Origin of the sequence: Bradyrhizobium sp. Ghvi, assembly GCF_900115265.1 — a bacterium.
Classification (GTDB): Bacteria; Pseudomonadota; Alphaproteobacteria; order Rhizobiales; family Xanthobacteraceae; genus Bradyrhizobium.
In genome coordinates this window covers 674,377-787,169 of the sequence record NZ_FOVU01000002.1, presented here as the reverse complement: position 1 = coordinate 787,169, position 112,793 = coordinate 674,377, and the positions used below count along the sequence as shown (strand labels likewise).

Annotated in this window: 108 protein-coding genes, 1 tRNA gene and 2 pseudogenes (2 of these 111 only partly in view); 79 read left to right on the top strand and 32 right to left on the bottom strand. The window is 63.5% G+C overall.

Annotated elements, in window-relative coordinates:
• From BM374_RS10545 to BM374_RS10510, 8 genes are all read left to right on the top strand, one after another.
• Nucleotides 1-930, top strand: the 3' portion of a protein-coding gene (locus BM374_RS10545) for a 6-hydroxynicotinate reductase (RefSeq protein WP_177248233.1). It extends 528 nt beyond the left edge of the window; only the last 930 of its 1,458 coding nucleotides appear in the window; its start codon lies off the left edge, out of view; it ends in the stop codon at nt 928-930.
• Nucleotides 927-1,823: a UPF0280 family protein gene (locus BM374_RS10540; RefSeq protein ID WP_092291583.1), complete on the top strand. Its 897-nt coding sequence runs from the start codon at nt 927-929 to the stop codon at nt 1,821-1,823. The genes BM374_RS10545 and BM374_RS10540 overlap by 4 nt, the downstream gene beginning before the upstream one ends.
• Nucleotides 1,824-1,838: 15 nt before the next feature.
• Nucleotides 1,839-2,423 (top strand): amino acid synthesis family protein, encoded by a 585-nt coding sequence (locus BM374_RS10535; RefSeq protein ID WP_084803796.1) that lies wholly within the window; start codon nt 1,839-1,841, stop codon nt 2,421-2,423.
• 30 nt (nt 2,424-2,453) lie between these two features.
• Entirely contained in the window at nt 2,454-3,656 is a 1,203-nt protein-coding gene (locus BM374_RS10530; RefSeq protein ID WP_092291581.1) for an ABC transporter substrate-binding protein, read from the top strand.
• 175 nt (nt 3,657-3,831) lie between these two features.
• Nucleotides 3,832-5,721: an ABC transporter permease gene (locus BM374_RS10525; RefSeq protein WP_092291579.1), complete on the top strand. Its 1,890-nt coding sequence runs from the start codon at nt 3,832-3,834 to the stop codon at nt 5,719-5,721.
• Nucleotides 5,718-6,509 carry an ABC transporter ATP-binding protein gene (locus BM374_RS10520; RefSeq protein WP_092291577.1) on the top strand — a complete coding sequence of 264 codons (792 nt, stop codon included), beginning with the start codon at nt 5,718-5,720 and terminating at the stop codon, nt 6,507-6,509. The genes BM374_RS10525 and BM374_RS10520 overlap by 4 nt, the downstream gene beginning before the upstream one ends.
• Nucleotides 6,506-7,210 (top strand): ABC transporter ATP-binding protein, encoded by a 705-nt coding sequence (locus BM374_RS10515; protein ID WP_092291575.1) that lies wholly within the window; start codon nt 6,506-6,508, stop codon nt 7,208-7,210. The genes BM374_RS10520 and BM374_RS10515 overlap by 4 nt, the downstream gene beginning before the upstream one ends.
• Before the next feature lie 13 nt (nt 7,211-7,223).
• Nucleotides 7,224-7,679, top strand: a complete 456-nt coding sequence (locus BM374_RS10510; RefSeq protein ID WP_092291573.1) for a MarR family winged helix-turn-helix transcriptional regulator — start codon at nt 7,224-7,226, stop codon at nt 7,677-7,679.
• A gap of 272 nt (nt 7,680-7,951) precedes the next feature.
• On the opposite strand, the gene BM374_RS10505 is transcribed toward BM374_RS10510, so the two are convergent.
• A complete protein-coding gene (locus BM374_RS10505; RefSeq protein WP_092291571.1) occupies nt 7,952-9,148 on the bottom strand; it encodes an amidohydrolase family protein in 1,197 nt (398 codons plus the stop codon).
• A gap of 157 nt (nt 9,149-9,305) precedes the next feature.
• Here BM374_RS10505 and BM374_RS10500 point away from each other — a divergent pair, with 157 nt between their 5' ends.
• The 6 genes from BM374_RS10500 (at nt 9,306) to BM374_RS10475 (ending at nt 12,881) form a co-directional block, all read left to right on the top strand.
• Nucleotides 9,306-10,079, top strand: a complete 774-nt coding sequence (locus BM374_RS10500) for a ferredoxin--NADP reductase (RefSeq protein ID WP_092291569.1) — start codon at nt 9,306-9,308, stop codon at nt 10,077-10,079.
• 106 nt (nt 10,080-10,185) lie between these two features.
• Entirely contained in the window at nt 10,186-10,512 is a 327-nt protein-coding gene (locus BM374_RS10495; RefSeq protein ID WP_092291567.1) for a hypothetical protein, read from the top strand.
• A gap of 93 nt (nt 10,513-10,605) precedes the next feature.
• Complete coding sequence (locus BM374_RS10490) at nt 10,606-11,877, top strand: cytochrome P450 (RefSeq protein ID WP_092291565.1); 1,272 nt, start codon at nt 10,606-10,608, stop codon at nt 11,875-11,877.
• Nucleotides 11,878-12,023: 146 nt separating this feature from the next.
• Complete coding sequence (locus BM374_RS10485) at nt 12,024-12,212, top strand: hypothetical protein (protein WP_092291563.1); 189 nt, start codon at nt 12,024-12,026, stop codon at nt 12,210-12,212.
• A 14-nt stretch (nt 12,213-12,226) separates the two neighbouring features.
• Complete coding sequence (locus tag BM374_RS10480; protein ID WP_092291561.1) at nt 12,227-12,427, top strand: hypothetical protein; 201 nt, start codon at nt 12,227-12,229, stop codon at nt 12,425-12,427.
• A gap of 208 nt (nt 12,428-12,635) precedes the next feature.
• A complete protein-coding gene (locus BM374_RS10475) occupies nt 12,636-12,881 on the top strand; it encodes a hypothetical protein (protein ID WP_177248205.1) in 246 nt (81 codons plus the stop codon).
• Between the two features lie 36 nt (nt 12,882-12,917).
• Here the strand turns inward: BM374_RS10475 and BM374_RS10470 are convergent, their stop codons facing one another.
• Complete coding sequence (locus BM374_RS10470; RefSeq protein WP_092291558.1) at nt 12,918-14,168, bottom strand: DUF763 domain-containing protein; 1,251 nt, start codon at nt 14,166-14,168, stop codon at nt 12,918-12,920.
• Between the two features lie 124 nt (nt 14,169-14,292).
• On the opposite strand from BM374_RS10470, the gene BM374_RS10465 reads away from it, so the two are divergent.
• The 8 genes from BM374_RS10465 (at nt 14,293) to BM374_RS10430 (ending at nt 21,731) form a co-directional block, all read left to right on the top strand.
• Complete coding sequence (locus BM374_RS10465) at nt 14,293-15,432, top strand: mechanosensitive ion channel family protein (RefSeq protein WP_092291556.1); 1,140 nt, start codon at nt 14,293-14,295, stop codon at nt 15,430-15,432.
• Nucleotides 15,433-15,511: 79 nt separating this feature from the next.
• Nucleotides 15,512-16,222, top strand: coding sequence for a TetR/AcrR family transcriptional regulator (locus BM374_RS10460; RefSeq protein WP_092291554.1), 711 nt, complete (start codon nt 15,512-15,514; stop codon nt 16,220-16,222).
• 30 nt (nt 16,223-16,252) lie between these two features.
• A complete protein-coding gene (locus BM374_RS10455; protein ID WP_092291552.1) occupies nt 16,253-17,137 on the top strand; it encodes an amidohydrolase family protein in 885 nt (294 codons plus the stop codon).
• On the top strand, nt 17,134-18,438 hold the full coding sequence (gene dctA, locus BM374_RS10450) for a C4-dicarboxylate transporter DctA (RefSeq protein ID WP_092291550.1): 1,305 nt from the start codon (nt 17,134-17,136) through the stop codon (nt 18,436-18,438). Before BM374_RS10455 ends, dctA begins: the two co-directional genes overlap by 4 nt.
• Before the next feature lie 62 nt (nt 18,439-18,500).
• Nucleotides 18,501-19,214, top strand: a complete 714-nt coding sequence (locus tag BM374_RS10445; RefSeq protein WP_092291548.1) for a PIG-L deacetylase family protein — start codon at nt 18,501-18,503, stop codon at nt 19,212-19,214.
• Nucleotides 19,211-19,894 (top strand): 4-carboxy-4-hydroxy-2-oxoadipate aldolase/oxaloacetate decarboxylase, encoded by a 684-nt coding sequence (locus BM374_RS10440; RefSeq protein WP_092291546.1) that lies wholly within the window; start codon nt 19,211-19,213, stop codon nt 19,892-19,894. The genes BM374_RS10445 and BM374_RS10440 overlap by 4 nt, the downstream gene beginning before the upstream one ends.
• A 14-nt stretch (nt 19,895-19,908) precedes the next feature.
• Complete coding sequence (locus tag BM374_RS10435) at nt 19,909-20,778, top strand: substrate-binding domain-containing protein (protein WP_092291544.1); 870 nt, start codon at nt 19,909-19,911, stop codon at nt 20,776-20,778.
• Nucleotides 20,778-21,731, top strand: a complete 954-nt coding sequence (locus BM374_RS10430) for a DUF1932 domain-containing protein (RefSeq protein ID WP_092291542.1) — start codon at nt 20,778-20,780, stop codon at nt 21,729-21,731. The genes BM374_RS10435 and BM374_RS10430 overlap by 1 nt, the downstream gene beginning before the upstream one ends.
• On the opposite strand, the gene BM374_RS10425 is transcribed toward BM374_RS10430, so the two are convergent.
• The 3 genes from BM374_RS10425 to BM374_RS10415 all read right to left on the bottom strand — a co-directional run bounded on the left by BM374_RS10425 (nt 21,707) and on the right by BM374_RS10415 (nt 24,654).
• Nucleotides 21,707-22,024 (bottom strand): hypothetical protein, encoded by a 318-nt coding sequence (locus BM374_RS10425; RefSeq protein WP_092291540.1) that lies wholly within the window; start codon nt 22,022-22,024, stop codon nt 21,707-21,709. The genes BM374_RS10430 and BM374_RS10425 overlap by 25 nt on opposite strands.
• A 147-nt stretch (nt 22,025-22,171) precedes the next feature.
• Entirely contained in the window at nt 22,172-23,371 is a 1,200-nt protein-coding gene (locus BM374_RS10420) for an amidohydrolase family protein (RefSeq protein ID WP_092291538.1), read from the bottom strand.
• Between the two features lie 41 nt (nt 23,372-23,412).
• The gene (locus BM374_RS10415) at nt 23,413-24,654 is read right to left on the bottom strand and encodes an amidohydrolase family protein (RefSeq protein WP_092291536.1); all 1,242 of its coding nucleotides are present in this window, start codon (nt 24,652-24,654) and stop codon (nt 23,413-23,415) included.
• Between the two features lie 228 nt (nt 24,655-24,882).
• On the opposite strand from BM374_RS10415, the gene BM374_RS10410 reads away from it, so the two are divergent.
• The gene (locus BM374_RS10410; RefSeq protein WP_092291534.1) at nt 24,883-25,791 is read left to right on the top strand and encodes an amino acid ABC transporter substrate-binding protein; all 909 of its coding nucleotides are present in this window, start codon (nt 24,883-24,885) and stop codon (nt 25,789-25,791) included.
• A 78-nt stretch (nt 25,792-25,869) separates the two neighbouring features.
• Here the strand turns inward: BM374_RS10410 and BM374_RS10405 are convergent, their stop codons facing one another.
• Together BM374_RS10405 and BM374_RS10400 are read right to left on the bottom strand one after the other, a co-directional pair.
• Nucleotides 25,870-26,979 carry a glycoside hydrolase family 172 protein gene (locus BM374_RS10405; RefSeq protein ID WP_092291532.1) on the bottom strand — a complete coding sequence of 370 codons (1,110 nt, stop codon included), beginning with the start codon at nt 26,977-26,979 and terminating at the stop codon, nt 25,870-25,872.
• 92 nt (nt 26,980-27,071) lie between these two features.
• Nucleotides 27,072-28,697 carry a long-chain fatty acid--CoA ligase gene (locus tag BM374_RS10400; protein WP_092291529.1) on the bottom strand — a complete coding sequence of 542 codons (1,626 nt, stop codon included), beginning with the start codon at nt 28,695-28,697 and terminating at the stop codon, nt 27,072-27,074.
• Nucleotides 28,698-28,885: 188 nt separating this feature from the next.
• On the opposite strand from BM374_RS10400, the pseudogene BM374_RS10395 reads away from it, so the two are divergent.
• The 12 genes and pseudogenes from BM374_RS10395 (at nt 28,886) to BM374_RS10340 (ending at nt 42,077) form a co-directional block, all read left to right on the top strand.
• Nucleotides 28,886-30,746, top strand: a pseudogene (locus BM374_RS10395) (flavin-containing monooxygenase).
• 5 nt (nt 30,747-30,751) lie between these two features.
• Complete coding sequence (locus BM374_RS10390; protein ID WP_092291946.1) at nt 30,752-31,558, top strand: shikimate dehydrogenase family protein; 807 nt, start codon at nt 30,752-30,754, stop codon at nt 31,556-31,558.
• Nucleotides 31,559-31,676: 118 nt separating this feature from the next.
• Nucleotides 31,677-32,495, top strand: a complete 819-nt coding sequence (locus BM374_RS10385) for a lytic murein transglycosylase (protein ID WP_092291944.1) — start codon at nt 31,677-31,679, stop codon at nt 32,493-32,495.
• Between the two features lie 111 nt (nt 32,496-32,606).
• The gene (locus BM374_RS10380) at nt 32,607-32,828 is read left to right on the top strand and encodes a hypothetical protein (RefSeq protein WP_092291527.1); all 222 of its coding nucleotides are present in this window, start codon (nt 32,607-32,609) and stop codon (nt 32,826-32,828) included.
• Between the two features lie 12 nt (nt 32,829-32,840).
• Entirely contained in the window at nt 32,841-33,263 is a 423-nt protein-coding gene (locus BM374_RS10375; protein ID WP_092291525.1) for a hypothetical protein, read from the top strand.
• 383 nt (nt 33,264-33,646) lie between these two features.
• Complete coding sequence (locus BM374_RS10370) at nt 33,647-34,093, top strand: MaoC family dehydratase (protein WP_092291523.1); 447 nt, start codon at nt 33,647-33,649, stop codon at nt 34,091-34,093.
• A gap of 336 nt (nt 34,094-34,429) precedes the next feature.
• The gene (locus BM374_RS10365; protein WP_092291521.1) at nt 34,430-35,581 is read left to right on the top strand and encodes a helix-turn-helix transcriptional regulator; all 1,152 of its coding nucleotides are present in this window, start codon (nt 34,430-34,432) and stop codon (nt 35,579-35,581) included.
• 227 nt (nt 35,582-35,808) lie between these two features.
• The gene (locus BM374_RS10360; protein ID WP_092291519.1) at nt 35,809-36,783 is read left to right on the top strand and encodes an AraC family transcriptional regulator; all 975 of its coding nucleotides are present in this window, start codon (nt 35,809-35,811) and stop codon (nt 36,781-36,783) included.
• Between the two features lie 129 nt (nt 36,784-36,912).
• On the top strand, nt 36,913-37,161 hold the full coding sequence (locus tag BM374_RS10355; protein WP_092291517.1) for a DUF6894 family protein: 249 nt from the start codon (nt 36,913-36,915) through the stop codon (nt 37,159-37,161).
• A 310-nt stretch (nt 37,162-37,471) separates the two neighbouring features.
• The gene (locus BM374_RS10350; RefSeq protein ID WP_177248204.1) at nt 37,472-40,339 is read left to right on the top strand and encodes an autotransporter outer membrane beta-barrel domain-containing protein; all 2,868 of its coding nucleotides are present in this window, start codon (nt 37,472-37,474) and stop codon (nt 40,337-40,339) included.
• A gap of 620 nt (nt 40,340-40,959) precedes the next feature.
• Nucleotides 40,960-41,334: a hypothetical protein gene (locus BM374_RS39355; protein WP_244552569.1), complete on the top strand. Its 375-nt coding sequence runs from the start codon at nt 40,960-40,962 to the stop codon at nt 41,332-41,334.
• 14 nt (nt 41,335-41,348) lie between these two features.
• Nucleotides 41,349-42,077, top strand: a complete 729-nt coding sequence (locus BM374_RS10340) for a sulfite exporter TauE/SafE family protein (protein WP_092291513.1) — start codon at nt 41,349-41,351, stop codon at nt 42,075-42,077.
• Here BM374_RS10340 and BM374_RS10335 read toward each other — a convergent pair.
• Both BM374_RS10335 and BM374_RS10330 read right to left on the bottom strand, forming a co-directional pair.
• A complete protein-coding gene (locus BM374_RS10335) occupies nt 42,074-45,262 on the bottom strand; it encodes an efflux RND transporter permease subunit (RefSeq protein WP_092291511.1) in 3,189 nt (1,062 codons plus the stop codon). The two genes, BM374_RS10340 and BM374_RS10335, sit on opposite strands and share 4 nt — an antisense overlap.
• A 164-nt stretch (nt 45,263-45,426) precedes the next feature.
• The gene (locus BM374_RS10330) at nt 45,427-46,659 is read right to left on the bottom strand and encodes an efflux RND transporter periplasmic adaptor subunit (RefSeq protein ID WP_092291509.1); all 1,233 of its coding nucleotides are present in this window, start codon (nt 46,657-46,659) and stop codon (nt 45,427-45,429) included.
• A 200-nt stretch (nt 46,660-46,859) separates the two neighbouring features.
• Here BM374_RS10330 and BM374_RS10325 point away from each other — a divergent pair, with 200 nt between their 5' ends.
• The 3 genes from BM374_RS10325 to BM374_RS10315 all read left to right on the top strand — a co-directional run bounded on the left by BM374_RS10325 (nt 46,860) and on the right by BM374_RS10315 (nt 48,730).
• Nucleotides 46,860-47,462, top strand: a complete 603-nt coding sequence (locus BM374_RS10325) for a TetR/AcrR family transcriptional regulator (protein WP_092291507.1) — start codon at nt 46,860-46,862, stop codon at nt 47,460-47,462.
• Nucleotides 47,463-47,501: 39 nt separating this feature from the next.
• Complete coding sequence (gene rnz / locus BM374_RS10320) at nt 47,502-48,407, top strand: ribonuclease Z (RefSeq protein WP_092291505.1); 906 nt, start codon at nt 47,502-47,504, stop codon at nt 48,405-48,407.
• A 119-nt stretch (nt 48,408-48,526) separates the two neighbouring features.
• Nucleotides 48,527-48,730 carry a hypothetical protein gene (locus tag BM374_RS10315; protein ID WP_092291503.1) on the top strand — a complete coding sequence of 68 codons (204 nt, stop codon included), beginning with the start codon at nt 48,527-48,529 and terminating at the stop codon, nt 48,728-48,730.
• 26 nt (nt 48,731-48,756) lie between these two features.
• Here BM374_RS10315 and BM374_RS10310 read toward each other — a convergent pair whose 3' ends face one another.
• Entirely contained in the window at nt 48,757-49,605 is an 849-nt protein-coding gene (locus BM374_RS10310; protein WP_092291501.1) for an IclR family transcriptional regulator, read from the bottom strand.
• Between the two features lie 124 nt (nt 49,606-49,729).
• Here BM374_RS10310 and BM374_RS10305 point away from each other — a divergent pair, with 124 nt between their 5' ends.
• From BM374_RS10305 to BM374_RS10275, 7 genes are all read left to right on the top strand, one after another.
• Nucleotides 49,730-50,650, top strand: a complete 921-nt coding sequence (locus tag BM374_RS10305) for a dihydrodipicolinate synthase family protein (protein WP_244552568.1) — start codon at nt 49,730-49,732, stop codon at nt 50,648-50,650.
• A 1-nt stretch (nt 50,651) separates the two neighbouring features.
• Nucleotides 50,652-51,758: a four-carbon acid sugar kinase family protein gene (locus BM374_RS10300; RefSeq protein WP_092291497.1), complete on the top strand. Its 1,107-nt coding sequence runs from the start codon at nt 50,652-50,654 to the stop codon at nt 51,756-51,758.
• On the top strand, nt 51,755-52,783 hold the full coding sequence (pdxA, locus tag BM374_RS10295; RefSeq protein ID WP_092291495.1) for a 4-hydroxythreonine-4-phosphate dehydrogenase PdxA: 1,029 nt from the start codon (nt 51,755-51,757) through the stop codon (nt 52,781-52,783). Before BM374_RS10300 ends, pdxA begins: the two co-directional genes overlap by 4 nt.
• A gap of 17 nt (nt 52,784-52,800) precedes the next feature.
• Nucleotides 52,801-53,931, top strand: a complete 1,131-nt coding sequence (locus tag BM374_RS10290) for an iron-containing alcohol dehydrogenase (RefSeq protein WP_092291493.1) — start codon at nt 52,801-52,803, stop codon at nt 53,929-53,931.
• Between the two features lie 197 nt (nt 53,932-54,128).
• Nucleotides 54,129-54,202: transfer RNA gene (locus BM374_RS10285), tRNA-Gln, on the top strand.
• A 155-nt stretch (nt 54,203-54,357) separates the two neighbouring features.
• Nucleotides 54,358-54,720, top strand: coding sequence for a DUF1428 domain-containing protein (locus BM374_RS10280; protein ID WP_092291491.1), 363 nt, complete (start codon nt 54,358-54,360; stop codon nt 54,718-54,720).
• A 76-nt stretch (nt 54,721-54,796) separates the two neighbouring features.
• A complete protein-coding gene (locus tag BM374_RS10275; RefSeq protein WP_092291489.1) occupies nt 54,797-55,438 on the top strand; it encodes a glutathione S-transferase family protein in 642 nt (213 codons plus the stop codon).
• A gap of 116 nt (nt 55,439-55,554) precedes the next feature.
• Here BM374_RS10275 and BM374_RS10270 read toward each other — a convergent pair whose 3' ends face one another.
• From BM374_RS10270 to BM374_RS10255, 4 genes are all read right to left on the bottom strand, one after another.
• A complete protein-coding gene (locus BM374_RS10270; protein WP_092291487.1) occupies nt 55,555-55,866 on the bottom strand; it encodes a hypothetical protein in 312 nt (103 codons plus the stop codon).
• A 95-nt stretch (nt 55,867-55,961) separates the two neighbouring features.
• Complete coding sequence (locus BM374_RS10265) at nt 55,962-56,519, bottom strand: invasion associated locus B family protein (protein WP_177248202.1); 558 nt, start codon at nt 56,517-56,519, stop codon at nt 55,962-55,964.
• Nucleotides 56,520-56,582: 63 nt separating this feature from the next.
• Complete coding sequence (locus BM374_RS10260; RefSeq protein WP_092291483.1) at nt 56,583-59,717, bottom strand: multidrug efflux RND transporter permease subunit; 3,135 nt, start codon at nt 59,715-59,717, stop codon at nt 56,583-56,585.
• Complete coding sequence (locus BM374_RS10255) at nt 59,714-60,889, bottom strand: efflux RND transporter periplasmic adaptor subunit (protein WP_092291481.1); 1,176 nt, start codon at nt 60,887-60,889, stop codon at nt 59,714-59,716. The genes BM374_RS10260 and BM374_RS10255 overlap by 4 nt, the downstream gene beginning before the upstream one ends.
• 388 nt (nt 60,890-61,277) lie before the next feature.
• Between BM374_RS10255 and BM374_RS10250 the strand changes: the two genes are divergently transcribed.
• The 6 genes from BM374_RS10250 (at nt 61,278) to BM374_RS10225 (ending at nt 67,315) form a co-directional block, all read left to right on the top strand.
• Nucleotides 61,278-61,517 (top strand): hypothetical protein, encoded by a 240-nt coding sequence (locus BM374_RS10250; RefSeq protein ID WP_092291479.1) that lies wholly within the window; start codon nt 61,278-61,280, stop codon nt 61,515-61,517.
• A gap of 255 nt (nt 61,518-61,772) precedes the next feature.
• Nucleotides 61,773-64,334, top strand: a complete 2,562-nt coding sequence (locus BM374_RS10245) for a TonB-dependent receptor (RefSeq protein WP_092291477.1) — start codon at nt 61,773-61,775, stop codon at nt 64,332-64,334.
• A 20-nt stretch (nt 64,335-64,354) separates the two neighbouring features.
• Nucleotides 64,355-65,044: a Fe2+-dependent dioxygenase gene (locus BM374_RS10240; protein ID WP_092291475.1), complete on the top strand. Its 690-nt coding sequence runs from the start codon at nt 64,355-64,357 to the stop codon at nt 65,042-65,044.
• A complete protein-coding gene (gene exbB, locus BM374_RS10235) occupies nt 65,041-66,051 on the top strand; it encodes a tonB-system energizer ExbB (protein WP_092291473.1) in 1,011 nt (336 codons plus the stop codon). Before BM374_RS10240 ends, exbB begins: the two co-directional genes overlap by 4 nt.
• 3 nt (nt 66,052-66,054) lie before the next feature.
• Nucleotides 66,055-66,516 carry a TonB system transport protein ExbD gene (gene exbD, locus BM374_RS10230; protein WP_092291471.1) on the top strand — a complete coding sequence of 154 codons (462 nt, stop codon included), beginning with the start codon at nt 66,055-66,057 and terminating at the stop codon, nt 66,514-66,516.
• 10 nt (nt 66,517-66,526) lie between these two features.
• A complete protein-coding gene (locus BM374_RS10225; protein ID WP_092291469.1) occupies nt 66,527-67,315 on the top strand; it encodes a TonB family protein in 789 nt (262 codons plus the stop codon).
• A gap of 12 nt (nt 67,316-67,327) precedes the next feature.
• Here BM374_RS10225 and BM374_RS10220 read toward each other — a convergent pair whose 3' ends face one another.
• The 7 genes from BM374_RS10220 to gntR form a co-directional block, all read right to left on the bottom strand.
• The gene (locus BM374_RS10220) at nt 67,328-67,750 is read right to left on the bottom strand and encodes a hypothetical protein (RefSeq protein WP_092291942.1); all 423 of its coding nucleotides are present in this window, start codon (nt 67,748-67,750) and stop codon (nt 67,328-67,330) included.
• Nucleotides 67,751-67,843: 93 nt separating this feature from the next.
• Nucleotides 67,844-68,524, bottom strand: a complete 681-nt coding sequence (locus BM374_RS10215) for a site-2 protease family protein (RefSeq protein ID WP_092291940.1) — start codon at nt 68,522-68,524, stop codon at nt 67,844-67,846.
• A gap of 121 nt (nt 68,525-68,645) precedes the next feature.
• A complete protein-coding gene (locus tag BM374_RS10210) occupies nt 68,646-69,038 on the bottom strand; it encodes a GFA family protein (protein ID WP_092291467.1) in 393 nt (130 codons plus the stop codon).
• A 7-nt stretch (nt 69,039-69,045) separates the two neighbouring features.
• Nucleotides 69,046-69,792: an SDR family NAD(P)-dependent oxidoreductase gene (locus BM374_RS10205; RefSeq protein ID WP_092291465.1), complete on the bottom strand. Its 747-nt coding sequence runs from the start codon at nt 69,790-69,792 to the stop codon at nt 69,046-69,048.
• A gap of 16 nt (nt 69,793-69,808) precedes the next feature.
• Nucleotides 69,809-70,540, bottom strand: a complete 732-nt coding sequence (locus BM374_RS10200; protein ID WP_092291463.1) for an SDR family oxidoreductase — start codon at nt 70,538-70,540, stop codon at nt 69,809-69,811.
• Between the two features lie 133 nt (nt 70,541-70,673).
• Entirely contained in the window at nt 70,674-72,503 is a 1,830-nt protein-coding gene (locus BM374_RS10195) for an IlvD/Edd family dehydratase (protein WP_092291461.1), read from the bottom strand.
• A 127-nt stretch (nt 72,504-72,630) separates the two neighbouring features.
• Nucleotides 72,631-73,728: an HTH-type transcriptional regulator GntR gene (gene gntR, locus BM374_RS10190; protein ID WP_177248201.1), complete on the bottom strand. Its 1,098-nt coding sequence runs from the start codon at nt 73,726-73,728 to the stop codon at nt 72,631-72,633.
• 200 nt (nt 73,729-73,928) lie between these two features.
• On the opposite strand from gntR, the gene BM374_RS10185 reads away from it, so the two are divergent.
• The 14 genes from BM374_RS10185 to BM374_RS10120 all read left to right on the top strand — a co-directional run bounded on the left by BM374_RS10185 (nt 73,929) and on the right by BM374_RS10120 (nt 86,875).
• Nucleotides 73,929-74,990 (top strand): ABC transporter ATP-binding protein, encoded by a 1,062-nt coding sequence (locus tag BM374_RS10185; protein WP_092291459.1) that lies wholly within the window; start codon nt 73,929-73,931, stop codon nt 74,988-74,990.
• A gap of 53 nt (nt 74,991-75,043) precedes the next feature.
• Entirely contained in the window at nt 75,044-76,357 is a 1,314-nt protein-coding gene (locus BM374_RS10180; RefSeq protein ID WP_092291457.1) for an ABC transporter substrate-binding protein, read from the top strand.
• A gap of 63 nt (nt 76,358-76,420) precedes the next feature.
• Complete coding sequence (locus BM374_RS10175; RefSeq protein WP_092291455.1) at nt 76,421-77,368, top strand: carbohydrate ABC transporter permease; 948 nt, start codon at nt 76,421-76,423, stop codon at nt 77,366-77,368.
• Nucleotides 77,369-77,370: 2 nt separating this feature from the next.
• Nucleotides 77,371-78,246, top strand: coding sequence for a carbohydrate ABC transporter permease (locus BM374_RS10170; protein WP_092291453.1), 876 nt, complete (start codon nt 77,371-77,373; stop codon nt 78,244-78,246).
• Between the two features lie 76 nt (nt 78,247-78,322).
• Nucleotides 78,323-79,309 (top strand): D-erythronate dehydrogenase, encoded by a 987-nt coding sequence (denD, locus tag BM374_RS10165; RefSeq protein ID WP_092291451.1) that lies wholly within the window; start codon nt 78,323-78,325, stop codon nt 79,307-79,309.
• A gap of 29 nt (nt 79,310-79,338) precedes the next feature.
• Nucleotides 79,339-80,304, top strand: coding sequence for a sugar kinase (locus tag BM374_RS10160; RefSeq protein WP_177248231.1), 966 nt, complete (start codon nt 79,339-79,341; stop codon nt 80,302-80,304).
• A 13-nt stretch (nt 80,305-80,317) separates the two neighbouring features.
• Nucleotides 80,318-80,968 (top strand): bifunctional 4-hydroxy-2-oxoglutarate aldolase/2-dehydro-3-deoxy-phosphogluconate aldolase, encoded by a 651-nt coding sequence (eda, locus tag BM374_RS10155; RefSeq protein ID WP_177248200.1) that lies wholly within the window; start codon nt 80,318-80,320, stop codon nt 80,966-80,968.
• 59 nt (nt 80,969-81,027) lie between these two features.
• On the top strand, nt 81,028-82,197 hold the full coding sequence (locus tag BM374_RS10150) for an acetyl-CoA acetyltransferase (RefSeq protein WP_092291445.1): 1,170 nt from the start codon (nt 81,028-81,030) through the stop codon (nt 82,195-82,197).
• A gap of 168 nt (nt 82,198-82,365) precedes the next feature.
• Entirely contained in the window at nt 82,366-82,572 is a 207-nt protein-coding gene (locus BM374_RS10145; protein WP_092291938.1) for a hypothetical protein, read from the top strand.
• 123 nt (nt 82,573-82,695) lie between these two features.
• Nucleotides 82,696-83,895, top strand: a complete 1,200-nt coding sequence (locus tag BM374_RS10140; RefSeq protein ID WP_092291443.1) for a CaiB/BaiF CoA transferase family protein — start codon at nt 82,696-82,698, stop codon at nt 83,893-83,895.
• Nucleotides 83,896-84,047: 152 nt separating this feature from the next.
• Nucleotides 84,048-85,196, top strand: a complete 1,149-nt coding sequence (locus BM374_RS10135) for a thiolase family protein (RefSeq protein WP_092291441.1) — start codon at nt 84,048-84,050, stop codon at nt 85,194-85,196.
• Nucleotides 85,197-85,222: 26 nt separating this feature from the next.
• Entirely contained in the window at nt 85,223-85,540 is a 318-nt protein-coding gene (locus tag BM374_RS10130; protein ID WP_092291936.1) for a Zn-ribbon domain-containing OB-fold protein, read from the top strand.
• A 476-nt stretch (nt 85,541-86,016) separates the two neighbouring features.
• Entirely contained in the window at nt 86,017-86,544 is a 528-nt protein-coding gene (locus tag BM374_RS10125) for a carboxymuconolactone decarboxylase family protein (RefSeq protein WP_092291439.1), read from the top strand.
• A gap of 28 nt (nt 86,545-86,572) precedes the next feature.
• Nucleotides 86,573-86,875 (top strand): nucleoside triphosphate pyrophosphohydrolase family protein, encoded by a 303-nt coding sequence (locus tag BM374_RS10120; RefSeq protein ID WP_177248199.1) that lies wholly within the window; start codon nt 86,573-86,575, stop codon nt 86,873-86,875.
• A gap of 130 nt (nt 86,876-87,005) precedes the next feature.
• Here BM374_RS10120 and glsA read toward each other — a convergent pair whose 3' ends face one another.
• Nucleotides 87,006-88,853 carry a glutaminase A gene (gene glsA, locus BM374_RS10115; protein ID WP_092291934.1) on the bottom strand — a complete coding sequence of 616 codons (1,848 nt, stop codon included), beginning with the start codon at nt 88,851-88,853 and terminating at the stop codon, nt 87,006-87,008.
• Between the two features lie 152 nt (nt 88,854-89,005).
• Nucleotides 89,006-89,227, bottom strand: coding sequence for an acyl-CoA carboxylase biotin carboxyl carrier protein subunit (locus tag BM374_RS10110; RefSeq protein ID WP_092291435.1), 222 nt, complete (start codon nt 89,225-89,227; stop codon nt 89,006-89,008).
• A 94-nt stretch (nt 89,228-89,321) separates the two neighbouring features.
• Between BM374_RS10110 and BM374_RS10105 the strand changes: the two genes are divergently transcribed.
• The 3 genes from BM374_RS10105 (at nt 89,322) to BM374_RS10095 (ending at nt 92,584) form a co-directional block, all read left to right on the top strand.
• Complete coding sequence (locus BM374_RS10105; protein ID WP_092291433.1) at nt 89,322-90,296, top strand: IclR family transcriptional regulator; 975 nt, start codon at nt 89,322-89,324, stop codon at nt 90,294-90,296.
• Entirely contained in the window at nt 90,226-91,785 is a 1,560-nt protein-coding gene (locus BM374_RS10100) for an acyl-CoA carboxylase subunit beta (protein WP_092291431.1), read from the top strand. Before BM374_RS10105 ends, BM374_RS10100 begins: the two co-directional genes overlap by 71 nt.
• A 448-nt stretch (nt 91,786-92,233) precedes the next feature.
• On the top strand, nt 92,234-92,584 hold the full coding sequence (locus tag BM374_RS10095) for a hypothetical protein (RefSeq protein ID WP_502689422.1): 351 nt from the start codon (nt 92,234-92,236) through the stop codon (nt 92,582-92,584).
• A 26-nt stretch (nt 92,585-92,610) separates the two neighbouring features.
• Here the strand turns inward: BM374_RS10095 and BM374_RS10090 are convergent, their stop codons facing one another.
• The 3 genes from BM374_RS10090 to BM374_RS10080 form a co-directional block, all read right to left on the bottom strand.
• Nucleotides 92,611-94,086 carry an FAD-binding oxidoreductase gene (locus BM374_RS10090; protein ID WP_092291426.1) on the bottom strand — a complete coding sequence of 492 codons (1,476 nt, stop codon included), beginning with the start codon at nt 94,084-94,086 and terminating at the stop codon, nt 92,611-92,613.
• Nucleotides 94,087-94,211: 125 nt separating this feature from the next.
• Complete coding sequence (locus tag BM374_RS10085) at nt 94,212-95,189, bottom strand: alpha/beta hydrolase (RefSeq protein ID WP_177248198.1); 978 nt, start codon at nt 95,187-95,189, stop codon at nt 94,212-94,214.
• 12 nt (nt 95,190-95,201) lie between these two features.
• Nucleotides 95,202-95,966, bottom strand: coding sequence for an MBL fold metallo-hydrolase (locus BM374_RS10080; RefSeq protein WP_210188575.1), 765 nt, complete (start codon nt 95,964-95,966; stop codon nt 95,202-95,204).
• An 80-nt stretch (nt 95,967-96,046) separates the two neighbouring features.
• On the opposite strand from BM374_RS10080, the gene BM374_RS39945 reads away from it, so the two are divergent.
• Together BM374_RS39945 and BM374_RS39940 are read left to right on the top strand one after the other, a co-directional pair.
• The gene (locus tag BM374_RS39945; protein ID WP_092291422.1) at nt 96,047-96,472 is read left to right on the top strand and encodes a LysR substrate-binding domain-containing protein; all 426 of its coding nucleotides are present in this window, start codon (nt 96,047-96,049) and stop codon (nt 96,470-96,472) included.
• Complete coding sequence (locus BM374_RS39940; RefSeq protein ID WP_092291420.1) at nt 96,444-96,767, top strand: LysR substrate-binding domain-containing protein; 324 nt, start codon at nt 96,444-96,446, stop codon at nt 96,765-96,767. The genes BM374_RS39945 and BM374_RS39940 overlap by 29 nt, the downstream gene beginning before the upstream one ends.
• Before the next feature lie 74 nt (nt 96,768-96,841).
• Here BM374_RS39940 and BM374_RS10065 read toward each other — a convergent pair whose 3' ends face one another.
• The 5 genes from BM374_RS10065 to BM374_RS10045 form a co-directional block, all read right to left on the bottom strand.
• Entirely contained in the window at nt 96,842-98,362 is a 1,521-nt protein-coding gene (locus BM374_RS10065) for a carbohydrate porin (RefSeq protein ID WP_244552567.1), read from the bottom strand.
• A gap of 45 nt (nt 98,363-98,407) precedes the next feature.
• Complete coding sequence (locus BM374_RS10060; RefSeq protein ID WP_244552566.1) at nt 98,408-99,073, bottom strand: inorganic diphosphatase; 666 nt, start codon at nt 99,071-99,073, stop codon at nt 98,408-98,410.
• A gap of 122 nt (nt 99,074-99,195) precedes the next feature.
• Nucleotides 99,196-100,491, bottom strand: coding sequence for an MFS transporter (locus BM374_RS10055; protein WP_092291418.1), 1,296 nt, complete (start codon nt 100,489-100,491; stop codon nt 99,196-99,198).
• A 110-nt stretch (nt 100,492-100,601) separates the two neighbouring features.
• The gene (locus BM374_RS10050) at nt 100,602-101,798 is read right to left on the bottom strand and encodes an acetyl-CoA C-acyltransferase (protein WP_092291416.1); all 1,197 of its coding nucleotides are present in this window, start codon (nt 101,796-101,798) and stop codon (nt 100,602-100,604) included.
• A gap of 125 nt (nt 101,799-101,923) precedes the next feature.
• On the bottom strand, nt 101,924-102,694 hold the full coding sequence (locus BM374_RS10045; RefSeq protein ID WP_092291414.1) for an enoyl-CoA hydratase: 771 nt from the start codon (nt 102,692-102,694) through the stop codon (nt 101,924-101,926).
• Between the two features lie 148 nt (nt 102,695-102,842).
• On the opposite strand from BM374_RS10045, the gene BM374_RS10040 reads away from it, so the two are divergent.
• On the top strand, nt 102,843-103,382 hold the full coding sequence (locus BM374_RS10040; protein ID WP_092291412.1) for a PaaI family thioesterase: 540 nt from the start codon (nt 102,843-102,845) through the stop codon (nt 103,380-103,382).
• A 59-nt stretch (nt 103,383-103,441) separates the two neighbouring features.
• Nucleotides 103,442-104,059, top strand: coding sequence for a TetR/AcrR family transcriptional regulator (locus BM374_RS10035; RefSeq protein WP_092291410.1), 618 nt, complete (start codon nt 103,442-103,444; stop codon nt 104,057-104,059).
• A 47-nt stretch (nt 104,060-104,106) separates the two neighbouring features.
• Here BM374_RS10035 and BM374_RS10030 read toward each other — a convergent pair whose 3' ends face one another.
• Complete coding sequence (locus tag BM374_RS10030; RefSeq protein WP_092291408.1) at nt 104,107-105,015, bottom strand: LysR family transcriptional regulator; 909 nt, start codon at nt 105,013-105,015, stop codon at nt 104,107-104,109.
• Nucleotides 105,016-105,117: 102 nt separating this feature from the next.
• Between BM374_RS10030 and BM374_RS10025 the strand changes: the two genes are divergently transcribed.
• From BM374_RS10025 to BM374_RS09995, 7 genes and pseudogenes are all read left to right on the top strand, one after another.
• Nucleotides 105,118-106,614, top strand: a complete 1,497-nt coding sequence (locus BM374_RS10025) for a CoA-acylating methylmalonate-semialdehyde dehydrogenase (RefSeq protein ID WP_092291406.1) — start codon at nt 105,118-105,120, stop codon at nt 106,612-106,614.
• 22 nt (nt 106,615-106,636) lie between these two features.
• On the top strand, nt 106,637-107,782 hold the full coding sequence (locus BM374_RS10020; protein ID WP_092291404.1) for an isobutyryl-CoA dehydrogenase: 1,146 nt from the start codon (nt 106,637-106,639) through the stop codon (nt 107,780-107,782).
• A complete protein-coding gene (locus tag BM374_RS10015; protein ID WP_092291402.1) occupies nt 107,779-108,846 on the top strand; it encodes an enoyl-CoA hydratase/isomerase family protein in 1,068 nt (355 codons plus the stop codon). Before BM374_RS10020 ends, BM374_RS10015 begins: the two co-directional genes overlap by 4 nt.
• A gap of 18 nt (nt 108,847-108,864) precedes the next feature.
• Nucleotides 108,865-109,770: pseudogene (gene mmsB, locus BM374_RS10010) on the top strand (3-hydroxyisobutyrate dehydrogenase); the annotation flags it as partial.
• 131 nt (nt 109,771-109,901) lie between these two features.
• The gene (locus BM374_RS10005; protein ID WP_092291398.1) at nt 109,902-111,620 is read left to right on the top strand and encodes an AMP-binding protein; all 1,719 of its coding nucleotides are present in this window, start codon (nt 109,902-109,904) and stop codon (nt 111,618-111,620) included.
• 137 nt (nt 111,621-111,757) lie between these two features.
• Nucleotides 111,758-112,237 carry a MaoC family dehydratase gene (locus tag BM374_RS10000; protein ID WP_092291396.1) on the top strand — a complete coding sequence of 160 codons (480 nt, stop codon included), beginning with the start codon at nt 111,758-111,760 and terminating at the stop codon, nt 112,235-112,237.
• 225 nt (nt 112,238-112,462) lie between these two features.
• Nucleotides 112,463-112,793, top strand: partial view of an SDR family NAD(P)-dependent oxidoreductase gene (locus BM374_RS09995; RefSeq protein WP_092291394.1) — the 5' end (the start) only. The gene runs 587 nt beyond the window's last position; only the first 331 of its 918 coding nucleotides appear in the window; the start codon lies at nt 112,463-112,465; the stop codon falls past the right edge of the window.

Here is a 112,793-nt window from a genome sequence, read left to right as displayed (position 1 = left end):
GGGCGCGTCACCTGCGACACGCTGATGGACCTTGCCAATTGCAAAGCGGTCGAGCTCACCATCGACGGCGGCGCCACGGTAGTGGTGCAGGCCGGTCGGCCACCTGTCGTGAACGGCGTGAAAGAAGAGCGCATGCGCGTCGGCTGCGGCTCGGCGACGATCGGCATGTTCGCCAAGCAATGGCAAGGCAAGGTCGACGAGGTCGTCGTGGTCGACGACCACATCACCGGCGTGCTCTCGGAGCACCAGGCCGGCAAGCTGCTCGACATCCCCGACAGCGGCATCAAGATGAAGGGCCGGCGCTCGACGCCCGGCCGCTATTTCCAGGTCGCCGATCCCGGCACCGGCTGGGGCGGCACCAATATCTCCGATCCGCTGGCGATCCTCGGTCCGTTCGACGCCAAGGAGGCCAAGCCGGGCCTGACCATGCTGATGGTCTCCACCACCGGCGAGCATTCTTCGTATTATGTGCTCGACGAGGCCCTGAAGCCGATTGAGACCGAGATGCCTGCCGATTTGAAATTCTCGGTCGAGCGCATCCAGGAGAATTGCGAGCCGGCCCTGTGCACGGTGCTGTTCATGGCCGGCGCCGGCGGCTCGTTGCGGGCCGGCGTCACTGACAATCCGGTGCGGCTGACTCGCTCGGTGAAGGATGCGCTGACGCGCGTCACCAGCGGCGGCGCGCCTGTCTATGTCTGGCCGGGCGGCGGCATTACCTACATGGTTGACGTGACGCAGATGCCGTCAGGTGCGTTCGGCTATGTGCCGACGCCGGCGCTGGTGGCGCCGATCGAGTTCACGATGAAGCTGTCTGATTATGCCGCGCTCGGCGGGCACATGGACTACGTGAAGCCGCTGTCCGAGGTGCAGAACGGTGACGACGTCCGCCAGCTGCCCTGGCAGAATCCGATCCCGGGACCGCGGCCATGACAAGACTCCCGCAAATTGCAATGCTGTCTGATGGCCGGCGGCTGCATTTGCAGGATGGACCGATTGACCTGATTATCGAGGCGAGGGGGCCCGCGCACGACGTGCAGGTGGCTTATGAGGCCGCGGCGCGCCGCTTGACCGGACTGCTCGACGAACTCTGTGCGGAACTGCCGGAGTTGCGGGCGGCTGCAGGGGAGCGGACGTCGCTCAGGAGCGTGGTCGCGCGCCGGATGCACGCGGCGGTCGCGCCTTACGCGTCCGATTGCTTCATCACCCCGATGGCCGCGGTGGCCGGAAGCGTGGCCGAGGAGATTCTCGGCGCGATGCTGGACGCTGCGCCGCTCGAGCGTGTCTATGTCAATAACGGTGGCGACATCGCGCTGCATCTCGGGCGGGGTGAGCATTTTTCGGTCGGCCTGATCGATCGGCCTGACGGCGACGGCGTGATGCGCACTCTGAGGGTCGATGCGAACGACCCAATTCGCGGCATTGCGACTAGCGGGCGTCATGGCCGCAGCTTTTCGCTCGGCATCGCGGACGCCGTGACGGTGCTGGCCGCAACCGCGTCGCAGGCCGATGCGGCGGCGACGATCATTGCCAATGCAGTCGACCTGCCGGGCCATCCCGGCATCATCCGGCAACCCGCCAACGAGCTTCAGCCAGACAGCGATCTCGGTTCGCGTCTCGTCACCCGCAATGTCAGTCAATTGTCACGAAAGGACATCGCCGCCGCGCTGGAATCTGGCGCGGAATGTGCACGGCAATTATTCGATCGCGGATTGATCGAGGGTGCCGTGCTCAGGCTTTGTGGTGATATGATCGTCGTCGGAACCAAGGATATAAGAGAGCAACGATCGCGCCCGCTGGCGCTGGAGAATGCGGTCGGTGCCTGAACAGGGAAGCGAAGCATGAGCGCGATCATTCGCAAGATCGTCACCGTCGTCGAAGAGACGCAGATGGAGATGGGTCGTCAGGTTTCGCCGCCGACCCGGCGCGCCGCGGCCATCGCCGTGATCGAGAATCCCTTTGCCGGCAAATATGTCGAGGACCTTTCGCCCTTGATCGCGATCGGCGAGGAGCTCGGCGAGCTGTTGTCGAAGCGCGCCGTGGCGGCGCTGGGCATCGACGGCGCGAAGGCCCAAAGCTACGGCAAGGCCGCGGCTGTCGGCGAGAACGGTGAGCTGGAGCATGCCGCCGCGATTCTTCACCCGAAGATGGGCGCACCGGTGCGCAAAGTCCTGAGCAAGGGCGCGGCGCTGATCCCGTCGTCGAAAAAGCGCAGCGGCCCCGGCACGACGCTCGACATTCCGCTCGGGCACAAGGACGCGGCCTTTGTGCGTAGCCATTTCGACGGGATGGAAGTGCAGATCAATGATGCGCCGCGCGCCAACGAGATCATGGTCGCGGTTGCCGTCACCGACAGCGGCCGTCCATTGCCGCGGGTCGGCGGGCTGACGGTCGCCGAGATCAAGGGCGAAGACGGTTTGCGATAAGACGTGACAAATTCAAAACTGGAGGTTGGGATGCGAGCAAGAAACTATTTTGTCGGCGCGGCGTTTGCGCTTCTGGCTGTCGGCATCGGCCATTCGGCCGTGGCGGAGGACATCAAGATCGGTGAGATCAACAGCTACTCGCTGCTACCGTCCTTCACCGAGCCATATCGCAAGGGCTGGCAACTCGCCGTTGAGGAGATCAACGCAGCCGGCGGCATCAACGGCAAGAAGCTCGTCGTCATCTCCAAGGACGACGGTGGCAAACCGGCGGACGCACAGACCGCGGCCAACGAGCTCGTCTCCAGCGAAGGCGTCGCGATGCTGACGGGCACGTTCCTGTCGAACATTGGCCTCGCGGTCAGCGACTTCGCCAACCAGAAGAAGGTGTTCTTCCTCGCGGCCGAACCGCTGACGGACGCGATAACCTGGTCGAAAGGCAACAAATACACCTTCCGTCTGCGCCCCTCCAACTACATGCAGGCCGCGATGCTGGTCGAGGCCGCCAGCAAGCTGCCGGCCAAGCGCTGGGCGACGATTGCGCCGAACTATGAGTACGGCCAGTCGGCAGTCGCGGTGTTCAAGAAGCTGATGTCGGAGAAGCGTCCTGACATCCAGTGGGTCGACGAGCAGTGGCCGCCGCAGGGCAAGATCGACGCGGGTCCGGTGGTGCAGGCGGTGGCGCAGGCCAACCCGGAAGCCATTCTCAACGTCACGTTCGGCCCTGACCTCGTCAAGCTTGTCCGTGAAGGCAACACCCGCGGCCTGTTTAGGGGGCGCGAGGTCGTATCCTTCCTGACCGGCGAGCCCGAATATCTCGATCCGCTCAAGGACGAGACGCCGGAGGGCTGGATCGTCACCGGCTATCCCTGGTACTCGATCAAGACGCCCGAGCACGATGCGTTCCTGAAGGCGTATCAGGGCAAGTACAATGACTATCCGCGCCTCGGCTCGATCGTCGGCTACCAGACCATCAAGGCGGCGGCTGCGATCATCGCCAAGGCCGGCTCGACCGACACCGACAAGATGATCGCGGCGGCTGAAGGCATTTCCATGCCCTCGCCGTTCGGCGAGATCACGTTCCGCAAGATCGACCACCAATCGACCCTCGGTGCCTTCGTCGGCAAGACCGCGCAGAAGGACGGCAAGGGCGTGATGGTGGACGCCTCCTACAAGAAGGGTGCGGACTATCTGCCCAGCGATGCCGAAGTCGAGAAGCTTCGGCCCAAGGACTAAGCGCCAGTGCCGTAGGGTGGGTTAGTCACGCAGATGCGCAAAGCGCATCTGCGTGACGTAACCCACCATCTTCGGTGCCCATACGAGAAAAAGGTGGTGGGTTACGCCGAGCCGATGCGCTCTGCGCATCTGCAGGGCTAACCCACCCTACGACTTCAACCAACCCGGACCGCCGATGGCCTTTTACGTCGTACAGTTTCTGACCGGTCTCGCCAGCGCAGCGTCGCTGTTCTTGGTGGCCTCGGGCCTGTCGATCATCTTTGGCGTGACGCGGATCGTGAATTTCGCGCATGGCGCCTTCTACATGATCGGCGCCTACATCGCTTTCACGCTGACCGAGCGCTTCTCCGGCGCGTTCGGCTTCTGGGGCGGGGTGCTTGCGGCGGCGCTGGCCGTGGCGCTGATCGGCGTCCTCGTCGAGATGGTGCTGCTCCGCCGCATCTATCATGCGCCCGAACTATTCCAGCTGCTCGGCACGTTCGGCCTCACACTGATGGTCGAGGATCTCGTGGTGCTGATCTGGGGCCCCGACGACCTCGTCGGCCGCCGCGCCCCGGGCTTCAAGGGCGCCGTTGATTTCTTTGGCCAGAACATTCCGAGCTACGACCTGTTCCTGATCGTGCTCGGCCCCGTCGTGCTCGGTGTTCTCTGGCTGCTGTTCCAGCGCACGCGTTGGGGTGTCTTGGTGCGTGCCGCGACCCAGGACCGCGACATGGTCGCAGCGCTCGGTGTGAACCAGAAATGGCTGTTCACGTCGGTGTTCGCGGTCGGCGTCTTCCTGGCCGCTCTCGGTGGCGCGCTCCAGATCCCGCGCGACGCCGTGCATCACGCCATGGATCTGCGCATCATCGTCGAGGTCTTCGTCGTCGTCGTGATCGGCGGCCTCGGCAGCATTGTCGGAGCGTTTGTCGCGGCCGTGCTGGTATCCGAGCTGAACGCCTTCGGCATCCTGATCTTCCCGAAAATCTCCATCATCCTGGTCTTCCTGGTGATGGCCGCCGTGCTCATCGTGCGGCCTTGGGGCCTGTTCGGCAAACCGGAGGCGGCCGCGCGCAAGACGCCTGGTCTCACCGTCAATCCGTGGCGGCCACTGACCCAAAACGAGCGGCTCGGCTCACTCGCAGCGCTGCTCGTTGCGGCGATGCTGCCGCTGTTCGCCGGCAATTACGCGCTGACCGTCGGCTCGGAGATCGCGATCTTCGTCATCTTCGCCGTCAGCCTGCATTTCCTGATGTCGGTCGGCGGGCTCGCCTCGTTCGGCCACGCCGCCTATTTCGGCCTCGGCGCCTATGGCGTCGCGTTCCTTGCCAAGATGGCGGGGCTGCCGATGATCGTTTGCCTCCTGCTCGGGCCGCTGCTCGGTTGCATGGGCGCGGCAGTGTTCGGCTTTTTCGCGGTGCAGCTCTCCGGCGTCTACTTTGCGATGCTGACGCTGGCCTTCGCACAGATCGTGTGGTCGATTGCGTTCCAATGGGTGAGCGTAACAGGCGGCGACAACGGCATTCTCGGCGTCTGGCCCGCGAGTTGGGCGGCGAGTGTGTCGCATTTCTATTGGCTCGCGCTTGGCATAGCCGCGCTCGTCACCATTGCGCTGCGGATCGCGGTGTTCTCTCCGTTCGGCTACGCGCTCCGTGCCACGCGCGACTCGGTGCTGCGCAGCGAGGCGGTCGGCATCAACGCCAAGCGCATCCAGTGGACGGCGTTCGTGATATCAGGCACCACCGCCGGCATCGGCGGCGCGCTGTTCGCGTATCTGAAGGGCAGCGTCTTCCCCGACAATCTCGGCATCTCGCTCTCGGTCGATGCTCTGGTCATGGTGCTGCTCGGCGGTGTGGAGACGGTGTCGGGTGGGGTGATCGGCGCGATCGTCTACAAGGCTCTCAACATCTGGCTGGTGAGCCAGACCGACCTGTCGAAACTGGTGCTCGGCGGCTTCATCGTGCTGATCGTCGTCGTCTTCCCCAAGGGCATCGTCGGCATGCTGGAGCTGCTGGCGCAGCGCCGCCGTAGGTCATCGCCGCCGGGATCGTCCCTGCTTGCCAAGCCGATCGAGTCCGCCGAATGAGCGTCGCACCCACACTTCTCGCGGTCGAAGGCCTGACCAAATCCTACGGCGGCATCCACGCCGTGCGCGGGGTCTCGTTCTCGCTGCGGTCAGGCGAGATCCTGGCGCTGATCGGGCCGAATGGCGCGGGCAAGAGCACCTGCTTCGACATGCTTAACGGCCAGAACCAGCCTGACTCCGGCCGCGTCCGCCTGCTTGGCGAAGAGACCACCGGCAAGAAACCGCGCGACATCTGGCGCATGGGCGTGGGCCGCACCTTCCAGATCACCGCGACCTTCGCCACGATGACCGTGCGCGAGAACGTCCAGGTGGCGCTGATCTCGCACGGGAAGCAGCTCTACAATCTCTGGGGTTCCGCACCCAATGTCGATCGCACCGAGGCGGGGCGCCTGCTCGAGTTGGTCGGTATGGGCGGCTACGCGGACCGCCCCTGCGGCGAGCTCGCCTATGGCGACCTCAAGCGGCTCGAACTCGCGGTGGCGCTCGCCAACGATCCAAAGCTGCTCTTGATGGACGAGCCCACCGCCGGCATGGCGCCACGCGAGCGCGTCGAGCTGATGCGGTTGACCGCTCAAATCGCGAAGGAAAAGTCGATTGGTGTGCTGTTCACGGAACACGACATGGATGTTGTGTTCGAGCATGCCGACCGCATCATCGTGCTCAATCGCGGCACGCTGATCGCCGAGGGCTCGCCGGCCGAGGTGCGCGGCAATCCGCAGGTGCAGGCGATCTATCTCGGCGAAGGCCTGCTCTATGAGGGCGGGCATCGCGAGGGGGCTTCGGCATGAAGTTTTCGGTGCAAGACCTCAACAGCCATTACGGCCCGGCGCACATCCTGTTCGACATCGGATTCGAGGTCGGCGAGGGCGAAGTGGTGGCGCTGCTCGGGCGCAACGGCGCCGGCAAGTCCACGACGTTCCGCTCGATCGTCGGGCTCGTCGCGCAGCGCACCGGCCGGATCACCTTCGAGGGCAAGGACGTCTCGGCAAAGCCGACGCACGAGATCGTGCGCGAGGGCCTCGGCTATGTGCCGGAAGAGCGCCGCATCTTCACTGATCTCACCGTGGAAGAGAATCTCGAAGTCGGCCGCCAGCCGAAGCGTCCGAACGCCCCGTACTGGACTCGCGAAAAGCTGTTCACGCTGTTTCCCAATCTCGGCGAGATGAAGAACCGCCCGGGCGGGCGGATGAGCGGTGGCGAGCAGCAGATGCTGACGATCGCGCGCACCCTGATGGGCAATCCGTCGCTGGTGCTGTTGGACGAGCCGTCGGAAGGCCTCTCGCCCAAGATCGTGGAGCAGATGGTCGATGCCATCCTGACCATGAAGAAGGAGGGCGTCAGCATCGTCGTCTCCGAGCAGAATCTGCACTTTGCGCGGTTGATCTCCGATCGCGCCTACATTATCGAGCGCGGCCGCATCTGCTTCGGCGGCACTATGGCCGAGCTCGACGCGCGTCCGGATATCCGCGACGCGCATCTGTCGTTGTGAGGGCGGGGCAGGAATGGCAAGAAGCGTCACGGCGAAGAAGAACGTCAAGCCGGCAAAACCGCCTTACGTGCTCGACGAGCAGGTCGGCTTCATCCTGCGCCAGGTCTGGCAGCGCCACAGCTCGATCTTCTCCCGCGACATCGGCACCAACATGACGCCGACGCAGTGGGCCGCCTTGTCGAAGCTCGCCGAGACCGGGCCGTGCTCGCAGAACCAGCTCGGACGGCTGACGGCGATGGATGTCGCCACCATCAAGGGCGTGATCGATCGCCTGACTGCGCGCGGCCTCACAGAGACGAGCCAGGACCCCGAAGATGGGCGGCGGCTTCTGGTCAGCCTGACGCGCGCCGGTCAGCAGCTTGCGGAAAAGCTTGCGCCGAACGCGATCGCGATCACCCGCGAGACGCTGGCACCGCTCGATGCGAAAGAGCGTGAGACGCTGATGGCGCTGTTGAGCAAGCTGAGGTGATGATCTCGCAGGGTGGGCAAAGGCGCAACGCGCCGCGCCCACCTCCTTTGTCGATTTGCAAAGACGTGGGCACGCTTCGCTTTGCCCACCCTACAATACCGAACAAGCTGCGATAAATTCCGCAACCTCACCGTCACCCTGAGGTGGCCGCTTCTTCAGCGGCCCTCGAAGGGCGACGGCCCGGCTGCATCTCCGGCCGATTCATCGTTCGAGGCTCGCCTTGCTTTGCAAGACGAGCACCTCAGGATGACGGGGCTGGCTGTCGACCGACATTACTTCGCCACCACCTCCGGCACCTTGCCTGCCGGCGGGGTGTTGCGGCTGCGTTGGGTCCGCACGATGCCGTCGATGATGGTCATGCCGATGCCGGGGAGATCGCCGAGCTGGACGCTCTCCAGGATGTTCTTGCCGGGCGAGTGTTGCGCCTTGTCCATGATGACGAAATCGGCGGAGCGGCCGACTTCGATGAGGCCGCAATCGAGCTCGCGCATCCGCGCAGTGTTGCCGGTGGCGAGACAAAACGCGATCTCGGCCGGCAGCTCGCCGAGCGAGGACAGCATCGAGACCATGCGCAGGATGCCGAGCGGTTGCACGCCGGAGCCGGCGGGGGCGTCGGTGCCGAGGATGACGCGGTGCAGGTCGCCCATCTCGCGCGCGGTGCGCAGCGTGAACAGGGCCGAGCGCTCATTGCCGTTGTGAACCAGCTCGAGGCCGCGTTTGCAGCCCTCGCAGATGCAGCGGATCTGATCGTCGGGCAAGGCGGTATGGCCACCATTGATGTGGCCGACGACATCGGTGTCGGCTTCGAGCACCACATCCTTGTCGATCAGGCCGGAGCCGGGGATCGAGGGGCCGCCGGTGTGGATCGTGCTCTGGATGCCGTATTTGCGGGCCCAGCCGACCATCTTGCGAGCGGTGGGGCCGTCCTTGACGCCACCGAGGCCGACCTCGCCGAGCAGCTTGACGCCGTTGGCAGCCATCTCCTTGAAATCTTCCTCGACCATCTCGCATTCGATCACGGGCGCGCCGGCGTGAACCTTCACGCCGCCGGGGCGCAAGGTCCAGAACGCGCGCTGGGCGAACACCGCCATGGCCTTGAGGCCGACGACGTCGCGCGGTCGGCCGGGCATGTGCACTTCACCTGCCGAGATCATGGTGGTGACGCCGCCATGGAGGTAGCTGTCGATCCAGTTGATCTGGTTCTGCCGCGGCGTCCAATCGCCTGCGACGGGGTGAACGTGGCTGTCGATCAGGCCCGGCGCGACCGTGGTGCCGTGGGCATCGACGATGGTCGTTGCACCTTCGACGTTGCAGTCCTTGAAGCGGCCGATCGCGGTGATCTTGCCGTTCTCGGCAACGATGGTGTCGCCGTCCAGGATCGGCTTTTCCAGGGCGCCGGACAGGATCAGACCGATATTGCGGATCACGAGCTTCGAGGGTCCGGTGGCCTGGGGTGCGTCATGCGCCATGGAAACGGCTCCTTATTCCTAACTGCAACGCTAGCGATCTTGGGCAGCCTTGACCGCAGGATCAAGCAGGATTATTCATTAGTATACGAATGATCGTATACAAACGACGCATAGCTGCCCGCCTCGAAACCGCATAGACGCGACACGGATAGGTGAGATGAGCAATTTCAATCAGGAAAGCCTTCTGAGCGTCCATCACTGGACCGACACGCTGTTCTCCTTCAAGACCACCCGCAGCCCGACCTTCCGTTTCCGCAACGGCGAGTTCACCATGATCGGGCTCAAGGTCGGCGAGAAGCCGTTGCTGCGGGCCTACAGCGTCGCCAGCGCCAACTACGAGGACACCCTCGAATTCTTCTCGATCAAGGTGCCGGACGGACCGCTGACCTCGCGGCTTCAGCATCTGAAGGAAGGCGACGAGATCATCGTCAGCCGCAAGGCCACCGGCACGCTCGTCATCGACAATCTGGAGGAGGGGCGCAACCTCTACCTCATCGGTACCGGCACGGGCCTTGCCCCGTTCCTGAGCGTGATCAAGGACCCCGAGACCTACGAACGGTTCGAGAAGGTGGTGCTGCTGCACGGATGCCGGCACGTCAAGGAGCTCGCCTATGGCGAGATGATCACCGAGCACTTGCCGAAGGACGAACTGCTCGGCGAGTACATCCAGAACCAGTTGATCTACTATCCCACTGTCACCCGCGATCCCTTCCGTAACCGCGGCCGCATCACCGACCTCATTACGTCAGGCAAGCTATTCACCGATATTGGCCTGCCGGTGCTGGAAGCCGCCCACGACCGCGTCATGATCTGCGGCAGCCCGGCACTGGTCGCCGACACCCGCGTGCTGCTGGGCGAGCGCGGTTTTGCCGAGGGCAATCATGGCGAGCCGGCGCAGTTCGTGGTCGAGAAGGCTTTTGCCGAGCGCTAAACGCGGCATTTTCCCGCAATATGACCGCATTTTCGCCTTCTGGCGGGCGTTGCCCCGCCGATTCGGCGCTTGATACACTGTGGGACCGAATCAGCGGAGTTCCCACATGGTTGCGGACAGCGACAGCAACATCGCCTGGCATCGGGTTCAGTTGAAGAAGAACCGCGCCGAGTTGAAGGCGCTGGAGACCGCGCGCTTCACGATGGGCGAGATCGCGTCCTCCAAGCGCAACGGGCAGACCCAGAAGGCGATCGCGGAACTGAAGCGCAAGATCGCGCAGTCCGAGCGCGCCATTGCCGACCACGACAAGCGCACGCGCCGGCCGCTCGGCACGGATCTGCAAAGCCTGAGCAATGGCAGCTGGAGCCACTGGGACGCCTACACCAATCAGCAGCAGCGTAAGGCCGGTCCGCGCTCTCAGGGACGTGGTTAGTTCCGCTGCCGCGAGAAGGGCTGGTTGCGGCCCTTGCGTCAGCGGCCTCACTCACCATCTGGTTGAGGCGCCACCAACCATCCCGGTGATTCCATGGCACCACGCCTCGATTTCACCAGCGAGACTTTCTTTCGCGATCCGCCCAAGGCCACCGCGGCCCTGCGGGCGTCCGGCCCTTTGGTCGCGACACGATTTCCCCTTGTCGGCGACGTCTGGATCACCACGACCCACGATGTGACAGCGCAGGTGCTGAAGGACAGCACGATCTTCACGCTGCGCAAGGAAGATGGCGACGTTGCCGGCCTGCGCTGGTGGATGCCGGGGCTGGTCAGGGCCATCGCCAAAAACATGCTGACGATGGACGAGCCTGACCATACCAGGCTGCGCAGCATCGTCGACGAAGCCTTCCGCCGCCGCGCCATCGTCGCGATGGAGCCGCGCATTCAAGCCATTGCCAATGACCTTGCCGCGGGGCTGTTCGCGAGCGGAAGCCCGGCCGATCTCGTCGAGCGCTATGCGCGCATCCTGCCGCTGTCGGTGATCTCGGAGCTGCTCGGCCTGCCTATGGCCGATCGCCCGCGCTTCATCGCGTGGGCCAACGCGATGTCTTCGCTGACGAACGTGATCAGCTTCTTTCGCCTGCTGTTCGCCTTCCGCAAGATGCGGAATTACCTCGCCGAGCAGCTGCAGATCGCGCGCGAGCGGGGCGGCGAAGGCCTGATCGCCGAGCTGGTCCAGGTCGAACGCGAGGGCGGCGAGATCACGCCGGACGAAATGGTCTCGATGGTGTTCCTGCTGCTCGCGGCGGGCTCGGAGACTACCACGCATCTCATCAGTGGTTCGGTCTACGAACTGCTCAGGAATCCGGGTCTGCGTGACTGGCTGGAAGAAGACTGGAATCGCGTCGGGCTCGCCGTCGAGGAGTTTCTGCGTTTCGTCTCGCCGGTTCAATTTTCGAAACCGCGCTATGTGCGACGGGATGTCCAGCTCGCCGGGGTGCAGCTGAAGAAGGGCGATCGCGTCATGGCCATGCTCGCCGCCGCCAACATGGACCTGGCGGTGCACGATCGGCCCGAGCAGCTCGATCTCGAGCGCAAGCCGAACCGCCATATTTCCTTCGGCACGGGAATCCATTTCTGCCTCGGGCATCAGCTGGCGCGGATCGAAGGCGCGTGCGCGCTCAAAGCGCTGTTCACGCGCTGGCCGCGGCTTGGTCTTGCCGTCGATCCATCGCAGATCCACTGGCGCAAGCGGCCGGGCCTTCGCGCGATCGCGAAACTCCCCGTGAAGGCAGAGGCGAGCGGAACATCCGATGCGGCTGCGCCGTTCGCAGCAGTTGATCGTTCCCTTGCTCAAGTGAGCTGACGCGCCCTGCGAAACATTACCACATGCGACTGCCCGGAACGGGCCTCGGTCACGTCAGTTGTCACTGAGACCTCGCGGCGATGACGGCCGGACACGAGTTCCGCCATCCGTACCGCAGGCCTTCACGCATTCCAGGAGGCAGCATCATGACCAGCAAAATGCCACCTGTTCCGCCGGACAATCAAAGCCGAAAGGGAACTGGTGACGACAAGAAGAAAATGTCGGCCAATCAGGCATCTCGCGGCCGGCAGCGGGTGGAGAACCCGAACGAGCAGGGCCAGCAGGGCAACATCAAGCAGAACACGACCAATCAAGGCTATCAGCAAGACCGTTGAGGAGGGCGACATCCATGTCGACATCCACCAAGACACCGAACAGCATTCGTCAGGGCGGACCCGGCGCCTCACACGAGAACGCGAAGGCGCCGCTTGAAATCAAGAAACCGCCTGCGGACGATTCACGCCGTAGCCACAGCCGTGTCTCAGGCGGCGGAGGCGAGCACGATTCTCATCACGCGCATGATGCGGCCGGAAAGGGCGGAGGCAGGTGAAGATCGGAGACGCCGAATGCAAGGCAGAAAGACTCACGAACAGCAGGTCCGAATTCTCGAGCGCAAACCCGACGTCCCCGACGCGCGAGAGCTGGATCGGGCTCTGGACCGCAATGCCGACGACACCAGCCGTCGTGTCCAACGAGAGTTGCCAGCGCAACAGAAGCACTAGGCCTTCAAGAAGCGATCACTGCAAGAGGAGAAAGCGATGCCAGCTGGCCATGGCAGCAAGACGCATTTCAGATCCGGGGTGCACGGCAAGGGCGACGGCACCGGCGCATTGACCGACGTGCCGAAGGAGATGATCGGCGACAACATGGTTCTGTCCAACCGCGACAAGAAACAGCACTCGGACATTCGCGGCATGGACGGCAAGTTCATCCAGACCGAGCAATATCAGGACCATTCGGCCAACCGGCTTGATGACGGCGAGCCGGAGACTGACGAGACCTGAGAGGGCGATCCTCCCGCCAGACTTGCGGACCGGTGTTCAGCAGGTCCGCTTTTTTGTGGAAACCAGATCGCGTTCCCAGCCGAACACGGAGTGGCCGTCGAGGTCGGGCGATGCGGCACGTTCGCCCGCAATGAACGATTCGACCGACGGTCCACCCACCGTGCGCTCAAGGCGACGCGCCTGATCGTCGAGGCGCTTGATCGCCTGCATCTCCTCCTCGCGCCCGAGCTTTGCGCTCTGGATCGCGCTCTTCAACACGCGGATGGTCTCGTCATAGACCTTGATCGGAACGGGATAGGGATGCCGATCCTTGCCGCCATGGGCGAGCGAGAAGCGCGCGGGGTCTTTGAAGCGATAGGGCGCGCCGTGCACGACTTCGGCGACCATGGCGAGAGAGCGCACGGTGCGCGCGCCGACACCGGGTGTCAGCAGCAAGTCCGGGAAATCGACCGGCCCGCGCTCGGCCGCGGCCGCGAGCGTGCCGTGCAGGCGCCGTGCGAAGACATCCTTTGGCCTGACGTCGTGATGATCGGGCATGATCAAATGCGGCAGCATGGCCTGCGCCGGCTCGGGTTGGGTGCCGGTCAGCCGCTCGAATTCGGTGAGGATGCGATCGGGGCCGAAATCGCTGAGCAGATCGAGCTGCGCGGTGCGCGAGACATCGGCGCGATGGTCGGTGAGATTGACGATCTCGCCCTGCTGCGGCCCGTCGATCGCGCTGTGCGGTGCATCGACAAAGCTCTTCAGTGCTTCCGAATGCCAATGATAGCGCCGGGCCTGGCGCTTGTCGCCGTTCATGCCCTGCTGCACCACCGTCCACTTGCCGTCGGCCGTGACGAAGAAGCCGTGCAGATAGAGATCAAAGCCGTCCTGCACGGCGGCACTGTCGACCTTCGCCACGAGCCGGCTGGCGCGCGTGAGCTTCGCGCTGTCGAAGCCGACGCGGTCGCCGAGCTGCAACAGCTCATCCGGTGTCTTGCGCGAATGCTGGCCGCGGCCGCCGCAGACATAGATGCCGAGCTCGTCCTGGAGCGGTCCGAGCCCGCGCTTCAGCGCGCCGATCACGGAGGTCGTGATGCCGGAAGAATGCCAGTCCATTCCCATCACGGCGCCGAACGACTGGAACCAGAATGGATGGGAGAGCCGCTGCATAAATGCATCGCGGCCGTAATGATGCACGATCGCTTGCGTGACGATCGCGCCCAGCGAGGCCATGCGGCTCGCCAGCCACGGCGGAACCCGTCCGGTGTGGAGAGGAAGATCGGCGCTGCCAGTGCGTCTGGTCATGGGTGCTCCAAATTAGCGCAATCCGACACGGTTGCGCCAGAGGAATGCTGCGTTGCACTGCGCGGGGGAGCGAAGCGCGCTGGAACGCGTTGGCGCAGCAGCGAATGCAATTCCGGGGACGTGAATGAATTGGCAGGTTGTCATGGCCGACATCGACAAGATGTTCGGATGGATACCATCATGGTTCATCGGTCTCGGCCTGGTCGTCGGGGCGATGATGATCGCGTTGTCGTTCTATCGGTTCGCTGTCTGGCTGCTCAATCGCGCCTTCGGAACCCGGCTGCCGCTTCTGAGCGTGTTCATCGAGCGCACCTCCGGCCCGGCCCAGCTGGCGCTGTGTCTGGCCGCCGTCGCTTTGGTCCTTCCGCTCGCGCCCCTGGACGATGCGTTCCGCACGCCGCTGACGCGCCTGTTCGTGGTCGCCTTCATCGCGCTGATCGGCTGGATCTCGATTCGCATCGTCGACATGAGCGCCGCGCGCTATCTCCAGAACTTTCGCGATGTCACGGAGAACTTCGTCGCCCGCAAGCACGTCACGCAGATCCGCGTCTTCAAGCGCGTCACCGATACCATCATCGTCATCATCACGGTATCCGCTGCCCTGATGACGTTCGATTCGGTGCGGCAATATGGTGTTAGCCTGTTCGCTTCAGCCGGTGCCGCCGGTATCATCGTCGGTCTTGCCGCGCGGCCGCTGCTCAGCAATTTGATCGCGGGTTTGCAGATCGCGATCACCCAGCCGATCCGGATCGAGGACGCCGTGATCATCGAGAACGAGTGGGGATGGGTCGAGGATATCGCCGCGACTTATGTGGTGATCCGGCTGTGGGACTGGCGTCGCATGGTGGTGCCGCTGTCCTATTTCATCGAAAAGCCATTCCAGAACTGGACCCGCGACACGGCGTCCCTGATCGGCGTGATCGCGCTCCATGTCGACTATCGCGCCGACGTGCCGCGCATCCGGCGCTGGCTGGAGGGAGCGGTGAAGGAGTCCAAGCTCTGGGATGGGGCGGTGGTCAATCTCCAGGTGATCGACGCGGATTCCCGCACCATCGAACTGCGGGCGCTGGTCAGCGCCCGTAACGCGCCGCAATCCTGGGACCTGCGCTGCGAGATCAGGGAAAAGCTCATTGCGTTCATCCGCGACGAGATGCCGGAAGCCCTGCCGCGCGAACGCGCGATCCTGATCCCCTCGGGCGGCGATGCTGATGACTTCCCACGGCGCGTCGCGCCGGAGAAGATGCGGACGAGCGCGCACAATTGAAACCAGGCGATCAACCGGCGCCGGCCTGCCATCGTTCTTGTTGACGAGACCTGATCTTTTGTACGATAGTACAAATCACATGGTACGCAAGCCCACCAGCAGGGAAACGGCTCGCAAGCCGAACATGCGCGAGGCAATCCTCGCCGCGGCCGAAGAGCTGTTCGCCACCAACGGCTTCAACGCCGTCTCGGTGCGCGACATCGCGCACGCCGCCGGGGCGAATCCCGGCAGCGTCACCTATCATTTTAAAACCAAGGACGGCCTGTTGCTGGAGATCTACCGGCGCCATTGCGGGCCGATGAACCTGCGCCGCTCCGAGCTGCTCGCCGCCGCCAGGCACGTGCGTGACCTGCAGGACCGACTGGAAGCGATCGTGCGCGCCTATGTGGTGCCGGCCTTCACCTCAGGCAGCGATCTCGCCGGCGGTGGCGCGCGCTTCACGCGCTTGCGTGCGGTGATGTCCGCGGAAGGCAACGAGGTCGCGCGAAAGATCATTGCGCAGACTTTCGACGACACCAGCCATGCCTTCATCGACGCGATCCACGAAAGCCTGCCGCATATTCCGCGCACCGACATCGTCTGGCGCAGTCACTTCCTGCTCGGCGCGCTCTATTATTCGCTGGTGACGCCGGATCGGGTCTCGCGCCTATCGCGCGGTGAGACCGACGGTAGTGATGCCGCCGCCGCCATCGAGCAATTGGTGCAGGCCACCGCCGCCGCGTTCCAGGCGCCCGCTTTGGATCAGGCCGCGCCGGCACGGCGGCGAACCCCTGCAAGCAGCAAGACCTGAAAGAAATCACCTCGCTCGGTGGTTGAAGTCATGACGATGACGTACACGCCAACCATTCCGCCGCCCGATCCGAACACGCGCGCGCCGAGATTCAAGCTGCCAAAGCTGTCCTGCGATGCGCACTGCCACATCTTCGGGCCCGGGGCGAAGTACCCTTACGCGCCGGAGCGTTCCTACACGCCGCCCGATGCGCCACTCGATGATTTCAAGGCCTTGCACGCCAAGCTCGGTGTGGAGCGCGCCGTCATCGTCAATGCCAGCGTGCACGGCACCGACAACACCGTCGCGCTCGATGCGATCGCGCAGAGCAACGGCGCCTATCGGGCGGTCGCCAATATCGATGACGCCATCAGCGAGCAAGAGCTTCACGTGCTGCACGAGGGCGGCTTCAGCGGCTGCCGCTTCAATTTCGTCCGTCATCTCGGCGGCGTACCCGACAAGCGCGTGTTCGACCGCATTGTCGCGATGGTCACGCCGCTCGGCTGGCACATCGATCTGCATTTCGATGCGATCGATCTCCCCGAATATGCCGACATGCTGACAGGACTGCCTCTGAGCTACACCATCGACCACATGGGTCGCGTGAAGGCGTCGGAAGGGCTCGACCAGCTGCCGTTCAGGATCCTGATCGAGCTGATGCGGCGTGATGAGAAGTGCTGGGTCAAGATCTGTGGTTCTGAACGTGTGTCCTCGGCTGGCCCGCCGTTCACGGACGCGGTGCCATTCGCGCGAAAAATCGTCGAGACCGCGCCGGACCGCGTCATTTGGGGCACGGACTGGCCGCATCCCAATGTCAAGGTGATGCCCAACGACGGCGATCTCGTCGATCTGATCCCGCAGTTCGCGCCGGAGCCGGAGTTCCAGCAAAAGATCCTGGTCGACAATCCCGCACGCCTGTTCGGGTTCGACCGATGACTGCGATGGCGATCGACAAGCCGCGTGGGCGGACCTGGTGGAAGGAGCTCTGGATCCAGGTGCTCATCGCCATGGCGGCCGGCATCGCGCTTGGGATCGTCAGCCCGGCGTCCGGTGCCAAGATGCAGCCGCTCGGGGATGCCTTCATCAAGGCGATCCGCATGCTGATCGCGCCGATCATCTTCTGCACCGTCGTTCACGGCATCGCTCATATGGCGGATATGGCCCGCGTCGGGCGCGTCGCGGTGAAAGCCATCATCTATTTCGAGATCATGACCACGATTGCGCTGATTATCGGTCTGGTCGCCGTGAACCTGCTCAGGCCGGGCGCCGGCATGAACATCGACCCCGCCAGCATCAATGCCAGCGCGGTCGAGTCTTATGTCAGGCAGACCGCGGTGATTGGCTTCGTGCCGTTCTTGATGAACATCGTGCCGGCGACCTTCATCGGCGCTTTTGCCGAGGGCAATATCCTGCAGGTTCTCTTCATCGCCGTGCTGTGCGGCTTCGCACTGGTGCAGCTCGGCGAGCGCGCGGCGCCGCTGGTCAATCTGATCGACATCGCCGCGAAGATGGTGTTTGCCGTCGTCGGCTTCGTGATGTGGGCGGCGCCGATCGGCGCGTTCGGGGCGATCGCCTTCACGGTCGGCAAGTTTGGCGTGGGATCGCTGGCCTCGCTCGGCAAGCTGCTGGGCGGCTTCTATCTGACGTGCGTGGTCTTCATCATCGTGGCGCTCGGCGCGGTCGCGCGGCTCTGCGGCTTCTCGCTGCTCAAGCTGATCCGCTATATCTGGGAAGAGCTCCTGATCTGCATCGCCACCACCTCGTCGGAGACGGTGCTGCCGCGGATGCTGACCAAGCTGGAGAAGGCCGGTTGCGACAAGAGCGTGGTCGGGCTCGTGATCCCGACCGGCTACTCCTTCAACCTCGACGGCACCTGTCTTTACCTTGCCGCCGCTTCGGTGTTCCTGGCGCAGGCGACCAACACGCCGTTGGGGCTGGCCGAGCAGATCGAGCTGCTGCTGATCCTGCTCGTGACGTCCAAGGGCGCAGCGGGCATCGCCGGCGCGGCTTTTGTGGTCCTGGCGGCAACGCTGTCAGCCACGGGCTCCATCTCTGTCGCGAGTGTGGCGCTGGTGCTCGGCATCCACCGCCTGATGTCGCAGGGATTGACGCCGACCAATCTGATTGGGAACGCGGTTGCGACCATCGCGATTGCCAAATGGGAAGGCGCGCTCGACGGCGAGCGCCTGAAGCGCGTGCTCGATGGTGAACAACCCGCGCCTGCCGCGGCCCAGTGAAATGCGGCCGCCATGACGCAGGCGGCCTATGATGTTGATGAAGAAAGAGCGGAGTGCCTCCCATGAAAACAGGTCTCGTGATCACCGCCCATCCCGGCGACTTCGTCTGGCGCGCCGGCGGCGCCATCGCGCTGCATGCGAAGAAGGGCTACCGCATGAAGATCGTCTGCCTGTCCTTCGGCGAGCGCGGCGAGAGCCAGTTCGCCTGGAAGGAGAAAGGCGCCACGTTGGAATCGGTCAAGGCCGGCCGCAAGGACGAGGCCGAGCGCGCGGCAAAGCTGCTCGGCGCCGAGATCGAGTTCTTCGACTGCGGCGATTATCCGCTCAAGCTGACGGAAGCGCATTTCGACCGCATGGTCGACATCTACCGCGAGCTGAACCCGGGCTTCGTGCTGACGCATGCGCTGGAAGACCCCTATAATTTCGACCATCCGAATGCGGCGCATTTCGCTCAGGAGACCCGCGTCGTCGCCCAGGCGATGGGTCATAAGCCCGGCGCACAGTATAAATACTCGGCCCCGCCGGTGTTTCTGTTCGAGCCGCACCAGCCCGAGCAGTGCAACTACAAGCCGGACTTGATTCTCAAGATCGATGAGGTCTGGAAGCAGAAATACGAGGCATTCCAGATCCTCGCCGCGCAAAAGCATCTGTGGGGCTATTACGAGCGCGTCGCGCTCAACCGCGGCATTCAGGGCAGCCGCAACACTGGCGTGCCCATGACCTATGGCGAAGCCTATCAGCGCCTGTTCCCGACCGTTGCGGAGGAATTGGCATGAAGCCCGTCGTTGTTCGCAACATCAAGCGGTCCGATCCCGCCGGGATGGCGGAGTACGGCGTCTCGACGGTGCACGAAGCCTATGGCCGGCTCGGCCTGATGAAGCCGTATTTGCGACCAGTCTGGGCCGGTGCGTCGATCGCCGGTCCCGCGGTTACCGTGCTTGCGCAGCCCGGCGACAACTGGATGATCCATGTCGCGGTGGAGCAGTGCAGGAAAGGCGACATCCTCGTCGTCGGCTGCACCACCGACAATACCGACGGCATGTTCGGCGAGCTGCTCGCGACTTCGCTTCAGGCGCGCGGTGTGCAGGGCCTGATCATCGATGCCGGCTGCCGCGACGTCAAAGCGCTGCACGAGATGAATTTTCCGGTCTGGTCGCGCGCGGTCTCGGCCAAGGGCACGGTCAAGGCCACGCTCGGCTCGGTCAACATCCCCGTGGTCTGCGCCGGCGTCAACGTCGATCCCGGTGACATCGTCGTCGCCGACGATGACGGCGTCGTTGTGGTGCCGAAGCGCTACGCCGCTGAGGTTGCCGAGAAGGCGAAGAAGCGCAATGCCGAGGAGGGCGGCAAGCGCGCCCGTCTGGCCTCGGGTGAGCTTGGCCTCGACATGTACGGCATGCGCGAGGCGCTGGCGAAGGCGGGGCTCGTCTATGTCGACAATCCCGAGGACGTCTGAAGCGGAGCGGGCGGATGGATCGTCTCAGGCTAAAGGCGGTGCTCGGCAATCACCCCCACGTCAAGGCGGTGAAGAGCGGCGAGCTTCGCTCCGAACTGTTCGATCTCGAGTTCATCGAGTACACGCCGACCAATACGGCGTTCAAGCCCATGGTGCGCGAGCAGGCCTTCGACGTCTGCGAGATGGCGATCGTCACCTATCTGATGGCGAAAGCCCACGGCAAGCCGCTGGTGCTGTTGCCGGCAACCATGCTCGGTCGCTTCCAGCATGCCTATGCGCTCTACAATCCTGTGCAAGGGGCGCTCGGGCCGTCCGGGCTCGAGGGCAAGCGCGTCGGCATCCGCTCCTTTACGACAACGACCGGCGCGTGGATCCGTGGCATCCTGGCCAACGATTACGGCGTCAATCTCGACAAGATCAAATGGGTAACGTTCGAGGATCCGCACGTCGCCGAATATGTCGACAGCACCGAACGCGCGCCAAAGGACAAGAAGGTTCTGCAGATGCTGCTCGATGGCGAGCTCGACGCCGTCCTCGGCGAGACCTCGGACAATCCCAGGCTGAAGCCGTTGTTTCCCGATCCGGCCGCGGAGGCGGCCAGATGGTACGCGCGGCGCGGCGTCGTTCCGGTCAATCATCTCGTGGTCGTGACCGAGCAACTGGCGACATCACGGCCTGACGTGGTGGCAGGCGTTTATGATCTTCTCAAGCGGGACAAGGAGCAGGCAGGACCGGCTGCAGCACCCGACCTCGTTCCGTTCGGGATCGAGGCCAGCAGAAAGCCGTTGGAGCTGATTATCGACTATGCATTCCAACAGGCGCTGATCCCGCGCCGCTATGCTGTCGAGGAGCTGTTCGACGAAACGACACGAGGACTGAACTGATGGTGGATCCGAGGCGCTGGCAAATCGGGCTGGTTGGGTACGGCGAGGTCGGCCGGATCCTGGCCGAGGATTTGCGCCAGCAGGACATCAGGGTCGCGGCCTACGACATCAAGCTCGGTGGCGAGCAGGGCGCGGCGCTCACGCAGCATGCGGTGAAATTCGGGGTGACGCTCGCAGCCTCTCACACCGAACTGACAGCGAAATCCGATTTCATCATCTCGGCGGTGACGGCCAGTCAGGCGGTTCCGGTGGCAAGAGCCTGCGCAGCCGCAATCAACCAGGGCACCTGGTTCCTCGATTTCAACTCGGCCTCTCCAGGCGCCAAGCAAAGAGCCGCGGCGCTGATCGACGGTGCCGCGGGCCGCTATGTCGAAGGCGCGGTGATGACTTCGGTGCCGCCTTACCGGATCAAGGTGCCGCTCCTGCTCGGCGGCCCCGGCGCGAAGGAACTGGAGCCACTCCTGAATGCGATCGGCTTTGCGGCCAAGGTCGCGAGCGACAAGCTCGGCGTCTCATCCGCCGTGAAGATGTGTCGCAGCATCATGATCAAGGGCCTCGAGGCCATGGTGATCGAAAGCTTCACCACTGCGCGCGCCTATGGCGTCGAAGATGCCGTGTTGGTCTCGCTCGCGGAGACCTTTCCTGCGATCAACTGGGAGAAGCAGGGCGCCTACTTTTTCCAGCGCGTGATCGAGCACGGCCGCCGCCGAGCCGAGGAGGTGCGCGAGGTCGCCGAGACCGTACGTGAGGTGGGGCTGACGCCGTGGTCGGCGCAGGGCACGGCCGAACGTCAGGCCTGGGTGGCCGATCTCGCCGACGAAGGTCTGTTCGGGCCTAAGGGAACGAAGGAGTTTGCCCGCAGTGCGGACTGGCGCACCGAGGCGGATCGAATCTGGCGAAAATCAAACGCTGAGGCCGAGCACCACGTTCAGCTCAGGACCATGCCACGATAGGTCGAGACTTCGTCGCGGGCGGCGTCGATCAAGTCGATCAGGCTCTTGGCTTGGCGGGCAACGTCCTTGGTGCGCACGCTCCTGAATTCGCTCAGGATCATGCGAATGCATTTGTCGGCGGTGTCGAGCGTCCAGAGCGCGCGGGCCATGTCATCTTGTGAGCGGATCGCCGAGATATCGAGGCTCGACAGCACTTCGCCGATTCCGCTCAATCGCTTGACGGCCGTTTCGGCGGGCGTTTTGGCCCGAATGGAATGATAATCGACGCTGCTGAATGCGCTGAACCTATCCATAACTTCCCCAGAGAACGCAGATGATCAGTGCGCACGTCCTTTTATGGTTAGTGTGACCTTTCTCGCAATGCGTTGGGCTACGGTCCGGGATTCTACCGGACTCGCATCCGGCGGATGAAACGCGCCGGAAAAGCCCGGGGATCAGAGCTATCTCCCGACGATCTTACCGTTAGACGCAACGAGCATACCTGCCTTGTAGACCGCGCGGCCCGGCGGCGCCGCGACCACGGCCTCGGGAACGTGCTCAGCGTTCAGCGTCACGAAGTCGGCCTTGGCGCCGACGCGCAGGCCGTAGCCTTCGAGTCGCAGGGCCTTGGCACCGGCTGTCGTGACGACGTCGAACGCGACCCGCAATTCCTCGTCGATGTTGAAGCCGGAGCGATAGCCGAGCGTCGTCGCCCGGCGCAGCATATCGCCGTCGCCATAGGGCCACCAGGAATCGCGGATGTTGTCGTTGCCGCTGAATACGGTGACGCCGGCATTGCGCAGGGGCAGGATCGGCGGGAAGGGCCGGACGCCGGGCGCATTGGTCATGATCGCGACGCCGGAGCGGGCGAGTTTGTCGGCGACTGATTTGAGCTGATCCATCGTGATGTCGCCGAGCCCGTAAGCATGGCTGATGGCGACATGGCCTTCCATGCCGAGCGCGCGCGTGCGCGCCGCGATCTGCTCGATCTCGAACGCGCCGAGCGTGCCCATGTCGTGCAGATGAATGTCGATGTCGACGCCATGCTTGTTGGCGACGCCAAACACGACGTCGAGGTGCTTCTCGACATCGCGATCGAAACTGGCGGGATCGAGCCCGCCGACGAGGTTCGCGCCCAGGCCGATGGCCTCCTCCAGCAATTTCGGTGTGCCCGGGCTTGCCAAAATGCCGCTCTGGGGAAAGGCGACGAGCTGAATGTCGATTAGGCCGCGATACTCCTCGCGCACGCGCAAGATCGTCTCCAGCGACTTCAGGCCGACCGAGCCGTCGACCATGACGTGGCTGCGCATCTGCGTAGTGCCGTGTCCAATGCAGAGGTCGAGCTGGTTGCGCGCCCGCACGTCCATCGGTGCGGCCTCTGCCATGTTCTGGGCCTGGAAGGCGACGCGTTCGTGCACGTTGAACCCATTGGTGCACGGCTTGTGCGGACGCCAGGCATCGCCGTAGAAGCTGGTATCCAAATGGATGTGGCCCTCGACGAAGCCCGGAACGACCAGCGCGTTGGCGAGGTCGACGGTCTCGACGCCGCCTGCCGGCGCATCAGCCGGCAGGAGCGCGGCGATGTGACCGTCCTTGACCGCGATGTGATGCCGCGTCCCGCCGTCGAAGCGGGCGTTCAGGAAGATCCTGTCGAAAACCATCCGTTTGCTCCGTTGGTCGATTGATGTTGCGTACGCACGGCTCAGTTTCGCGGGTGAAGCAGCTTGGCCGGAGACCGCTCAAAGGTCTGCCGTCCGCCCTTGAAACCCATCAGGATGTCAGGCAGCTCGGCAATGGCGGAGCGGCTGTCCTTGATGTCGAGCACGATGAGATCGGCGGGCTTGCCAACCGCGATCCCATAATCCCTGAGGTTCATCAGCCGTGCCGGCAGCTCGGTGACGAGATCGAGACAGGTATCGAAGTCGGCGACGGCTGCGTGGGCGACATTGGCGTAAAAGTTCGCCATCCGCAGCAGCGAGGCATCTCCGAACGGCGTGAAGGGATTGAGCACGTTGTTGGTTGCGACCGAGCACACGATGCCGTCGCCCGTGAGCTTGTGCGCGAGCGTCAATCCGCGCGGCGCGTTGTGGGTAGCCTCGCGTCCCATCAAATAGAGATCGGTCGCCGGCAGCACGGTGACGGCGACGCCGGCTTTGGCCAGTTGGGTGGTGGCAGCCTTCAGCCGTTCCGGCGACATGGCGGAAAGTTTTGTCGCATGCCCGATCGCGACGCGGCCTCCGTAGTTGCGCCGCTCCGTCTGCCTGATGACCTCGTCGAAATGCGACCAGGAAGGATCGAGATCGAAGTCGAGATGGAGGTCGACATCGAGGTCGAACTCCTTGGCAAGGTCGAAGATGCGAGCGAGATGCGCGTTCGGGTCGGTGTCGGTATAGGGGCAGCCGCCAATCGCATCGGCGCCGTCGCGCAAGGCCTCAACCAGCAGTTCGTCAGCTCCGGGATCGTTGGTCAGGCCTTCCTGCGGGAAGACGCAAAGCGACAGATCGATCGCCCAGGCGTAATCGCGCTTGAGCGCCTTGATTGCCTCGAAACCGCGCAGGCCGATGCGTGGGTCAATCTCGACATGGGTGCGCATCCGCGTCGTGCCGTGCACGATGGCGCGTTCGAGCACTTTGGCGCCGCGCGCATAGACGTCGTCGGTGGTGAAATCACGCTTCATCGCCGAAACGGCACGGATCGCATCGCTGAGCGCACCATGGATGTGCCCGCAGCGCTCGAGGAGGCAGGCTTTGTCGAGATGAATGTGGGTATCGACGAAGCCGGGCAGGGCGAGCCGTCCCTCCAGATCGACTTCGACGGCCTCGCAGGCCAGCTTGGGTTCGATCGCAGCGATGCCTCCGCCTTTCACGCCGATATCGACGGGCAACGGGGATGATCGCAATCGAGCGTTGCGGAAGATCAGGTCGAAGGCGGTCTGGGCGGTCATGGCAGGGAATCTTGATCAAGAACGTATAGCAATCGGGGAGATGGCAGGCGTGCAGCAATGTAGCGCGGGATATGATCAAAATATATGCGTTCTCCCGGATCTCCTCGCACCCATCGAAGGCGGGGATAGCTGATAGACGCGGGCTGATCTGGTGATTGGCTCGCACCTGGGCTATCAAAATCTCGATTGCGCCCGACATGGAGGCGCAGCCGCTTTCAGGAGCCCCCGATGCGTCTACCCGCCGTTCTTCTGGCCTTCACATGTCTTGCAGGTGCTGCTTCAGCCGAAGATCTCACGGGGACGCTCCAGAAGGTCAAGGAGACCAAGAAGATCACGCTGGGCTATCAGGAAGCCTCCGTACCCTTCAGCTATCTCGACGGCAACCAGAAGCCGGTCGGCTTTGCCATGGATATCTGTTTGAAGATCGTCGATGCCGTGAAGAAGCAGCTCGCCATGCCCGACATCGCCGTCGATTATGTCGCCGTCACCTCGTCGAACCGCATCCCATTGATGGTGAATGGTACGCTCGATCTGCACTGCTCGGCGACCACCAACAACGCCGATCGCCAGAAGCAGGTCGCCTTCACCAACACGCACTTCCTCAGCGCGACGCGATTTGCCGCGAAAAAGGCCGCCAAGATCAACACCATCGACGACCTCAAGGGTAAAACGGTCACGGCGGTAGGAGGCTCGGTTAACCTGAACCAGCTCGCCAAGGTCAATTCCGACCGCAACCTCGGCATCAAGATCATGCCGGCCGTGGATCAGGCCGAAGCGTTCCTGTTGCTGGAGACCGACCGCGCGCAGGCCTATGCGCTCGATGACGTGCAGCTCGCGGTTGCCATCGCGCGCTCCAAAGAGCCGGCCCAGTTCATGATCAGCGAGGAGACTTTCTCCAGGCCTGAACCGTACGGGATCATGCTGCGCCGGGACGACGCGCCGTTCAAGGCGCTGGCCGATCGCGCCACGGCCGAACTCTATGCAAGCCCGGAGATCGAGGTGCTCTACAGGAAATGGCTGGAATCGCCGACGCCGCCGAACGGCCTCAACTACAATGTTCCAATGTCCGCCGCTTTGCGCAGCGCGTTCAAGAACCCGAGCTCGAGCGCTGATCCGGACGTGTATCTCGTGAAATGAGCCGGAGGCCAGCTGAGATCGACGACTTTGGGCGACATCGGGTAGAGCGTCTCAACCCTCCTTGATCGATCGGCTAGTCTAGCCTATTTCGAGATAGTCGGATCCGGGCAGTTTCGGAAACGGGGTGGCCGGCAGCGTTTGATACCAGAATGCGACCGAGGCAATGTCGTCCTGAAGCGGAAGATATTTTGCTTCCCTGACGCCCGGTAGCCAGCCCAACGCCTGGATGGTCACGCGAAGGTCGCTCTGGAATCGGATCGGATCGGGGATGTGCCAGCGATACATGCCGAAGCGTTGCTGCGACTTGTAGACGCCGTCGGGGCGGATCACTTGCGGAAGACCGGCGTAGGGCGTGGTGAACTCCACATAGCGTGATTGTCCCTGACCCGCATGGGCGACGTAAGGATCGAAATTGTAGGCGCCGCAGAAATAATCCTCAGTGCCGGTGCCGCAGATGGTCGGGAATTCGCCGTCGCCGTCGATGAAGAACTTGATCTCGCCTTCGCCCCACCAGCCGTTATTGTTGACCCCCCAGGCCATGTAGGTGCCGACATATTGGCCACGTCCGCTGACGCCATCGAGGATGGTGTAAACGTCCTTGTAGGGCAGCGGATTGGTGCGGCGGAATTGCGCATGGAAGTACGCGCAGTCCTCGGGGACATCGGTCAGCGTATAATTGATCTGATAGTAGACCGTCAGCGCTTCCTCGCTCCTGTTCTCCATGGTGAAGCGCGCGCGCTTGCGGAACGGCATTTCCCAATAGCAGTTGAAGGCGCGGCCCGGATTGACGCAGACCGCGAGCGAGGACACTTGCGCAAACTCCTCCCATCCGCAGGCGAAGAAATCGCCGGCCGGACATTCCACACTTGGATGCTCCTGATCGTCCCAGTACACGCGCAGGATCGAATGCCGCAGGCGTCCGCGCGCCAGCGTCATCCAGATCTGCTGGATCGCGCCCTGGCCCTCGATGTCCGCGAGCGTGAATGTCGCTCCGGGCTCGATCACGACATAGGGCGACAACTTCCAGCCTTGGCCGAGGTCGCGCGCCTGCGGCGCCGCGGGCCCGTCGACGGCCATGCCGCCCTTGCCCTTTTCACCGGTAAAATTCTCGGGGCTGATCGAACGCGTCTGCGCGTTCGACAGGCGCGAGAGATTGCCGAGATGCAGGCCCAATCCGGAAAACGCCATGATGTCCTCGGTCAGGGGTTAGCGATGTCTCGGATATATCGCCGACGAATCTACCAAAAGATGAAGATCATCGCGCAATGAGAGGGGGCAACCTATCCGGCGCGATATTCCCTGAACTGCTCGCGTAGGGCCGATTTGAGCACCTTGCCGGTGCCGGTCATCGGGAATTCGTCGAGGAATTCGACCGCATCCGGCATCCACCAGCTCGCGATCTTCGGGCGCATATGGTCGAGCAGGGCCTTGCCGTCGACAGTCGCGCCTTTCTTGCGAACAACGAGAAGGAGAGGGCGTTCCTGCCACTTTTCGTGCGCGATCGCGACCACGGCGGCCTGCAGCACGTCGGGATGGGACAGCGCGATGTCTTCAAGCTGGATCGAGGAGATCCATTCGCCGCCCGACTTGATCACGTCCTTGGAGCGGTCGGTGAGCGTGACGTGGCCGTGCTGGTCGATCACGGCCATGTCGCCGGTAATCAGCCAACCGTTGCGATCGAGGCCTTCCTCCAGCTTCATGTAGCCGGAGGAGACCCAGGGGCCGCGGGCCCGCAAGTGACCGACGGTCTTGCCGTCGCGTGATAGCTCGTTGTCGCCATCGTCGACGATGCGCAAGGTCGTGCCGAAGCAGGCGCGGCCCGAGACCTGGCGCCGGTTGAAGATCTCGGTTTCGCTGAGATGCTCCGAACCCGGCCGCAATCCCGGCATCGAGCAGACCAGCGCTTCCGTCATGCCCCAGGCCTGAATGTAATCGACGCCATAGTCGCGCTTGAGCCTCTCGATCATCGCGCGCGGCGGTGCCGAACCTGACGAGAGCGTTGCACGCAGTTTTGAAAATTTGTTGCCCGTGCGGCCGAGCCAGTCGAGCAGGATCAACCAGAAGCTCGGTACGCCGGCTGACACCGTCACCTTCTCGCCCTCCAGCAGTTCGTAGAGCTTGTCCGGTTCGTAATTGCGGCCGGGCAGCACCAGCTTGGAGCCGGTATAGGGCGCGGTAAACGGCATGTTCCAGCCATTGCCGTGAAACAGCGGTGCCATCGGCATCATCACCTCACGCACCCCCTCGAGATGCCCGGGAATGAAGTCGGCGCTGCAGGATACCATGGTTTGGAGGATTGCGGCGCGGTGCGAGTAGATCACGCCCTTCGGGTTGCCGGTCGTGCCCGAGGTGTAGCAGATGGTCGAGGCTGATCTTTCGTCGAACTCTGGCCAGGCGAAACCGGCGTCGCTTTCCTTCTCCAGGAGCTCCTCGTAGCAAAGCGCGTTGGCAAGCTTCGTTTCTGGCATGCGTTCGCGCGATGACATGATCACATACGCCTCGACCGTCGTCAGCTGCGGCGCGATCGCTTCGACGATCGGCAGCGTGGCACGGTCGACGAAGAGGATGCGGTCTTCGGCGTGGTTGATGATGTAGACGAGTTGTTCGGGGAATAGCCGCGGATTGACGGTGTGCAGCACATAGCCCATGCCCGGCGCTGCATAGAACATCTCGAAATGGCGATGCGTATTCCAGGCCAGCGTGCCGACGCGGTCCCCTTCGGTCATGCCGAGCCGCTTGAGCGCCAGCGCCATGCGCTTGATGCGCCGATGCGCCTCGGCATAGGTGGTGCGATGAATGTCGCCTTCGATCTCACGTGCGACGATCTCCGCTTCGCCGTGATAATCGGCCGCATACTGGATCAAGCCGCTGATCAAGAGCGGCACATCCATCATCAATCCCTGCATCGTCCCCTCCGAAAGCTGTTCGCCCTTAAATCATGTCGTTGCATGTCGTATTCGTGCTTGCGTGCAAGGTAGCGGAACGCCGCGCGACGTCCACGCAAAAAGAAGCCGACACGATTGCGTGCGCCGCTTTTTCAGGGCTAACTGGCGCAGGCCGCCGAAGAAACTGCGGGAGGTCGTGGAGGAGACCGATGTCAGCGGAAAGACACAAGACCGGTGCAGCCGGCGCGCGTAGCATCGATATCGACACCTTGCGTGCGCGCTATCGCGAAGAGCGCGACCTGCGGTTACGCGCGGAAGGCAAGGCGCAGTATGTCGAGGTGTCAGGCGGCTTTGCCCGCTATCTCGACGATCCCTGGGCCGATGCCGGATTTGCACGTGCGGCCGTCAGTGAAGAGACCGAGGTCGTCATCGTCGGCGGCGGTTTCGGCGGCCTGCTGTGCGGCGCGCGTCTGCGCGCGGCCGGCATCACCGAGTTTCGCATCGTGGAAAAGGCCGCCGATTTCGGCGGCACCTGGTATTGGAATCGCTATCCGGGCGCTGCCTGCGATACCGAGAGCTACATCTATTTGCCGCTGCTGGAAGAGACCGGCTACATGCCGGTGCGCAAATATGCCCGAGCGCCGGAGATCTACGAGCACTCGCGCCGGATCGGCCGTCATTTCGGCCTGTACGAACGCGCGATGTTTCAGACCGTCATCTCGCGCATGACCTGGCAGGAGCAGGAGGGCCGCTGGCTGGTCGAAACCGATCGGGGAGATCGCATCCGCGCGCGCTTCGTGATCCTCGCTGGAGGACCGCTCAGCCGGCCGAAGCTGCCGGGCATTCCCGGCATCGAGACGTTCAAGGGTTACAGCTTCCATACCAGCCGCTGGGACTACGCCTACACCGGCGGCAGTGCCGAGGGCGGTCTTGATGGCCTTGCCGACAAGCGCGTCGGTATCATCGGCACGGGCGCCACCGCCGTGCAATGCGTGCCGCACCTCGGCCGGTCAGCGAAAGAGCTCTACGTGTTTCAGCGTACCCCGTCGGCGATCGGCGTGCGCGACGACCGGCCGACGGACTATGCCTGGGCGGAAAGCCTAAAGCCCGGTTGGCAACGCGAGCGGATGGACAATTTCACCGCGGTGATTTCGGGCGAGCCGTTCGAGCAGGATCTGGTGCAGGATGGCTGGACCGGCCTGCTGGGCGAAATCCTATTGGCGCCGCGCCGTCAGCCCCAGCCGGTGACGTCGATGGACGAGGCACTGAAGGTGATCGAGCAAGCCGACTATCGCAAGATGGAGGAGATCCGCGCCCGGGTCGACGCCGTGGTCAAGCATGAAGCGACAGCCGCGGCACTGAAGCCCTGGTACAAGGCGTTCTGCAAGCGGCCATGCTTCCACGACGAATATCTCGACACGTTCAATCGGCCCAACGTGCATCTCGTCGACACCAGGGGCAGGGGCGTCGAGCGCATCACGGAGAATGCGGTCATCGTCGACGGCAAAGCCTACGAGCTCGACTGCCTGATCTATGCCAGCGGCTTCGAGGTCGGAACCGACTATGCGCGTCGCATGGGGTTTGAGGTCTATGGCCGTGACGGCATCAGCCTGTCCGACCGCTGGCGCGATGGCGTCAAGACGATGCACGGCTTCTACAGCCGCGGCTTTCCGAACTGTTTCTTGATCGTGACGGCTGCAGGCGGGCCAGAGCGCCAACTTCCCACACATCATCGACGAGCAGTCGCAGCACATCGCCTATGTGATCGCGGAGGCGCGCAAGCGCGGCGCCAGGACATTGGAGCCGACGCTCGCTGCCGAGAACGCCTGGGTCGACGAGGTCGTCAAGGCCGCGGTCGGTCGCCAAACCTATCTCGCAGAATGCACGCCTGGTTACTACAACAATGAGGGCGTTTTCGATCCGATCGCCGCGCGCAATAGCCAGTATTGGCGCGGACCAATGGCGTTCTTGCGATTGCTCGCCACATGGCGGAAGGAAGGCGGACTGGATGGTTTGGAATTGACCTATGGGCCCGAGGTGAAGGCAGTCTGTTCCCCGGTTTCGGCATGAGCGATATGATTCCGGCACCTACCGGTGCGACACGGCTCTACGCCATCGTCGGCGATCCCATCGCACAAGTGCGTTCGCCCGCTGGTGTTTCCGCAGAGTTCGCGGCACGCGGCCATGACGGCATCCTCGTGCCGGTTCAGGTTGCGACCGCCGATCTGCCTAATTTCCTTTCTGTGGCGGCGCGGCTGAAGAACCTCGACGGGATAGTCGTGACCATCCCGCACAAATTCGCCTGCTACCAGGCCTGTGCCAGCGCGACAAATCGCGCGCACTTCCTGCGCACCGCCAACTTGATGCGCCGACGCGCTGACGGATCGTGGCATGGCGACATGGTCGATGGTCTCGGCTTCGTGGGCGCGGCGCGGGCGAAGGGGATCGACCCACGCGGCAGGCGGGCGCTTCTCGTTGGCGCCGGTGGGGCAGGCTCGGCGATCGCGCTTGCCCTTGTCGAGGCTGGTGTGAGCGAGCTGGCGATTCACGACAGTGCGTCCGAGCGCCGCGCCGCGCTGATTGACCGCCTCAATGGTCTCGGCAAGGTGCCTGTGCGGGCCGGCACGATCGACCCCGCGGGCTTCGACTTTATCGCCAATGCCACACCCGCGGGGATGGTGGACGGCGATCCGCTGCCGGTCGACGTCACGCGGCTGGCGCCGGCGGCCTATTGCGGCTGCGTCATCACCAAGCCTGAAATTCCGCCTTTCATCGCAGAAGCCCGCAAGCTCGGTTGCGTCACCGCAACCGGCACCGACATGTACCGGCAGCACCAGGGCATCATGGTGGATTTCCTGCTCGGGACCGACGGCGGGCGGTAAGCCTTCGATTGATGTCAAGCGCATTGCTTGCATTGATTGCACTGGCTTGAGTGCGCGGGGCTGACGTAGGATCATGGCGGCGCGCGCCGGTCGCGCGATGAAGAGAAGGGAACGCAGAATGTCTGAGGGCAAGACCGTTGCGACAGCGATGATCGGCGCGGCCGCGCTCCTGTTGTCCCTGATGCCCGCCGCCCATGCCGCGCAATGCGGCAACGGGCCCGGCGGCTTTGAAACCTGGAAACGCGAGTTCAGCGCGGAGGCGCAGGGCAAGGGCATCGGTCAGACCGCGATCTCGGCGCTGATGCAGACCAGTTACGCCAGTGCCACCATCAATGCTGATCGCAGCCAGCACAGTTTTTCGCTCTCTCTCGAGCAGTTCCTGGCCAAGCGCGGCGCCACTACCATCGTGGCGCGCGGCCGGTCGCTGAAGCAGTCTCAGGCGGCGATGTTCGCCTCGATCGAGCAGCGCTACGGCGTGCCGCCGGGGCCATTGATCGCAATCTGGGGCATGGAGACCGGTTTCGGCAGCCAGCGTGGCAACCAGAACATGCTCTCGTCGATCGCGACGCTGGCCTATGACTGCCGCCGTCCCGAATTCTTCACCGAGCAGCTCTATGCCGCGCTGAAGCTGGTCGACCGCGGCGCGCTGTCGGGGGCAACCCGCGGCTCCATGCATGGCGAGGTCGGTCAGACCCAGTTCATGCCCAAGAACATCCTGGCCTACGGCACCGGCAATCTCGATGTCGCCGCCAACGCGCTGAGCTCCACGGCGAACTTCCTGAAAGCCAATGGCTGGCGTGCGGGAGCCGGTTACCAGCCGGGTGAGCCGAATTTCGCCGCCATCCGGGCTTGGAATGCGGCAGGCGTCTATCAGAAGGCCATCGCCCTGATGGGTCGGCAGATCGACGGGGGCGGTGGGTCGGCGGCGGCGCGCTGAGGGCGCTCCGCAAGGCGTGACCGCGCGTACCGAGAAAGTTGTTGCTTTCGGGAACTGACGGCACGACGTTTGCTTTGATCGAGTTCAGGGCTGGGCATGAGGAGACTCAACATGGCTACCCAGATCGTGATGGACCAAACCGGCGATACACGCCACGAGTTTGATCCCGAGAATGCCGAAGCGCTGGCGCAGGCCGAACAGCGCTTTCGGGAATTGACCGGCGCGGGCTTCACCGCCGCGTACCGGACCGGACCCGGCGAAGTCACGCGAATCAAATCGTTCGACCCGACCGCGCAGGAAACGGTGTTCTATCCCCGCCTGGTCGGCGGTTGATCTGAACGGCCGATGATCGCGGTCTTCAGGTTTCGCGCGCCCGCGCGAGCGCGTCTGCACGCGCTCCGCGAGCTCTACCGGCGCTTCTTCGGCGAGAACACGCCCGAGGCGCGCGGGCGCCGGCTATTGTCTGATTGGCTATCGGCAGAGCAGCGCGCTCAATTCGAGCAGCATCGGCATTTTGACGTCATCGGTTGCGACAGCGGCAAGCGCTATCGCATTCACTACGGCACTGCCGCAAATGTCCACGAAATCGATGAGGCCGGGATCGCAACGATGGGGTGGTGCTTCGTCCCGTCAGGCTTCCTCGTGCCGGGTGACGTCATGCTGGCGCAGAAGATCGCGCTCGAGACGGACGAGAAAGGGGCGCTGGCACTCGCGAACCGGTTTCCGCCGGCCACCCATTCGGAGCACTTTTACCGGCGGCCGTTCTAGGGTCGCGGGCGCTGGTTAGTCGTGCGTCGTACGATAGGCATCGAGCGCGTGCGCCGCGAAGACGCCAATGCTGCACAGGGCTAGGAGCGCTGAGACCAGCTCGATCATAGCTCATCCTCCCCTAGCGGATGGGCGACGAGGTGTTGGCAGCAGGCATATTCATAGATCAGGTCGAGGATGAATTGCATGACGCACGTCCCTGTATGATTTTGACAACCATTTAACCGGGCCTCTGTTTCACGCGTGTTTCGTCGAGATAGGAAAGGAGTTTCGTGGGGAACCGAAGCTGGCCTGCGGGCGGCCAAGCCGCTAATCTCGTGACAATCCATCCCTTTTAGCCATGCGCGACGCCCCGGCGGTGCGTCCCATTTCGAGGCAAAATCATGGCCCAGGTCGCCTGGTTCGAGGATCTCACCGTCGGCATGCGTTTCAAATCTCCCGAGATCGAAATCACCGAGGCCGACATCAAGCGGTTTGCCGCCGAGTTCGACCCGCAGCCGATGCATCTGGACCACGAGGCTGCCAAGGAAACCTTGTTCAAGGGCCTGGCTGCCTCGGGCTGGCACACAGCGGCGATTGCCATGAACCTCGCGATCCAGACCCGTCCGTTCGGCCCGCATCCGCTGATCGGCGCCGGCGTCGACGGGCTGCGCTGGACCATCCCGGTGCGGCCGAATGACCGGCTGCACCTGGTCGGCGAGGTCATGAGCCTCACGCCGTCGAAGTCGAAGCCACAGGGCATCGCGCTGGTGAAGTGGACGATGTTCAATCAGAATGGCGAGGAGGTTTACACCTTCACCCCGATCGCAATCGTGCCGCGGCGCGCCTAGGGCGGTTCGCGCTGCTCGCATATGCCTTTTGCTCGCCGCACCAAAATTTTGCGAGGAGAACCGGAAATAAACAGTCGACGTCTCGGATATTGCAGACAGGACTTGAGCAAGAGGCGATGGCAGTAGCGAGATGGCGCGTGATGCGTGGCACACAGCACGCCCGCTGTTCGCATTTATCCTAGTCTTTGGCGAAAACGTCCAAGCCGCAGCCTGCGGTTGACGTTACGCAAGGACGATGTTCGATATTCCAATATTTTTCCCTGACGTTTTTTCGACGACGACGACGGATGGTTGGCCTGTCTTCGTTGTCAGCTTCCAGACCGCATTGCTCGCCCGATGACGATTCTCGAGGCGCACAGGTTCTCCTCGCTCGTCGGCGAGATCTACGATGCAGCAGTCGATCCCGCACGGCGAAACGCCGTCCTTGAGCAGGTTGCGGGTTTCGTCGGCGGCTCGGCCGTCACTATTCTCTCGCGGGACGCAGCCAGGATCTCGATCGAAATCCACCAGCATTATGGAACGGACTCCCGTTTCCGCGAACTCTACCGGGACCGGTATGTCGAGCTAGATCCGTTGCTCGATCGGCACCTCGATCTCGCCGTCGAACAGACTATCGGCGTCGCCGATGTGATGCCCTATTCGGACTTCGTGGCCACGAGCTTCTATCGAGAATGGGTGGAACCGCAGGGGGCGATCGACCTCGCGACCGTCGCGCTCGAGCGATCGAACGCGCGCACGACGATCTTGCAGGTCATGCGGGGCCGGGCACGCGGAGCCGTCGATGATTCGATGCGCGAACGCATGCGGTTGATTGCGCCGCACATCCAGCGCTCCCGGGTCATGGGCCGCCAGATCAGAGCCCGCTCGCACACAATGGCGGACGTCGCCGAAGTTCTCGACCGCCTGAGCACGGCAATCTGCCTGTTCGACCCGGAGGGGCGGATCGTTCATGCCAACGCAGCCTGCCGCCAAATGCTCGCTGACGGCGATCTGATCGCGATGGTAGGGGATCGCGTCGTGGCCCGTAACACCCAAGCAGACAAAATATTCCGTGGTCTCTTCGATCTCGTCGCCGGTGGAGCCAGCCTGACCGATCGCCGCAAGATCGAGCTCATGACCTCGAGCGGCGATCAGCACTATCTCGCTCACGCCGTTCCGATGGCGCACGCACGCAACCTGCAACGCGACCGGGTAGCGATGGCACTGTTCCTGCAAAAAGTCTCGATGGCCCCGCAGCTCGCAACGGGGGCGATGACTGCGGCGTTCAGGCTGACACCGTCTGAATTGCGCGTTCTGATGGCGATCGTCGAGCTCGGTGGAGTTCCCGATATCGCAGCAAAGCTTGGAATTGCCGAGACTACGGTGAAGACGCATCTTGGCCGGTTGTTCGAGAAGACCGGCGCTCGCAAACAGGCCGATTTGGTGACGATCGCAGCAGGCTTTGCTGCGCCGTTCGCGCTGCCGAGCGATCCAGACGAGTTCGTGTGATTCATTTCACATCGCGCGCGATGTGATTGTGCCAACTCAATCCATTGTGAAGACCAGGCGGCATTCGTCCTCCAAACGTATGACGCTTGTCATTTGACACTTTCGTATAGGCGTCTCTGGAATGAAAAGGGCAATGCGCGCCACCACGACAATGCGCGGCACTGGATACGAGTGCGGGGAAAACAACAGCGCGTGGCCGAGCCTGCTCGTCGATTGGAGGGATTGCAGTGAGCAGCAACAATGATGTTTCCATTCTCAAGATTTCCTCGAACGACATTCCGGAAAGTGAGCGTGCCGCAGCGCTGCGCGATTTCTATTGCCGCGGCTTAGTGAAGGCCGAGCTCGAAACTCGTGATGACGAGTCCATCATGGCAAGCTTGACTGCGCATTCGCTGCCCGATGCCCAATTGCTGCTTGGCACGCTCTTCGGCGCCAAGCTCGTTCGTTCCCGGCAATTGGCCGTCGACGGCGACGATAGTCTTGCGCTGGTGTTCAATCGTTCTGGAGCCGTCGGAGTCACGGGCCGAGGAAGAGACCTGATGCTGGGCCCCGGAGACGCCGTGTTGGCCAGCGCCGAGGATGCCACGACCTTCGAACGGTTCGTGGCAGGAGACTGCTTTTCGCTACTCGTGCCGCGGCGGGTGCTTGCGCCGATCGTCATGGACATCGATGACGCCGTGATGCGCGTCATCAGGGATCGGCAGACCGAGATCGCGGTTCTGGTCGACTACGCCACCTCGCTGGTGCGGGAGCACGCACTGGCGACGCCTGCATTGCGCGAACTCGGCGCCGGGCATTTGCACGATCTCCTGGCGCTTGTGCTCGGTCCAACCGACGACGTCAGGGAAAGCGCTGGCCGGCGCGGCGCGAAGGCGGCCCGCCTGCGCAAGGCCAAATTCGTGATCGCCAACAATTGCTGGAGGCCGGACCTGTCAGTCGTTGGTGTCGCGCAGGAACTCGGCGTCACGCCGCGCTATCTCCAACGCCTGTTCGAAGCCGACGGCAAGACATTCTCCTCCTTCCTGGTCGAGCAACGACTGAAGCGCGCCCATCGCATGTTGCGGGAGCCGGAATTCGTCGAGCGTCCGGTCTCCTCGATCGCCTATGACGTCGGCTTTGGCGATCTCTCTTACTTCAATCGATGTTTCCGGCGCGCCTACGGCGCCACGCCGAGCGACGTCAGGAGCGGCACGGCGGAGTGATCGCGTCTCGGCGAATGTGGCCGGGTGACGTTCGGTCTCAGGGCAGGGAATTTTTCACAGGATGCTTGATCCTGAAGTCATTGGCTGCGCGGCATGCGTTGCATGCGGCGTCGTCCGTTGGAGTATTGAATGCGCCGTTTCTTCTTCGATCTGCTGGTCGACAACGTCGTGAAGATCGATCCGGGCGGCATGGTCTTCGAGCATGCCAAGGCGACGTTCGTGGTCGCCGACGAGATGGCCAGGCATCTGTTCGTGTGGCGTGACGATCTGCGCGACCGCAATGCCTGGATCCGCGTCAGGGACGCTGGCGGACAGGAGATCTATCGCGCCGCGGTCTGGGCTGAGAGTATCGAAAAGGCAGGTTGGGACCTCGCCTGAAGCGTGCAGGCGGTGTCGCAACTCTGCACCAGTAGCGGCTGAAAGGGCCTCGGTTCGTTTTGAGCCGAAACCCGGTCGCATACGTCCAAGTCGGATGATGAGCCTCCTTCTACCTTGGCGATCAGCGATTCATGGGTCGCGGCGTCGGCCTCCTCCGATCGAAGGAGGGCGATCGCAACAGGCTGCACGCCCGTCGCGTGGCAGGCTTCGCTTGGGGAATGAAATGAAACGAAGGCTTCTTATGACCGTCGGCCCCCGTATGCTGGGGGTCTCCGCAACTGCACTCATCATAACGCCGTGGATCATGACTGTGTCCGCGGAAGCAGCGTGCACGCCTGCTGCACCGGTCAGCAATGCGACCATCGTTTGCTCCGGTGACGTCAACACTCAGCAGGGTGGCCATACCGGATATGGCACCCTCAACGACAACAACAACATTTATCGGATCGAGGCCGGCGCCAATGTCCATGGGATTGCCTTCGGCATCTTGAGCGGCAACGGCAACGTCGTCACCAATTCTGGCATCATCGAGGGTGCAAGTGCGCTCGGTCTGCGCGGCGGCACCGGGTTGATCGTGTCGAACCTGAGCCAGGCCACGATCACGGGCTTCCATGCTATTTTTGCATCAAGCCTTACTCTCGACAATGCCGGTATGGTCGCAAGCGAAGGCGGCGGGGGCGGAAGCGGTATCGAGGCAACGACCGTCACCGTGAGCAATTCCGGCACAATCGCCGGAGTTGGTCCGGACACCGTCGGCATCCACGCGACGACGATCAATGTGACCTCGAATACGGGCATCATCTCCGGGGCTGCAATCGCCATCTCCTCTACGGACACCGTAACGATCGCCAATGCCGGCGGGATTTTTGGGCTGTTGCCGGCAAGTCAGGCGATCGCAGCGAATACGGTCGTGGTGTCCTCGAATTCCGGCAGGATAGAAGGCGGCGCCAATGGCGTCCTTGCCAACACCGCGACCATCACGAACGCCAGCAATGGAATCGTATCGGCAGTCGACGTCAATGGATCCGCCATCAACGCAGTGATCGCGACTGTCGCCAATGCCGGGCTGATCAAGTCAGTGAACGATGGCGGGATCGGGATTCTGGCCGGAACGGTGAACGTGACGGCCAACAGCGGCACGATCTCGGGCGAGTCAAATGCGATCCGGTCGCCGACAGGTTCCGTGACGGTCAACAATGACGGCGGTACGATCCAAAGTACGAACGTCAATTCCACCGCTGTGTTCGCCAAAACGGACGCGGCCATCGCCAATGCCGGCACGATCAAGGGCGGTTCGAATGGCGGTCGGGCCGTTTTCGCTGGCAACAGCGCGACCGTCTCAAACGCATCCGGAGGGCTGATTTCCGCCGGCCAGTTCGGCATCAGTGCCGACCTGATCGCGATGAATAATTCCGGCATCGTGGAATCGACGGGCTTCGGCGCCGCCGTTGATGCCCTGACCGCGAATGTCACCAATTCAGGCACCCTTCGTGCGGTGGGCGAGAATGTGGTCCAGGCCGTCACGGCGGTGGCCTTGCAGAACTCCGGCACCATCCGCGGTACTGCCGGCGCAAATGGCATCTTCTCCAGCGGGCGAGCGGATGTCGTCAACTCCGGCTCCATCGTCGCGAAAAACGGCATCCTGACCGGAGGCGCGCTCAATCTGACCAACATGGCGGGTGGCACCATCGCCGGCACGATCCAAGGTGTTTTCGCGCAGGGCGCTGCGGTGATCGCCAATGCAGGCACCATCACCGGCGGCCCGTTCGCCATCGCGACAAACGCCACGGCAAGCGTGGTCAATACGGGCATCATCAGCGGCAATGTCGGAATCAAATCATCGGGCGCCGCGAACATCGTCAATGCCGGAACCATCACCGGAACCAGCGGGACGGCGATCAAGCTGACGAGTGCGGCCGATACGCTGACCTTGCTTGCGGGCTCGAAGATCAACGGCGTCGTGGATTTCGGCTCCGGCAATGATGTCGTCAACGTGAACTTGGTGGCGCCCAGCAGCAGGGTGTCCTCCCTGACGACCGTCGCGCTGCCGATCTTCGAGAACTTCAGCGGCACCATCAATGCAAATCTCTCTGGCGGCGGTTTCAATGGCCCGTCAGTGATATCGGGTACAACTCTCGCGACCCTCGATCCGACCGCGCTGGCGCAGACTGACCGCGTGCTGATGGATTTCACCGGGGGCGTGTCCTCGCTCGTTCTGGCGCGCCTGAGCGGTAGCTCGGCTGGAGCTGGCGGCAACATGATGGCGATGGCCTATGCGCTAGAAGCGGCAGAGGCCGGGCCTTTCACCAAGGCGGCCCGGAGACTCTGGACCGATCCGGCGCCGATCACCGTCTGGGCCAACAGCTTTGGCAGCCAGCGCATCCAGGACGAGACCACCTCGACTTTGCGCGCGACGTCGATGGCCTGGGGCGGCGCCATGGGCGTTGACCAAAAGGTGCAGCCGAACTGGCTGGTCGGCGCTTTCCTCGGCGGCGGCCAGGGCGGTCTCTCGGTCGCTCTCAACTCGCAGTCGGTCGACACGAACTATGTCTTTGCCGGTGCCTACAGCCGCTTCGAATGGGTGTCGCAGTTCTTCGATTTCACGCTTCAGGGCGGTCATGCCGAAAACAAGTCACGACGGCTGGTGCTCAACAGCGCCGCGGTCGACGGCATGGAGACGGCAACAGCCAATTACAGCGGCTGGTACATCAGCCCAGAGCTTGCCTATGGCTACAAGCTCGACGTCGGCAATGGCTATCTGTTAACGCCGACGGCGCGGGTGCGTTACGTCGGCGGCCGGTTCGACGGCTATAGCGAGACCGGTTCAGCGCAAGGCTTGTCGGTCGGCAGCCGCACGCTCCAGGATCTGGAGGAACGCGGCGAGGTCGATCTTTCCCGGGTCACGCGCTTTGAAAGCGGCGAGCTGAAGGCCAACATCCATGGCGGCGTAATCGCGCTCCAGCGCGTGGGTGACGCTGGCATCAACGCGGTGCTGCTCGGCCAGAACCTGTCCTTCGTCACGCCGGGCAGCCGCAGTGCGGTCGGTGCCATCGCAGGTTTTGGCCTCGACTACCGGACCAGCCGAAACCTGTCCGTGTTCGGGGCCGTGGAGGGCATGATGATGTCCGACCAGAGCCGCACCGGCACCGCAAAAGGGGGCCTCCGCGTCGCGTTCTGAGCCGGCATCAGCCCTGGCGGCTCGAATGCGATGCCTGCCGGCCGGGCTCCATCCTCCCGGCCGGCGCCCATCTTCCGATCGGAGGACGAGGCCGTGCTCCGGAAGCTGCCCGATCTCGTCGATCAGATCTACGATGCCGGCCCGATCCTTCGCTGTGAAATGACGTCGTGAGCAACCGCGATTTCGTCGGCGGTCAGGCCTGCGTGCTGGTTTCAAGGCATCGATCAGCAAGTCCGGGTTACGCTCGATGCCGGCTGCCATGTGGTTCATGCCAATGCGAGCGGCTACGCGCTGCTCGAAGCCGACGACGCGGTGCGCCTCGTTGCGGTCAGCTTGTGGCCAACGGTACGCAAGCCAATCAAACGTAAACATCAGCGCCGCGTCCGCAACATCTCATCGGATTGTTATCGCACGTCATTCGTTTGGGTGACGCGACCTGTTGCGTTCTCTCCTACGAAAGCAGGCACGATTTCTTATTCGTCGCGCTCGTGTCCTGTGTGAAGCAACTCACATCGTGCGGAAGTCAATTCCATCGATCATCGCTTAGAGATTGAGAGAAGGTGGTCATGAAGAGAGCATCACGTAACGTGTCCGAGATGTTCCACGGCGTTATCGATCGCATGGTCGCAGCGCTGCACCAACAGCGTGCAATCGAAGCGCGGCGGGTATTGCGGCGCTACCGCCATCTGTTGCGCTCGCCGAGCGAAACATCGCCCTTGAACGAATTCATTTCTGTCCGCAATGACGAGGAAGTGTCAGCAAATGCCTACAAATCTGCTACGCGCGAGCGTGCGGCCCTGCGTCCCGCCTCGAGCGTGCGTAACCTCGATATTGTCGCCATGGCGCTCACCGCAGCGCTCGTCACCCTTCAACTGGTCGGCCTTGCCATGGTGGAGCGGTCGCACGCGCGTGCGATGGAGGTGTCGTTTCCGCGCGAGGCGACGAGTTGCGCTGAAAGTGCGGCCGCGCCGGTATCGCCAATTCCCTATGATTGAGCAGGGGGCGGATTATGCCTGACATCACGACATTGCTGCTGCTCAGCGCCGCCGTGTTCGCCGGCGCCTTCGTCTCGGGGCTCTCCGGCTTCGCGTTCTCGGCCGTGGCCGGCGCAGTCCTGCTGCGCGTGTTTCAGCCGCTCGAGGCCGTGCCGCTGATGATGGCGTGCAGCATCGGCGTGCAGGCGACCAATCTGTGGGCGCTCCGGCGGAATATCCTCTGGGAAGGAAGTCTGCTGCTGATCATAGGCGGGTTGGTCGGCGTCCCCATTGCGGTCTCGCTGTTGCAGAGCACCGATACGCATCTGCTCCGGCGGGGCTTTGGTCTCGTCGTTGCGTTCTACGCCAGCTACATGCTGCTGCGGCCGACGCTGGTGACTGCCGGCGAGGCCGTCGGCCGTCATTGGGTCGCACTGATCGGATTCGGAGGAGGGCTCGTCGGCGGCCTGACCGCGATGCCCGGTGCTATCCCGACGATCTGGTGCGACATGCGCGGCATGCCCAAGAGGGAGCAGCGGGGCCTGGTGCAGCCGTTCATTGCAGCGATGCAACTGTTTGCGATCGCCTTGCTGGTCGGACATCAGAATCTGTCGGCAAAAATCTTGGTCGATCTCGCAGTCAGCCTGCCGGCGTTGTTCGCGGGATCCGCGCTCGGCGTGATCGCCTTTCGCCGGGTGAACGAGACGGTCTTTCGCAAGACCGTGCTCGTTCTCTTGTTGGTGTCGGGGATCTCTCTGCTTTAGTGCCCGGCGCCTTGAACCGGTGCCGCGCTGATGTCGCTGCCATGATGCACCAGCGGCTTCATGCCGGTGACGGTCCGCAGCAGCACATAGAACACCGGCGTCAGGAACAGGCCGAACACGGTAACACCGATCATGCCGGAGAACACCGCAACGCCCATCGCCCGCCGCATCTCCGAACCCGCGCCGGTGGAGAGCACCAGCGGCAGCACGCCCATGATGAAGGCCATGGACGTCATCAGGATCGGACGAAGCCGCAAGCGGCTCGCCTCGATCGCGGCCCGGATCGGCGTGCGGCCTGCGAATTCGAGCTCTCGCGCGAATTCGACAATCAGGATCGCGTTCTTGGCGGAGAGGCCAACGAGCACGATCAAGCCGATCTGGGTAAAGACGTTGTTGTCGCCCTTCGAGAGCCAGACGCCGAACATCGCAGCCAACAGTCCCATCGGCACGATCATGATGATCGACAGCGGCAGGGTGAGACTCTCATAGAGCGCCGCCAGCACGAGGAACACCAGCAGGATTGCCAGCGGAAACACCCACAGGCCGGAATTGCCGGCGATGAACTCCTGATAAGTCAGGTCGGTCCATTCGAAAGCGAAGCCGGGCGGCAGCACTTCCGCCGCGATCCGGGTCGCCGCTTCCTGCGCCTGGCCAGACGAGAAGCCGGGTGCCGCGGCCGCGTTGATGTCCGACGACAGAAAACCGTTGTAACGAATCGCGCGCTCAGGTCCCGCGCTCTGGCGGATCTTGAGCAGCGCCGACAACGGCACCATGTCGCCGGATGACGAGCGTACCTTCAGTTGCCTAATGTCGTCCGCACGCGCGCGGAACGGCGCATCGGCCTGGACATAAACGGAATAGGTGCGGCCGAACTTGTTGAAGTCGTTGACGTAGTAGGAGCCGAGGTAGATCTGCAGCGTGTTGAACACTTCGGTCACGGGAACGCCAAGCTGCAGCGCCTTGGTGCGGTCGATGTCGGCGAACAACTGGGGCACATTGACCTGGAAGCTGGAGAACACGCCCGCGATCTCCGGCGCCTTCTGCATCGCCGCCATGAACGCCTTGGTGGCCTCGTTCAGCGCCTCATAACCGAGACCGGCGCGGTCCTCGATCTGCAGCTTGAAGCCGCCGATGGTGCCGAGGCCGTTGACCGGCGGCGGTGGGAACATGGCGATGAAAGCTTCCTGGATGCCTGCATATTTCTTGTTCAGCTCGGCCGCGATGGCGTTCCCGCTCAGCGAGGGATCCTTGCGTTCGTCGAACGGCTTCAACGTCGAGAACACGATGCCGGCGTTAGAGGAATTGGTGAAGCCCGAGATCGACAGGCCGGGAAAGGCCACGGAGCTTTCGACGCCGGGCTGGGTCAGCGCGATGTCGCTCATCTTGCGGATCACCTCCTCGGTACGGTCGAGTGTCGCGCCGTCGGGCAGGCGGGCGAAGCCGACCAGGTACTGCTTGTCCTGGCCCGGCACGAATCCACCAGGCACCTGCTGGAACAGGAGGGCGGTGAGGCCGACCAGCACCACGTAGAGGCCCATCACGGCAGCCTTGCCCGAGATGACCTTGGTAACCGTGCCGCTGTAGCTGTTCGAGGAGAAGGTGAAGGCCTGGTTGAAGCGCCGGAAGAACCAGCCGAAGCTCTTCTCCATGACGATTGTCAGCCGGTCCTTCGGCTCGTTATGCCCTTTGAGCAGCAAGGCCGACAGAGCAGGCGAGAGCGTCAGCGAGTTCACGGCCGAGATCACGGTCGAGATCGCGATCGTCAGCGCGAACTGCTTGTAGAACTGTCCGGTGAGACCGGAGATGAAGGCGAGCGGCACGAACACCGCGATCAATACCATCGCGATCGCAATGATGGGGCCGGACACTTCGCGCATCGCCTGGTAGGTGGCGTCGCGCGGCGACAATCCGCCTTCGATGTTGCGCTCGACGTTCTCGACCACGACGATGGCGTCGTCGACGACGATACCGATCGCGAGCACCAGGCCGAACAGGCTGAGCGCGTTGATGGAGAAGCCGAACACGTGCATCACCGCGAACGTACCGACGATCGACACCGGCACGGCCAGGAGCGGAATGATCGAGGCGCGCCAGGTCTGCAGGAACAGGATCACGACCAGCACCACCAGGGCGATCGCCTCCAGCAATGTGTGGATCACCGCCTCGATCGAGGAGCGCACGAACTGGGTGGGATCGTAGACGATCTGGTAGGACACGCCCTCCAGCATGTTCTTCTTGATCTCCGCCATGGTGGCGCGGACGTGATCGGAAATCTCGAGCGCGTTGGAGCCCGGCGCCTGGAAGATCGGGATCGCGACCGCCTGCTTGTTGTCGAGCAGCGAGCGCAGGCCGTATTCGGACGCGCCAAGCTCGATGCGAGCGACGTCGCGCAGCCGCACGACTTCGCCGCGTGTGCCGGTCTTGACCACAATATCGCCGAACTGCTCCTCGTTGGCGAGACGCCCTTCGGCATTGACCGACAGTTGCAGGTCGATGCCCTTGACGTTCGGGGAGGAGCCGACGACGCCTGCGGCGGCCTCGACGTTCTGCGCCTGGATCGCCTTGACGATGTCGCTCGCGGTCAGGCCGTGCTCGGCCGCCTTCTGCGGATCGACCCAGACCCGCATCGAATAGTCTCCGGCGCCGTAAAGCTGGACATCGCCGACGCCGTCGATCCGCGCCAGCCGGTCCTTCACGTTGAGCACTGCGTAGTTGCGCAAATACGTCATGTCGTACCGGTTGTTCGGCGACAGCAGATGCACGACCATCGTCAGGTCGGGTGACGACTTCTTGGTGATGATGCCGAGCTGACGCACTACGGCCGGCAGGCGCGGCTCGGCCTGCTGCACGCGGTTCTGCACCAGCTGCGTCGCCTTGTCGGGGTCGGTGCCGAGGCGGAACGTCACCGTCAGCGTCATCGCGCCGTCGGTGGTTGCCTGGCTCGACATGTAGAGCATGTTCTCGACGCCGTTGATCTGCTCCTCGATGGGGGTCGCCACCGTCTCCGCGATCACCTTGGGATTGGCGCCGGGATAGGTCGCGCGCACCACGACCGACGGCGGCACGACGTCGGGATATTCCGAGATCGGCATCGCGAACAGCGAGATCAGGCCGGCGAGGAAAATCAGCACCGACAGCACGCCGGCGAAAATCGGACGATCAATGAAGAACTTCGAGAGATTCATGGCTTTGCCCCTGGGCAATATCCCGCGTGTCTCCGGACCGCCTCGCCGTCATTCCGGGGCGCGAGCAGAGCTCGCGAACCCGGAATCCAGAGGTGATGCGATCGGAGTTTCGTAACTGCTGGATTCCGGGTTCGCGACTTCGTCGCGCCCCGGAATGACTGGCTTTACCGTTGCACCACGTCCTGGTCGCTGTGGTTCGAGGCCTGCTGGCCGCGCGCGCCCATTGCCGCGACCTCGGTCTTGAGGAGGGCACCGGGACGCACGCGCTGGAGGCCATTGACCACGATGCGATCGCCGGGCTTGAGCCCAGCAGTGACGATGCGCAAGCCATCGACCGCGCCGCCGAGGGTGATCGGCCGATAGACTGCGCGGCTGTCGTCGCCGACCGCCATCACGAACTTCTTGTCCTGGTCGGTGCCGATTGCGCGCTCGTCGATCATCACCAGGGTCTGCTGCTTCGGCTGGCCCATGCGCACACGCGCAAACTGGCCGGGGATCAGACGCCCGTCCGCGTTCTGGAAAACGGCGCGGACGCGAATGGTGCCGCTCTGACCGTTGACCTGATTGTCGATGAGCTGGATGTGGCCCTTGGCCGAGAGACCGCCTGACGTCGTCATCTCGACCGGGATCTGGTCGAGATTGCTGCGTTTGCCGGTGGCATCCGCGATCGAGTTCAGCGCGTGCAGCACGACCTCTTCGTCTGCGTCGAACGAAGCGTAGATCGGGTTGACCGAGACCAGCGACGTCAGCACCGGGGAGGCGGTGCCGGCGGCGACGAGATTGCCGACGGTGACCTCGATCTTGCCGACGCGGCCGTCCACCGGCGCGCGGACCTCGGTGTAGTCGAGATTGAGCTTTGCGGTCTGGAGCGTCGCCTCGGCCGCCTTGACGTTGGCGATGGCTTCGCGATTGGCATTGTCGCGCTGGTCGTAGTCGCGGCGGGTGACCACGGCGTTGCCGACCAGCTGTGCGCCGCGCTCGAGCTCACTCTGGGTGAAGACCACGCGCGCCTTCGCGGCCTCGAGCTGCGCGGCGGCTTTGTCGACTTCGGCCTCGTAGGGAGCGGGATCGATCTTGAACAGGATGTCACCGGCCTTCACCAGCGCGCCTTCGGTGAAGTTGGTGGACAGGATCGCGCCGGCGACGCGCGGGCGAAGCTCGACACGCTGGATGGCCTCGAGCCGGCCGGAGAAATCGTCCCACAGCACGGTCTGCTTTGGTTCGATCAGCGCGACGGTGACGGGGACGGCTTGCTCGGCTGCCGCGCCGGTTGCGGTCGCCTGGGCGGCATGGAAGTAGTGGCCGGTCGCGGCCGCGGCCAGGGCGCCAACGATGGCGACGCCGCCAAGGAGGCGGCGAAAACGGCCAGCAGCGGAAGTTTCTGGGGAGGGGTGCATTTGCGCGCTCCAGATATGTAGTGTTCACTACAGATGTGGAGCTGGATACCGCAGCGCAAGATACTTATGTACCGTTCACTAAGAAAATTGTAGCTGCATACCGCAACAATTGGAAGACGGAAGAGAAAAGAAAGATAGAACAACCAGATAGGATCAGGCGTTACGATAAGGACGACGCCGATTCTCGAGGAGACAGGCACATGGGCATGGGACGTCCCCGCGAATTCGATGCCGAAACGGCGTTGGACCAAGCGATGGAAGTGTTTTGGCGCCACGGCTATGAGGGCGCAACGATTGCCCAGCTCACGGAGGCCATGGGCATCAACCCGCCGAGCCTTTATGCCTGTTTCGGCAACAAGGAAGGCCTGCTGAAGGCCGCACTCGACCGCTACACCAAATTGCGCGGCGTCTGGATGGACGAGGTGGTAGCCGCGGCGACCGCCCGCGAGGTCGCGGAACGCATGCTGATGGGCATCGCCGACAAGCAGACCGATCCCGCCAACCCGCCCGGCTGCCTGCTGGTGCAGGGCGGCATCGCATGCGGCACCGGCTCTGAAAACGTCCCCTTCGAGCTCGCGGCGCGCCGGGCCCAGAACGAAGACCAGCTCCGCGACCGATTTGTTCGCGCCAAGGCTGAAGGCGATCTCAAGGAGACCGCCGATCCCGCCGCGCTCGCGCGCTATGTCTCGGCGGTCGCCGTCGGCATGGGTGTGATGGCATCATCCGGCGCGGACCGTGAAGCGTTGCGGCAGGTGGCCAGCGTCGCGGTGCAGGCGGTCGCGGCGCAGTCGAAGCGGGCGTAAGACGCTCGGGGCGGACCAGCCCGCTGGACAAGTGACACCATGTTCGCCCTGACATTTCTCGGCACCTCGGCCAGCGTCCCCTCCGCAGAGCGCAATCATCCGGCGTTGCTGCTGGAGGCCGCAGGTCAGCGCATGCTGATCGATTGCGGCGAGGGCACGCAGCGCCAGCTGTTACGGAGCGGCGCCGGTTTTCGGCGGCTTGATCGCATCCTGCTGACGCATGGGCACCTCGATCACGTGCTGGGCATCCCTGGCCTGTTCTCGACACTGGGGCTGCGGCAGACTTCAGACGCAATGACCATCCATGGTGGCCCCGGCACGATCGACATCGTCATCCGCATGCTTGCAGGCCTGTGGGGAGCGGGAAGGGCGCCGATCTCAGTGCAGTTCGCGCCGCTCTCCGAGGGGCAGGTCGTCGACAGCGGGGACTTCACGATCGACTGTTTTCCGGTCCGCCACCGCGACACCGACAGTTTTGGATTCTCTTTCCGGAGTCCCGCGCGGCGCCATCTCTTGCCTGATCGCCTGTCCGCGCTTGGTGTGCCTGACGGTCCCATGCGCGGCGAACTTGCCGCAGGGCGGACCATCACCATAGAAGGCCGCCGGACGATCAATCCGCAGGATGTGCTGGGTCCGCCGAGCGGTGGCAAGAAGCTGGTCGTGATCGGCGACACAGAGACGATCGACGGCCTCTCCAAGCACGCTGCGGACGCCGATCTACTGGTGATCGAGGCGACATTCCTGGATCGCGATGCCTCAACCGCGCGTGACTACGGCCATCTCACCGCCGCGGAGGCGGCCCGGTTCGCGGCCGTGAATCATGTCCGGCAGCTCGTCCTGACGCATCTGTCGGGCCGCTACGAGGAGGATGAGATCCTGGCTGAGGCGGCAAAGATCTTCCCGAACGTCAGGATCGCCGCCGACTTCGATCGCATCGATGTTTAGGCAGCGCGTTGCACAGCCAATAATCTTACCTGTCAAGGTTGACACGACTTCATTCCCGCAGCCCCCGCGTCGTCGCGATATTTTCGCAGGATCAGAAGTCAGCTTGTATTGAGAGTATTATGTCTCGTTCCGTTGAATTGATCGTCGAAGGCTATGTGAAGCTGAACGATCGCGAGGCGCTGGAAGATATTCTGGCCCATCGGCAGGACCTGTTGCGGCAGCTCGTGGTCGTGACAGGTGTCGACCCGCAGCAGGCCATCGCGCAGATCAATGGGGAAATCACCATCATCGAAGCCGGACTTGCGACGCTCGTTCCGGAATAGAAGTCGCGCTTCGGCAGAAGGCGCGCTCAGCTCACCAGGCCCGATTTGATCGCGAGCTCCTGCACCTTGCGCGTCAGCTGCATCAGCCTTGGCAGCGCCTGGTCGCGAAAGGTCGGCATGTCCATGCGCATCGCATCCACGGTGACGCTCAGTCCGGCGATCACGGATCCCCGGGCGTCGAGAATCGGCGTCGCCAGCGTGCGCAGGCCGTAGGCGTTCTCGCCGTCGGAGACGGCGTGGCCCTTTTTCTTCACCTGGTCCAGCCGGGCGAGCAGGGCATCGAGATCGGTCAGCGTTCGCTCCGACAATTTGACGCGGGGACGTGACTCCAGCCGCTGGATCTGCTCGTCGCGGGCCAGATGCGCCAGCATGGCGTGGCCGAGCGCGGCGCTGTAGGCGGGGATGCGCGTGCCCGGCCGCCGGTCCATCTTGTGACGGTCGAGGCCGGCGCCGACGCGCGCGAGATAGATCACGTCCCCGCCGTCGAGGATGCCGAGCGAGGCTGCATCGCCGGACTCGGGCACGAGGTCGCGCAACAAGGGCTCGACGATCGCGCGCAACGAGCCGTGAGATAGTACGGTGTAGCCGAGATCGAGGCAGGCGATACCGAGACGGAACCGGCGACTCTGCGGCACGGCCTGGAGATAACCGAGTTCGATCAGGGTCTGGATCAGCCGGAACGCTGTGCCGCGATCGAGGTCGGCGCGTGCGGCAACTTCACTCAGGGTCAGTTCGAAGGCCTCGGTAGTGAAACTCTTGAGCACGGCAAAGGCCTTGCCGACCGATGCGACGTAGTTCTTCGGGTTCTTACTCTCGGCGGTTTTCGGGGCCGCTTCGGATGCGCGCTTTGCCGCCTTCTTTTCGATCTTGGCCATGCCTGAATGCCCTGCCATGACAGCCGCAGCCCTTGACGGGGCCACAGCCTGCTCTTACCAACGAAGCAGACTATAACAAATGTTCGCATTCCGAACAATATCGATCTGGCGATCGGAGGAAGCTTTGTCGACATCACCGCTGCACCCTCATGGTGTGTTCTCGGCCGCATTGACCCCGCTCGACGCCGAGCTCGCGCCCGATCACGCGCGCTTCCTTGCGCATTGCCGTCACCTGCTGGACGAAGGCTGCGACGGCATCGCGATGCTCGGCACCACGGGGGAGGCGAACTCCTTCTCGGTTGCCGAACGCACCGCGCTGATCGAGGCCGTGATCGCCGGCGGCATCAAGCCGAACCAGCTGCTGCCGGGCACTGGCGTCGTCGCGTTCACGGAGACCGTTGCGTTGACGCGCCACGCGTTGTCGCTCGGCGTCGAGACCGTGGTGATGCTGCCGCCGTTCTACTACAAGAACGTCAGCGATGACGGCGTCTATGCTGCCTACAGCGAAATCATCCAGCGCATCGGCGATGCCAGGCTCAAGATCGTGCTCTATCACATCCCGCAGATGTCGATGCAGCCGATCTCGCATGCGCTGATCGAGCGGCTGCGAAAGGCCTATCCGTCCACCATCGTCGGCATCAAGGATTCCTCGGGCGACTTCGCCAACATGACGGCGATGGTCGAGAAGTTCCCGGGCTTCTCAGTGTTGACCGGCGCCGATCCGCTGCTGCTGCCGCTGCTGCGCAAGGGTGGTGCCGGCTGCATCACCGCGACCTCGAACCTCGTCGCGCGCGATCTTGCCTATGTCTTCAAGCATTTCCGCGACATTGACAACGACGCAAAGCTTGCGGCTGCGCAGGCGCGTATCGTCAAGGCGCGTGAACTGGTCTCGCGCTTCGCGCAGATGCCGTCTCTGAAGGCGCTGATGGCTGACCGCACCGGTCATGCCGGCTGGCAGCGTCTGCGGCCGCCGCTTGAGACTTTGCCGGCGGCTCAACTGAAAGAGCTGCTCGCGAGTGCCGCCGCATTTGCAACGGCCGCTTAGGATGACGTGCGTTCGCATACTGGCCGATGACCTCACCGGTGCACTGGACACCGCGGCGGAGTTCGTCGGCTTGTGCGGACCGTTTGACGTCATCTGGGCTGATGCGCCCGCAGCTTCCGCCTCGTCGAGCCTCGCCATCGACAGCGGCACAAGGGAACGTTCAAGGACCGAAAGTGTCGAGATCGTCGGCCGGCTGGCGCCGCTGCTTCGCGACGGAGAGATCGCCTACAAGAAAGTCGACAGTCTGCTCCGCGGCGCCTGGGCGGCCGAGCTCGGCGCCTGCTTGAGCATCGGGCATTGGGCGTCGTGCGTCGTCGCGCCTGCGTTCGACTATCAAGGGCGCCGCACCATCGAAAGCCAGCAATATGCGCGCGCAGCGCAAGGCGACTGGCATCGCGTCGGCGACAATCTGCTGGACCAATTGAAGCAGGAGGGCATCGCTGCGCAGCGGGGTAACGCCGAGACGGTGCCGCAAGGCGGCGTTCAGGTGTTCGATGCCGAGAGCGACCTTGATCTCGACCGCGTCGTCGAGATGGCACGCCGCATGCCGGAGCCTGTGCTCTGGTGTGGCAGCGGCGGATTGGCCGGCGCGCTCGCGCGCAATCATGGATCCGCTACGCCGTCGGTTCTGAAGCGACCGGTATTGGGCTTGTTCGGTTCTGACCAGGCGACAACGGCGTCCCAGCTCGCGGCATGTGGTGATGCCACCGTCGTGTTGGCTGAAGGCGAGGGCGGCGCCGGCGTTCGGCAAAAGCTCGCAGACGACGGTGTGGCCCTGGTGAAGTTTGCGCTTGCCGATGGCCTCTCGCGCGCCGAGGCGGCGCGACGGATCGCGCACGAACTGACGACGCTAATCGCTACGCTCGATCCGCCCGGAACCTTGATCGTCTCTGGCGGGGAGACGCTGAAAGCCGTATGTCTTGCCGTCGGCGCGCATGCGCTTCAGGTCACAGGACGCATCGTGCCCGGACTGCCACGTTCAGTATTGCAAGACGGCCGCTGGGCCGGTGTCGACGTCGTCTCGAAATCCGGAGCGTTCGGCGCGCGCGAGCTGTGGCGCGATCTGCTCCGGGACAATCATTTGCTCATTGTGGGGAGTCCGACATGACCTCTCGTCATCTTGCCATCACCATGGGCGATCCCGCGGGGATCGGGCCGGAGATCATCGTCAAGGCCTGTGTCGGCCTCAAGGAGCGCATCGCGGTTGGCGATCTGCGTCTCCTGATCATCGGCAGCGGCGCGGCGTTGGACGGCGCCAAGACTGCGCTCGGCGTCGACATTGCGATCCCGCAAGTGACCGCCGATGATCGCGATTGGCCCAATCTCTGTTACCTGCAGGCCGACGCCGAAGGCGATCTGATCAAGCCGGGCGTGCTCAGCGCCGATGGCGGCCGCTTTGCCTACAAGGCGATCGAGCAAGGCGTGCGCCTGACCCAGGCCGGCCGCACGGCGGCGATCGTCACCGCGCCGCTCAACAAGGAAGCGCTCAACAAGGCCGGCTACCACTTCCCGGGGCATACCGAGATGCTGGCGCATCTTACCGGCGTGCGCGGCTCGGTGATGCTGCTCGCCCATGGCAACATGCGCGTCAGCCATGTCTCGACCCATGTCGCGCTGGAGGATGTGCCGAAGCGTCTGACGCCCGAGCGGCTGCGCATGGTGATCGACCTCACCAATGATGCGCTGCGCCGGCTCGGCATCGCAAAGCCCAAGATCGCCATCGCCGCGCTCAACCCGCATGCCGGCGAGGGCGGCCTGTTCGGTCGGCAGGACATGGACGTCTCCGCGCCGACAATTGCCAAGGCTGTCGCCGACGGAATCGACGTCGTCGGCCCCGTGCCGGGCGACACCATCTTCGTCAAGCTACGGGCCGGTCAGTTCGACGCAGCGGTCGCGATGTATCACGACCAGGGGCACATCCCGGTCAAGCTGCTCGGCTTCCAGGTCGATCCGGCCACGGGTCGCTGGCAGGAGCTCTCCGGGGTCAACATCACGCTGGGCCTGCCGATCATCCGTACCTCGGTCGATCATGGCACCGCCTTCGACATCGCCGGCAAGGGCATCGCCAACGAGCACAGCCTGATCGAGGCCATCGACTATGCCGAGCGGCTCGCCGCTGGCTCTTCCAAGTAAACGAGATCGAGCCCGAGATGACCAACGCTTTCACGCCCATCGAAATCCTTCGCCCGACCATTCTGGAGTTCGGCAACGGCACGATCACGGCCGCGGCCCGCTTTGCCGGGCGGATCGGTGCCAAGCGGCCGCTGGTGATTTCCGATCCCTTCAATGCGCGCCGTGTCGATACGTTGGCACTGCCTGGCGCAGTGAAGGTGTTCGGCGAGGTCAAGCCGGAGCCGGACCTGCCCAATCTGGAGAAGGCGGTAGCGATGGCGAAGGAGGCCAAGCCCGATCTCGTCGTCGGCTTCGGCGGCGGCAGCGCGATGGATCTGGCCAAGCTGGTCGCGGTGATGTGCACGAATGACGTGCCCTTCGCCGAGATCGTCGGGCCGGAGAAGGTGACCGGTCGCAGCGTCGCGCTGATGCAGATACCGACGACGTCAGGCACCGGCAGCGAGGCCGGCACCCGTGCGCTCGTCACCGATCCCGTCAGCCAGAACAAGCAGGCGGTTCAGAGCCGCTTCATGCTGGCCGATATCGCCATCGTCGATCCTGATCTGACGATGACCGTACCAAAAGAGATCACGGCCGCCACCGGCGTCGATGCGCTGGCGCATTGCGTCGAGGCCTATACCAGCCGCAAGGCGCACCCGACGATCGACCTCTATGCGCTCGAAGGCGCGCGGCTTGTCGGGACGTATCTCGAGCGCGCGGTGGCCGACGGCGGTGATCGCGAGGCCCGCGCTGGCCTTTCGCTGGCTTCGCTCTATGGGGGCTATTGCCTCGGGCCGGTAAACACCACCGCCGGTCACGCCGTGGCCTATCCGCTCGGTACACGTCATCACATCGCCCACGGTCTCGCCTGCGCGATGATCTTCCCACACACGCTGGCCTTCAACATGCCGGCGGTCGAGGCAAAGACTATCGCCGTGCTCGGCGCGCTCGGTCTGCCGGAGAAAAATGATCCGAAGCATGCGTTCGACGCGACCTACACGTTCTGCAAGAATCTCGGCGTCGAGATGCGGCTGTCGGCGCTCGGCGTCCCCAAAAATGATCTGGGCGTGATGGCCGACGAGGCGCACGCAATCAGGCGCCTGCTCGACAACAACCCGCGCGATCTGAGCCGGGATGCGATCCTGAGCATGTACGAGGTCGCCTCCTAGCCATCTGCGCCGCGCACGCGGCAAACTGAAAGCCACAAATATCAAGACGGACTAGGCTGTGGTCCATCCACGGCAGCGCTTGCCAGCCCGGGGACGAGCAGGTAGAAGGCTGCACGCCAGCCGTGATTTGCGCTATCAGCGCTTCCGGCCAAAGTTGGACAAGTCAGTAAGATACTGAATTTGTTCGACTATTCCGTTGGGGAATGGTGTAACGGTAGCACAACAGACTCTGACTCTGTTTGTCTTGGTTCGAATCCAGGTTCCCCAGCCAATTCCAGGCCCTCTTGAGAGGCTATCAGGCGTTTCCCGGGGAATGGCCACGGCGGTTTGACCGGCCGTTCCTCGCGACGGTTTGCCTCATCCATCACTGGTCGGATCGGCGCGCTTCGGATCGTCCTTGGGACACGCAACCCAAGGAGATCCAAAATGCCCTATGTCGATGGTTTCGTGCTCGCCGTGCCGAAGGACAAGATCGAGGCTTACAAGCGGCTGGCGCGAACGGCCTGTGCGGTGTGGATGGAGCATGGCGCGCTCGATTATGTCGAATGCATCGGCGATGACGTTCCCTATGGCCAGCTCACGTCTTTTCCGCGCGCAGTGATGGCCACGGAGGAGGAGGTCGTGGTGTTTTCCTGGATCGTCTACCGCGATCGGGAGAGCCGCGATGCTGTTAACGCCAAGGTGATGGCTGATCCCAGGCTCAAGGGCTCCGACATGCCGTTCGACGGCAAGCGCATGATCTATGGCGGGTTCACGACGCTGCTGCGGGCGCAGGAGATGGTCCGCTGAGCGCTCGCCTTGTCCGCCTGCGCGACTGGTTCAGTTCCGAGCTGCTGCATCTGGCCCAATCGAGGAGTGCTTAACGATGCTCACTGTCTATGGCGAAGGTCGCGGCTTTCGCGTTGTTTGGCTGCTCGAGGAATTGGGAGTGGCTTATCGGCTGCGCCCGGTCGATCTGCTTGCCGTCGAGACGGATCGCGATTTCCTCGCAATCAACCCCGCCGGATTCATTCCCGCACTGCAGGACGGCGACACGATCATGGTCGAGTCGATCGCTATTCTCGAGTATCTGCTCGCCCGCTACGGTTCGGGTTCGCTTGGTGTCGCCCCTGATAATCCCGCCTTCGCGTCCTATCTGCAATTCCTCCACTTGGGCGAGGCCGGGCTCGCCGGGCCGATGAACGCCGTTTTGGTCGGCCGCCAACTCGCGCCCGAAGCCGAGCGCGGTGCGCGGGTGACCCGTTGGGCAGGCGAGACCTTCCAGAGCCGGCTGGGTCTGGTCATCCGCCGCCTTGCGGATTGCCCTTATCTCGCCGGCGAGCGATTCACGGCTGCCGATATCTCGGTGAGCTACGCCCTGCTGCTCGGCCTGCGAACCGGCAACTACGTTCCCGGGCCTGTGGAGCGGGACTATCTCGTCCGCACGACAGCGCGAGCTGCCTATGCTCGCGCGATGGAGAGCTGCCAGGCCACCAAGGCTTGGGCAGCGAGATCACCAGGATTGTAGCACGCACTTTATTTCGAGTGGCCAAGCGCTTGGTTGAGCAGTTGCGAAAGTTCACTGGCGAGACCGTCGGCAACGCGCAGATGGCGCGGCAGTAAGCGTGACGCGTAGGCTGGTCACTACGGCTTGGCTGCAGGCGGCTGCAGCGGTGCGACCGCGGGAGGAGCGGAGCCGTCCGTGATGCGTTCGTGCGTCGTGCGAATGCGTTTCACGTCTGGCATGGGCGAGGGCGCGCCGGCAGAAGGCGTCTGCGTAAACTTGCCGTCGGTCTGGTCGTTGCGAGGCCGCACCCTCGCATCATGGACCGTGGGCTCCGCGGTCGGTGCAGCGGGTGGCTGCAACTGGGGCTGCGCGCTCGCGGCGGCGCCGATCATCCCGAACATGCCGACCAGGAGGCAGAGCCGATTGAGATCTGACTTCTCGCGCGTCATGTTTCACCGCCGATATCTGCCCCCGCCGCCAGCAGAATAGACCGGCGCGCGGGGCTCGGAGAGCCATCGGATGCGAGCCGTCTGCGCCTGCGGAGTTACTTGATCTTGTCGTAGGCTGAAGCGAAATCGCCAAGCGGCATCGGGATCGCGATCGTTTCCTTCGCCATGTTTTGGAAAGAGACCTTCAACTGCTTGCCTGAGCGCAAGGCAGCCAGCAGATCCGATGCGATCGGCGTCGAGGCGTAGCAGCCGCGGTTCTCGCAGGTCTGGATCTGGAGATCGATCGTCTTGCCCTCGTCGACCTGGAGCTTGGCGCCAACCGGCAGGTTAAGGCCAAGCGGCAGCTGCAGCAGCGCGATCGGCGTGCGGGTGTCGGCGGCAACGCGGATGTTGATGAGGACGATGGTCTGGCCGGTCTTGGTCAGGACGGCATTCTGCTCGATCGCGCATTCGAGCTGTGCGTCGCGGCTCGCGCTGGTGCAGCGCGCGATCCAGCCCGGCTGCTGTGCCGGGGCGCCGTCGGCTTGCGGCTGGGTCGGTGCGGGCGCGGGCTGAGGAGGTGCGTTCTTCTTGGCGCCTTGCTGGGCATAGGCGACGCCGGTCGACATCAGGGCAGCGGCGGCAAGAGCGACAAGTCTGGATTGCATGGGCATGGCGAGACCGCGTTGGCGTGAACCGTGGTCTCGCTGTAGCGTCGCAGTAGCCGCGACGCAAGCTTACTCGGCGGCCTGCTTGACGGTGTCGCGCGCCTCGTGCTCCTCGTCGGCGCGTGCCTGGTTCTTGAACAGGTTCGAGAACTTGTCCAGATAGAGATAGACCACCGGGGTGGTGAACAGCGTCAGCGCCTGGCTGACGATCAGGCCACCGACCATGGCGTAGCCGAGCGGCTGACGGATCTCGGCGCCGGTGCCGTGGCCGAGCATCAGCGGCACGCCGCCGAGCAATGCTGCCATCGTCGTCATCATGATCGGGCGGAAGCGAAGCAGCGCGGCCTGGCGGATCGATTCCTCCGGTGTCTTGCGCTCGTCGCGCTCGGCGGCAATGGCGAAGTCGACCATCATGATGCCGTTCTTCTTCACGATGCCGATCAGCAGGATGATGCCGATCAACGCGATCAGGCTGAAATCGAATCCGGCGGCCATCAAGATCGCCAGCGCGCCGACGCCGGCCGAGGGCAGGGTCGACAGAATCGTGATCGGATGGATGTAGCTCTCGTAGAGGATGCCGAGGATCAGATAGACGACGACCAGTGCCGCCAGGATCAGGAGCGGCACGGTGCCGAGCGATTGCTGGAATGCCTGCGCGGTGCCCTGGAAACTCGAATTGAGAGTTGCCGGCGCACCGAGATCTGCCATCGCCTTCTGCACCGCCTGCGTCGCCTGGCCGAGCGCGGTGTCCGGGGCCAGGTTGAAGCTGATCGTGATCGCCGGGAACTGACCCTGGTGGCTGATCGAGAGCGGGCGGACCGGATCGGTGGTCCAGGTCGCAAACGTCGACAGCGGCACCTGGTCGCCGGTCAGCGGCGATTTCAGATAGAGCTTGTTCAGCGAATCCAGATTGCCTTGCATCTCCGGCAGGATTTCCAGGATCACCTTGTAGGTGTTGAGCTGTGTGAAATACTGCGTCACCTGCCGCTGGCCGAACGCGTCGTACAGCGTGTCGTCGATCAGCTGCGGCTGGATGCCGTAGCGCGAGGCGGTGTCGCGGTTGATCTTGAGCTGGACCGTGGTGCCCTGGGTCTGCTGGTCGGTCGCGACGTCGCGCAGCTCCGGCAGCGTCTGCATCTTGGCGAGAATTTTCGGCGCCCACTCGTTGAGCTCAGACAGGTCGGCATCCTGCAGCGTGAACTCGAACTGCGTGCGCGTCGGTCGGCCGCCGAGCCGGACGTCCTGGGCCGCCTGCATGTAAAGTCGGGCGCCCGGCACCTTTTCCAACTTGGGGCGGAGGCGTCCGATCACCTGCTGCGCCGAAGCGTCGCGGTCATTGCGGGGCTTCAACGTGATGAACAGATTGCCGTTGTTGCCGGCCCGCCCGCTGCCGCCGATTGCCATGGCGACGCTCGCGACGGCAGGATCTGCCTGTATGATCTTGGCGAGCGATTCCTGCCGGTCCTTCATGGCTGCGAAGGAAATGTCCTGCGAGGCTTCTGAGGTCGCGGTGATCAGGCCGTTGTCCTGCTGCGGGAAGAAGCCTTTCGGGATCAAGACGAAGAGGTAGACCGACAGCGCAAGGGTTGCGAAGAAAATGAGGAGCGTCGTGCGCTTCCAGCTCAGGGCGATATCGAGGATGTGCTCATAGCCGCGCAGCATCGCGTCAAAGGCGCGTTCGCTCCACTGATAGAAGCGGCCGTGCCGGACCTCTCCATGGGCGCGCAGGAAGCGCGACGCCATCATCGGGGTGAGCGTCAGCGAGACGATCATTGAGACGAAGATCGTCATCGCCAGCACGACGGCGAACTCGCGGAACAGACGGCCGATGATGCCACCCATCAGCAGCAGCGGGATCAGCACCGCGACCAGCGAGATACTGATCGAAACAATGGTGAAACCGATTTCCTTCGCGCCTCTGAAGGCGGCTGCCATCGGCGCTTCACCTTCCTCGACGTAGCGGGAGATGTTCTCGAGCATGACGATGGCGTCGTCGACCACGAAGCCGACCGCGATCGTCAGCGCCATCAGGGAGAGGTTATCCAGGGTGTAGCCGAACACCCACATGAGCGAGCAGGCGCCGAGCAGGGCGAGAGGCACTGTAATCGTCGGAATGACCGTCGCCCAGAAGCTGCGCAGGAAGATGAAGATGACCATGACCACCAGGAAGATGGTCAGGAGCAGCGTGAACTGGACGTCCTCGACCGCGGCCCGAATGGTCTGGGTTCGGTCGCTCATCAGCTCGATCTTGATCGCCGGCGGGATCGCCGCCACGAGGCGGGGCAAGGTCGCCTTGATCTTGTCTACGGTTTCGATGACGTTCGCGCCGGGCTGCTTGAACACTACCAGGAAGACGCCGCGTTTGCCATTCGCCCAGGCCGCCTGTTTGGCGTCCTCGGGGCCTGTGACGGCCTGGCCGACGTCGCGGATGCGCAGTGGACCGCCGTTGCGATAGGCGATGATGACGTCGTTCCAGTCCTTCGACTGCGTGAGTTGGTCGTTGGCGTAGATCGTATAAGCGCGCTTCTCGCCGTCGATGTTGCCCTTGGGGCTATCGACGGTCGTGATCCCGATCTGGCTCCGCACGTCCTCCAGTGACAAGCCCTTGGCGACGAGCTTGGCGGGGTCGATCTGGATCCGGATGGCCGGCTTCTGCTGACCGCCGATAATGACCTGTGCGACACCGGAGATCTGACTGATCTGCTGGGCAAGCTGCGCATCGACCGCGTCGCTGACGCTGGTCAGAGGCAACGTCTCGGAGGTGGCGGACAGAAGCAGAATCGGAGAGTCCGCAGGGTTGACCTTGCGATAGGTCGGCGGCGAGGGCAGGTTCTTCGGCAACTGGCCGCTGGCAGCGTTGATCGCGCCCTGTACGTCGTTCGCCGCCCCGTCGATGCTGCGGTTGAGATCGAACTGGATGGTGACCGACGCGGTGCCCAGATAGCTCGTCGAGGTCATCTGGGCGATGCCGGGTATTTGCGCAAATTGCCGCTCCAGCGGCTGCGCCACGGACGATGCCATGGTCTCCGGGCTGCCGCCCGGCAGATTGGCCGTGACCTGGATGGTCGGGAAGTCCACCTGCGGCAGCGGCGCGACCGGCAGCAGGGGATAGGCGACGAGACCGACAAAGAGAATGCCGGCCATCAGCAGCGACGTGCCGATGGGATAACGGATGAAAGGTGCCGAAATCCCGCCTTCGGTCATTCCTGCTGAACCTTGTTCTTTTGGACCGGATCCGAACTCGCCACGGTTGTCGAGACGAGGCTGCCGGGCTGCACCTTGTACTGACCGCCGGTGATGACTTGCTGACCGGTGCTCAATCCTTCCTCGACAACCGAACGTCCGTCGATGGAGTAACTGACCTTGATCTTGCGCACTTCGGCCTTGTTGTCCGGGCTGACGGTATAAGCGTAGAGACCATTGGTCGAATGCTGGACCGCGTCATCGGGAACGATGGTCGCATCCTTCAACGTCCGGACCAGCAGGCGCGTCGACACCGATTGTCCCGGCCACAGCGTGTGCTCTCGGTTGTCGAACACCGCCTTGAGCCTGATAGTCCCGCTGGTCGTATCGACCTGGTTGTTGATGACGGCGAGCTTGCCTTCGGCCAGCGTCTTCTTGCCGTCGGTGGTGAATGCGATCACCTTGAGCTCGCCGGACTTCTGGCCCTCGCTGATATAGGGCAGCTGGTCCTCCGGCGCGGTGAAGATCACGGTGATCGGCTCGACCTGCGCAATGGTGACGACGCCGGTCTGGGACGAGGCGTTGACGATGTTGCCGATGTCGACCTGACGCAGGCCGGCGACGCCGGTGATCGGCGATTTGACCTGGGTGTAGTCGAGCTGGGTCTGGGCGTTGGCGATCGCGGCTTCGTCGGCGGCGATTTGCGCGGTGAGCTGGGCAACGGTGGAGCGCTGCGTGTCGGTCTGCTGCCGCGTCGCGAATTCACCAAGTTTGGTGTAGCGCTGAAGATCGAGATTGGCGTTGGCGAGATTGGCCTCGTCCTGCGCCTTCTTGGCCTTGGCTTGATCAAGCGCGGCCTGGAACGGGCGCGGATCGATCTCGACCAGGAGATCGCCTTGCTTGACCATCTGGCCTTCGGTGAAGGCGATCTTGTCGATCTGGCCGTCGACCCGGGTCCGAACTTGTACGGTGTTGAAGCCCTGCACGGTGCCGAGGCCGGTCAGGTAGACCGGGAAGTCCGCCTTCTCGACCGGCGAGATGCTGACGGGCACGGCGACGACCCGCGGCGCGCCCGTCTGCGCAGTCTGGGTTTTCGCGGCCTCAGATGTTGAGAATCGCTTCCAGCCGTAATAGCCGCCACCGGCCACGGCTGCGATGATGACAATCCAGAGGACCGGCCGTGACTTTTTCATATGTGAGCGTATCGGCTTGTATGCCCAAAACAACGAATTGTGGGGCTACCAAAGGGTTCCAGCACGGCTTGTATAATACACGCCAAGTTCCAGTGTAAACAGCACTATCCGTTGAGAATCCTAAACAATTGGAAAGCTTTGCACCCCGTAGGCACGCGGGTAACGCGGCGGTGTGCAGGCTGCATTTTGCTGGTCTGAGCGGGGAGCGTGCAAAGGATGGGCAACGCTCGCGGACAGCGTGGTCGAGGCTGCGCGCGAGCGAGCGGCTCGGTACCCGAGGTGGGCGGGTTCAGCGTCGGCAGAATGGTTCTAAACCGCCCGGGCGGCGTTTCGGTTGTCAGCAAAATCAGCCTCGTCCATATCAGCGCCGCCATATCAGGAGTGCGGAATGGACGAGTTGAACGGCAAGCTGATCGCGTGTCAGATTCTGATCACGGGATTGATCGCGCGCGTCGCCAATGAGCAGCGCGATCCCTTGCGCTTCCTCACCGACTTTCGCGATGAGATCAAAGCCGTCGTTGGCGGCGTCAACATTGCCGGCATGGACGATACCGATCGGGTGCGTGCAACCGCGCAGCGCACCGTGGATGAATTGTTCTCGCTGATGAAGCCGCCGAGCAGCGACTGACGGCTGCGCGAGATTGATGCGGATGCAGCTCGCCAACGTCGCGCATCAGACGATCGACAAGAACCGGACCATGAAGTCTACGCGCAGAACTGCAGATTAGAACGCTTACAAACTCGGGTTTAGAATCGTTTTGATCTGGATGGATTCAAGGTCGCTATTGCCGCGACTGCGTTGACCCTCATTGCTTCGCTCGATACGAGCAGCGTGTTGCATTCTCACATTGCGACAAACTGCAGAAATGGAATGGGGCGTAGGATGGGTATGACAAGGGCTCCGCGGTCGTTGCGGTCGATCGCGGCACGTCAAGCATTGGTCGGCAATTTCGATGGCGCGGCCGGCAAGACTGTTTCCACAGTCGCAAGCTTGATTGCAGTCGCGTCCGTCTCGAGCGGAGCACAGGCGCAGCAAACGAATCTGCCCGCCGTGAACGTCGACGCGCCGAAAGAGCGGCTGCGCTCCGCTGCTGCGAAGCCGACGCCGGACCAGATCCGTGCCCGCAATGCGCTGCGTCGCGCCGCGCAGCAACGTCAACAGGCCACGCAGACGCCGGTAGAGCCTGCCAGCGCGCCTGCGGCCGATCGCAATCCCTATGCGGACCCCGCCGCGCCCTACAAGGTCGATCACGTCCAGGCCGGTGGCAAATTCCCTGAGAAGCTGGTCGACACGCCGAAATCGATCACAGTGCTCAGCAAGGAAGTACTCGAGGACAAGGGCGCCACGACGCTGAAGCAGGCCATTCTCAGCACGGCCGGCGTGACGCTCGGCACGGGCGAGGGCGGTAACGCCTTCGGTGACCGCTTCTTCATCCGCGGTTTCGACGCCCGCAACGACGTCTTCATCGACGGGGTGCGCGATTCCGGCGTCAGCGTGCGCGAGAACTTCTTCACCGAGCAGGTGGAGATCTTGCGCGGTCCCGCATCATCTTTCGCGGGCCGCGGCACGGCCGGTGGGGCCATCAATATTGTCACCAAGCAGGCCGCGACGGAGAAGAGCTTCTACAACATGGACACCACGTTTGGCACGGACCAGACCAAACGTGTCACGCTCGATGTCAACCAGGTGATCAATCCCACGCTCGCCGTTCGTGCTGGCGGCCTGTTCCAGGATGCCGACGTGGCAGGGCGGGCCCGGGTCAAGGACAATCGCGATGGCGCGTTCGTCGCCACGACCTGGAAACCGACCGATGCGATCAAGATATCAGGCAATTATATCCACACCGAGCTGACGGGTATTCCCGATTTCGGCGTGCCGTATTATCGGCCGAGCACGGCCTCGACAGCAGGCGGTCCGTTCCCGGATTTCGGCGTCAACCGAACCAATTTCTATGGCTTCGTCAACCGCGACTTCTACAGGACAGGCCAGGACATCGGCACGATCAATGCGGAAGTCCAGATCACTCCCGATCTGCTGCTCACCAACAAGATCCGTGAATCGCATTCGACGCAGAACTACATCGGCACACTGCCGGAATCCCCGACGCTGGCAGCTGGCGCTCCGTTCACGGCTTACACGGTAAGTGCAAACCCGCAGAGCCGCTATCAGGCCACCGATGTGTTCGCCAATCAGACGGAAGCGACCTACAAGTTCGACGACTATGCCGGCTTTAAGCACACGCTGCTTGCAGGCATTGAATACGACAACGAGCGATCGTCGATCGACAGTTACACAGGGCTTGGCTCGGAGATCACGACCGGGACGACGCCTTTCACCGGGTCGGGATCGACATCCGGCGTCAGCGTCTTTTATCCGCAAGCCACCGACAATCCGTTCCCGGTTCCGGGAGGTCTCACCGGCAGGCCGACCAAGATCGGAATTGAGACCGTCAGCGGCTATGTGATGGACAGCGCGAACTATCGCGACGTCCTCATCCTGAATGGTGGCTTCCGCTACGACAATTACAGCGTCAAGACGTCGGCTTACACGGCGGCTGGCGCCTTCGGCCAGCAGTCCGCTGAATTCCTGGTTCCGGATTACAATCTCGGCCTGACGTTGAAGCCGCTGCCCAACGGCAGCGTCTATGTCGCCTACGCGACCTCGGCGAACCCGGTTGGCTCGGAGTTCGATGGCACCAGCACGGCCTACGGCGGCATCAACCCGAATCTTGCCGGCGGCAACAACCAGATCTTCGGTCCCGAGAAGAACAAGGCCATCGAACTCGGCACCAAGTGGGAGTTGTTCGATCGTCACCTGCTCTTGACCGCAGCGCTGTTCCAGACGACGAAGGAAAACGCGCGTGAGGCGCAGAACGTCGGCAGCACGGCCGCAGCTGCCGCGCTTGGCTGCACCTACGCTCCCGTGGCGCCTGCAACGACCGTCTCTTGTATTACTGCTGGCGCAGCCTACCGCGTCCGTGGCATCGATCTCGGCGTCGGCGGCAAGATCACGGACAAGTGGAGCGTTTTCGGCGGTCTCGTGCTGATGCAGTCCGAGGTGACGAAGTCGCTGGCGCCGCCGGCGAACAGCACACTCTACGCGTCCAATGTGGGCCGGCCTCTCGCGAATATCGCGCACCAGTCCTTTAGCCTGCTTTCGAAATACCAGCTCAACGACACGTGGGAGCTGGGCGGGCAGGCGGTATACCGTTCGAAGATCTACGGCGGCACTTTGCTCGCGGCCAACCAGGGCACGTCGATTCCGAGCTATTGGCGGTTCGACGCGTTCGCGGAAGCGAAGATCAACAAGAACTGGCAGTTGAAGCTGTTCGTCAACAACATCTTCGACAAGCGCTACTACGACGCGCTGTACCAGAGCGCGGCGCCCTTCGTGCTGGAAGCACCAGGCCGCGCCGCCTATCTGGTTCTGTCCGCGCGCTACTGACGGAGACATGACGAGGTGCCATGCTGACATGTATTGAAGGCGTCCTGAGCAAGGATGATGTGGCGGAATTCCGCCGCATCATGGACGCTAGCGAATGGGAAGACGGCCGTTCCACGGCGGGCGCGCAGTCAGCCATGGTCAAGCGCAATGAACAATTGCCGCCGGACAGCGAGGTCGCGCGCAAGCTCGGCAACCGCATCATCTCGGCGCTGACGGCGAACCCGCGATTTTTGGCGGCCGCAATCCCGCTCCAGATCTTTCCGCCGCTGTTCAACCGCTATGCGGCCAGCAGCGGCCACCATTTCGGCCTGCACGTCGATAACGCCATCCGCGGCGACCGCCTGACCGGCCTTCGCATCCGCACCGATCTGTCGGTCACGCTGTTCCTCAGCGAGCCCGAGGACTATGACGGTGGCGAACTTGTGATCGAGGACACCTACGGTTCGCACGAAGTCAAGTTGCCAGCCGGGGACTGCGTGCTTTATCCCTCGACCAGCCTGCATCTGGTCACGCCGGTGACAAGGGGGGCGCGGGTTGCGTCTTTCTTCTGGCTCCAGAGCATGATACGGGACGATCAAGCCCGCAGCATGATCTTCGACCTCGACACCGCCATTCAGGCGCTGGTGGCACGTCTCGGGCGTGACGATCCCGAAACGGTCAAATTGACGGGTATCTATCACAACCTCATTCGCACCTGGGCCGACGTATGAAGCTGACATCTTTCCAAGCAAGCCTCGCTGCCGCCGTGCTGCTGACGGCCACCTGGCTCGCGGTTCCCGTTTCTGCCCAGACACAAACCCAGCCGGCGCCGGCTCGGCCTGCCGCGGCACCAGCCCCCGTGCCGGCACAGCCGGCTGCCGCCGTCACCACCCCGCCAGCTCCGATTGCAGCGCCTGCGCCGACGACTGCGGCACCCGCGGCGGCTGCGCCCGTGGCCGCGGCGCCCAGCAGGCCCGCGACCGAGGCTGCCGTGGCTCCGGTATCAGAGGCGGGCAGCGCTGCGCCAAAGGCCGGCATCGCGCCGGCCATGAAGGAACTGTCGCCCTGGGTGATGTTCATGTCGGCCGACGTCATCGTGAAGGCGGTGATGATCGGGCTGGCTTTTGCTTCGCTCGTGACCTGGACGGTCTTCATTGCGAAATCGATCGAGCTGTCGTTCGCTTCCGCCAAGCTTCGGTCGGCGCTAAAGAAAATCGCGGACGTTCGCTCGCTCGCCGAAGCCCAGATGGCGCTCGGCACCAAGGAGGGCATCCTGCCGTCCTTCCTGACGGCAGCGCTGCGCGAGGCGCGGATGTCGGCCGGCCTGTCCAGCGACAGCGGCATCAAGGAGCGTGCGGCGTCCAGCTTCGCCGAGATTGTGCGCGCCGAGCAGCGCCGCATCCGCATCGGCATGGGCTTCCTCGCGACCATCGGCTCGACGTCGCCCTTCGTCGGCCTATTCGGCACGGTGTGGGGCATCATGAACAGCTTTATCGGTATCTCGAAGTCGCAGACGACGAATCTTGCTGTGGTCGCGCCCGGCATCGCCGAGGCGCTGCTCGCCACCGCCATCGGACTCGTCGCCGCCATCCCCGCCGTCATCATCTACAATCACTTCTCGCGCGTGACGAAGGGCTATCTCGAGCTCGTCAGCCGCGCCTCGGGCGCAGCGGCGCGGCTGTTGTCGCGCGATCTCGATCGTAGCCACGGCAGCGCGCATTCGCGCGCGGCGGAGTAGGCCATGGCAGTCTCGCTCACGGACAATGATGACGACGACGATTTCTCCGAGACGCATGACATCAACGTCACGCCGTTCATCGACGTCATCCTGGTGCTGCTAATCATCTTCATGGTCGCAGCTCCGTTGTCGACAGTCGATCTGCCGATCGACCTGCCGACGTCGAGCGCGACGCCGCAGAAGAAGCCGGACAAGCCGACCTATGTCAGCATCAAGCCCGACTTGACGCTGGCAATCGGCGAAAACGCAGTCAAGCGGACCGACCTCGTCAGCTCGCTCGACGCCGTCGCCGACATGAGCAAGGACAAATACGTGTTCCTGCGCGCCGACAAGGCCGTGCCTTACGGCGAGTTGATGGGCGTCATGGAAATTCTGCGGGCCGGCGGCTATTCTCGGATCAAGCTGGTGGCGCTGGAAGCACCTCCTGCGGCGGCTGGCCCGGCGCAAGGGGCGGTCCAACCCTGACGGCGGCGCGATGTCCGACCCTGTAATCGACCCGAAACCATCCCGGCGGCTGTGGATCCTGGCCGCTATTGCCGCAATCGGCCTGCATCTCGGCGGGGCTGCGCTGGCGCTTGCCAACCTCCGCACCGATGACGGCGACGATGGCCTTGGCGCCAACGGGGCGGAATACGCCGTCGAAATGACCTCGCCAAAACTCCCCGAGACGGACCTGCCGGCTGGCCCGGACAGCGAAGCCTCGCAGTACCAGCCGCAGCAGACGCAGCAGCAGGCCGAGGTGAAAGAGACCGACCTGCCGAAGGAAACACCTCAGGAAGCCGAAGACCCCGACCGCCTCGTCACCGAGAACGACTCCAAGAAGCCGGTCGAGGACACCACCAAGGTGGCCAAGGTCGAAACCCAGGCTGTCGAGGAAATGCCGAACGCGCAGGAATCGGCGCGGCAGGCCTTGGACGAGAACGCGCGCGAGGATGAGAAAGCCGCTGCTCCGCATCAGGGCATCGGCAAGGACGTTCGCAAGCTGACGGCTGAATGGGGCAAGCGCATCAGCGCCTATTTCGAGATTCATAAGCGCTATCCCAAGGACAAGAGCAAGACGACGACGGTCAAACTCAGCCTGGTTCTCAACCGCCGCGGCAATGTCGTCTCTGTCGATGTGGCGGAGTCCTCGGGCGATCCCGTGTTCGACGAGGCGGCCATCTCGATGGTGCGCCGCTCGGATCCCGTGCCTGCCCCGCCGGCCGGGCTGAAGGAGGATCAGTTCGCCTTCAGCCTGCCGGTGAATTTCAAGAAGCCGAAATAACCGCCCGGCCTGTCAGCCCCAGTAGAACTTGATCCCGACGTAGACCACCACCAGGCAGGCGAAGATCAGCGCGACCGGCAGGGGGCGTTTCTGGGTTCCGCCAAACGTGGTCGTCCCGAACATGGCAGTCTTCTTCGGTTTGGGCGCCGGGCGGCGGAAAGCGGTAACATTATCCCTCGTGGGTTCGGCCGGCCGGCTGCGGACGTCGGGCGGGTTCCCGGCGCCGCCCATCTCCAGATAGTAGGACTTGTAGACTTCGGCGATCGTCGCCTCGGAGGCCTCCCCCTCGCTCATCCGCTCGAGCAGCTTCTTGTAGCCGTCGAGGAAGCCCTGTGCATCCGGAGGCAGCGCCGACAAGCCATTCAGCTTGGCCATCATCTTCCAGGTGGCGAAATCAGCGCGGGCACGGGTGTCGGCGCGTCGCGCGATCAGCATATCGGCAGCTTTGACCAAGTTGGCCTCTAGCCCTTCGGCGTTGTCTTCAAGTGCAGGATCTCAAAGTACAGGTTATCGGCACTGTACCTTCAACTACGCGTTGCCGGTCACGAAGAGAACAGCTTGAATCACATAACCGGTCAACGTCCGCAGTATTGCTGAAATAACATCAAGATTTAGACCGAACTGGGAACCAGCGAGCGGCAGCAGGATCAGAAGACCGATCAGAATTATCATGCCGAACGGCTCGAGCCGCGCCAGCGGCAAGGCGAGGGGTCGCGGCAACAGCCCGACCGCGACGCGCCCGCCGTCGAGCGGCGGAATCGGCATCATGTTGAAGACCGCCAGCACGGCGTTGATCAGCAGCGCATTCTTGAGATTGTCAAAAATCCATTGCGCTGAACCTGCCGGCGCCAACGGCAAAGCGTGGAGGGCAAGGCCAGCGACCAGCGCCAGCAGGATGTTGGTGATGGGACCGGCCAGGGCGACCCAGACCATGTCCAGCTTCGGATTGTTGAGGTTACGAAAATTCACCGGCACGGGCTTGGCGTAGCCGAACAGGAACGGTGAATGCGCAAACAGCAGCATCGCCGGCAGGATCAGAGTGCCGAACGGATCGATGTGCCTGACAGGGTTGAAGCTGACGCGGCCGAGCTGCCAGGCGGTGTTGTCGCCGAGCCGGTGCGCGACGAAGCCGTGCGCGGCCTCGTGGAAGGTGATGGCGAGCACCAATGGCAGCACCCACACCGAAAGATCATAGAAGGAAATGTTCACGTCGCGCGTTCCGATTTTGCCTGTCGCCTTGCAGACGACCTGGCCAATCTGGCGGTGCAGCAACGCTTCAGATCAACATAGGGTGGCCGGTCCCGAAATGCCACGCTGCAAATAATCGACCTCACGCCGGAATCGCCGACTCGTATTGCGTCAGTCCATCGTCGAGCTTCAACCAGGCGAGCTTTTCCGAGACCCAGATGTGCTCGGTCGGCGCGAAGGCGTTGCGGTCGTCGAAGGTCGCGAGCGCCACGCCGGCCAGGGTGCCGTTGCGCCGCCAGGCAAACAGCCGCGTGCCGCAGGTCTTGCAGAACACGCGGTCGATGTTTTCGGACGAGGCATAGCGGCCGGTGTCGCCCGTGACGGTCAGCGCTTTCTGGTCGAATTGGGCGCGGGCGAAGTAGGGTGACCCCATTGCCTTCTGGCAGATGCGGCAATGACAGATGCGCACGTTCAGCGGCTCGCCCTCCGCCTTGAACCGCACCGCGCCGCACAGGCATCCGCCTTCCCGGATCATGGCTGTCTCAATAGGTTGCGCGCCCGCCGGAGATGTCGAACACCGCACCGGTCGAGAACGCGCAGTCCTCGGATGCAAGCCAGGCTGCCATCGCGGCGAGCTCTTCCACCAGCACGAACCGCGCCTTCGGGATTTTCGACAGCATGAAATCGATATGCTGCTGCGTCATCTGGTCGAAGATCGCGGTTTTTGCCGCTGCCGGCGTCACCGCATTGACGAGAATGTCGTGCGCAGCGAGCTCCTTGCCGAGCGACTTCGTCAGCGCGATCAGGCCGGCCTTGGAGGCCGAATAGTGCGCGGCGTTCGGATTGCCTTCCTTGCCGGCGATCGAGGCGATGTTCACGATGCGCCCGTATTTCTGCTTGAGCATCACAGGCACGATCGCCTTGCAGACGATGAAGGGGCCGTCGAGGTTGATGCGCAGCACCTTGCGCCATTCCTCGAGATCGGTTTCCCAGACCGGCTTGTTGATGCCGGCGATACCGGCATTGTTGACGAGGATGTCGATCTTGCCGAACGCGGCCAAAGTCGCATCGCGCGCCTCTTCGACGCCGGCGCTGTCAGTGACGTCGACGTTGAAGACTTTGGTGTTGTCGCCAATTTCCTTGGCGGTCTTCTCGGCCAGCGCGGCATCGAAATCCCAGATCGCGACCTTGGCGCCGGAGGCGACGAAGCGCTCGGTGATGGCGCGGCCAAAGCCCTGCGCGCCGCCGGTGACGACGGCAACGCGGCCGTTGAGATCGATCTGGTTCATGCCGGGGCCCGTGGCGTCAGAGCATGTAGCCGCCGTCGACAACGAGGTCGACGCCGGTGGTGAAGGCGCTCTCGTCGCTGCCGAGATAGACCGCCATGGCTGCGATCTCGTCGGCGGTGCCGAGCCGGCCCATTTTCTGGCGGGAGATGAACATCTCCTTGCCTTGCGGCCCTTGCGCGGCGGCGCGGTCGAGCATCGAGGGGGTCTCGACGGTGCCGGGGCAGATCGAGTTGCAACGGATGCCCTTGGTGATGAAGTCGAGCGCGACCGCGCGCGTCAGCAGCGACACCGCGGCCTTCGAGGAGCTGTAGACGTAACGGTTTGCCGGCGGTCGCAGCGCGGCGCACGAGGAGATGTTGACGATGCTGCCGCCGCCACCCGCGATCATGTCGGGAAGGAAGGCCTTGATGGTCCGGTGCATCGACTTGACATTGAGGTCGAACGAGAAATCGAAATCCTCCTCCGAGCATTCCAGGATGGTGCCGTGGTGCACGAAGCCGGCCGCATTGAGCAGGATGTCGATCTTGCCGACGCGCTTGGCAAAGGCATTGACGTCGGCGGTGTTGCGGACATCGAGCTTTGCGACCTCGGCGATGCCTTCCTTGGTCAGACCGGCGATCCCGGCCTCGTTGATGTCGGTTGCGATGACGGTCGCACCTTCACGCGCAAATGCGAGGGCGCAGGCGCGGCCGATGCCCGCGGCTGCAGCCGTGATGACGGCGCGCTTGCCCTTGAGTCGGTCTGCCATTTTCTTGTTCTCCCTTTGAATCGGTCATTCCGGGGCGCGCCTCTCGGCGCGAGCCAGGAATCCATTGTGCGGTGAAGTCGGTGGCTTGATGGATTCCGGGCTCGCGACTGCGTCGCGCCCCGGAATGACAGTGCTAGTGATTGTCCCGCGGCACGCCAAACGCGGAAGCGACGTTCTGGTAGCGCGTGGCAAGCTCGATGCACCCGCCGGTCGACTGCTGGCCAACGGTGTTGCGATAGATCTCCTGCCACGGGGTCTGGTTCGGCGGATGCTTGAAGCCGCCGGCGGCCTTGAGCTCGGCGTGGCGCTTTTTCAGCTCCTCGTCCGAGATCAGGATGTTAGCGCTGCCCTTGTTGAGGTCGATGCGGACCTTGTCGCCGGTCTTGAGCACGGCGAGCCCACCATTGGCGGCGGCTTCCGGCGAGGCGTTCAGGATCGAGGGCGAGCCCGAGGTGCCGGACTGGCGGCCGTCGCCGATGCAGGGCAGGGACAGGATGCCGCGCTTGATCAGGGCCGCCGGCGGCTGCATGTTCACGACCTCGGCGCCGCCGGGGTAGCCGATCGGTCCGGTGCCGCGGATGAACAGCACGCAGCGCTCGTCGATGTCGAGCGAGGCATCGTCGATCCGCGCGTGATAGTCCTCCGGACCCTCGAATACGATGGCACGGCCCTCGAAGGCGTTGAGGTCCTTCGGATTGCTCAAATAGCGGTCGCGGAATTCCTTGGAGATCACGCTGGTCTTCATGATCGCCGAATCGAACAGATTGCCCTTCAGCACCAGGAAGCCGGCGTCTTTCACCAGGGGCTTGTCGTAAGCCCAGATCACGTCGTTGTCGGGGGCGGGCGCATTCTTGCAGTTCTCGCCGATGCCCCGGCCGTTCACCGTGACCGCGTCCTCATGGATGCGCTTGTGCTTCATCAGTTCGCGCACCACTGCCGGCACGCCGCCGGCGCGGTGGAATTCCTCGCCGAGATAGAAGCCGGCCGGCTGCATGTTGACGAGCAGCGGCACGTCATGGCCGAATTTCTGCCAGTCCTCGATCGTGAGCTCCACGCCGATATGGCGGGCGAGCGCGTTGATGTGGATCGGCGCGTTGGTCGAGCCGCCGATCGCCGAGTTGATGACGATGCAGTTCTCGAACGCCTTGCGGGTCAGGATGTCTGACGGCTTGAGGTCCTCCCACACCATCTCGACGATGCGTTTTCCCGTCTCGTAAGCGATCTGGCCGCGTTCGCGGTAGGGCGCGGGGATGGCCGCGCAGCCCGGCAGCGAGAAGCCGAGGGCTTCGGCAAGCCCGTTCATGGTCGAGGCCGTGCCCATGGTGTTGCAATGGCCGACGGAGGGGGCCGAGGAGGCCACGATCTCCATGAACTCTTCATAGTCGATTTCGCCGGCGGCGAGCCGCTCGCGCGACTTCCACACGATGGTGCCGGAGCCGGTGCGCTCGCCGTTGTGCCAGCCGTTGAGCATCGGGCCGCCCGACAGCACGATCGCGGGCAGATTGACGGTCGCGGCCGCCATCATGCAGGCCGGCGTGGTCTTGTCGCAGCCGGTGGTCAGCACCACGCCGTCGAGTGGATAGCCATAGAGCACCTCGACGAGGCCGAGATAGGCAAGGTTGCGGTCGAGTGCTGCGGTTGGGCGCTTGCCGGTCTCCTGGATCGGGTGGGTTGGGAATTCCATCGCAATGCCGCCGGCCTCGCGGATGCCCTCGCGGACGCGGTGGGCCAGCTCGAGGTGATGGCGGTTGCACGGAGAGAGGTCGTTACCGGTCTGGGCGATGCCGATGATCGGCTTGCCGGACTGCAGTTCGGCGCGGGTGAGGCCGAAGTTCAGATAGCGCTCCATGTAGAGCGCAGTCATGCCCGGATTGTGCGGGTTGTTGAACCATTCCTGCGAGCGAAGGTGGCGGCGGGTGCCATTGCCGGCGGGCGCATGCCCATTGGTTGGCTTTTTTGTCATTGGATTCTCCTTCAATGCAAACGCACGGGCCGACGTCCGGGACGTCGATCGGTGCGCTGCCCGGCAGCGCGAGCAGGTAACAACGGCCCGCCTGCTGGCGAACGTTTCCTCACAATTGCGATACTACTCATGGGTCGTTGGTAACGCTATCATTTTGTGCGACCGACGACCATTCGCCTGCGCGCGGGCCGGCGGCGGGCCGCGGCGTCTGCGAACTCTGTCGCTCGATCACGGCAAAGCCGAGATCGAGCACGGGCTGCTCCGGGCGCTTGCCGTCGATCGCCTCGATCAGCATCGCGGCAGCCGTGCTGCCCATCTCGTAACGGTTGGTCCGCACGCTCGTCAGCGTCGGCACCGAGGAGGCCATGAATTCGAGATCGTTGAAGCCGACAATCGCGATCTGCTCGGGGACGGCGATCTCCCGGCGCCGGCACTCGAAGAGAACGCCGAGCGCGAGGTCGTCATTGGCGCAGAACACCGCATCGATATCGCTCTCGCGCGCGATCAGATCGGCGAACAGCGCGCAGCCGAGCGTCACCGAAGTCGGCGTCGCCGTCGTCACGATCAGTCTTTGATCGTAGAGATCCGCCTCCTTCATGGCTGCGACATAGCCGTCGAGCCGGCGCTGCACCCGTGGGTCCATGCGTGCGCCGACGAAGCCGACCCTGCGATGACCTTGCTCGAACAGATGCGCAATCGCTGCGCGGGCCGCATCATAATGGGAAAAGCCGATCATCATGTCGACGGGGTTGGGCCCGATCTCCATGATCTGGACGATCGGACAGTCGGCCGCCTCCAGCATCGCGCGCGATTCCGCGGTCTGGTCGATGCCCGTGACGATCAGTCCCGCCGGCTTCTGCGCCAGAAACAGGCGCAGCAGCTTCTCCTCCTGGAGAACACTGTAACGTGTGTTGGATAGCTGGATCGAGTAGCGGCTGCCTTCGGAGGCGTCATAGATGCCGCGCAGCACATCGGAGAACACGTTGTTGGTCAGTGATGGAATCAAGACACCGATCACCTCGGTGCGCTGCGAAGCCAGCGCGCGTGCCGCAAGATTGGGCACATAGCCGAGCTCCCGGGCCGCACTTTCGACCCGCGTCCGCTTGGCGACCGACAGCGCCTCGGGATTACGGAAGAAGCGGGACGCCGTGATCGGGCTGACGCCGGCGAGCTCGGCGACTTCCGCCAGCCGAATCTTGCCAGACTTGGTGCGCTTTCGTCCCATTTGTTGCTCTTAACACAGTCACTCCCGCAAACAAAGGAACGTTGACAGCGCTACCAGCAACGACTAACCAAAGACCAAATTGCCAAACCCGCACAAACTGCCGACAATGTTGCCCGTTAAAAGGGGCTTCGGATCGGCGAAGTTCAGAAAAAACAAGACGGTGGCGGCGCTGCGCCGTCTAAGTCGAAGGAGGGAGCTAGATGTCGTCTGTGCAAATCCGCGACGTGCGGAAATCGTTCGGCAATTTTGAAGTCCTGCACGGCGTGTCGATCCCGATCGAGGACGGTCAGTTCGTCGTCCTGGTCGGCCCCTCCGGCTGCGGCAAGTCGACGCTTCTGCGCATGCTCGCGGGCCTTGAGAACATCACCTCCGGCACGATCTCGATCGGCGACCGCGTCGTCAACAATGTCCAGCCGAAGGAGCGGGACATTGCGATGGTGTTCCAGAACTACGCGCTCTATCCGCACATGACGGTCGCCGAGAACATGGGCTTCTCGCTGAAGCTGCGGAATGCCGGCTCCGACGAGATCAACAAGCGTGTCAAGCGCGCGGCCGAGATCCTCGCGCTGTCGCCGCTGCTCGATCGCTATCCGCGACAGCTCTCCGGCGGCCAGCGCCAGCGCGTTGCCATGGGCCGCGCCATCGTGCGCGATCCCCAGGTGTTCCTGTTCGACGAGCCCTTGTCGAACCTCGATGCCAAGCTGCGCGTCGCCATGCGCACCGAGATCAAGGAACTGCACCAGCGGCTCAAAACCACGACCGTCTACGTCACGCATGACCAGATCGAGGCCATGACCATGGCCGACAAGATCGTGGTGATGCATGACGGCATCGTCGAGCAGATGGGCACACCGCTCGAGCTCTACGACAAGCCGGAGAACCAGTTCGTCGCCGGTTTCATCGGCTCGCCAGCGATGAATTTCCTCAAAGGGCACGTGCGGGTGAATGGCGTTGCGACCTTCGAGGGTCCGAACGGCGTCAAGCTGCCGCTCAAATCCGCGCCGGCGGGCTCCGACGGCCGCCCCGCGGTCTACGGCGTGCGGCCCGAGCATTTCACCATTGCCGATGACGGCGCCGAGGCCGAGATCGTCGTGGTCGAGCCGACCGGCTCGGAGACGCAGGTGTTCGCCAAGGTCGGCGGTGAGCAGGTCGTCGCGGTATTCCGCGAGCGTCACCAGTTCAACCCGGGCGACAAGGTGCGGCTGAAGCCCGACCCGTCGGTCGTTCATCTGTTTGACGAGGCGACAGGTAAACGCATGTAGCTGCGTGATTTAACTTTAGACGGCCAATTACAATAAAATTCAGGGAGAGAACGATGAGCGATTTCGACAGGCGCAGTGTGCTTAAAGCCGGCCTGGGCGGCGCAGCCTTGCTGGCTGGCCCGGGCATCGTCCCGGTCCGGGCTGCGGAGTGGACCAACACGCCGGAGCCGAATGCCTCCATCCGCGTGCTGCGCTGGAAGCAGTTCATCCAGGCCGAGTTCGATAAGTTCGCCGAGCAGACCAAGAAGTTCTCCGAGAAGACCGGCGTCAAGGTGAAGCTGGAAGCCGAGAGCTGGGAGGACATCCGTCCCAAGGCGGCGGTCGCTGCCAATGTCGGCGCCGGTCCCGACCTCATCATCGGCACGCTCGACGACCCTCACAAGTTCCCGGAAAAGCTGATCGACGTCACCGACGTCGCCCAATATCTCGGGGCCCAGTATGGCGGCTGGTATCCGGTTGCCGAGAAGTACGGCAAGAAGGGCAATGGCTGGATCGCGATTCCGCAAGGCGCGACCGGTGGTTGCCTGAACTACCGCATCAGCCACGTCAAAGCTGCGGGCTTCGACCAATTCCCCAAGGACACCGACGGCTTCCTCAAGCTCTGCCAGGCGCTGAAGAAGAACAACACCCCGGCGGGCTTTGCGCTCGGTCATGCCACGGGCGACGCCAACGGCTGGTGCCAATGGGCGCTGTGGGCGTTCGGCGGCAAGGTCGTCAACGAGAAGAACGAGGTCGTGCTCGATTCTCCGGAGACGATTGCGGCCCTGGAATACGTCAAACAGCTCTATGCGACGTTCATCCCCGGCGTGCTGTCATGGAACGACTCGAACAACAACAAGGCCTTCCTCAACGGCGAGATCAGTCTCACCCTGAACGGCATCTCGATCTGGACCGTCGGCAAGAACTCCCCTGATCCCAAGCAGCAGGAGATCGCCAAGGACATGGACCACGCGCCGATGCCGATCGGCCCCGTGGGCAAGCCGACCGAGCAGCAGAACGTCCTGGTCTACTACGGCTACAAGCACTCGAAGTATCCGAAGGCGGTCAAGGAATACATCAAGTTCATGATGGACAAGGAGAACTACGACGCCTGGGAGGTCGCCTCCAACGGCTACGTCTCGCCGCCGCTCCCGGCCTACAACGACAACCCGGTCTGGACCTCCGATCCCAAGATCACGCCGTACCGCGACTGCCTCAAGCGCTGCCTGGACAACGGCTATGCCGGCGATCTCGGCTACGCCTCGGCCGCCGTCATGGGCGACTTCGTCGTGGTCGACATGTTCGCCGAAGCCGCTTCCGGCTCGGCCACGCCGCAGGAAGCCGCCAAGCGCGCCGCCGAGCGCGCCAAGCGCTACTACCAAGTCTGATTCGCGTGCGGCGGCGTCCAGTTCGCTGGGCGCCGCCGTCGTCGTTCTCTAGGGGAGTCCGACATGGCCGTTATTGCCGAGCCCGTTGCAGCGCAGGTCAAGCGCAGCAGCCTGTGGAGCAGGGCGTTCGAAAGCCGAAATTTTCTCGGTGCCATGTTCATGGTGCCGGCGATCGCCATCCTGATCCTGTTCCTGGCTTACCCGCTGGCGCTCGGCTTCTGGCTCGGCATGACCGACACCAAGATCGGCGGTGTCGGCCGCTTCATCGGCTTTCAGAACTTCGTCTCGCTGTCCAAGGACTCGGTGTTCTGGCTGTCGGTGTTCAACACCATTTTCTACACGGTGTTCGCCAGCGTCGTGAAGTTCGCGATCGGACTCTACCTGGCCCTGCTGCTCAACGAGCGGCTGCCGTTCAAGTCGATGATGCGCGCCATCGTGCTGTTGCCTTTCGTGGTCCCGACCGTGCTGTCGGCGATCGCCTTCTGGTGGATCTATGACAGCCAGTTCTCGATCATCTCCTGGGTGCTGATCAAAGCGGGCCTCTTGAATCACTACATCGATTTCCTCGGCGATCCCTGGAATGCGCGCTGGTCGGTCGTGCTCGCCAATATCTGGCGCGGCGTGCCCTTTGTCGCGATCACGTTGCTGGCGGGATTGCAGACCATCTCGCCATCGCTCTACGAGGCCGCAAACCTCGACGGCGCCACCAACATGCAGCGCTTCCGTCATATCACGCTGCCGATGCTGTCGCCGATCATCGCTGTGGTGATGACGTTCTCGGTGCTGATGACCTTCACCGACTTCCAGCTGATCTACACGATCACGCGCGGCGGGCCGATCAACGCCACGCATCTGATGGCGACGCTGTCGTTCCAGCGCGCCATCACCGGCGGCAATCTCGGCGAGGGCGCGGCGATCTCGAATGCGATGATCCCGTTCCTGGTCGCCGCGATCCTGCTCAGCTTCTTCGGGCTTCAGCGCTCTCGCTGGCAGCAGGGCGGGAGGGACTGACGATGAGCACCGTAGAAGACCAAAGCGTCGGAATGGATTACCTGGAAAGCTTCCCGCGGAAGTTTCTCCGGGTCTACCTCCCGCTCGGCCTGATCATCTTCTTCCTGCTGTTTCCGTTCTACTGGATGGCGGTGACGACGTTCAAACCCGATGCGGAGATGTACGATTACGAGAAGTACAATCCTTTCTTGATCGCGCATCCGACGCTGGAGCACATCAAGAAGCTGTTCTTCGAAACCGACTATCCGCTGTGGATGTGGAACACCGTCATCGTCTCGGTGTCCTCGACCTTCATCTCGCTGTTTGCCAGTGTCTGCGCGGCCTACGCGATCGAGCGCCTGCGCTACAAGGGCTCGCGCTATGTCGGCCTTGCGATCTTCCTCGGTTATCTCGTCCCGCCCTCGATCCTGTTCATTCCGCTGGCGGCGATCGTGTTCCAGCTCGGCCTGTTCGACGGCAATCTGGCGCTGATCCTGACCTATCCAACCTTCCTGATCCCGTTCTGCACCTGGCTGCTGATGGGCTATTTCCGCACCATTCCCTACGAGCTGGAGGAATGCGCGCTGATCGACGGGGCGACGCGGCTGCAGATCCTGGTCAAGATCACGTTGCCGCTGTCGCTCCCGGGGGTGATCTCGGCCGGCATCTTCGCCTTCACCCTGTCCTGGAACGAGTTCATCTACGCGCTGACCTTCATCTCCTCGTCGGAGAACAAGACCATTCCGGTCGGCGCCATCACCGAACTCGTCAATGGCGACGTCTATCATTGGGGCGCGCTGATGGCGGCGGCCCTGACCGGCTCGGTGCCCGTAGTTATCCTTTATTCCTTCTTCGTAGAGTACTATGTGTCGGCGATGACCGGCGCCGTGAAGGAGTGACCAGCGGGGCCTGCCTGGGAATGCGCCAACACGTTTCAAGAGCGGCGCGTTCCGGCCAATAAGAAGGAGTAGGCTCTTGCACATTCTGGTTCTGGGCGCCGCCGGCATGGTTGGCCGCAAATTGTGTGAACGGCTGTTGCGCGACGGCCGGCTCGGCAAGAGCGACATCACCAAGCTGACCATGCATGACGTGGTCGAGCCCAAGAAGCCGGAGAAGGCCGGTTTTGCCGTCGAAACCGTCTCGGGCGATTTCGCTGTGCCGGGGGCGGCCGAGAAGCTGATTGCCGGTCGTCCCGACGTGATCTTCCATCTCGCTGCGATCGTCTCGGGCGAAGCCGAGCTCGATTTCGACAAAGGTTATCGCATCAACCTCGACGGCACGCGGATGCTGCTCGACGCCGTCAGGCTCGTGGGCGGCGGCTACAAGCCGCGCGTCGTGTTCACGTCCTCGATCGCGGTGTTCGGCGCGCCGTTCCCGGACGCGATCGGAGACGAATTCTTCCACACCCCGCTCTTGAGCTACGGTACCCAGAAGGCGATCGGCGAACTGCTGCTGGCCGATTATTCCCGTCGCGGCTTTCTCGACGGCATCGGCATCCGCCTGCCGACGATTTGCATCCGGCCCGGCCTGCCCAACAAGGCGGCATCGGGCTTTTTCTCCAACATCTTGCGTGAGCCGCTGGCCGGCAAGGAGGCGATTCTCCCGGTGTCCGAGGACGTCCGCCACTGGCACGCCACGCCGCGCTCGGCCGTCGGCTTCCTGCTGCACGCCGGCACCATGGACCTCGCGACCGTCGGTCCGCGCCGTAACCTGACGATGCCCGGCCTGTCCGCGACGGTCGGCGAGCAGATCGCGGCCCTGAAGCGCGTTGCCGGCGAGAAGGTCGCCGCCCGGATCAAGCGGGAGCCGGATCCCTTCATCGTCGGGATTGTCGGCGGCTGGCCACGCAACTTCAACCCGAAGCGGGCGCTCGAGCTCGGCTTCACCACCGCCGAGAAGAATTTCGACGATATCATCCGCATTCACATCGAAGACGAGCTCGGCGGCAATTTCGTCGCCTGAGTTGTCAGATGAACAGCGTGGATATGGCGATGGCGAGCGTGGCTTGCATCGGCGAATGCATGGTCGAGCTCCGGCAGGCTCAAGGTGGGCAGGCCGGGCAGGGCGGTGGCCTGTATTCGCGCGGCTTCGGCGGCGATACCCTCAACACGGCGGTCTACCTGGCGCGGCTCGAGGTCAAGGTCGACTATCTCACGGCGCTCGGCGATGACGCACTGAGCGAGGAGATGATCGCGGCCTGGAATGCCGAGGGCGTCGGGACACGGCGCGTGGTGCGGTTGCCGGGCAAGCTTCCCGGCCTTTACATGATCCAGACCGATGCCAAGGGCGAGCGCCAGTTCTTCCACTGGCGCGACAGCGCGGCGGCGCGGCAGCTGATGAGCCTGCCGGAGACGGACGAACTGCTCAACTCGCTGATGAGTTACGACATCGTCTATCTCTCCGCGATCACGCTCTCGATCTACGACGCCCCCGGGCGCGAGCGGCTGTTCGCGGCGATCAAGCGCGCGCGTCTGCTCGGCACCCGTTTCGTGTTCGATACCAATTTTCGCGCGCGCGGCTGGCCGGATCGAAACGTCGCGCGTGAGGTGTTTGCTGCGGCCTTTGCCGCCGCCGATATAGTGCTGACCTCGACCGAAGACCTGCTCGCCCTCTATCCCGGCGAGAGCCCCGAGCAATTGATGGCGCGCATCCCGACCCCGGAGCTGGTGTTCCGGCTCGCCGAGCCGGTGAGCCTGTTACGCTTCCCGGGCGGCTCGAGCGAAGTCCGCGCCGAACCCATGAGCAAACCGGTCGTTGACACCACGGCGGCGGGCGACAGCTTTGCCGCTGCCTATATCGCCGCCCGGCTCGGCGATTCCGATCCAGTCGAGGCCGCCCAGGCAGGCCATCGCCTTGCCAGTCTCGTGATCTGCTATCCCGGCGCCATCATTCCGGGGTATGCCATGCCGCCGAGGAAGCGTCACCGGCCAGCCACCACGCGTCAGGCCACCAAGTGAAACGAAAGCCAAGATGACCACTGCTGCCCAACAGAATCACCTCGTCGCGCTGTTCAAGGCTGCGACTGTCATTCCCGTCCTCACCATCGAACGGATCCAGGATGCCGTGCCCCTGGCGCAAGCCTTGGTGGCCGGTGGCGTGCGCACGCTGGAGGTGACCCTGCGCACTCCCATTGCGATCGAGGCGGCGCGGGCGATCATGTCCGAAGTCCCCGATGCGGTCGTCGGCATCGGCACCATCCTCAATCCGGCCGACTTCACCCGGGTGGAGAAGCTCGGCGTCGCCTTCGGCATCAGCCCGGGCCTGACCCCCGACCTCCTCAAGGCCGCCGCGCACAGCTCCCTGCCGTTTGCACCGGGCATTGCCACGGCGTCCGAGCTGATGATGGCGCTGTCCCACGGATTCGATGTCGCAAAGTTCTTCCCGGCAGAGCAGGCCGGCGGCATCAAAGGCCTGCGCTCCCTGGCAGGGCCGTTCCCGAACGTGCGGTTCTGCCCGACCGGCGGGGTCGGCGAGGCCAATGCGGCGACTTGGCTCGCCGAGCCCAATGTGGTCGCGGTCGGCGGTTCCTGGCTGTGCCCGACAGCCGAGATCAAGGCCGGGAACTGGGCCGGCATAACTGCCATCTGCCAGCGCACCCTCCAGGCTCTTAAACCTGCGTGAAGTCTTGCCATCCCTGGGCTAAGACTTAGGTCAGGAAGAGACCCCAGGGAGAGAAGACCATGACCGCCAGCATCGTCGGATGGGCGCATACGCCGTTCGGCAAGTTCGACACCGAAACCGTCGAAAGCCTCGTCACCCGCGTCGCCAACGAGGCGATGGCCGATGCCGGCATTTCGGCTTCCGATGTCGACGAGATCGTGCTCGGCCATTTCAACGCCGGCTTCTCGGCGCAGGATTTTACCGCCTCTCTGGTGCTCCAGGCCGACCCGAAGCTGCGCTTCAAGCCGGCGACCCGGGTCGAGAACGCCTGCGCCACCGGCTCGGCCGCCGTGCACCAGGGCCTGCGCGCGATCGCCGCAGGTGCGGCGAAAATCGTGCTCGTCGTCGGGGTCGAGCAGATGACCCGCACGCCGGGACCTGAGATCGGCAAGAACCTGCTCAAGGCCTCCTATCTGCCCGAGGATGGCGACACGGTCGGCGGTTTCGCCGGCGTGTTCGGCAAGATCGCCAGCTCCTACTTCCAGAAATACGGGGACCAGTCGGATGCGCTGGCGCTGATCGCGGCCAAGAACCACAAGAACGGCGTCGCTAATCCCTTCGCTCAAATGCGGAAGGATTTCGGCTTCGATTTCTGCCGCGCCGAGAGCGAGAAGAACCCTTATGTAGCCGGCCCTCTGAAGCGCACCGATTGCTCGCTGGTCTCCGACGGCGCAGCCGCCCTGGTGCTCGCCGATGCCGAGACCGCCAAGGGAATGGCTAAGTCGATCGGCTTCCGCGCCACCGCGCACGCCCAGGACTTCCTGCCGATGAGCAAGCGCGACATCCTCCAGTTCGAGGGCTGCACGGTTGCCTGGCAGCGCGCACTGGAAAAGGCCGGCGTGACGCTGTCCGATCTCTCCTTCGTCGAGACCCACGACTGCTTCACCGTCGCCGAGCTGATCGAGTACGAAGCCATGGGCCTGACGCCGAAGGGGCAGGGTGCCCGCGCCATCAAGGAAGGCTGGACGCTCAAGGACGGCAAGCTCCCGGTCAATCCCTCCGGCGGGTTGAAGGCCAAGGGCCATCCGATCGGCGCCACCGGCGTCTCCATGCATGTGATGACCGCGATGCAGCTTGCTGGGCAGGCGCCCGACGGCATGCAGCTCAAGAACGCAAAACTCGGCGGCATCTTCAACATGGGTGGCGCCGCGGTCGCCAACTACGTCTCCGTGCTGGAGCCGCTGAAGTAGCTCTTGTAGGTTGGTTAGCGGAGCGTAGCCCACCACGCTCCCGCGTTCGCCTAACGAAGTTGGTGGATTACGCCTGCGGCTAATCCACCCTACGTTTCTTGCGCTAGATCATGGTGGGCCAGTTCCGGCCCGCCTTAATGCTCCTGATTGATTTGCAGGGAATGCATGATGAGCAATGACTACGAAGATTCACTGTCGCTGGAGTCCCTCAACAACCGCATCGCGATCCTTGAGGACAATATTCGCCAGCTCATCGAGCAGGCCGCCGCCGCCTCCGGCGAGCAGAACGAGTCGCGTATCGCCGATCGCATCAACCAGCAGAACGACGAGCTCGACCGTCTCATGAAGATCCGCGAATCCCGCCAGAAGAAATAGCGGCCGCATCGCCCTGCGCATGCGGCCATACGCCGGCCGCCCTTGCGCGTCCGGCGTCGCTGCCCTTAGCTGGACCGAAATCGCGGAGCCGCATCTTGAGCCCGCGCAATCGGGAGCGAACGGATGGGACCGCTGAAGGGCATCAAGGTCGTCGACATGACCACCGTGCTGATGGGGCCCTATGCGACCCAGATGCTCGGCGACTATGGCGCCGAAGTGATCAAGGTGGAATCGCTCGATGGCGACGTCACCCGCCTGATCGGCCCGATGAGGCACACCGGCATGGGCCCGGTGTTCCTCAACACCAACCGCAGCAAGCGCTCGATCTGCCTCGATTTGAAGAAGCCGGCGGGGCGCGAAGCCGTACTGCGGTTGCTGAAGGACGCCGACGTGCTCGTCTACAACGTCCGGCCGCAGGCGATGGCGCGGCTTCAGCTCGGCTATGACGTCGCTTCCGCCATCAACCCGCGTCTCGTTTATGCCGGCGTGTTCGGTTTCGGCCAGGATGGTCCCTATGCCACCAAGCCTGCCTATGACGATTTGATCCAGGGCGCCACCGCGCTGCCTGCGCTGATGGCACAGACCGGTGACGGCGTGCCGCGCTACGTGCCGAATGCGCTGGTCGACCGCATCGTCGGCTTGACCGCCGTCGGCGCGATCTGCGCCAGCCTCGTGCACCGCGATCGTACCGGGCAGGGCCAGCGTGTCGATATCCCGATGTTCGAGACCATGGCCGGTTTCGTCATGGGCGACCACATGGGCGGGCTGACCTTCGAGCCGCCGCTCGACAAGGGCGGCTACGCTCGCCATCTCTCGCGCGACCGCAGGCCTTACAAGACCTCGGACGGCTATCTCAGTGTCATCGTCTACAACGACAAGCAGGGGGAGAACTTCTTCAAGGCGACCGGACGCGACGACCTGCGCGCCGATCCCAAATTCGCAACCTTCGCCGGCCGGGCCGCCAATATCGATGTCGTCTATGCCGAGCTCGCCCGCATTTTCGAGACGCGCACCACCGCCGAATGGATCGAGCTGCTCACCAAGGCCGACGTGCCCGTGATGCCGATGCACGATCTCGCCTCGATCCTGCACGACGAACATCTAGAGGCGACCGGTTTCTTCCCGGTCGTCGACCATCCGACCGAAGGTCCGATCCGCAGCATGAAGGTCACGGCGACCTGGTCGGACACCGAGGCCGAGCCGGTGCGCCTGGCGCCGCGCCTCAACGAGCACGGCGCGGAGATCCTGCGCGAGATCGGCTACGCTCCAGACGAGATCGCCGCCATGATCCGCGACGGCGTCACCCGCCCGGCGCCGGAATAGGGGAGGATATGGCGCAAACTCTCTCATCCGTCATTCCGGGGCGCGACGAAGTCGCGAACCCGGAATCCATTTATCCTCCCCACATGGGCGCGCGATGGACTCCGGGTTCGGCCCTTCGGGCCGCCCCGGAATGACAATGGAGAGGTAGCGAGATGAGCTTCATCACCGGCGTCGGCCTCACCCCTTTTGGCAGGCACGAAGGCTCGTCCTCGCTCGACCTGATGAGCAAGGCCGCGCAATCAGCGCTCGACGATGCCGGGCTGAAGCGCGCCGAGATCGACGGCATCCTGTGCGGCTACTCTACGGTCTCGCCCCACATCATGCTGGCGACCGTGTTCGCCGAGCATTTCGGCATCCGCCCGTCTTATGCCCACGCCGTGCAGGTCGGCGGCGCCACGGGCCTTGCGATGACGATGCTCGCCCATCACCTCGTCGTATCAGGTGTCTGTCGCAACGTGCTCGTCGTCGCCGGCGAGAATCGCCTGACTGGACAGAGCCGCGATGCCTCGATCCAGGCGCTGGCGCAGGTGGGGAATCCTGATTACGAGGTTCCGCTCGGGCCGACCATTCCCGCTTATTACGGCCTCGTCGCCAGCAGATACATGCACGAATATGGTGTGACCGAACGGGACCTCGCCGAATTCGCGGTGCTGATGCGCGCGCACGCCTGCACCCATCCCGGCGCGCAATTCCATGATCCGATCACGGTTGCTGACGTCATGGCCTCGAGGCCGGTGGCGATGCCGCTCAAGCTGCTCGACTGCTGTCCGGTGTCCGACGGCGGCGCGGCTTTCGTCATCAGCCGTGAGCGGACCGGTAAGACGGGTGTCCGTATCCGCGGCTGCGCCCAGGCGCACACCCATCAGCACGTCACGGCCGCACCAAGCCTAAGCGAGCTCGGCGCCGAAATTGCGATCGCCCGCGCAAAAGAGGCCACCGGCCTTGCGATCTCCGACGTGCGCTACGCCGCGATCTACGACAGTTTCACCATCACGCTCGCGATGCTGCTGGAAGACCTCGGCCTTGCCGGCCGCGGCGAGGCGGCCGCGCGCGCCCGTGCGGGCCATTTCAGCCGCGACGGCGAGATGCCGCTGAACACCCATGGCGGCCTGCTCAGTTACGGCCATTGCGGCGTCGGCGGCGCCATGGCGCATCTGGTCGAGGCCCATTTGCAAATGACGGGGCGTGCGGCGAATCGTCAGGTGCGCGACGCCTCGATTGCGCTGCTGCACGGCGACGGTGGCGTGCTGTCGTCGCATGTCAGCATGTTTCTGGAGCGGGTGCGACGAGCGAGCGTCTAGCGGACTGGACCAGGGGGGAGGCGGCCATCGTTTTTCAGACCTGCACCACGTGCGGCCATGTGCAGTACCTCCATCGCGCTTTCTGTGCTGCGTGTGGAACCGGAGGTCCGCGCGAGGCGCGCGCCAGCGGCAGGGGCAGGGTCTACGCGACCTCGCTGGTCTGCCGCGCCGCCACGCCGGAGACGCGCGTGCACGTGCCTTACAACATCCTGCTGGTCGATTGCGCTGAGGGTTTTCGCATGATGGCCCATGGTGATAACGGACTGGCCATCGGGGATGCGGTCACGGCGAGCTTCAAACCCTTTGCGGGCAAGCTCGTGCCGTACTTTACGAAGGAGGCGTAGCGGGATCCGTCATTCGGGGGCGGTCCAAGGGACCGAACCTGGAACGGGTATTCTGGGTCTGGCCTGTGCGAGGGCCACCCCGGAATGACGAAAGCTCTGAACTAGCGCCCGTAGAACAAGATGCTGGCGATGACGAGCATCGCTGTCACCGCCAGCATATGCACGAGCGCTCCCGAGGCCGCCCCCTTGGTGGCTTCCTTCATGCCGTTTTCTCCCTAGACTTGGGCGTGACTCATCATTGCGTGGTGAGCGCGCAGACGGCCAATTGTTTTTACTCGGAACACCCCACTTCGAGTATTCACCGCAACTAAGTCCCCACGCGGCGAATATCGATTGTGCCAACGTCGATCAGCAATGCGGCGGCAATTTGACTCGATGATGTTGCTCCTGCGTCCGCCCGCAATTAGAGTTTGAGGGAACTTAGCGCGACAACGACAATAAGCATCAAAAGCTTCAGGAAAAACTCAAGGCAAATCATGGCCCGTATCGACTACAGCGACCCGTCCAAGGCGTCCGATCGTACCCGCGAAATCCTCGATAAGAATCGAAACGCCAACATCTTCCGCATGATGGCGCACTCCCCGAGCTACTTTGAGCAATACTGCCGGCTTGGCGGTGCTATCCGCCACCGGGGCGAGCTCGATCCTGTCGTGCGCGAGCTTGCGATCACGCGCACGGGCATTCTGTGCGAGGCGCCGTACGAAATCATCGCGCACAAGCGCATCGGTAAGAATGTCGGCGTCACCGACGCGCAGAACGAGGCGCTGGAAAACTGGCAGGCCGCGACCTGCTTCGACGAGACCCAGCGCGCCGCGCTCGCTTTCACCGACGAGATCGTTAAGCTGAAGAAGCCGACAGACGCGACCTTCAAGGCGATCGCCGCCAAGCTGACGCCTGCGGCACTCGTCGAGCTCCAGCTCTCGGTCGGCTTCTACATCATGACGTCAAAATTTCTGGAAACATTCGAGATCGATCTTCAGCCCGTCACCGAAGTGGTGGGCTGATCCGACGCTCGGCTAGCGAGGAATGATCATGACGATCGATGAATATGCGGCCTGGGCCGCTACAATCGCGAAAGTCGATGAACATCCCTCGAACGAACGCCTGTCCTATCTCGGGCTTGGCCTTGCTGGTGAAGCCGGCGAGGTTGCCGAGCACATCAAGAAGCTCTTGCGCGACGACTGGCTCGACAAGGCCGGTCTCGTCGAGGAACTCGGCGATGTCGTTTATTACTGGGCCTGCCTGTGCGCTGCCACGGGTCAACAGCCATCCGAATTGCTCAAGGCCAGCGCCGCCAAAATCAAGCGACGGATCAGCGAGGCGGCGAGCCGATAGAGCAGACAATCTCCACCGCGTCATGGCCGGGCTTGTTCCGGCCATCCACGTCTTGCCACGCAGCGCAAAGAACGTGGATGCCCGGGACAAACCCGGGCATGACGATCTTATGTGAATGAATGCCAGCTGCTTACGTCGACGTCAGGATGTCGACCTTGGTGTTGGCGACGATCAGGCGATCGGCCAATAGCTGCGCCAGATTGCGCATGATCCGCTCGGAGGCCCCTGGATGCTGCTTGCGAAAGCGCTCGAATTCTTTCAGGGGGACCACGAAAGCAGTCGCGGCCATGTCCGCGAACACGTCGGCGGAGCGGGTGGTCTCGATCAGGGCCATCTCGCCAAAGGCCATGCCGGCGGTGAGCGTCGCCAGCCTAACGCCGTCCGGCAGGGTGACGTGCACCGCGCCGCTGCGCAGGAAGAACAGGGCATCTGCGGGATCGCCCGTCGCAATGATCTTTGCGCCGGACTGATAGGTCCTGATCGTGCAGATCGAAGCGAGGTCGGTCAGCTCGTCCGCGCTGAGTCCGTCGAGCAGCGGCTGCTCGGATAGGTCGGTGGTCTCGTGGAAATCGATCGAGCCGCCATAGCGGTAGACGATCTGGTCTTCCGCCCATTCGATCGCGGTGTCGAGCAGGTAGAAGTCGCGGACGTTCTTCAGCTCCGCGGTCCATTCGCGCAAGCTGTCCCATTCCCTGGAGGTGCGGCGGACACCGGACAGCACCACGGTCACGTCGAGCGCGGCAAGCTCCTCGAAGGCTTCGGCAATGAGCCGGGCGCCGGCGCGCGTGGTCGACGTGACGCGGTGCAGGTCGAACACGACGATTTGCGGCCGAGATCGTCCCGCAAGCCGCCGCGAGACGTAGTCGACGGCCGACAACGACAGCACGCCGACCAGCTCGATGATCCGCACCGCCTGCTCGTGCGCGGCGAGGATGTCGCGCTCCTGCTGACGGCGGACGCGGCGTGACGGGCTCTTGCCGATGTCGTAGTCGGCAATGACAGCGTTGCGGGCATCATCGCTCCGGTTGAGCATGTGCAGATCGTAATGCGAAGACAGCGCCTCGCAGACCTTGATGCCGCGCACGCTGTTGCCGTGCTTGTCGAGCTTCGGCGAATAGCTGCCGAGGCCGAGGCGGGCGGGGAGCGCCGCCAGGATGCCGCCGCCGACGCCGCTCTTGGCGGGGATACCGATCCGGTAGATCCATTCGCCGGCATAGTCGTACATGCCAGATGACGTCATGACCGATAGCGTGCGCGAGATCGCGTAAGCGCTCAACACCTGCTCGCCGGTCACCGGGTTGATCCCGCGATTGGCGAGCGTTGCCGCCATCACCGCGATGTCGCGGGCGGTGACCAGCACCGCGCATTGCCGAAAATAGACGTCGAGCACGCCAGCGACGTTGTCCGAGATCACCGCGTTGGTCTTGAGCAGATAGCCGATGGCGCGGTTGCGATCGCCGGTCTGGCTCTCGGACGCGTAGACCGCCTCGTCCACGGCGAGGTCGCGCCCCGCGAAGCGGCCGAGCGCGAGGCGGATATGTTCAAAGGCCTCGGGGCCCTTGCTGTCGTAGATCAGCCCGGTGCAGGCGATCGCACCCGCATTCACCATCGGATTGAACGGATGGTTTTCGGAATTGAGCCGAATCGAGTTGAAGGGATCGCCCGACGGCTCGACGCCGATCGCGCTTTCGACCTTGCTTGCGCCGAGCAGGTCCAGCGCCAGTGCGAACACGAACGGTTTGGACATTGACTGGATGGTGAAGGGCGCCCTGGAGTCGCCGACTTCGTAAACATGGCCGTCGAGGGTCGCGAGGCTGATGCCGAAATAGGCGGGGTCAGCCTTGCTCAGCTCGGGAATGTAGTCGGCGACCGCGCCTGACGTGTCGGCCGAGAATTCGTTGAGGCAAGTATCGAGAAACCGCAGCAGCGGCGGCTTTGAGCGGGTCCAGGCAGAGGCTGGCGGCGGTTGCGCTATCATCGCCTCCTTGTGCAACGCAATCAGGGCACGCGCAACCCGTTGATATCGGCGTTGCCCGTCCGGCGTGGCGGCCGAACGCAAGATGCCGCGCGTTATGTCGATATAGTCTGTTTCAGATTGTCGCGGATGAGAGAGCTGCGAGGGGCATCTGCTTAGCTCATGACAATCGCGATCGCCTGACCTTCGGCAACGAGGTCGTCGATCTTCACGAGCAGTAATTTGAGCGTGCCTGATGCAGGCGAGGGCACCGGTATTTCCATCTTCATGGCTTCGACCAGCACAATCTCATCGCCATCGGTGACGGTTCCTCCAACTTGCACGGGAGTTGCGCAGACCCGACCGGCGACCTCCGTGACAATCTTAATTTCTGGCATGCCATCGCCTTTTTGTTGTCGTCGCAAAATGCCTGAGGTAGCGTCATCTGCAAGTGGAATTTAATTCCGCATAGCGGAACAAACGGTAGGGATCATGGGACGACGTTCGGAGCGGTTAAGCAGGCAAGGTGCGCTCGCTGGCGATGCCGGTGAGGGTGATGTCATCCAGGTGGTGTCGCGCGCGTTCGACGTGTTGCGATGCTTCGAGGGCCACGAGGCGCGGCTCGGCAATCTCGAGATTTCAAATCGCTGCGGCCTGCCGCGCTCGACCGTGTCGCGGCTCACGCACACGCTGACGCGCATGGGGCAGCTGGTCTATCTGCCCCGCGATCAGAAATACCGCATCGGCCCGAGCGCGGTGGCGATGAGCGCCTCGATGATGAAGGGCGCGCAGCTTCGCAGCATGATCCGGCAGCGGCTGCAGGAAGTTGCCGAGCAGCTTCCAGGCACGGTCGGTTTCGTCGTGCCCGATCGCTTCCATCTCGTTTATCTCCAGTTCGCGCGCTCGGCTTCTGCGCTCGGCCTGCACGAGGGCACCGGCAGTCGCATCTCGATGGCCTCGACAGCGGCCGGCGCGGCTTACACGGCGGCCTTGTCGCCGGAAGTCGGCGATGCCTTCATTGCGGAGATGGAGCGGGAAGCGCCTGAGGCTGCAAAGCTTCTCAAGCCCCGCATCGAGGCCAACAGGCAGTCGCTGCGCGAGCGCGGCTACGTCGTCGCCTGCGGCCTCTGGAGCCCGCACATCAACGGTCTCGCGGTGCCGATCTGGGCGCCGCAGTACCAGACCTTCGTGGTCATCACGATCGGTCTGTTGTCCGCGATGTATGACGAGCAGCGTCTGCATGCCGAAGTTGCGCCGCTGATGCTCGAACTTGGCCGCTCGCTTGGCAGCCTGGTGGAGGGCGCGGATGGCGATGTCTTCAATAACCGCATCTCGCGTAAACCGGTCGCAACAGCCGTGCATAACAATAACAAGCCGATCCATTCGGAGGGAGTGAATGAACTGGAAGCCGGAACTCGACGAGCTCGCCCGGCGCGAAGCCTTCGCGCGGGAGATGGGCGGCGTTGACAAGGTCAAGCGACAGCATGACCAGGGCCGGCTGACTGTTCGGGAACGCATCGACGGACTGATCGACAAGGGGACTTTCCACGAGATCGGTGCCGTCTCCGGCATCGGTGAGTATGATTCCAGCGGTGAGTTGCAGAAGGTGACGCCGGCGAACTGCGTGTTCGGCCGGGCGCGCGTCGACGGTCGCACCGTGGTTGTGGTCGGCGATGACTTCACCGTGCGCGGCGGCTCCGCCGATGCGTCGATCTCGGCCAAGCCGTTGATGGCGGAGGAGATGGCGCACGACTTCCGTCTGCCCATCGTCCGCATCATCGAGGGCTCCGGCGGCGGCGGCTCGGTCAAGACCATCGAGACCAAGGGTGCAGCAAATCTGCCTGGAGGAATCGGCGGCACCCGCTGGTATCGCTTCACGACCGAGAATCTGTCGCGCGTGCCCGTGGTCGCGCTCGGCCTCGGCTCGGTTGCGGGGCTGGGTGCTGCACGTCTTGCCGCCAGCCACTATTCCATCATGACCCGGAAGTCCGCGATGTTCGTCGCGGGACCGCCCGTGGTGAAGGCGCTGGGGCAGGATCTCTCGAAGGATGAGCTCGGCGGCGCTGACATCCAGACCCGCGCCGGTGCGATCGATCATGCGGTCGAGACGGAGGAGGAGGCGTTTGCCTGCGCGCGACGCTTCCTGTCTTATCTGCCGTCGTCGGTCTACGAGCTGCCGCCGACCTTACCCTGCACGGACAGTCCCGAGCGCAGCGACGAGGACCTGATCAACGCGGTGCCGCGCAAGCGCAAGCAGGTCTACAAGGTCAGGCCCATCATCGAGTCTGTCGTCGACAAGGGCTCGTTCTTCGAGGTCGCGAAGAACTTCGGCAAGCCCATCATCGTTGGGCTGGCGCGGCTCGAGGGCAGGGCGGTGATGCTGCTCGCCAGCGACAGTTTTCACTATGGCGGTTCCTGGACGGCGGATGCGTGCCAGAAGGTGGTGCGCTGGGTAGACTTCGCAGAAACCTTCCATCTGCCGATCGTCTATCTCATGGACTGTCCGGGCTTCATGATCGGCCTCGATGCCGAGAAGGCTGCGACCATCCGCCACGGCGTCCGCGCCATGGCCGCCGTCAACCAGACCACCGTGCCCTGGTGCACGGTAATCCTGCGCAACGCCTTCGGCGTCGCCGGCGTGGTGCATCAGCCGGCCGACCGCTTCTCGATCCGCTACGCCTGGCCGTCGGCCTATTGGGGTTCGCTGCCGCTCGAGGGCGGGATCGAGGCCGCCTATCGCGCCGACATCGACGCGGCCGAGGATAAGGCTGCGAAACTCGCTGAGATCCAGACGCGTCTCAACCAGCTGCGCTCGCCGTTCCGCTCGGCCGAAAAATTTTGGGTCGAGGAGATCATCGATCCCCGCAAGACGCGCTCGCTGCTGTGCGAGTTCGCGCGGCTCGCCGAGCCGCTGCGCAAAGCGGGACCGCCGGAGAACATGACGATCCGGCCGTAGGGCGCGGCCGTCATTGCTCGTCACCGGGTCCGCGCAAAGCGCGGCCCGATGACAGCCTCCGCGAAGCACCGGAATTCCTCGACGGTGTTGTCTTGATTGCTTTGCTAGCGCTGCGCGATGCGCGCCTGATTATACTCCGAAAGATATAATCCAGGTTGGATTCGCGCGAAGACAGCCGTTTTCTGCCGCTCTTCAGGCTCATTTTAGCCAAACCAATATTGGTCTCTCCCGGTCGGGGCAGGTCCTCCAGCGGAGTCCTGCAATGATTAAGCGAGTAGTTTCTGCGTGTTTATTTGTTTTCGTTAGTTGCGTGGCCTCTGAAGCGCGCCCCTATCGGGCGCTTCACGCCCCTGAATGCAACATCACTATGCCCTGCGACTTCTCATATGCGCAGCCACGCCGCGAGCGGGCTCAAAGGGCGTCACTGCAAGCCTATCGCTCGACGCAGATGACGGTGACCGATGCGGGCAACGCCGCCACGATGATCAGCGTCACCGGTGATCGCATCATTGGCGGTCGTCCGGCCGGTTGTCCGTCATCGTTCTGCGGATGTGGCGCGGCGATCCGAGTGTTCGGACGCATCGTGCCGGAACTAAATCTCGCATCAAACTGGCTGCGCTTTCCGCGCACGGCGCCGGCGCCGGGGATGGTCGCAGCGCGCCACGGGCACGTTTTCGTGCTGGAGCAGCCCCTCGGCGGCGACATGTGGATGGCGTATGACGCCAATTCGGGTGGTCACGCCACGCGCATACACGCGCGTTCCCTGCGGGGCTACACCGTCGTCAATCCGCACGGCTGAGAAGGAGGTGCGGGTGTGCAGCATCATCACACCCGCAGCACCTTGCCGGGGTTCATGATGTTCTGCGGATCGAGCGCGCGCTTGATGGTGCGCATGATGTCGAGCTCGATCTGCGAGCGGTAGTGGCTGAGCTCGTCGAGCTTGTCGATGCCGATGCCGTGCTCGGCCGAGATCGAGCCGCCCATGGAGGTGACGAGATCGTTCACGGCGCGCGTGATCGCGGCCGTGTATTGATTCAGCGTGTGCTGATCCATGCCGACGGGCCCCATGAACGAGAAATGCAGGTTGCCGTCGCCGATATGCCCTAGAGGATAGGGACGAATGCTCGGGAGAATGTCGAGCACGGCCTTGAGCCCCTTGTCAATGAACTCAGGAATTCTGGAGATCGCCACTGACACGTCGAAACTGATCCCCGGGCCTTCGGCGCGGGAGGCCTCGGCCATGGCCTCGCGGATGCGCCACATGTTGCGCGATTGAGCGACCGTCTGCGCGATCGCGGCGTCCAGCACGCGGCCCGCTTCGAGCTGGTCGGCGAGAAACTGCTCCATCTTCCCGGACATGCCCTCGGTCCCGTCCTGGCGTGCCCGCGCAGATGACCACTCCAGCAGCAGGTACCATCGCTTCTCCGCCTTCAGCGGATCCTGGGTGCCCGGAATATGGCGCAATGCCAGGTCGACGGCGGCGCGGCTCAACAGTTCGCAGGAGCCGACATTGTCCTCGGACGCCGCGTGCGCTTCGGACAAGATCTCCAGCGCGGCCCGCGGATCGCGCACAGCCAGCCAGGCCGTGCAGACATCTTTCGGCGCCGGCCATAGCTTGAGCACGGCCTTGGTGATGATGCCGAGCGTCCCCTCGGCGCCCATGAAGAGGTGCTTGAGGTCGTAGCCGGTGTTGTCCTTCTTCAACGCGCGCAGCCCGTCCCAGACGTCGCCGTTCGGCAGCACGACTTCTAATCCGAGGACGAGATTGCGGGCGTTGCCATAGCGCAGCACCTGTACGCCACCGGCATTGGTCGAGAGATTGCCGCCGATCATGCAAGAGCCCTGCGCGCCGAGGCTGAGCGGTAGGAATCTGTCATGCGCTGAGGCGGTCTCCTGAAGCGTTTGCAGCACGCAGCCCGCCTCGACCGTCATCGCGTAACCGACGGGATCGACGTCCAGCACGCGGTTCATCCGTCCTAGCGACAGCACGATGCCGGCATGTGTGGGCCAGGGCGTGGCGCCCCCCATCAGGCCGGTGTTGCCGCCCTGTGGCACGATCGCGACGCCATGCTCGTGACAAAGCCGGACCACCTTGGAGACCTCTTCGGTACTCCCTGGGCGAACGACGGCACTGGCGCTGCCAACCAGCAGGCCGCGCCAGTCCGTTACGAACGGCTGCTTGCCATGCTCGTCCTCAACGAAACCTTTCTCGCCGACGATCGCGCGCAACGCATCGCGCAGCTCTGCGGTCAAGGGAACAGTCGGGATGGTGGGAACGGACGACGGGAAGGCAGCCGGCATTTGTTTCCCCGGGGGCGCATCTTGGTGTGCACTGCGCGCGCGAAGCGCGTGAGGCCATTGTCCACGTTTGCGCCGTGAAGTCTAACGGCAATATCGGAAAGACGAGGACAATTTACGTCAGCACCTCAAGCGTGTGAAGAGACCGGCCTCGCTGCCAAAAACCCGTCGACCGCATCGAACACCCGCCACCGGTTGGTTTCCAGGAACGGCGAATGGGTCGCATCGCGGATCTCGACCCAGCTCCGCGCCGGGGCGGAGGTCAGCTTTCCGAACACGGCCTGCGCCATGTCGATGGGACAATCGCGGTCGAGATCGCCGTGCACGATCAGCACCGGCACGGTGATCTCGGCGGGATCGTACATGGGTCTGCCCGATGCCCAGAAGTCGCGACTGTCCTGTACGGTGCCGTTTGGGGCACGCAGCCGGTCTGGATCGAGCTCTGATTGGGCGAACGTGGCCTCGGCCCAGTTCTCGAACCAGGTATCCGGCAGAATGGCGGTCCGCTTGTTCTCGGGCAAGCCGTTGAGCCAGCGCGCCTTGGCCGCCGCGCGATCGACGATCCGGTAAGCGCCGAGTGTACCGCCGGCATCCGCGGCGCTTGGCGTCGTCCGCAGCCATTGCGGCGCGATCAGGGTCAGCTTGGCGACATGGTCGGGATTGTCAGATGTGTAGCGCGCCATGATCGTGGTGCCCCAGGACCATCCCATCAAATTGATCCGGTCGAGCCCGCGCCGCTTCCGGATGAAATCGACGGCAGCCGCGACATCGGCAACCGCGACTGGCGTGCGTACCACCGGCGCATGGTCGAGCGGCGGTCCCAGCATCTCGGCGGGTTTTGTCGATCGGCCATAGCCCCTGACATCGACGAGATAGACGTCGAAGCCGCGCCTTGCCAGGTGGTCCATCCATGACATGCCATCGAGTGGAAGGTCGAATGACGTCGAGGCCGGATAGGTCGATCCGGCCACGAATAGGAGCGTTCGTTCCGGTACGAACGTCGCGAGGGCCGAAAGACGCTTGTTGCGGACGAACAGCTCGATGCCATCAGTATCGCTGGAGATCATGAAGTCTTCGCAGATCATGTCCCCTCTGATTTGCAACATATCAATCTCCTGTCAGGCGAAAAGCCAATCAAAACCCTCGTGGTTGCGGGTCACGAAGCCGGCCGAGCTTGCGGCGAAGTGCGCGGTGAACACTTTTGCCGCATCGTCGGCGGCGCGCTCCAGCAGCCAGCGGCGAGAGGCGCGCGCCTTCGCCGGATCGTCGCAGAAGGCGCTGTTCCAGTCCGGACGAAACACCTGGAGCGGCTGAGGCATGATGTCTCCGCCGAATAGCCCTTTCTCGCCACCATCGGCGAGCTCGAACACGACATGGCCCGGACTATGCCCCGGCGTCGCGTGCACGGCCAGACCGTTGGCGAGCAGGCCATCGCCGTCGATGATCTCGGCTTGCCGGTGCTCGATCACAGGCAGCACACTGTCGGCGTAGACGCCGGCATTGAAGCCGCTTTGTCCGGCCGGACCGGTCCAGTGATCCTGCTCGGCCTTGGAGAAGATGTATCTGGCATTCGGGAAGGTCGGCACCCACCGGCCGCCGCGCAGCTCCGTATTCCAGCCGCAATGATCGGCGTGAAGATGCGTGCAGCAGACGAAGTCGACCTCGTCAGGTGTGACGCCGGCCTCCCGAGCCGCGCCAGGAACGGCAGATTCTGCTGATGGAATCGCGGCAGCGCAGGCCTGTCCTTGTGATTGCCGCCGCAGCTGTCGATCAGCATCACATGGCGCGGCGTCTTCGGCACCCAGGTATGAACGCTGGCGATGACGGTTTTGCGTCTCGTCGAAGCAGGTCGGGATCATCAACGCGCGCTGCCGCTCGAGCACGCGAGGATCCCAATCCGGAAACAACATGTCGGGACGTGTTCGGTGATCCCTTGTTGACGCCCGCATCATCTGGAAAGGGCATGGTGCTGACGCCGCGCGGCGCCGCATTGCGGGAGCCGCTCCGTCATGCGTTGCAACGGCTCCAGGCCGTGGTCAGTGCGCCGCCGGCATTCGACGCCGCGACGTCAGAGCGCACCTTCTCACTGGGCGCTAACGACAATGCCGGCGCGATCATCGGCACGCGGCTGATCCAGCGGTTGCGCAAGGGCATTTCCCCGGGGACGCGATTGGCGCTCCGCGCGGCGGATTCCTCGGCGCTCGTAGGCCACCTCGAGGCCGGCGATATCGATATCGCGCTGGTCTCTCAAGCCGGGCTGCCCAAGAGTCTTCCGCACCAGCCGCTGCTCTACGAAAAGTTCATGATGGCCCAGCGCAAGCGTCATCCGCGCGGGGAGAGGAAGCCGACGCTGCGCGACTATGCGCGGCTCGATCGTCGTCTCCGGTGACGGTGGCGGCTTTCGCAGCTTCATCGACGATATTCTGCAGAACCAGGGATATCAGCGGCGGGTTGTCGCCTCCGTGCAATACTACCGTCTGGTGCCGCTGATCCTGGAGACGACAGATCTGGTCTGTACGCTGCCGGCCCGGTTTCTCAGCCGCTATGCGGACCGGCGGGTCTCGTTCGAACTGCCGTTCGACGCCGGCCGCTTCACGCTGTTCGCGACATGGCACGCCCGGTTCGATGCTGATCCCGCACATCGCTGGTTCCGCGAGCAGCTTCTTGCATGCGCGTCCGATTGAGCGGCGATGTTTCGTGCTCCCTTGGGGAGCGTCGCACGTAAACATTGCACGAGACGAACGTGCCGCGACATGTCCTAAAATTTCAACGTGGTACGTAGACCAAAGACCGTTGCGTTCTTGAGCGCCTTGCCCGGTAGAGGCCCCAAAGGGTCCGTTGCTCCGCCTCCGGGGTGAATGATGTATTGGAAATTCGGCTGAAGGGTCCAGCCATCCCTGACCTGAACCTGGTAGACGGCCGTCACAAGTCCTTCGAAACTGCGCATCGGCCAGGATGATCCGACCATCGTCCGATAATCGGCGTCGAGCGCCTGGGCTCGCCTCGAGACGTGGGCGTAACCCGCAGCGATGCCGAACTTGTCATCGGGTCGCTTGTCGCTCAGTCCGATGAATTCGAACCCCGCATCCGCATAGAGGTCGATCAAATTGCGATCGGCCGGTGCGCCCGACACACGGGCGAACACGCCGATTCCGCGGTCATCGCTATTCGGCACGCGGTAAAGCTGCTGCTCGAAAACGGCCCATGCTCCGATGTCGCCTGCTAACATGAGGGGCGTGCCGCTGCTGGCTGTGGCCGCGAGCGATACGCCATTGTTGGCAAGTTGCAGATCGGAGAACGATCCGAAGTGCCGCCATCCACCTAGCTTGATCTGACCGGCCAGATTGGGGTCGCCCTTCCTGTTGTTCCAGGCATACTGGATTTGCCCAAGAAGAAGGGGGGGATCATTCACGCGGAAATTGACGCCGTATCTGTTGCGTTGTTGCGGATCGCCGGGCCCGGGCCCCGCCTGGTTGCCATCAAACACGCCACCAAGAACGGAGAGCTGATCAGTCAGGTTGACCAGCAGGCGGGTGCCCATTGCCGCCAATGGTGGCGAGGGCCCGCCGCTCGGCAGGTCCAGCGAAGTGATCGCCGGCCAGCCCATCGAGGCGTTGGTGAAGACGTCGGTGTACTTCGTATTGAAGAACTCGCTGTCGGCGGCGAGCTGCCCGAATTTGAGCGAGACCTTCTTGTTGCCCCACTGCTTCTCGAAATAAGCCTCGTACAGACGCGTGGAGGGCAGCGCTTCGATGCCGCTGACCACGAAAAAATTGGCGAGATAGTTACGCGACAGGCCTTCGCCGTGAATCTGGAACATGTTGGCGTGAAAGGTCAGCTTGTCGATGCCGGCAAGCTTTTGGAGATCGACATCGACCGCGAGATTGAGCCGGCCTTCGTAGATGGCGCCTTGCTTGAGGCCGCCCGAGACATTCCCGAATGTCTCGCCAATGTAAGTCGCGGCAAACTTCAAGCCGTATTTTTGGAAGGGGTTCGGCAAGAGCCCAAGCGTCTTTTCTTCAACCGTGCTTTCGCCGGTGTCTGGATCAGCGGGCTTGTCGTCGTCGGTCTTTTTGTCGTCCTGTGCGACGGCATGAGAGCCTGCAAGCAGGCTCGCAAGAGCCGTAGCCCGTATCAGGCATTTGGCTGACTTGCTCAATTTGAAGCGCAACAAGATGCAGACCCATAAAATGGGAGGATTGGACACGATCTGGCGACCACTCATGCGGCGGCCCGGCCATGCTAGCAGAATCCATGCCCGTCTGGAGGCAGAATGCACCCAACGGGCTGCCGCGCATCTAACATTTGTTGATGTTCCGGCGTCTTACCTGGACAAGCGCTTGATGGTCTTGACGGCATGCCGGGGGCCCCGCCAGCCCAGGAATTTGAGTTCCTTGTTCTCGAGCGCGTTGGTGGCACGGAAGAACTCTTCGAGTTCATCTCGCGCACGGGGAGGCAGATGGCGAATGTCCGTGAGGTCGGTTTCGAGCGGCGACCGATCGGGTACCGCGAACACGCGATCATTGCGCTCCTTCTTGCCGTTGCTCTTCTGCTCCACCTCCAGAATGCCGACCGGTTTGCATTTGAGGACGACGCCGGGATACGTGCGCGCATCGTGTATGATCAGGATGTCGAGCGGATCTCCATCCTGGGCTTTGGTCGAAGGGATGAAGCCCCAATCATAGGGGTAGCTGAGCCCGGCCATCAGCGGCTTGGCGAGAGTGAAGATGTGGAATTTCGGATCAAGGTCCAGCTTGCACGTGCTCGACCGGGGAGTTTCAACCACCGCGAATACGTGTTCATCATCTGCCCACGTCGGAAGCTTCAGTAGATTCGTCATCTCGTTCGGTATCCGTACGCTCTCATCCTCCGGGCTTTGTGAGAACTGGAGCCGGCCAACGATCGTTCCAGATCTCATCACTTGCCGTCCCCGAATATTGCGATCGGGGACGATGCCGGCGAAGGCGCCAACCGCGCTGGCGCCGGGCATCGTCTACGGCTTCAGTCTTAGGAACCTTCGGCGATAGCGTAACGTTGCGAACGAAAGTGCTGATGAGGCCGCGGGGCCCTTCACCGAACAATGCGCCCTGAATGCGAACGAAGCGACGGCTTCTAGGCCATCGCGGGCTTGGCCTGCGGCTTTGGCTGTCGCGACAGCGCCAGGACGATCAGCGAGGCGAACACGCAGAGCGCGCCGGCGACGAAGAAGGCGGGCAGGTAGCTTTGCAGCAGCGTCCGCGACAGGCCTGCCCCGAACGCGGCGGTGCCGGCACCGAGCTGGTGGCCGGCAAAGATCCAGCCGAACACCAGATTGGCGCGCTCGGGCCCGAACTTTTGCGCTGTGAGGCGCACCGTCGGTGGGACCGTGGCGATCCAGTCGAGCCCGTAGAACATTGCGAAGATCGACAGGCCATAGAACGAGAAATCGCTGAAGGGCAGGAAGATCAGAGAGAGTCCGCGCAGGCCGTAGTACCAGAACAGCAGGAAGCGGTTGTCATAACGATCCGACAGCCAGCCGGACATGATGGTGCCGAAGAAATCGAAGATGCCCATCGCCGCCAAGAGGCTCGCCGCCTGCACCTGCGGGATGCCGAAGTCGAGACACATCGGAATCAGGTGCACCTGCACGAGGCCGTTGGTCGAGGCGCCGCAGACGAAGAAGGTCGCAAACAGGATCCAGAACGCACTCGACTTCGAGGCGTCGCGCAGCGTGCCGAGCGCGACGGCCGTAATCGAGCCGTGGCTTGCGGGCGGCGCAGGCAGGGGCTCGGTGCCTTCGTCGCCGAAGGGGCGCAAACCGACATCGCTCGGACGGTCGCGCATGATGAGCAAAACCGCCGTCGCGGAAACGCCAAGCATGATGCAGACGAACCCGAGCGCGAGGCGCCAGCCGAAGCGTTCGGTCAGGCTTGCGAGCAGCGGCAGGAATACGAGCTGGCCGGTGGCGACGCTCGCGGTCATGATGCCGATCACGAGGCCGCGACGCGCCGCGAACCAGCGCGTCGCAATGGTGGCGCCCAGTACCAGTGCGGTCATGCCGGTGCCGATACCGATCACCACGCCCCAGAGCGCCACGAGCTGCCAGACCTGCGTCATACCGAGCGAGAGCACGAGCGCCGAGACGACGATGAGCTGCGCGGTCAGTGTGACGTTGCGCAGGCCATAGCGGTTGAGCAGGGCGGCTGCGAACGGCGCCATCAGCCCGAACAGGATGAAGCGGATCGAGAGCGCGGAGGAGATCTCGGCCGTGCTCCAGCCGAACTCCTTCTGAAGCGGAACAATGAACACGCCGGGGGCGCCGACCGTGCCGGCGCTGATCAAGGCGGCGAAGAAGGTCACCCCAACCATCACCCAGCCATAGTGGATATTGCGGCGGCCGAGCACAGCCGAGAGCCAGTTCGAGATCATTGCCCCTCACAGGTTTGGCGGGCTCCCGAGGCCCGTGTCATGGTTGCAGTCTGACATGGAAGAGGTAAGTCTGAAATGACAGACTTCCCTCATTTTAGGACTTTGCGCTGTCAGTGTGCGAGACGCTCGACCGCAATCGCGGTGGCTTCGCCGCCGCCGATGCAGAGCGACGCGACACCCCGCTTGAGGTTGTTGGCCTCGAGGGCATGCAGCAGCGTCACGATCAGCCGGGCGCCGGTGGCGCCGATGGGATGGCCGAGCGCGCAGGCGCCGCCATTGATGTTGAGTTTTTCGCGGGGGATGCCGAGATCGCGCTGTGCCGCCATCGCCACTACGGCAAAAGCTTCGTTGATCTCGAACAGGTCGACGTCGGAGGCAGCCCAGCCGACCTTGTCGAGCAGCTTGCGGATCGCGGGGATCGGCGCCGTGGTGAACCATTGCGGTTCCTGACTGTGAGTGGCGTGACCCTTGATCTCGGCGATAACAGGCAGGCCGTTATGGCTCGCGAGCGAACGCTTCGTCAGCACCAGCGCGGCGGCGCCGTCGGCATTGGCGGAAGAGGCGGCCGGCGTAATGGTGCCGTTGGCGCGGAACGCCGGCTTCAGGCCGGGAATCTTTGCGGGATCGACCTTCAGCGGATGCTCGTCATTGGCGATCACGCGCGGGCCTGCCTTCTCGGTCAGCGTGATCGGTGCGATCTCGGCCTTGAACGCCCCGCCCTCGACCGCCTTGCGCGCACGGCTCAGCGTCTCCATCGCGTAGGCGTCCTGGTCCTTGCGGGTGAATTGATAGGCTTCAGCCGTGGCTTCGCCGAAATCACCCATGGAACGCCCGGTTTCGTAGGCGTCTTCAAGCCCGTCCATCATCATGTGGTCGATGATGCGGTCATGGCCGGCGCGATAACCGCCGCGCGCCTTCGCGAGCAGGTAGGGCGCGTTGCTCATGCTCTCCATGCCGCCCGAGACGACGATCTCGGCGGAGCCGGCGCGAATGATGTCGTGCGCCAGCATGGTCGCCTTCATGCCGGAGCCGCAGACTTTGTTGATGGTGGTGGCGCCGGTCGCGTCCGGGAGTCCCGCGGAACGCGCCGCCTGACGCGCCGGCGCCTGGCCTTGTCCTGCCGGCAGCACGCAGCCCATGAAGACCTCATCGACCTTCTCTGGCGCAAGTTTTGCGCGGCCCAGCGCCGCATCGATCACATGCGATCCGAGCTTGTGCGCGGCAAGCGGCGAGAGCTCACCCATAAAGCGGCCGAGCGGGGTGCGGGCGGCGGAGACGATGACGACGGGATCGGCGGCTTCAGCCATGACAAGGCTCCCTGCGATGTTTTAGATTATAGTCATCATATGATGCGTTGCAAAAAATGCAACCGCGTCCGGTATGAGAAAATGTCGTGGTTAGGGTAGGCATTGGCCGCCGGAAGGGAAGCGACCTAGCGCTTCCTGTTCACAAACGCCTGCATCAGCCGCGTCGGCTCGTCCGTCAGGAACGACTCGCCGAACACCTTGACGCTGAGGTTGACCGATTCGGTCAGCGAGAGCTCCTCCCACTGCCGTAGGAGCGCCTTCTGCGAACGCAACGCTTCGGGGCCGCATTCGAGCAGCGCCTTCACGAGGTGCTCGATCTCGGCATCCAGGCCGCCGGCCGGTGCGACCTTGTCGACCAGGCCCCAGGCCAGCGCCGTCGGCGCGTCGATGTTCTCCGCTGTCATCACCAGCCAGCGCGCCCGGGCCCAGCCGATCAGCCGCGGCAGCAGCGCTGCGTGGATCACCGAGGGAATGCCGACGCGCACCTCGGGCATGCCGAAATGCGCATCATGCGCGGCGATGCGGAAGTCGCACGCGGCTGCGACCTCGAGCCCGCCGCCGAGGCACCAGCCGGGCAGCCGTGCGATCATGGGGGCGGGGAATTGGCGCACGGCTTCGCAGAGATCGCGCAGGCGCCTGATGAACGCTTCGGCCGATTTCCGGTCGAGCTTTGCCATCTCTTTGATGTCGGCGCCGCCGATCATGCTCTTCTCGCTTTGTCCGCGCAGCACCACCACGCGGATGCTGCGCTCGGTGGCGAGCTTTTGCAGCCCTTCGCGCACCCCATCGATCACGGGCGAGCCCAGAATGTTCAGGGAGCCGGCATTGCAGATCGCGACATTGACGACGCCGCGCGCATCGCGCGTCACGCCGCAGTGGTTGTTGAGCATTTCCATCGGATATCTCGAAAGTTTCGTGGACGGGCGCCGGCGCGGCGGTCGGGATTACTCCGGGCCGAAATGCCTCGCTTGTCAAGCGGGCGGGATGGCGTTGCCAGCGCGAAGTTCGCATCATAGTATGACAATCATCATAAAAAGGTGACCAATGACTGAAGCCGATCAACCCGACCTGTTTTCACCGGCGCAGAGGCGCGAGCGCGTGGTGGACTGGCAGGCACCCATGCCGGTTGCGAGAAGGGCCATGGGATTGTCAGGCATGGACGCCATGCTCGGCATCCGCGATGGCCGGCTGCCGCCGCCGCCCTTTGCCAAGCTGATCGGCTTCGTCATGGCGGTTGTCGAGCCGGGCCGGATCGTGATGGAACTGGAGCCGCGCGAGGACCTTGAAAACACCATCGGCCTCCTGCACGGGGCGACCGCCGCCGCGCTCCTCGACACCGCCATGGGCTGCGCCATTTCGACCCGGCTTGGGGCCGGGCAGTCGTCGGTAACGCTCGATCTGAAGATGACCTTCCTGCGTCCGCTGTCGGTCCGGTCCGGGCTGATCTCGGCCGAGGGCAAGGTCATTAAGCTCGGACGCCAGACCAGCTACACCGAAGGATTTGTGCGCGACGGTAAGGGCGCACTCGCGGTCCACGCAACTGCAACCTTTTCCATGGTCGGTAACAATTTTACCGGGAATTAATGCGCCGTTCGGCCGATATCCGTGTTATGACATGATCTTCGACATCCAATGAGAACCGCATGCGCTATTCCCCGGAACACAAGCAGGAAACCCACGACCGTATCGTGAAAAAGGCGTCCGTGCGGCTGCGCGAAAAGGGGGCCCACGGCATTGGCGTTGCCGACCTCATGAAGGAGGCGGGGCTGACCCATGGCGGCTTCTACGCCCATTTCGATTCGCGCGAGGCGCTGGTGATCGAGGCCTTTGCCTACGCCATGGACCGCTCGATGGAGCACTGGCGCAAGCAATCCGATCAGGTCGCCCCCGAGAAGCAGCTCGTTCAGATCGTCGAGACCTATCTCTCGGCGCTGCATCGGGACAATCCCGGCCATGGCTGCTCGATCCCCGCGCTCGGGGCCGAGATCGCCCGCGAGAGTCCGAAGACGCGAAAAGCCTTTGCCGGCAAGCTCGACGAGATGATCGAGATGCTGACCGATTTCATCCCCAATTTGCCGCGCAAGGCCGCGCGCAAACAGGCGATCGCGACGCTGGCGACCATGGCCGGCACCATGCTGCTGGCGCGCATCGCCGCCTCCAGCGAGCTGTCGGACGAAGTGCTGAAGGCGGGCAGGGACAGTGCGCTGGAGGGAGCGAAGCGAGAGCCGAAGGTTGCGACGGCGAAGAAGGCGAGGCAGTAACGAGATCGTGGGCACGCTATCGCTTTGTCCACCCTGCGGCACCGATGTTATCCTCCCGCAAACAACGCCCGCTCGCGCTCCACGATCTCGCCGATGTAATCCGCGACCGCCCGGATCCGGGCGAGGTCCTTGCTGTCGGCATGCATCAGCATCCAGAACGTCCTGGTGATCGAGATCTCCTCGGGCAGCACCGCCATGAGCTGCGGATAGTCGCTCGCCATGAAGTGCGGCAGCACCGCGATGCCGAAGCCTGACAGCGTGGCGTTGAGCTGCGCGATCAGATTGGCGCTGCGGAAGCGGGCAGAGATGCGCGGCGAGACCTGCGGCAGATAGTCGAGTTCCGGCGTGAACAGCAGCTCCTCGATGTAGCCGACGAAACGGTGCTGGAGCAGTTCCTGCCGCGAGGTGATCTCAGGAAAGCGATCGAGATAGGCCGGCGCGGCATAGAGCCCGAGGCGATAGTCGAGCAGTTTGCGGCCGACGATCCTGCCTTCCTTCGGCATCGTCAGGCTGATGGCAATGTCGGCCTCGCGCTTGGAGAGGCTGAACAGCCGAGCGGTCGCTACAAGTTGCAGGTCGAGATCGGGATACCGGTCGGCGAAGGGGGCGAGACGCGGCGCCAGGAACGCGGTGCCGAACCCGTCTGGCGCGCCGATCCGCACCGTCCCGGTCAGCCGCGCCACCGAACCGCCGACCTGCTCCTGGTTGGCGACAATGGTGGATTCCATCGCCTCGGCACTGTCCGCGACGCGCTGGCCGGCCTCCGTGAGGAGATAGCCGGTCTTGCGCCGGTCAAACAGCTTGGCCGAGAGATGCTTCTCCAGCCGGTCGACGCGGCGGATCACGGTGGCATGGTCGACGCCAAGCTGTTTTGCCGCAGCCGACACCGAGCCGCCCCGCACGATGGCCAGCACGAAGCGAAAATCGTCCCAATCGATGTGACCTTGATCCAGCATTTTCGCACATCTATGGTGCATTATCTCAGACTTGAATCCTATAAAATGCAGGTCAATAGGATTTGTCAAAGCGTTCAAGCTCGGCCTGAAGGAGACCATCCCATGCGTTCAATCGGACATTTCATCGGTGGCAAGGAGGTCAGGGGCACCTCGGGCCGCACCGCCGACGTCTTCGAACCGATGACCGGTGACGTCCAGGCCAAGGTCGCGCTGGCGTCCAAGGCCGAAGTCCGCGCCGCCGTCGAGAACGCCCGCGCTGCGCAGCCTGAATGGGCCGCGACCAACCCGCAGCGGCGCGCCCGCGTCATGATGAAATTCCTCGAGCTGGTGCAGCGCGACTACGACAAGCTCGCCGAGCTTCTGGCGCGCGAGCACGGCAAGACCGTGCCCGATGCGAAGGGCGACATCCAGCGCGGCCTCGAGGTCGCCGAGTTTGCCTGCGGCATCCCGCATTTGATGAAGGGCGAGTACACCGAAGGCGCCGGTCCAGGCATCGACATCTATTCGATGCGCCAGCCGCTCGGCGTTGTCGCCGGCATAACCCCGTTCAACTTCCCGGCGATGATCCCGATGTGGAAATTCGCGCCTGCGATCGCCTGTGGCAATGCCTTCATCTTGAAGCCGTCCGAGCGCGATCCCGGCGTTCCGATGAAGCTCGCCGAGCTGATGATCGAGGCGGGCCTGCCGGCAGGCATCCTCAACGTCGTCAACGGCGACAAGGAAGCGGTCGATGCGATCCTCGACGATCCCGACATCAAGGCGATCGGCTTCGTCGGCTCCACGCCGATCGCGCAGTATATCTATGAGCGCGCCGCGCAGACGGGTAAGCGCTGCCAATGTTTTGGCGGCGCCAAGAACCACGCCATCATCATGCCGGATGCCGACATGGACCAAGCCGTCGACGCGCTGATCGGTGCGGGCTACGGTTCGGCCGGCGAACGCTGCATGGCTGTTTCCGTCGCCGTGCCTGTCGGCAAGACCACCGGCGACCGCCTGATGGACAAGCTGATCCCGCGTGTCGAAAGCCTCAAGATCGGCACTTCGATCGATCCGTCGGCCGATTACGGTCCGCTGGTGACGCGCGAGGCTGTCGAGAAGGTCAAGAGCTACATCGACATCGGCATCAAGGAGGGCGCGACGCTTGCCGTTGACGGCCGCGGCTTCAAGATGCAGGGCTATGAGAACGGCTTCTATCTTGGCGGTTCGCTGTTCGACAACGTCACCAAGGACATGCGGATCTACAAGGAAGAGATCTTCGGGCCCGTGCTCTCGGTCGTGCGCGCGCATGATTACAGGGAAGCGCTGGCGCTGCCGTCCGATCATGACTACGGCAACGGCGTTGCCATCTTCACCCGCGACGGCGATGCCGCGCGTGATTTCGCGGCCAAGGTCAATGTCGGCATGGTCGGCATCAACGTGCCGATCCCGGTGCCGATCGCCTATTACACCTTCGGCGGCTGGAAGAAGTCCGGTTTCGGCGATCTCAACCAGCACGGTCCGGATTCGGTCCGCTTCTATACCAAGACCAAGACGGTGACCTCGCGCTGGCCGTCCGGCGTCAAGGAAGGCGCGGAGTTCTCCATCCCGACGATGAAGTGATCCTCTGAGGAGCGAGGCCGGGATGCAATTCGCTCTGAACGAGGATCAGGTCGCGGTTCGCGATATGGCGTTGGCGTTTGCGGCTGAGAAGATCGCCCCGCACGCGCTGCGTTGGGACGAGGAAAAGCACTTCCCCGTCGATGTGATGCGCGAGGCCGCTGCCCTCGGTATGGGTGGCATCTACATCCGCGACGATGTCGGCGGCTCTGCCATGTCGCGGTTCGACGCGGCGCTAATCTTCGAGGCCCTGGCGACGGGCTGTCCGACCACCTCGGCCTTCATCTCCATCCACAACATGGCGAGCTGGATGATCGATGCCTTCGGCAGCGACACCCAGCGCCATCAATGGCTGCCAAAGCTCTGTTCGATGGAGCTGATCGCGAGCTACTGCCTGACCGAGCCCGGTGCCGGCTCGGATGCGGCGGCTCTGCGCACCCGCGCGGTGCGGGCCGGCGATCACTACGTCCTCAACGGCCAAAAGCAGTTCATCTCCGGCGCCGGCGGTACTGATCTGCTGGTCGCGATGGTGCGCACCGGCGGCGATGGCCCTGGCGGGATCTCGACTCTCGTCATCGATGGCAAGACGCCGGGCGTCTCCTTCGGCGCCAACGAGCGCAAGATGGGCTGGAATGCGCAGCCAACCCGCGCGGTGATGTTCGAGAACGCCCGCGTGCCTGTTGCCAACAGGCTGAGCGAAGAGGGCGTCGGTTTCAAGATCGCGATGGCCGGCCTCGATGGTGGGCGCCTCAACATCACGGCGTGCTCGCTCGGCGGCGCACAGACCGCACTCGACAAGGCGCGCGCCTACATGAAGGAGCGAAAGGCGTTTGGAAAGCGTCTGGACGAATTCCAGGCGTTGCAGTTCCGTCTTGCCGACATGGCAATCGAGCTTGAGGCCGCGCGTACCTTCCTGTGGCGTGCCGCGGCTGCATTGGATCGCAAGGACCCCGACGCCACCATGCTCTGCGCGATGGCCAAGCGTTTCGGTACCGACGTCGGCTTCGAGGTCGCCAACCATGCGCTGCAGTTGCACGGCGGCTATGGTTATCTCAGTGAATACGGCGTCGAGAAGATCGTGCGCGATCTGCGCGTGCACCAGATCCTTGAAGGCACCAATGAAATCATGCGGCTGATCGTGGCGCGCAAATTGATCGAGGGCGCGCGATGAGTGGAGTGGAAGAGGGCGATCTCGTCGCCCGCGTCGAGGGAGCGGCCGGCATCGTCAGGCTCAACCGTCCCAAGGCGATCAATGCCGTGACGCTGGAGATGTTTCGCGACATCGACAAGGCGCTCGACCGTTTCGAGGCCGATCCGGCTGTCGCATTGATCCTGCTGGAGGGCTCCGGCGAGCGCGGCCTGTGCGCCGGTGGCGACATCCGCATGCTCTGGGAGAGCTCGAAGGCCAATGGTGATCTCGGTAAGATCCTTTGGCGCGAGGAATACATCCTCAACGCCCGGATCAAGAGGTTTCCGAAGCCCTATGTCGCCTTCATGGACGGCATCGTCATGGGCGGCGGCGTCGGCTTGTCCGCGCATGCGAGCCATCGTGTCGTCACGGATCGTACCAAGCTGGCAATGCCCGAGGTCGGCCTCGGCTTCTTCCCGGACGTCGGGGGCACCTACCTGCTGTCGCACTCGCCGGGTGAAATCGGCACTTATTTCGGGCTCACCGGCCGCACCATGAACGGGCCTGACGCGATCCATGCGAAGTTCGCGGATGCGGTGGTGCCGGCCGCCAAATGGCCGGAGCTGCGCGAGGCGCTAACCAGGGTTCGTCAGGGCGTGATTGCATCCGAGGTCACCAAGCTGATCAACGGCTTTGCGACTGGGGAGAGGGCGGGCCCGGTCGCCGCCCAAGAGCCTGTGATCGACGCTCTGTTCGGCTTCGATCGCATGGAGGACATCTTCGCCGCGCTCAAGCGCGACGGCTCCGACTTCGCGTTGGCCACGCTGAAGACGCTCAACGAAAAATCGCCGCGCGGTATGGCGGTAACGCTGAAGCTGCTGCGTCTCGCACGTGCATCATCGAGCCTCGAAGAGTGTCTGGTGCGCGAATATCGCGCCGCGCTGGAAGTGTTCCGCAGCGATGACTTTCGGGAAGGCGTTCGCGCGGCCGTGATCGACAAGGATCGCAATCCCTCATGGTCGCCGCCGCGGATCGAGGATGTGACGCCGCAAGTGCTGGCACCCTATTTCGCCGAGATCGGTGCCGACGAGCTCAAGTTCAACTAATCAACGCTACAAGGGGAGGAAACGACAATGGCCACGATCGCATTCATCGGCCTCGGTAACATGGGCGGCCCGATGGCTGCCAACCTCGTCAAGGCCGGCCACAAGGTGGTGGCGTTCGACCTCGTCGAAGCCTCGCGCAATCAGGCCAAGGCCGATGGGGCCACCGTTGGGGACAGCGCAACTGCCGCGGCAAAGGGCGCCGATGTCGTCGTCACCATGTTGCCGGCCGGCAAGCACGTGCTCGGCGTCTGGAATGAAGTCCTTCCAGCCATGACCAAAGGCGCGTTGATCATCGACAGCTCCACAATCGACGTCGAAAGCGCGCGGCAGGCGCACGCGCTCGCAGCCCAGCACGGCGTGCTCTCGGTCGACGCGCCGGTCTCCGGCGGCACCGGCGGCGCCAAGGGTGCCACGCTCACCTTCATGTGCGGCGGTGAAGCGGACGCGTTCGCGGCGGCAAAGCCGGTGCTGGAAAATATGGGCAAGAAGATCGTGCATTGCGGCGGTGCCGGCGCCGGGCAGGCAGCCAAAATCTGCAACAACATGATCCTCGGCATTTCCATGATTGCTGTGAGCGAGGCTTTCGCACTTGGTGAAAAGCTCGGGCTCTCGCACCAGGCGCTGTTCGATGTCGCCTCGACCTCGTCAGGCCAGTGCTGGTCGCTGACCTCCTATTGCCCGGTTCCGGGCCCGGTGCCGACTTCGCCGGCCAACAACGACTACAAGCCGGGCTTCGCTTCGGCGCTGATGGTGAAGGATCTGACCCTGGCGCAGGACGCCGCCAAGGCTGCCGGCGCGGCGACGCCGCTCGGCAAGCATGCCCAGGAGATCTATCAGTCCTTCGACGCAGCCGGCCAGGGCGGGGTGGATTTTTCCGGAATTATCAAGCACGTTAGGGGACTAGCTCGATCTTCGTCATCCTGAGGTGCGAGCCTTGCGGCGCAACTGCGCCGCTGGGCGAGCCTCGAAGGAAGAGAAGACGGTATCTGTGGCCATCCTTCGAGACGCCGCTTCGCGGCTTCTCAGGATGACGGCGGTGAACGTGGTGAAGCCGGATGACGACATTTCAGGACGCGCGCGCGTTTCTTCTCGCTCACCGCACGGATTACGAGACAGCGGTCAGGGATTTCCGCTGGCCCGATCCGGCCCCCTTCAACTGGGCGCTCGACTGGTTCGATGCTGAGCTGGCGACGAATGCGGAGAGCAAGGACCGGCCCGCGCTCTGGATTGTCGATGCCGCCCAGGACAAGCACACAAAGCTCTCCTTTGCGGCGCTGTCGCAGCGGTCGAACCAGGTCGCCAACTTCCTGCGTGCGCAGGGCCTGAAGCGCGGCGATCATCTCTTGCTGCTGCTCGGTAATGTGGTGCCGCTGTGGGAGACGATGCTCGCGGCAATCAAGCTGGGCGTTGTCGTCATTCCCGCCACCACGCTGCTCACCGCCGACGAGTTGCGTGATCGGCTCGACCGCGGCAAGGCGAAGGCAGTGGTGGCCGCGCAGGACCAGGTCGCGAAATTTGCGAGCCTGGGTGTCGACGGCGTTGCGCGCATCATTGTCGGCGAGGCGTCCGATGGTTGGCTCGCTTACGGCGAGGCAGCGAAATGTTCAGAGAGTTTTGCGGCAGACGGTCCGACCCATGCCGACGACCCAATGCTGCTGTATTTCACCTCGGGCACCACGGCAAAACCAAAGCTGGTGCGCCACAGCCAGCGCAGCTATCCGGTCGGGCATCTCTCGACGATGTTCTGGATTGGGCTGAAGCCCGGCGACATCCATCTCAACATTTCATCGCCCGGCTGGGCCAAGCATGCCTGGAGCTGTTTCTTCGCGCCCTGGAATGCGGGCGCCACGGTGTTCGTGGTCAACCAGCCGCGCTTCGATGCCAAGGGCCTGCTCGCCACCATCGGCCGCTGCGGCGTCACGACGCTGTGTGCGCCGCCGACGGTGTGGCGCTTGTTCATCCAGGAGAACCTGGCCTCGTTCGAGGTTACCTTGCGCGAAGTCTGCGGCGCCGGCGAGCCGCTCAATCCTGAGGTGATCGATCAGGTGCAGGCCGCCTGGGGCCTCACCATCCGCGACGGCTACGGCCAGACCGAGACCACGGCGCTTGCCGGCAATTCGCCAGGCCAAAAGATCAAGGTCGGCTCGATGGGCCGGCCGCTGCCGGGCTATCGCGTGCAGGTCAGCGATGCCGACGGCCATCCGGCGAAAGAAGGCGAGGTGGCGCTGCTGCTGGGTGCTAACAGGCCCGCCGGCTTGATGCAGGGCTATCAGGACGACGATGGCAACCTGTCGGGCGCTGAGGGCGAGCTTTATCGCAGCGGTGACGTCGTGTTTGAAGACGAGGATGGCTATCTCACCTTTGTCGGTCGCTCCGACGACGTGTTCAAGTCCTCGGACTATCGTATCAGCCCGTTCGAGCTGGAGAGCGTGCTGCTCGAGCATGAGCTGGTCGCGGAAGCCGCCGTGGTGCCGAGCCCCGATCCGATCCGGCTCGCGATCCCCAAGGCGTTCGTGCTGCTGATTGCGGGCGCGGAACGGACGCCTGAGACGGCGCTCTCGATCTTCAAGCACCTGCACACGCGCCTCGCGCCCTTCAAGCGTATCCGCCGGCTCGAAATCGTCACCGAATTGCCGAAGACGATCTCTGGCAAAATCCGCCGTGTGCAGCTACGACGGCTCGAACGCGACGATGATCGCAACGATCCGCTGCGCGGCCGGGAATTCCGTGAGGAGGATTTTCCGGAGCTGCCGAAAACACGGGGCGAAACTTAAGTGAACGAAAAGAGCACGTCATTCCGGGGCGATGCGCAGCATCGATCCCGGAATCCAATTCGCCGCAGAGACTGCAGCGCGATGGATTCCGGGCTCGCGCTTCGCGCGTCCCGGAATGACGATGGTTGGAGCCAATCATGAACCAAATCTGGAAGAAGCCGCCGATCACGCTGGAAGCCTATCAGGCGATGGTCGGCAAGGAGATCGGGGTGTCGTCCTGGCATGTGATCGATCAGCCCCGCATCGACACCTTCGCTGAGGTGACCGAGGATCACCAGTTCATCCACGTCGACCCAGAAAGGGCGAAGGCTGAGACCGCGTTCGGCACCACCATCGCACACGGTTTCCTGACGCTGTCGATGTTGTCGGTGATGTCCTACGAAGTGATGCCGGTGATTGCGGGCACCACGATGGGCGTGAATTACGGCTTCGACAAGCTGCGCTTCATCTCGCCGGTCCGCTCGGGCGGGCGCGTCCGCGGCCGTTTCGTGCTGGCCGAAGCCAAGCTGCGCAAGCCAGGTGAATTGCAGTCTCGCACCAACGTGACGGTGGAGATCGAAGGCGAGGACAAGCCCGCGCTGGTCGCGGACTGGCTCGGCCTGATCTATATCGCTTGACTTGAGGCGTCGCTGCCGGGCTTGACCCGGCAAGCCATCGCTGCTCAAAAGCTGTTCAAATCGGGTGCGCTCGAACCCTCTCCCCTTGCGGGAGAGGGTGGCTTCGCGAAAGCAAAGCCGGGTGAGGGGTCTCTCTCCGCGAGCACATCTGTGGAGAGAGACCCCTCATCCGGCGCTTCGCGCCACCTTCTCCCACAAGGGGAGAAGGAGAAAGGTAACGCACTCATGGCAATCAGGTTTGACGGACGCGTCGCCATCGTCACCGGCGCGGGAAATGGTCTTGGCAGGGCGCATGCGCTGGGTCTTGCGAGCCGGGGCGCGAAGGTCGTCGTCAACGATTTTGGCGGCGCGCGCGACGGCACCGGCGCCTCGCTGTCGCCGGCTGAAGCCGTGGTCGAGGAGATTCGGAAAGCCGGCGGCACCGCAATAGCCGACGGCGCCGACGTTTCCAACTTCGAGCAAGTCACCGCGATGGTCGAGCGCGCCACCAAGGAGTGGGGCAGCGTCGACATCATGTGTGCCAATGCCGGCATCCTGCGCGACAAGTCGTTCGGCA

Excerpts from the sequence above, each read along its gene's own strand:
- BM374_RS10015 (WP_092291402.1), top strand. The coding sequence starts at position 107,779 with ATGAGTGGAGTGGAAGAGGGCGATCTCGTCGCCCGCGTCGAGGGAGCG.
- BM374_RS10205 (WP_092291465.1), bottom strand. The coding sequence starts at position 69,792 with ATGAACCAGATCGATCTCAACGGCCGCGTTGCCGTCGTCACCGGCGGC.
- BM374_RS10315 (WP_092291503.1), top strand. The coding sequence starts at position 48,527 with ATGTCTCGTTCCGTTGAATTGATCGTCGAAGGCTATGTGAAGCTGAAC.
- BM374_RS10005 (WP_092291398.1), top strand. The coding sequence starts at position 109,902 with ATGACGACATTTCAGGACGCGCGCGCGTTTCTTCTCGCTCACCGCACG.
- BM374_RS10425 (WP_092291540.1), bottom strand. The coding sequence starts at position 22,024 with ATGGATAGGTTCAGCGCATTCAGCAGCGTCGATTATCATTCCATTCGG.
- BM374_RS10385 (WP_092291944.1), top strand. The coding sequence starts at position 31,677 with ATGTCTGAGGGCAAGACCGTTGCGACAGCGATGATCGGCGCGGCCGCG.
- BM374_RS10050 (WP_092291416.1), bottom strand. The coding sequence starts at position 101,798 with ATGGCTGAAGCCGCCGATCCCGTCGTCATCGTCTCCGCCGCCCGCACC.
- BM374_RS10460 (WP_092291554.1), top strand. The coding sequence starts at position 15,512 with ATGGTACGCAAGCCCACCAGCAGGGAAACGGCTCGCAAGCCGAACATG.
- BM374_RS10140 (WP_092291443.1), top strand. The coding sequence starts at position 82,696 with ATGGGACCGCTGAAGGGCATCAAGGTCGTCGACATGACCACCGTGCTG.
- BM374_RS10475 (WP_177248205.1), top strand. The coding sequence starts at position 12,636 with ATGCCAGCTGGCCATGGCAGCAAGACGCATTTCAGATCCGGGGTGCAC.
- BM374_RS10100 (WP_092291431.1), top strand. The coding sequence starts at position 90,226 with ATGAACTGGAAGCCGGAACTCGACGAGCTCGCCCGGCGCGAAGCCTTC.
- BM374_RS10150 (WP_092291445.1), top strand. The coding sequence starts at position 81,028 with ATGACCGCCAGCATCGTCGGATGGGCGCATACGCCGTTCGGCAAGTTC.
- BM374_RS10025 (WP_092291406.1), top strand. The coding sequence starts at position 105,118 with ATGCGTTCAATCGGACATTTCATCGGTGGCAAGGAGGTCAGGGGCACC.
- BM374_RS10465 (WP_092291556.1), top strand. The coding sequence starts at position 14,293 with ATGAATTGGCAGGTTGTCATGGCCGACATCGACAAGATGTTCGGATGG.
- exbB (WP_092291473.1), top strand. The coding sequence starts at position 65,041 with ATGAAGCTGACATCTTTCCAAGCAAGCCTCGCTGCCGCCGTGCTGCTG.
- BM374_RS10170 (WP_092291453.1), top strand. The coding sequence starts at position 77,371 with ATGAGCACCGTAGAAGACCAAAGCGTCGGAATGGATTACCTGGAAAGC.
- BM374_RS10085 (WP_177248198.1), bottom strand. The coding sequence starts at position 95,189 with ATGTTGCAAATCAGAGGGGACATGATCTGCGAAGACTTCATGATCTCC.
- BM374_RS10030 (WP_092291408.1), bottom strand. The coding sequence starts at position 105,015 with ATGCTGGATCAAGGTCACATCGATTGGGACGATTTTCGCTTCGTGCTG.
- BM374_RS10035 (WP_092291410.1), top strand. The coding sequence starts at position 103,442 with ATGCGCTATTCCCCGGAACACAAGCAGGAAACCCACGACCGTATCGTG.
- BM374_RS10185 (WP_092291459.1), top strand. The coding sequence starts at position 73,929 with ATGTCGTCTGTGCAAATCCGCGACGTGCGGAAATCGTTCGGCAATTTT.
- BM374_RS10225 (WP_092291469.1), top strand. The coding sequence starts at position 66,527 with ATGTCCGACCCTGTAATCGACCCGAAACCATCCCGGCGGCTGTGGATC.
- BM374_RS10055 (WP_092291418.1), bottom strand. The coding sequence starts at position 100,491 with ATGATCTCGAACTGGCTCTCGGCTGTGCTCGGCCGCCGCAATATCCAC.
- BM374_RS10525 (WP_092291579.1), top strand. The coding sequence starts at position 3,832 with ATGGCCTTTTACGTCGTACAGTTTCTGACCGGTCTCGCCAGCGCAGCG.
- BM374_RS39945 (WP_092291422.1), top strand. The coding sequence starts at position 96,047 with ATGGTGCTGACGCCGCGCGGCGCCGCATTGCGGGAGCCGCTCCGTCAT.
- BM374_RS10020 (WP_092291404.1), top strand. The coding sequence starts at position 106,637 with ATGCAATTCGCTCTGAACGAGGATCAGGTCGCGGTTCGCGATATGGCG.
- BM374_RS10175 (WP_092291455.1), top strand. The coding sequence starts at position 76,421 with ATGGCCGTTATTGCCGAGCCCGTTGCAGCGCAGGTCAAGCGCAGCAGC.
- BM374_RS10480 (WP_092291561.1), top strand. The coding sequence starts at position 12,227 with ATGTCGACATCCACCAAGACACCGAACAGCATTCGTCAGGGCGGACCC.
- BM374_RS10045 (WP_092291414.1), bottom strand. The coding sequence starts at position 102,694 with ATGGAAATGCTCAACAACCACTGCGGCGTGACGCGCGATGCGCGCGGC.
- BM374_RS10105 (WP_092291433.1), top strand. The coding sequence starts at position 89,322 with ATGGGACGACGTTCGGAGCGGTTAAGCAGGCAAGGTGCGCTCGCTGGC.
- BM374_RS10290 (WP_092291493.1), top strand. The coding sequence starts at position 52,801 with ATGACCAACGCTTTCACGCCCATCGAAATCCTTCGCCCGACCATTCTG.
- pdxA (WP_092291495.1), top strand. The coding sequence starts at position 51,755 with ATGACCTCTCGTCATCTTGCCATCACCATGGGCGATCCCGCGGGGATC.
- dctA (WP_092291550.1), top strand. The coding sequence starts at position 17,134 with ATGACTGCGATGGCGATCGACAAGCCGCGTGGGCGGACCTGGTGGAAG.
- BM374_RS39355 (WP_244552569.1), top strand. The coding sequence starts at position 40,960 with ATGGTCGCAGCGCTGCACCAACAGCGTGCAATCGAAGCGCGGCGGGTA.
- BM374_RS10515 (WP_092291575.1), top strand. The coding sequence starts at position 6,506 with ATGAAGTTTTCGGTGCAAGACCTCAACAGCCATTACGGCCCGGCGCAC.
- BM374_RS39940 (WP_092291420.1), top strand. The coding sequence starts at position 96,444 with ATGCGCGGCTCGATCGTCGTCTCCGGTGACGGTGGCGGCTTTCGCAGC.
- BM374_RS10420 (WP_092291538.1), bottom strand. The coding sequence starts at position 23,371 with ATGGTTTTCGACAGGATCTTCCTGAACGCCCGCTTCGACGGCGGGACG.
- BM374_RS10255 (WP_092291481.1), bottom strand. The coding sequence starts at position 60,889 with ATGAAAAAGTCACGGCCGGTCCTCTGGATTGTCATCATCGCAGCCGTG.
- BM374_RS10490 (WP_092291565.1), top strand. The coding sequence starts at position 10,606 with ATGGCACCACGCCTCGATTTCACCAGCGAGACTTTCTTTCGCGATCCG.
- BM374_RS10455 (WP_092291552.1), top strand. The coding sequence starts at position 16,253 with ATGACGATGACGTACACGCCAACCATTCCGCCGCCCGATCCGAACACG.
- BM374_RS10220 (WP_092291942.1), bottom strand. The coding sequence starts at position 67,750 with ATGCTGATCGCGCGACGCGCCGACACCCGTGCCCGCGCTGATTTCGCC.
- BM374_RS10325 (WP_092291507.1), top strand. The coding sequence starts at position 46,860 with ATGGGCATGGGACGTCCCCGCGAATTCGATGCCGAAACGGCGTTGGAC.
- BM374_RS10380 (WP_092291527.1), top strand. The coding sequence starts at position 32,607 with ATGGCTACCCAGATCGTGATGGACCAAACCGGCGATACACGCCACGAG.
- BM374_RS10245 (WP_092291477.1), top strand. The coding sequence starts at position 61,773 with ATGGGTATGACAAGGGCTCCGCGGTCGTTGCGGTCGATCGCGGCACGT.
- BM374_RS10260 (WP_092291483.1), bottom strand. The coding sequence starts at position 59,717 with ATGACCGAAGGCGGGATTTCGGCACCTTTCATCCGTTATCCCATCGGC.
- BM374_RS10270 (WP_092291487.1), bottom strand. The coding sequence starts at position 55,866 with ATGACGCGCGAGAAGTCAGATCTCAATCGGCTCTGCCTCCTGGTCGGC.
- BM374_RS10340 (WP_092291513.1), top strand. The coding sequence starts at position 41,349 with ATGCCTGACATCACGACATTGCTGCTGCTCAGCGCCGCCGTGTTCGCC.
- BM374_RS10120 (WP_177248199.1), top strand. The coding sequence starts at position 86,573 with ATGACGATCGATGAATATGCGGCCTGGGCCGCTACAATCGCGAAAGTC.
- BM374_RS10275 (WP_092291489.1), top strand. The coding sequence starts at position 54,797 with ATGCTCACTGTCTATGGCGAAGGTCGCGGCTTTCGCGTTGTTTGGCTG.
- BM374_RS10210 (WP_092291467.1), bottom strand. The coding sequence starts at position 69,038 with ATGATCCGGGAAGGCGGATGCCTGTGCGGCGCGGTGCGGTTCAAGGCG.
- BM374_RS10240 (WP_092291475.1), top strand. The coding sequence starts at position 64,355 with ATGCTGACATGTATTGAAGGCGTCCTGAGCAAGGATGATGTGGCGGAA.
- BM374_RS10485 (WP_092291563.1), top strand. The coding sequence starts at position 12,024 with ATGACCAGCAAAATGCCACCTGTTCCGCCGGACAATCAAAGCCGAAAG.
- exbD (WP_092291471.1), top strand. The coding sequence starts at position 66,055 with ATGGCAGTCTCGCTCACGGACAATGATGACGACGACGATTTCTCCGAG.
- BM374_RS10145 (WP_092291938.1), top strand. The coding sequence starts at position 82,366 with ATGAGCAATGACTACGAAGATTCACTGTCGCTGGAGTCCCTCAACAAC.
- BM374_RS10440 (WP_092291546.1), top strand. The coding sequence starts at position 19,211 with ATGAAGCCCGTCGTTGTTCGCAACATCAAGCGGTCCGATCCCGCCGGG.
- BM374_RS10200 (WP_092291463.1), bottom strand. The coding sequence starts at position 70,540 with ATGGCAGACCGACTCAAGGGCAAGCGCGCCGTCATCACGGCTGCAGCC.
- BM374_RS10400 (WP_092291529.1), bottom strand. The coding sequence starts at position 28,697 with ATGCAGGGATTGATGATGGATGTGCCGCTCTTGATCAGCGGCTTGATC.
- BM374_RS10390 (WP_092291946.1), top strand. The coding sequence starts at position 30,752 with ATGATTCCGGCACCTACCGGTGCGACACGGCTCTACGCCATCGTCGGC.
- BM374_RS10180 (WP_092291457.1), top strand. The coding sequence starts at position 75,044 with ATGAGCGATTTCGACAGGCGCAGTGTGCTTAAAGCCGGCCTGGGCGGC.
- BM374_RS10540 (WP_092291583.1), top strand. The coding sequence starts at position 927 with ATGACAAGACTCCCGCAAATTGCAATGCTGTCTGATGGCCGGCGGCTG.
- BM374_RS10195 (WP_092291461.1), bottom strand. The coding sequence starts at position 72,503 with ATGACAAAAAAGCCAACCAATGGGCATGCGCCCGCCGGCAATGGCACC.
- BM374_RS10405 (WP_092291532.1), bottom strand. The coding sequence starts at position 26,979 with ATGGCGTTTTCCGGATTGGGCCTGCATCTCGGCAATCTCTCGCGCCTG.
- BM374_RS10095 (WP_502689422.1), top strand. The coding sequence starts at position 92,234 with ATGACGGTGACCGATGCGGGCAACGCCGCCACGATGATCAGCGTCACC.
- BM374_RS10505 (WP_092291571.1), bottom strand. The coding sequence starts at position 9,148 with ATGGCGCATGACGCACCCCAGGCCACCGGACCCTCGAAGCTCGTGATC.
- BM374_RS10335 (WP_092291511.1), bottom strand. The coding sequence starts at position 45,262 with ATGAATCTCTCGAAGTTCTTCATTGATCGTCCGATTTTCGCCGGCGTG.
- eda (WP_177248200.1), top strand. The coding sequence starts at position 80,318 with ATGACCACTGCTGCCCAACAGAATCACCTCGTCGCGCTGTTCAAGGCT.
- BM374_RS10090 (WP_092291426.1), bottom strand. The coding sequence starts at position 94,086 with ATGCCGGCTGCCTTCCCGTCGTCCGTTCCCACCATCCCGACTGTTCCC.
- BM374_RS10280 (WP_092291491.1), top strand. The coding sequence starts at position 54,358 with ATGCCCTATGTCGATGGTTTCGTGCTCGCCGTGCCGAAGGACAAGATC.
- rnz (WP_092291505.1), top strand. The coding sequence starts at position 47,502 with ATGTTCGCCCTGACATTTCTCGGCACCTCGGCCAGCGTCCCCTCCGCA.
- BM374_RS10135 (WP_092291441.1), top strand. The coding sequence starts at position 84,048 with ATGAGCTTCATCACCGGCGTCGGCCTCACCCCTTTTGGCAGGCACGAA.
- BM374_RS10040 (WP_092291412.1), top strand. The coding sequence starts at position 102,843 with ATGACTGAAGCCGATCAACCCGACCTGTTTTCACCGGCGCAGAGGCGC.
- BM374_RS10410 (WP_092291534.1), top strand. The coding sequence starts at position 24,883 with ATGCGTCTACCCGCCGTTCTTCTGGCCTTCACATGTCTTGCAGGTGCT.
- BM374_RS10530 (WP_092291581.1), top strand. The coding sequence starts at position 2,454 with ATGCGAGCAAGAAACTATTTTGTCGGCGCGGCGTTTGCGCTTCTGGCT.
- BM374_RS10495 (WP_092291567.1), top strand. The coding sequence starts at position 10,186 with ATGGTTGCGGACAGCGACAGCAACATCGCCTGGCATCGGGTTCAGTTG.
- BM374_RS10365 (WP_092291521.1), top strand. The coding sequence starts at position 34,430 with ATGACGATTCTCGAGGCGCACAGGTTCTCCTCGCTCGTCGGCGAGATC.
- BM374_RS10445 (WP_092291548.1), top strand. The coding sequence starts at position 18,501 with ATGAAAACAGGTCTCGTGATCACCGCCCATCCCGGCGACTTCGTCTGG.
- BM374_RS10265 (WP_177248202.1), bottom strand. The coding sequence starts at position 56,519 with ATGCCCATGCAATCCAGACTTGTCGCTCTTGCCGCCGCTGCCCTGATG.
- BM374_RS10110 (WP_092291435.1), bottom strand. The coding sequence starts at position 89,227 with ATGCCAGAAATTAAGATTGTCACGGAGGTCGCCGGTCGGGTCTGCGCA.
- BM374_RS10125 (WP_092291439.1), top strand. The coding sequence starts at position 86,017 with ATGGCCCGTATCGACTACAGCGACCCGTCCAAGGCGTCCGATCGTACC.
- BM374_RS10435 (WP_092291544.1), top strand. The coding sequence starts at position 19,909 with ATGGATCGTCTCAGGCTAAAGGCGGTGCTCGGCAATCACCCCCACGTC.
- glsA (WP_092291934.1), bottom strand. The coding sequence starts at position 88,853 with ATGATAGCGCAACCGCCGCCAGCCTCTGCCTGGACCCGCTCAAAGCCG.
- BM374_RS10000 (WP_092291396.1), top strand. The coding sequence starts at position 111,758 with ATGAACCAAATCTGGAAGAAGCCGCCGATCACGCTGGAAGCCTATCAG.
- BM374_RS10535 (WP_084803796.1), top strand. The coding sequence starts at position 1,839 with ATGAGCGCGATCATTCGCAAGATCGTCACCGTCGTCGAAGAGACGCAG.
- BM374_RS10415 (WP_092291536.1), bottom strand. The coding sequence starts at position 24,654 with ATGACCGCCCAGACCGCCTTCGACCTGATCTTCCGCAACGCTCGATTG.
- BM374_RS10430 (WP_092291542.1), top strand. The coding sequence starts at position 20,778 with ATGGTGGATCCGAGGCGCTGGCAAATCGGGCTGGTTGGGTACGGCGAG.
- BM374_RS10330 (WP_092291509.1), bottom strand. The coding sequence starts at position 46,659 with ATGCACCCCTCCCCAGAAACTTCCGCTGCTGGCCGTTTTCGCCGCCTC.
- BM374_RS10510 (WP_092291573.1), top strand. The coding sequence starts at position 7,224 with ATGGCAAGAAGCGTCACGGCGAAGAAGAACGTCAAGCCGGCAAAACCG.
- BM374_RS10370 (WP_092291523.1), top strand. The coding sequence starts at position 33,647 with ATGGCCCAGGTCGCCTGGTTCGAGGATCTCACCGTCGGCATGCGTTTC.
- BM374_RS10300 (WP_092291497.1), top strand. The coding sequence starts at position 50,652 with ATGACGTGCGTTCGCATACTGGCCGATGACCTCACCGGTGCACTGGAC.
- gntR (WP_177248201.1), bottom strand. The coding sequence starts at position 73,728 with ATGGGACGAAAGCGCACCAAGTCTGGCAAGATTCGGCTGGCGGAAGTC.
- BM374_RS10470 (WP_092291558.1), bottom strand. The coding sequence starts at position 14,168 with ATGACCAGACGCACTGGCAGCGCCGATCTTCCTCTCCACACCGGACGG.
- BM374_RS10375 (WP_092291525.1), top strand. The coding sequence starts at position 32,841 with ATGATCGCGGTCTTCAGGTTTCGCGCGCCCGCGCGAGCGCGTCTGCAC.
- BM374_RS10160 (WP_177248231.1), top strand. The coding sequence starts at position 79,339 with ATGGCGAGCGTGGCTTGCATCGGCGAATGCATGGTCGAGCTCCGGCAG.
- BM374_RS10250 (WP_092291479.1), top strand. The coding sequence starts at position 61,278 with ATGGACGAGTTGAACGGCAAGCTGATCGCGTGTCAGATTCTGATCACG.
- BM374_RS10310 (WP_092291501.1), bottom strand. The coding sequence starts at position 49,605 with ATGGCCAAGATCGAAAAGAAGGCGGCAAAGCGCGCATCCGAAGCGGCC.
- BM374_RS10520 (WP_092291577.1), top strand. The coding sequence starts at position 5,718 with ATGAGCGTCGCACCCACACTTCTCGCGGTCGAAGGCCTGACCAAATCC.
- BM374_RS10060 (WP_244552566.1), bottom strand. The coding sequence starts at position 99,073 with ATGCCCGGCGCCAGCGCGGTTGGCGCCTTCGCCGGCATCGTCCCCGAT.
- BM374_RS10500 (WP_092291569.1), top strand. The coding sequence starts at position 9,306 with ATGAGCAATTTCAATCAGGAAAGCCTTCTGAGCGTCCATCACTGGACC.
- BM374_RS10355 (WP_092291517.1), top strand. The coding sequence starts at position 36,913 with ATGCGCCGTTTCTTCTTCGATCTGCTGGTCGACAACGTCGTGAAGATC.